Annotated in this window: 100 protein-coding genes and 11 tRNA genes (1 of these 111 running past the window's edge); 19 read left to right on the plus strand and 92 right to left on the minus strand. The window is 41.0% G+C overall.

What is annotated here, in order from left to right; translation table 11 throughout:
- Nucleotides 1-282 precede the first annotated feature (282 nt).
- The 60 genes from VK159_RS04365 to VK159_RS04660 form a co-directional block, all read right to left on the minus strand.
- A complete protein-coding gene (locus VK159_RS04365; protein ID WP_324228926.1) occupies nucleotides 283-996 on the minus strand; it encodes a lycopene cyclase domain-containing protein in 714 nt (237 codons plus the stop codon).
- 74 nt (nucleotides 997-1070) lie between these two features.
- Complete coding sequence (locus VK159_RS04370; protein WP_324228927.1) at nucleotides 1071-1553, minus strand: beta-carotene hydroxylase; 483 nt, start codon at nucleotides 1551-1553, stop codon at nucleotides 1071-1073.
- Nucleotides 1550-2239 (minus strand): carotenoid biosynthesis protein, encoded by a 690-nt coding sequence (locus VK159_RS04375; RefSeq protein WP_324228928.1) that lies wholly within the window; start codon nucleotides 2237-2239, stop codon nucleotides 1550-1552. Before VK159_RS04375 ends, VK159_RS04370 begins: the two co-directional genes overlap by 4 nt.
- Nucleotides 2239-3732 carry a 1-hydroxycarotenoid 3,4-desaturase CrtD gene (gene crtD / locus VK159_RS04380; RefSeq protein WP_324228929.1) on the minus strand — a complete coding sequence of 498 codons (1494 nt, stop codon included), beginning with the start codon at nucleotides 3730-3732 and terminating at the stop codon, nucleotides 2239-2241. The genes VK159_RS04375 and crtD overlap by 1 nt, the downstream gene beginning before the upstream one ends.
- Nucleotides 3719-4255, minus strand: coding sequence for an isopentenyl-diphosphate Delta-isomerase (gene idi, locus VK159_RS04385; protein WP_324228930.1), 537 nt, complete (start codon nucleotides 4253-4255; stop codon nucleotides 3719-3721). The genes crtD and idi overlap by 14 nt, the downstream gene beginning before the upstream one ends.
- Before the next feature lie 24 nt (nucleotides 4256-4279).
- The gene (locus VK159_RS04390) at nucleotides 4280-5116 is read right to left on the minus strand and encodes a phytoene/squalene synthase family protein (RefSeq protein WP_324228931.1); all 837 of its coding nucleotides are present in this window, start codon (nucleotides 5114-5116) and stop codon (nucleotides 4280-4282) included.
- Nucleotides 5117-5120: 4 nt separating this feature from the next.
- Nucleotides 5121-6611 carry a phytoene desaturase family protein gene (locus tag VK159_RS04395; protein ID WP_324228932.1) on the minus strand — a complete coding sequence of 497 codons (1491 nt, stop codon included), beginning with the start codon at nucleotides 6609-6611 and terminating at the stop codon, nucleotides 5121-5123.
- An 11-nt stretch (nucleotides 6612-6622) separates the two neighbouring features.
- A complete protein-coding gene (locus tag VK159_RS04400; RefSeq protein WP_324228933.1) occupies nucleotides 6623-7123 on the minus strand; it encodes an RNA polymerase sigma factor in 501 nt (166 codons plus the stop codon).
- A gap of 166 nt (nucleotides 7124-7289) precedes the next feature.
- Nucleotides 7290-8174 (minus strand): MerR family transcriptional regulator, encoded by an 885-nt coding sequence (locus tag VK159_RS04405; RefSeq protein WP_324228934.1) that lies wholly within the window; start codon nucleotides 8172-8174, stop codon nucleotides 7290-7292.
- An 82-nt stretch (nucleotides 8175-8256) separates the two neighbouring features.
- Nucleotides 8257-9456, minus strand: coding sequence for a glycosyltransferase (locus VK159_RS04410; protein WP_324228935.1), 1200 nt, complete (start codon nucleotides 9454-9456; stop codon nucleotides 8257-8259).
- A 5-nt stretch (nucleotides 9457-9461) separates the two neighbouring features.
- A complete protein-coding gene (locus VK159_RS04415) occupies nucleotides 9462-10214 on the minus strand; it encodes a tyrosine-protein phosphatase (RefSeq protein WP_324228936.1) in 753 nt (250 codons plus the stop codon).
- Between the two features lie 125 nt (nucleotides 10215-10339).
- Entirely contained in the window at nucleotides 10340-11269 is a 930-nt protein-coding gene (locus tag VK159_RS04420) for a GDP-L-fucose synthase (RefSeq protein WP_324228937.1), read from the minus strand.
- Nucleotides 11269-12381 carry a GDP-mannose 4,6-dehydratase gene (gene gmd / locus VK159_RS04425; RefSeq protein WP_324228938.1) on the minus strand — a complete coding sequence of 371 codons (1113 nt, stop codon included), beginning with the start codon at nucleotides 12379-12381 and terminating at the stop codon, nucleotides 11269-11271. Before gmd ends, VK159_RS04420 begins: the two co-directional genes overlap by 1 nt.
- An 86-nt stretch (nucleotides 12382-12467) precedes the next feature.
- A complete protein-coding gene (locus tag VK159_RS04430; RefSeq protein WP_324228939.1) occupies nucleotides 12468-13250 on the minus strand; it encodes a glycosyltransferase family 2 protein in 783 nt (260 codons plus the stop codon).
- On the minus strand, nucleotides 13240-14967 hold the full coding sequence (locus VK159_RS04435) for a carbamoyltransferase family protein (RefSeq protein ID WP_324228940.1): 1728 nt from the start codon (nucleotides 14965-14967) through the stop codon (nucleotides 13240-13242). The genes VK159_RS04430 and VK159_RS04435 overlap by 11 nt, the downstream gene beginning before the upstream one ends.
- A gap of 237 nt (nucleotides 14968-15204) precedes the next feature.
- Nucleotides 15205-16362, minus strand: a complete 1158-nt coding sequence (locus VK159_RS04440) for a glycosyltransferase family 4 protein (RefSeq protein WP_324228941.1) — start codon at nucleotides 16360-16362, stop codon at nucleotides 15205-15207.
- A 349-nt stretch (nucleotides 16363-16711) separates the two neighbouring features.
- Nucleotides 16712-18091 carry a hypothetical protein gene (locus VK159_RS04445; protein ID WP_324228942.1) on the minus strand — a complete coding sequence of 460 codons (1380 nt, stop codon included), beginning with the start codon at nucleotides 18089-18091 and terminating at the stop codon, nucleotides 16712-16714.
- Nucleotides 18088-19245, minus strand: coding sequence for a glycosyltransferase family 4 protein (locus VK159_RS04450; RefSeq protein WP_324228943.1), 1158 nt, complete (start codon nucleotides 19243-19245; stop codon nucleotides 18088-18090). The genes VK159_RS04445 and VK159_RS04450 overlap by 4 nt, the downstream gene beginning before the upstream one ends.
- A gap of 250 nt (nucleotides 19246-19495) precedes the next feature.
- Nucleotides 19496-20662, minus strand: a complete 1167-nt coding sequence (locus VK159_RS04455; RefSeq protein ID WP_324228944.1) for a glycosyltransferase family 4 protein — start codon at nucleotides 20660-20662, stop codon at nucleotides 19496-19498.
- Between the two features lie 2 nt (nucleotides 20663-20664).
- The gene (locus tag VK159_RS04460) at nucleotides 20665-21555 is read right to left on the minus strand and encodes an FkbM family methyltransferase (protein WP_324228945.1); all 891 of its coding nucleotides are present in this window, start codon (nucleotides 21553-21555) and stop codon (nucleotides 20665-20667) included.
- Between the two features lie 96 nt (nucleotides 21556-21651).
- Nucleotides 21652-22461, minus strand: a complete 810-nt coding sequence (locus VK159_RS04465; protein ID WP_324228946.1) for a glycosyltransferase family A protein — start codon at nucleotides 22459-22461, stop codon at nucleotides 21652-21654.
- 5 nt (nucleotides 22462-22466) lie between these two features.
- Entirely contained in the window at nucleotides 22467-23216 is a 750-nt protein-coding gene (locus VK159_RS04470) for a hypothetical protein (protein WP_324228947.1), read from the minus strand.
- Nucleotides 23217-23218: 2 nt separating this feature from the next.
- Nucleotides 23219-23938 carry an FkbM family methyltransferase gene (locus VK159_RS04475; protein ID WP_324228948.1) on the minus strand — a complete coding sequence of 240 codons (720 nt, stop codon included), beginning with the start codon at nucleotides 23936-23938 and terminating at the stop codon, nucleotides 23219-23221.
- Between the two features lie 17 nt (nucleotides 23939-23955).
- Nucleotides 23956-25227 (minus strand): hypothetical protein, encoded by a 1272-nt coding sequence (locus tag VK159_RS04480; protein ID WP_324228949.1) that lies wholly within the window; start codon nucleotides 25225-25227, stop codon nucleotides 23956-23958.
- 30 nt (nucleotides 25228-25257) lie between these two features.
- Nucleotides 25258-26079 (minus strand): hypothetical protein, encoded by an 822-nt coding sequence (locus VK159_RS04485; RefSeq protein WP_324228950.1) that lies wholly within the window; start codon nucleotides 26077-26079, stop codon nucleotides 25258-25260.
- Nucleotides 26080-26179: 100 nt separating this feature from the next.
- On the minus strand, nucleotides 26180-27625 hold the full coding sequence (locus VK159_RS04490) for an MBOAT family O-acyltransferase (protein ID WP_324228951.1): 1446 nt from the start codon (nucleotides 27623-27625) through the stop codon (nucleotides 26180-26182).
- Nucleotides 27626-27820: 195 nt separating this feature from the next.
- On the minus strand, nucleotides 27821-29029 hold the full coding sequence (locus VK159_RS04495; RefSeq protein ID WP_324228952.1) for a hypothetical protein: 1209 nt from the start codon (nucleotides 29027-29029) through the stop codon (nucleotides 27821-27823).
- Nucleotides 29026-29994 carry a glycosyltransferase family 2 protein gene (locus tag VK159_RS04500; protein WP_324228953.1) on the minus strand — a complete coding sequence of 323 codons (969 nt, stop codon included), beginning with the start codon at nucleotides 29992-29994 and terminating at the stop codon, nucleotides 29026-29028. The genes VK159_RS04495 and VK159_RS04500 overlap by 4 nt, the downstream gene beginning before the upstream one ends.
- Nucleotides 29995-29998: 4 nt before the next feature.
- The gene (locus tag VK159_RS04505) at nucleotides 29999-30877 is read right to left on the minus strand and encodes a glycosyltransferase family 2 protein (RefSeq protein WP_324228954.1); all 879 of its coding nucleotides are present in this window, start codon (nucleotides 30875-30877) and stop codon (nucleotides 29999-30001) included.
- Nucleotides 30878-31014: 137 nt separating this feature from the next.
- Nucleotides 31015-32070 carry a glycosyltransferase family 2 protein gene (locus VK159_RS04510; protein ID WP_324228955.1) on the minus strand — a complete coding sequence of 352 codons (1056 nt, stop codon included), beginning with the start codon at nucleotides 32068-32070 and terminating at the stop codon, nucleotides 31015-31017.
- A gap of 5 nt (nucleotides 32071-32075) precedes the next feature.
- A complete protein-coding gene (locus VK159_RS04515; protein WP_324228956.1) occupies nucleotides 32076-33674 on the minus strand; it encodes a hypothetical protein in 1599 nt (532 codons plus the stop codon).
- 122 nt (nucleotides 33675-33796) lie between these two features.
- Complete coding sequence (locus VK159_RS04520) at nucleotides 33797-34738, minus strand: class I SAM-dependent methyltransferase (RefSeq protein WP_324228957.1); 942 nt, start codon at nucleotides 34736-34738, stop codon at nucleotides 33797-33799.
- Nucleotides 34739-34761: 23 nt separating this feature from the next.
- Complete coding sequence (locus tag VK159_RS04525; protein ID WP_324228958.1) at nucleotides 34762-35610, minus strand: glycosyltransferase family 2 protein; 849 nt, start codon at nucleotides 35608-35610, stop codon at nucleotides 34762-34764.
- Between the two features lie 11 nt (nucleotides 35611-35621).
- Nucleotides 35622-36833, minus strand: a complete 1212-nt coding sequence (locus VK159_RS04530; RefSeq protein WP_324228959.1) for a glycosyltransferase family 4 protein — start codon at nucleotides 36831-36833, stop codon at nucleotides 35622-35624.
- Nucleotides 36820-37614, minus strand: coding sequence for an FkbM family methyltransferase (locus VK159_RS04535; RefSeq protein WP_324228960.1), 795 nt, complete (start codon nucleotides 37612-37614; stop codon nucleotides 36820-36822). The genes VK159_RS04530 and VK159_RS04535 overlap by 14 nt, the downstream gene beginning before the upstream one ends.
- A 74-nt stretch (nucleotides 37615-37688) precedes the next feature.
- On the minus strand, nucleotides 37689-38591 hold the full coding sequence (locus tag VK159_RS04540; RefSeq protein ID WP_324228961.1) for a glycosyltransferase family 2 protein: 903 nt from the start codon (nucleotides 38589-38591) through the stop codon (nucleotides 37689-37691).
- The gene (locus VK159_RS04545; RefSeq protein WP_324228962.1) at nucleotides 38588-39820 is read right to left on the minus strand and encodes a glycosyltransferase; all 1233 of its coding nucleotides are present in this window, start codon (nucleotides 39818-39820) and stop codon (nucleotides 38588-38590) included. Before VK159_RS04545 ends, VK159_RS04540 begins: the two co-directional genes overlap by 4 nt.
- Nucleotides 39821-39825: 5 nt before the next feature.
- On the minus strand, nucleotides 39826-40749 hold the full coding sequence (locus VK159_RS04550; RefSeq protein WP_324228963.1) for a glycosyltransferase: 924 nt from the start codon (nucleotides 40747-40749) through the stop codon (nucleotides 39826-39828).
- A complete protein-coding gene (gene wecB, locus VK159_RS04555) occupies nucleotides 40742-41869 on the minus strand; it encodes a non-hydrolyzing UDP-N-acetylglucosamine 2-epimerase (RefSeq protein WP_324228964.1) in 1128 nt (375 codons plus the stop codon). The genes VK159_RS04550 and wecB overlap by 8 nt, the downstream gene beginning before the upstream one ends.
- A complete protein-coding gene (locus VK159_RS04560; protein ID WP_324228965.1) occupies nucleotides 41866-42747 on the minus strand; it encodes an SDR family oxidoreductase in 882 nt (293 codons plus the stop codon). The genes wecB and VK159_RS04560 overlap by 4 nt, the downstream gene beginning before the upstream one ends.
- 25 nt (nucleotides 42748-42772) lie before the next feature.
- Nucleotides 42773-43198, minus strand: a complete 426-nt coding sequence (locus VK159_RS04565) for a hypothetical protein (RefSeq protein ID WP_324228966.1) — start codon at nucleotides 43196-43198, stop codon at nucleotides 42773-42775.
- An 8-nt stretch (nucleotides 43199-43206) separates the two neighbouring features.
- Complete coding sequence (locus VK159_RS04570) at nucleotides 43207-44229, minus strand: polysaccharide biosynthesis protein (RefSeq protein WP_324228967.1); 1023 nt, start codon at nucleotides 44227-44229, stop codon at nucleotides 43207-43209.
- A gap of 32 nt (nucleotides 44230-44261) precedes the next feature.
- Nucleotides 44262-44951 carry a class I SAM-dependent methyltransferase gene (locus VK159_RS04575; RefSeq protein WP_324228968.1) on the minus strand — a complete coding sequence of 230 codons (690 nt, stop codon included), beginning with the start codon at nucleotides 44949-44951 and terminating at the stop codon, nucleotides 44262-44264.
- A gap of 4 nt (nucleotides 44952-44955) precedes the next feature.
- Nucleotides 44956-46254 carry an ABC transporter ATP-binding protein gene (locus VK159_RS04580; RefSeq protein WP_324228969.1) on the minus strand — a complete coding sequence of 433 codons (1299 nt, stop codon included), beginning with the start codon at nucleotides 46252-46254 and terminating at the stop codon, nucleotides 44956-44958.
- A gap of 20 nt (nucleotides 46255-46274) precedes the next feature.
- A complete protein-coding gene (locus VK159_RS04585) occupies nucleotides 46275-46883 on the minus strand; it encodes an acetyltransferase (protein WP_324228970.1) in 609 nt (202 codons plus the stop codon).
- Nucleotides 46880-47965 carry a DegT/DnrJ/EryC1/StrS family aminotransferase gene (locus VK159_RS04590; RefSeq protein ID WP_324228971.1) on the minus strand — a complete coding sequence of 362 codons (1086 nt, stop codon included), beginning with the start codon at nucleotides 47963-47965 and terminating at the stop codon, nucleotides 46880-46882. The genes VK159_RS04585 and VK159_RS04590 overlap by 4 nt, the downstream gene beginning before the upstream one ends.
- 4 nt (nucleotides 47966-47969) lie before the next feature.
- Nucleotides 47970-49106, minus strand: a complete 1137-nt coding sequence (locus VK159_RS04595; RefSeq protein WP_324228972.1) for a glycosyltransferase — start codon at nucleotides 49104-49106, stop codon at nucleotides 47970-47972.
- Between the two features lie 13 nt (nucleotides 49107-49119).
- Complete coding sequence (locus tag VK159_RS04600) at nucleotides 49120-50388, minus strand: glycosyltransferase (protein WP_324228973.1); 1269 nt, start codon at nucleotides 50386-50388, stop codon at nucleotides 49120-49122.
- A 10-nt stretch (nucleotides 50389-50398) separates the two neighbouring features.
- Nucleotides 50399-51514 (minus strand): DegT/DnrJ/EryC1/StrS family aminotransferase, encoded by a 1116-nt coding sequence (locus VK159_RS04605; protein ID WP_324228974.1) that lies wholly within the window; start codon nucleotides 51512-51514, stop codon nucleotides 50399-50401.
- Nucleotide 51515: 1 nt separating this feature from the next.
- Nucleotides 51516-51986: an acyltransferase gene (locus VK159_RS04610; RefSeq protein ID WP_324228975.1), complete on the minus strand. Its 471-nt coding sequence runs from the start codon at nucleotides 51984-51986 to the stop codon at nucleotides 51516-51518.
- A complete protein-coding gene (locus tag VK159_RS04615; RefSeq protein ID WP_324228976.1) occupies nucleotides 51976-52992 on the minus strand; it encodes a Gfo/Idh/MocA family oxidoreductase in 1017 nt (338 codons plus the stop codon). The genes VK159_RS04610 and VK159_RS04615 overlap by 11 nt, the downstream gene beginning before the upstream one ends.
- 10 nt (nucleotides 52993-53002) lie before the next feature.
- Complete coding sequence (gene asnB / locus VK159_RS04620; protein WP_324228977.1) at nucleotides 53003-54919, minus strand: asparagine synthase (glutamine-hydrolyzing); 1917 nt, start codon at nucleotides 54917-54919, stop codon at nucleotides 53003-53005.
- Nucleotides 54920-55004: 85 nt separating this feature from the next.
- Nucleotides 55005-55871: an ABC transporter permease gene (locus VK159_RS04625; RefSeq protein WP_324228978.1), complete on the minus strand. Its 867-nt coding sequence runs from the start codon at nucleotides 55869-55871 to the stop codon at nucleotides 55005-55007.
- Nucleotides 55872-55956: 85 nt separating this feature from the next.
- Nucleotides 55957-56172 carry a Gfo/Idh/MocA family oxidoreductase gene (locus VK159_RS04630; protein ID WP_324228979.1) on the minus strand — a complete coding sequence of 72 codons (216 nt, stop codon included), beginning with the start codon at nucleotides 56170-56172 and terminating at the stop codon, nucleotides 55957-55959.
- Nucleotides 56173-56435: 263 nt separating this feature from the next.
- The gene (locus VK159_RS04635) at nucleotides 56436-57545 is read right to left on the minus strand and encodes a glycosyltransferase family 4 protein (protein ID WP_324228980.1); all 1110 of its coding nucleotides are present in this window, start codon (nucleotides 57543-57545) and stop codon (nucleotides 56436-56438) included.
- Between the two features lie 321 nt (nucleotides 57546-57866).
- Entirely contained in the window at nucleotides 57867-59642 is a 1776-nt protein-coding gene (gene asnB, locus VK159_RS04640) for an asparagine synthase (glutamine-hydrolyzing) (protein ID WP_324228981.1), read from the minus strand.
- Nucleotides 59643-60096: 454 nt separating this feature from the next.
- On the minus strand, nucleotides 60097-62487 hold the full coding sequence (locus tag VK159_RS04645) for a GumC family protein (RefSeq protein ID WP_324228982.1): 2391 nt from the start codon (nucleotides 62485-62487) through the stop codon (nucleotides 60097-60099).
- A gap of 10 nt (nucleotides 62488-62497) precedes the next feature.
- On the minus strand, nucleotides 62498-63322 hold the full coding sequence (locus tag VK159_RS04650) for a polysaccharide biosynthesis/export family protein (protein WP_324228983.1): 825 nt from the start codon (nucleotides 63320-63322) through the stop codon (nucleotides 62498-62500).
- 125 nt (nucleotides 63323-63447) lie between these two features.
- The gene (nusG, locus tag VK159_RS04655) at nucleotides 63448-63954 is read right to left on the minus strand and encodes a UpxY family transcription antiterminator (protein WP_324228984.1); all 507 of its coding nucleotides are present in this window, start codon (nucleotides 63952-63954) and stop codon (nucleotides 63448-63450) included.
- Nucleotides 63955-64826: 872 nt separating this feature from the next.
- Nucleotides 64827-65222 carry a helix-turn-helix transcriptional regulator gene (locus tag VK159_RS04660; RefSeq protein WP_324228985.1) on the minus strand — a complete coding sequence of 132 codons (396 nt, stop codon included), beginning with the start codon at nucleotides 65220-65222 and terminating at the stop codon, nucleotides 64827-64829.
- A gap of 347 nt (nucleotides 65223-65569) precedes the next feature.
- Between VK159_RS04660 and VK159_RS04665 the strand changes: the two genes are divergently transcribed.
- The 3 genes from VK159_RS04665 to VK159_RS04675 all read left to right on the plus strand — a co-directional run bounded on the left by VK159_RS04665 (nucleotide 65570) and on the right by VK159_RS04675 (nucleotide 68754).
- Complete coding sequence (locus tag VK159_RS04665) at nucleotides 65570-66019, plus strand: hypothetical protein (RefSeq protein WP_324228986.1); 450 nt, start codon at nucleotides 65570-65572, stop codon at nucleotides 66017-66019.
- 594 nt (nucleotides 66020-66613) lie between these two features.
- Nucleotides 66614-67036, plus strand: coding sequence for a hypothetical protein (locus VK159_RS04670; protein ID WP_324228987.1), 423 nt, complete (start codon nucleotides 66614-66616; stop codon nucleotides 67034-67036).
- Between the two features lie 515 nt (nucleotides 67037-67551).
- Entirely contained in the window at nucleotides 67552-68754 is a 1203-nt protein-coding gene (locus VK159_RS04675) for an acyltransferase family protein (protein ID WP_324228988.1), read from the plus strand.
- Between the two features lie 351 nt (nucleotides 68755-69105).
- Here the strand turns inward: VK159_RS04675 and VK159_RS04680 are convergent, their stop codons facing one another.
- On the minus strand, nucleotides 69106-69840 hold the full coding sequence (locus VK159_RS04680; RefSeq protein WP_324228989.1) for a nucleotidyltransferase family protein: 735 nt from the start codon (nucleotides 69838-69840) through the stop codon (nucleotides 69106-69108).
- Between the two features lie 270 nt (nucleotides 69841-70110).
- Nucleotides 70111-71565: a RapZ C-terminal domain-containing protein gene (locus VK159_RS04685; protein ID WP_324228990.1), complete on the minus strand. Its 1455-nt coding sequence runs from the start codon at nucleotides 71563-71565 to the stop codon at nucleotides 70111-70113.
- 161 nt (nucleotides 71566-71726) lie between these two features.
- Here VK159_RS04685 and VK159_RS04690 point away from each other — a divergent pair, with 161 nt between their 5' ends.
- From VK159_RS04690 to VK159_RS04700, 3 genes are all read left to right on the plus strand, one after another.
- Entirely contained in the window at nucleotides 71727-74507 is a 2781-nt protein-coding gene (locus VK159_RS04690; RefSeq protein WP_324228991.1) for a TonB-dependent receptor, read from the plus strand.
- A gap of 82 nt (nucleotides 74508-74589) precedes the next feature.
- On the plus strand, nucleotides 74590-75678 hold the full coding sequence (locus VK159_RS04695; protein WP_324228992.1) for a metallophosphoesterase: 1089 nt from the start codon (nucleotides 74590-74592) through the stop codon (nucleotides 75676-75678).
- A gap of 25 nt (nucleotides 75679-75703) precedes the next feature.
- Nucleotides 75704-76474 (plus strand): DUF2490 domain-containing protein, encoded by a 771-nt coding sequence (locus tag VK159_RS04700; RefSeq protein WP_324228993.1) that lies wholly within the window; start codon nucleotides 75704-75706, stop codon nucleotides 76472-76474.
- A gap of 59 nt (nucleotides 76475-76533) precedes the next feature.
- Here the strand turns inward: VK159_RS04700 and VK159_RS04705 are convergent, their stop codons facing one another.
- On the minus strand, nucleotides 76534-78474 hold the full coding sequence (locus tag VK159_RS04705; RefSeq protein WP_324228994.1) for a M1 family metallopeptidase: 1941 nt from the start codon (nucleotides 78472-78474) through the stop codon (nucleotides 76534-76536).
- 226 nt (nucleotides 78475-78700) lie between these two features.
- Here VK159_RS04705 and VK159_RS04710 point away from each other — a divergent pair, with 226 nt between their 5' ends.
- From VK159_RS04710 to VK159_RS04720, 3 genes are read left to right on the plus strand one after another with little or no spacing between them, the layout of a single operon-like run.
- Nucleotides 78701-79546 (plus strand): alpha/beta hydrolase, encoded by an 846-nt coding sequence (locus VK159_RS04710; protein ID WP_324228995.1) that lies wholly within the window; start codon nucleotides 78701-78703, stop codon nucleotides 79544-79546.
- 39 nt (nucleotides 79547-79585) lie between these two features.
- Complete coding sequence (locus VK159_RS04715; protein WP_324228996.1) at nucleotides 79586-80077, plus strand: sigma-70 family RNA polymerase sigma factor; 492 nt, start codon at nucleotides 79586-79588, stop codon at nucleotides 80075-80077.
- Nucleotides 80064-80672 (plus strand): hypothetical protein, encoded by a 609-nt coding sequence (locus VK159_RS04720; protein ID WP_324228997.1) that lies wholly within the window; start codon nucleotides 80064-80066, stop codon nucleotides 80670-80672. The genes VK159_RS04715 and VK159_RS04720 overlap by 14 nt, the downstream gene beginning before the upstream one ends.
- On the opposite strand, the gene VK159_RS04725 is transcribed toward VK159_RS04720, so the two are convergent.
- The 22 genes from VK159_RS04725 to VK159_RS04830 form a co-directional block, all read right to left on the minus strand.
- Nucleotides 80673-81281: a hypothetical protein gene (locus VK159_RS04725; RefSeq protein ID WP_324228998.1), complete on the minus strand. Its 609-nt coding sequence runs from the start codon at nucleotides 81279-81281 to the stop codon at nucleotides 80673-80675.
- 210 nt (nucleotides 81282-81491) lie between these two features.
- Complete coding sequence (locus tag VK159_RS04730; protein ID WP_324228999.1) at nucleotides 81492-82937, minus strand: RtcB family protein; 1446 nt, start codon at nucleotides 82935-82937, stop codon at nucleotides 81492-81494.
- A 5-nt stretch (nucleotides 82938-82942) separates the two neighbouring features.
- Complete coding sequence (locus VK159_RS04735) at nucleotides 82943-83500, minus strand: DinB family protein (RefSeq protein WP_324229000.1); 558 nt, start codon at nucleotides 83498-83500, stop codon at nucleotides 82943-82945.
- A gap of 126 nt (nucleotides 83501-83626) precedes the next feature.
- Entirely contained in the window at nucleotides 83627-84724 is a 1098-nt protein-coding gene (locus tag VK159_RS04740) for a slipin family protein (RefSeq protein ID WP_324229001.1), read from the minus strand.
- A gap of 700 nt (nucleotides 84725-85424) precedes the next feature.
- On the minus strand, nucleotides 85425-86501 hold the full coding sequence (locus VK159_RS04745) for an AAA family ATPase (protein ID WP_324229002.1): 1077 nt from the start codon (nucleotides 86499-86501) through the stop codon (nucleotides 85425-85427).
- A gap of 109 nt (nucleotides 86502-86610) precedes the next feature.
- Complete coding sequence (locus VK159_RS04750) at nucleotides 86611-87093, minus strand: ribonuclease H-like YkuK family protein (protein WP_324229003.1); 483 nt, start codon at nucleotides 87091-87093, stop codon at nucleotides 86611-86613.
- Between the two features lie 187 nt (nucleotides 87094-87280).
- Nucleotides 87281-87367: transfer RNA gene (locus VK159_RS04755), tRNA-Ser, on the minus strand.
- Nucleotides 87368-87374: 7 nt separating this feature from the next.
- Nucleotides 87375-87446, minus strand: a tRNA-Asn gene (locus tag VK159_RS04760).
- Nucleotides 87447-87450: 4 nt separating this feature from the next.
- Nucleotides 87451-87524: transfer RNA gene (locus VK159_RS04765), tRNA-Lys, on the minus strand.
- 5 nt (nucleotides 87525-87529) lie between these two features.
- Nucleotides 87530-87601: transfer RNA gene (locus VK159_RS04770), tRNA-Val, on the minus strand.
- Nucleotides 87602-87607: 6 nt separating this feature from the next.
- Nucleotides 87608-87682, minus strand: a tRNA-Ile gene (locus tag VK159_RS04775).
- A gap of 8 nt (nucleotides 87683-87690) precedes the next feature.
- Nucleotides 87691-87763 (minus strand) — tRNA-Ile (locus tag VK159_RS04780).
- Nucleotides 87764-87770: 7 nt separating this feature from the next.
- A tRNA-Met gene (locus VK159_RS04785) sits at nucleotides 87771-87842 on the minus strand.
- A gap of 8 nt (nucleotides 87843-87850) precedes the next feature.
- A tRNA-Arg gene (locus tag VK159_RS04790) sits at nucleotides 87851-87923 on the minus strand.
- A 101-nt stretch (nucleotides 87924-88024) separates the two neighbouring features.
- Nucleotides 88025-88097: transfer RNA gene (locus VK159_RS04795), tRNA-His, on the minus strand.
- Between the two features lie 5 nt (nucleotides 88098-88102).
- Nucleotides 88103-88175, minus strand: a tRNA-Gln gene (locus VK159_RS04800).
- Between the two features lie 215 nt (nucleotides 88176-88390).
- Nucleotides 88391-88474, minus strand: a tRNA-Pro gene (locus tag VK159_RS04805).
- A gap of 82 nt (nucleotides 88475-88556) precedes the next feature.
- On the minus strand, nucleotides 88557-88694 hold the full coding sequence (locus VK159_RS04810; RefSeq protein ID WP_324229004.1) for a hypothetical protein: 138 nt from the start codon (nucleotides 88692-88694) through the stop codon (nucleotides 88557-88559).
- 78 nt (nucleotides 88695-88772) lie between these two features.
- Entirely contained in the window at nucleotides 88773-88928 is a 156-nt protein-coding gene (locus tag VK159_RS04815) for a hypothetical protein (RefSeq protein ID WP_324229005.1), read from the minus strand.
- Nucleotides 88929-89245: 317 nt separating this feature from the next.
- Entirely contained in the window at nucleotides 89246-89656 is a 411-nt protein-coding gene (locus VK159_RS04820) for a Dabb family protein (protein WP_324229006.1), read from the minus strand.
- Nucleotides 89657-89691: 35 nt separating this feature from the next.
- On the minus strand, nucleotides 89692-90801 hold the full coding sequence (locus VK159_RS04825; RefSeq protein ID WP_324229007.1) for a PA0069 family radical SAM protein: 1110 nt from the start codon (nucleotides 90799-90801) through the stop codon (nucleotides 89692-89694).
- 183 nt (nucleotides 90802-90984) lie between these two features.
- Nucleotides 90985-91608: a 2'-5' RNA ligase family protein gene (locus tag VK159_RS04830; RefSeq protein WP_324229008.1), complete on the minus strand. Its 624-nt coding sequence runs from the start codon at nucleotides 91606-91608 to the stop codon at nucleotides 90985-90987.
- 290 nt (nucleotides 91609-91898) lie between these two features.
- Between VK159_RS04830 and VK159_RS04835 the strand changes: the two genes are divergently transcribed.
- Nucleotides 91899-92348, plus strand: coding sequence for a translesion error-prone DNA polymerase V autoproteolytic subunit (locus VK159_RS04835; protein WP_324229009.1), 450 nt, complete (start codon nucleotides 91899-91901; stop codon nucleotides 92346-92348).
- A 33-nt stretch (nucleotides 92349-92381) separates the two neighbouring features.
- Nucleotides 92382-93737, plus strand: coding sequence for a Y-family DNA polymerase (locus VK159_RS04840; protein WP_324229010.1), 1356 nt, complete (start codon nucleotides 92382-92384; stop codon nucleotides 93735-93737).
- Here the strand turns inward: VK159_RS04840 and VK159_RS04845 are convergent.
- The 3 genes from VK159_RS04845 to VK159_RS04855 all read right to left on the minus strand — a co-directional run bounded on the left by VK159_RS04845 (nucleotide 93734) and on the right by VK159_RS04855 (nucleotide 98379).
- A complete protein-coding gene (locus VK159_RS04845; RefSeq protein ID WP_324229011.1) occupies nucleotides 93734-94672 on the minus strand; it encodes a DUF72 domain-containing protein in 939 nt (312 codons plus the stop codon). The genes VK159_RS04840 and VK159_RS04845 overlap by 4 nt on opposite strands.
- 111 nt (nucleotides 94673-94783) lie before the next feature.
- The gene (locus VK159_RS04850; protein ID WP_324229012.1) at nucleotides 94784-97393 is read right to left on the minus strand and encodes an MGH1-like glycoside hydrolase domain-containing protein; all 2610 of its coding nucleotides are present in this window, start codon (nucleotides 97391-97393) and stop codon (nucleotides 94784-94786) included.
- 179 nt (nucleotides 97394-97572) lie between these two features.
- On the minus strand, nucleotides 97573-98379 hold the full coding sequence (locus VK159_RS04855) for an N-acetylmuramoyl-L-alanine amidase (protein WP_324229013.1): 807 nt from the start codon (nucleotides 98377-98379) through the stop codon (nucleotides 97573-97575).
- Nucleotides 98380-98515: 136 nt separating this feature from the next.
- Here VK159_RS04855 and VK159_RS04860 point away from each other — a divergent pair, with 136 nt between their 5' ends.
- Nucleotides 98516-99103 carry a WG repeat-containing protein gene (locus VK159_RS04860; protein WP_324229014.1) on the plus strand — a complete coding sequence of 196 codons (588 nt, stop codon included), beginning with the start codon at nucleotides 98516-98518 and terminating at the stop codon, nucleotides 99101-99103.
- A 49-nt stretch (nucleotides 99104-99152) separates the two neighbouring features.
- On the opposite strand, the gene VK159_RS04865 is transcribed toward VK159_RS04860, so the two are convergent.
- From VK159_RS04865 to VK159_RS04880, 4 genes are all read right to left on the minus strand, one after another.
- Complete coding sequence (locus tag VK159_RS04865) at nucleotides 99153-102512, minus strand: methylmalonyl-CoA mutase family protein (protein WP_324229015.1); 3360 nt, start codon at nucleotides 102510-102512, stop codon at nucleotides 99153-99155.
- A 115-nt stretch (nucleotides 102513-102627) separates the two neighbouring features.
- Nucleotides 102628-103989 (minus strand): RagB/SusD family nutrient uptake outer membrane protein, encoded by a 1362-nt coding sequence (locus tag VK159_RS04870; RefSeq protein ID WP_324229016.1) that lies wholly within the window; start codon nucleotides 103987-103989, stop codon nucleotides 102628-102630.
- A 24-nt stretch (nucleotides 103990-104013) separates the two neighbouring features.
- Nucleotides 104014-107085, minus strand: coding sequence for a TonB-dependent receptor (locus VK159_RS04875; RefSeq protein ID WP_324229017.1), 3072 nt, complete (start codon nucleotides 107083-107085; stop codon nucleotides 104014-104016).
- Nucleotides 107086-107242: 157 nt separating this feature from the next.
- On the minus strand, nucleotides 107243-107935 hold the full coding sequence (locus VK159_RS04880) for a zinc metallopeptidase (RefSeq protein WP_324229018.1): 693 nt from the start codon (nucleotides 107933-107935) through the stop codon (nucleotides 107243-107245).
- Between the two features lie 510 nt (nucleotides 107936-108445).
- Between VK159_RS04880 and radA the strand changes: the two genes are divergently transcribed.
- From radA to VK159_RS04915, 7 genes are all read left to right on the plus strand, one after another.
- On the plus strand, nucleotides 108446-109840 hold the full coding sequence (radA, locus tag VK159_RS04885) for a DNA repair protein RadA (protein ID WP_324229019.1): 1395 nt from the start codon (nucleotides 108446-108448) through the stop codon (nucleotides 109838-109840).
- A 79-nt stretch (nucleotides 109841-109919) separates the two neighbouring features.
- Nucleotides 109920-110621, plus strand: a complete 702-nt coding sequence (locus VK159_RS04890; RefSeq protein ID WP_324229020.1) for a ComF family protein — start codon at nucleotides 109920-109922, stop codon at nucleotides 110619-110621.
- 65 nt (nucleotides 110622-110686) lie between these two features.
- Nucleotides 110687-112078, plus strand: coding sequence for a choice-of-anchor Q domain-containing protein (locus tag VK159_RS04895; RefSeq protein ID WP_324229021.1), 1392 nt, complete (start codon nucleotides 110687-110689; stop codon nucleotides 112076-112078).
- Nucleotides 112079-112181: 103 nt separating this feature from the next.
- A complete protein-coding gene (locus VK159_RS04900) occupies nucleotides 112182-112730 on the plus strand; it encodes a glutathione peroxidase (RefSeq protein ID WP_324229022.1) in 549 nt (182 codons plus the stop codon).
- Nucleotides 112731-112808: 78 nt separating this feature from the next.
- A complete protein-coding gene (locus VK159_RS04905) occupies nucleotides 112809-113984 on the plus strand; it encodes a hypothetical protein (RefSeq protein ID WP_324229023.1) in 1176 nt (391 codons plus the stop codon).
- Between the two features lie 32 nt (nucleotides 113985-114016).
- The gene (locus VK159_RS04910; RefSeq protein ID WP_324229024.1) at nucleotides 114017-114274 is read left to right on the plus strand and encodes a hypothetical protein; all 258 of its coding nucleotides are present in this window, start codon (nucleotides 114017-114019) and stop codon (nucleotides 114272-114274) included.
- A gap of 70 nt (nucleotides 114275-114344) precedes the next feature.
- Nucleotides 114345-115343 carry the 5' portion of a carboxypeptidase-like regulatory domain-containing protein gene (locus VK159_RS04915; protein ID WP_324229025.1) on the plus strand. Its footprint extends 90 nt past the window's final position, so 999 of the gene's 1089 nt are visible here — the first part of the coding sequence; the start codon lies at nucleotides 114345-114347; its stop codon lies beyond the right edge, outside the window.

A 115343-nucleotide genomic window follows, 5' to 3' on the forward strand; every position in this document is an offset into this window, starting at 1 on the left:
GGTAGAGTGAAACCATGTGCGCAATCAGAAACACAAGCATTGCCATGCAAAGTGCAATGAACAGGAAAAACCTGATCCAGCCTCCCGACAGATCAAAGTCGAGCACATAAAACAAAATGAAGAGAGAAGCTAAGATGTGTAAGAGTAAAGCTAAAACCCGAAATGAGGCGTTGTTCATGTTGACTGTGTAGAACAGTATTTTTATAGAGCAAAATTACAATGTTCTGCGAAATGCAAAAGAGTTGAAGGAGGAAATATTTTAGCAACAATACTGCAAATCAGTTATACAGCTTTATTACGCAGCCGTTCAAACAACGACACGTTCATTAAGATCAGCAGCATCCCGTAAAAGATATCTTCAAACGGAATATTGTTCATTGGCCAGGGAAGAAACGAAAAAATGCGGAAGCCAAAGTTCTCTGCATCGTTATATAACACCACCGGAATACCGGTGAGCAAACCATTCACAATCAGAAACGGTATCACTACTACTAAATATGAAATAAGAAATGCAGAAGCGTTGAATCCTCTGAACCATTTCTGGAAAAGAAACAGCATTGCAATAAACAATGCATTAAACAGAGAAGTATAAAACGTGTATGCTTTACCGTAACTGAATACTGCGGTAACAAGAAACAATACAGCCATGATGATCAATACCGATCTGCCCCATACTTTTTGCTTTACTGTTGGGAAATAACACACAATGCATTCATAAATAAAAACACAGCAATAAGGAACAACAAAAAAGAATAATACTTCTTCTATTGGCAGTGATAGTAATTTAGTGCCAGTGATATGCTCATCGCTGAAACTCCATACGCCTGATCTTGTTTTCAATTCATCCCACACTAAAAAAAACAAAGCCGGCAACAGCATTGCCGGAAAAACATATTTCCATTTTTTATAGTAAGCTACTTTCTTATCGAAGCTTAGTGCCAATGGACCTGCCAATGAAGCTGCAAGAATGAGGAAGTAAGTGTAGTGAGGATTCAAATGATTTGTTTATGATGACGTTGTCTGTTCACCTGAAATTTAGGTATGCCTGAGATATGGCATACCTACCCATCTTACTTGATATTTGGATTCAGCTGCTTTTCCTTCCTCACCTTCTCCCAGTATTTCTTATGAACGAACAGCATACCGAAACTTTCACCATCTTCTTTATCCATATGCTTATGGTGCATTTTATGCGCCCAGCGAATGGCACGCACATACGTGCTGTTCCACCTGCTGAAAATTTTAAAGCGTTGGTGAATGATGATATCGTGTACAATAAAATAAGCTGCTCCATACATGGCAATACCGGCACCAATACTCACCACCCAATACACCTGGTTCATTAAACCAAGCATAATGCATAACCAACTCGGTATTGCAAAAATGAGAAAGAAGGCATCGTTTTTTTCAAAAAAACGGCCACGTGGCTGGTGATGATCTTCGTGCAGATACCATAAAAATCCATGCATCACGAAACGGTGCGTGAGCCAGGTAATACCTTCCATGGTAAAAAACACGGCAAATGCCAGCAATATGTATAAAAACAAACTCATAATACGGTGCGTAAGATTAAAAAGAACATGAACTGGATTAATAACAAATTTACGGCGAATTGGTTTTGTTTCGGGAAAGATAAAAGCCTGAACAGGAGCATTAGTAAAGCACTGATACCGAACCAGCAAGCGTAGTTAAATACAGGAATGGAGCCATCGCCCAACCATTGCCAGTAACCCAGCTTCACAGCTATCGGCTCCATGATCCAATCGAAGAACGTAGCGAGTAAAGCACCATCAATGATGATTGCAAAGAAGCCAACATTAGTGCGGCGTGGCTCATCTTCATCTTTCAGTTTATTCCACATAAAGTTGAGGAAGTGCTGAATGGTTACTCCACAACAGTACATCATGATAAACCAGTTAACACCAATCACCAGTGGAATATTTTTCCATTGCCACCCCATGGCAGGCAGGTAACGGTATTCTCCAAACAGCAATTGATGATTTACACCGAGATATTCAACCACATAACCCACCACATAACAAACTGCAACGAATAAAAAGAAGTGAGTATTTTTTTCTTTTTGTGTGTAGATGAGTAAGCCGGCAGATAACAACAAATTCATGGGAGTGAGTGACGCAAACAATGCTGCATCATAAAACAAAATACCAGCCAACCCGATGCAGTGAAATAACACGGCAACTGCGGTAGCGATCTGTTGTTTACTGAATTGCTGCAGCATTAATGATGAACATGTTTTGTTTGATCCTGATGAATAAGCTCTGTCGCAATTTTTGCACTCTTGAAACAAAGCGGAATACCTCCACCGGGATGCACACTGCCACCGCAGAAATACAACCCCTCGATCTTTCTTGTAAAATTTGGATGACGCAAAAACGCAGCCATCTTGCTGTTACTGCTGGTGCCATACAGCGAACCCATATAAGAACCTGTGCGTTCTTCAATACGGATGGGATCAAGATATTCTTCCACTTCAATAGCAGAAGCAATATCAGTTTGCAACAAACGGCTGAGCTTATCAATCACCTGTTGGCGCAATTGCACACGCATCTGCTCCCAGTTCTGTCCAATATTCGACGGTGCATTGATGAGCAGGAACCAATTCTCTTTTCCTTTCGGTGCTAGTCCTTCTTCCATTTTAGAAGTGATATTCACATACACCGTTGGATCGTTGTACAATTGTTTCTGCTGAAACAGTGTTTGAAATTCAGCTGCATAATTTTTACTGAAGAAGATGTTGTGCAAATGAAGTTCAGGAAACTCCCTGTTCATGCCCCAGTAAAAGATCATACCACTGCAGCTGCGTTCCTGCTTTAATACCTGTTTGGTTTGCACAGGATCACCGAGCAATTGGTGATAGGTAAAATAAATATCTGCATTACTCAAGACCACATCGGCAAATATATTTTCATCATTCACCACCACACCTTTTGCTTCCCCCTCAACCTGAATAATACGTTGCACAGGCGAATTGAAATGAAAACGAACGCCTTTCTTCTCTGCAAGCTTCACCAAAGCGTTGCTGATATTGATCATTCCTCCCTCGGGATAAAATGTTCCTTCATTCAACTCAAGGTGGGGAATTAAACTCATCATGCCCGGCGTTTGATACGGATTACTACCGTTATAAGTAGCAAAGCGATCAAACAGCTGAATGGTTTCCGGTTTTGTAAAAGCTGATTGATTGAAGCCATGCAACGTACCCATTAAATGAGGCGGGCGCACGGTTTGCAAAGCTTTCAATATTGATTTTTGAAACCAGGTGCTTCGTTTATGCAGTGAATGATTTAAAAAAATACTGCCGATATTATTGTACAGCGTTTCGCTTTTGTGGAGATAGTTCAACACAGCAGTTTTGTCTTCGCCCAGCTGTGTATGCAATTCATCAGCTAAACGTTCGCTATCCGTCCATGCTTTTACTTTCTTTCCATTTTCAAAAAAATAATTACAGGAAAGATCAACTTTACGATACTGAAAATAATCTTCGATTGGCTCTCCGGCAAAAGCAAAAAGCTCTTCTATATTCTGTGGCTGGGTAAATAACGATGGTCCTGCATCAAACAAAAAACCATCTTTTTCAAAAAACGAAAGTTTACCCCCTGCATAAGCATTGCGTTCAAACACATCTACTTCATAACCCATCACTGCAAGACGAATGGCTCCGGACAAACCGGCAACACCGCTACCAATTACAACTGCTTTACGCCGCTGCATAGGTTGATCTGTTTTGTTGTAACCATTCTTCCAGTAAAGGAAAAGCGATCTTGAACCATTCGGTATAACTACCTGCGTTATGTTCAATTTCAGCTTTTATATCTGCCATGGTTTTATAACACACTTCACTTACTTCTTCAGTATTCAATTGCATTGCACCTTCATACTCGCCCACAAAAACATGATCAAATTCATGTTCAGTTAAGCCGTTATCAAACACAGCTTTATAAGTAAAGTGAAAGGCTTTGTTAATGGAAGTGGTAAATCCTAATTCTTCTTCCAGCCGGCGAAGTGCAGCCTGCTCGGTTTCTTCTCCCGGCATGGGATGACTGCAGCAGGCATTTGTCCACAACGAAGGACTATGGTATTTGCTTGCTGCTCTTTTCTGCAGCAGCATCTCTCCTCTTTTATTAAAAAGGAATACACTGAATGCACGGTGAAGCAACGCTTTTTCATGCGCTTCCATTTTTTCCATGGAGCCAATAGATTCATCAACCTCGTTCACGAGAATTACTTCCTGCATCCTTCAAAAATAAGTGATTAGAAATTACATAATGTTAAGCTGGTTGCGAACACCGGCTCTTAACAGGATCATCACCTTATGATAATCGGGGATACGCACCCGCTCATGCATGATAGTGGCGGGTTGCAGGCGTTTGATCTTGCGGAAAAGTGAGAGATAATATTTATACGCCACATACACGCCAAACCGGGCCTTGGCAGGCAATTGCATGATTCCTTCGTAAGCATCGTCAAAATCTTTCTGAATATCTTCTTCAATTTCACGCTTTTGACGTTCTGTGAAATTAGAAAAATCAAGACCTGGAAAATAAGTGCGGTCGAGTTGGCTATAATCAGCTTTTACGTCACGCAGGAAGTTCACTTTCTGAAAAGCCGCACCTAAAGAACGTGCAGATGGTTTCAGCTTTTCATAAGCTGCTTTATCGCCTTCAAGAAAAACATACAGGCACATCAGTCCTACTACTTCGGCACTGCCGTAGATATAATCATTGTAGGTTTTGTGATTGTATTGAGTTTGCTCAAGATCCATTTCCATGCTGTTAAAAAATGCATGGATCAGTTCATGATCAATATTGAATTGATTAACGGTTAACTGGAAACTGTGTAAAATTGGATTAAGGCTGATGCCACGTTCAATAGCCTCAAATGTTTGTTTACGAAAATCCTTGATGAGCGTAGCTTTATCGTGCTCATGAAATGTATCAACGATTTCATCAGCAAAACGCACCAGCCCGTAAATATTATAGATCGGCTGTCGCAGATCCTGGTGCAACAAACGGATGGCTGATGAAAACGAAGTACTGTATCGCTCCGTAGTATTGCGACTGCATAACTGAGATACTTCGTGAAAAACATGCATCATAAGCTCAACTGTGTTGCTTTTTTTTAGCGAATTGTTTATTTACCAGTTTGGCCACAACCTCTCCACTGATCAAACTTGGTGGCACTCCAGGACCCGGCACTGTCAACTGACCTGTGTAGTACAAGTTAGTTACTTTCTTACTGCGGCAGGATGGTTTTAAAATAGCCGTCTGCATCAGCGTATTTGCCAGTCCGTAAGCATTTCCTCTGAAAGCGTTGTAATCCGATACAAAATCACTCACAGAATACGATTTCTTATAAACAATTGAATCAAGAATTGGTTCACCGATTCGTTCCTCAAAACGCTGAATTATTTGCTGGAAGTACTTCTCTCTGGTTTCATCAGTATCATCAGCTAAACCTGCAGCAATTGGAATAAGAAAGAACAGGTTTTCACAACCTTCAGGAGCACCTGACGGATCGGTAACGGTTGTTGCACTCACATAGAACAAAGGATCCGTTGGCCATTTTGGATCTTCATAAATCTCTTTCCCGTGCTCTTCAAAACTGGTATCAAAAAATAAACTGTGATGCGGCACATTGGTCAGCCGTTTATTGATACCCACATAATACAGCAAACAGGAAGGTGCCATTACCCTGTTGTTCCAATATGCTTCTGAATAACCCTGGTAATGATGATTCAACAATTGCGTATCGGTGAAATGATAATCTGCTCCGCTGATCACTACATCGGCTGCAAAATAAGTTTCATTTGCTACAACTCCTGTAGCTGTTTCATCTGCGGTTTGAATAGATTCAACATTATGGTTGAATAAAAATTTTACCCCTTTCTCTTCGGCCAGCCGGTGCATAGCCTTTACGATCTCGTGCATGCCGCCCACGGGATACCATGTTCCCAGCTTTACATCAGCATAATTCATTAAACTGTAAAGAGCAGGAATTTTTTCAGGTAGTGCCCCTAAGAAAAGAACGGGAAACTCCATCAACTCACGCAGACGTGGATCAGAAAAATATTTGCGGACATGCGTTTTCATGGATGCAAAAACATCTAACTTAAAAATGCCTTTCACAAGATCCATGTCAGCAAACTCAGTGAGGGATAAGCCGGGTTTGTAAACAAGTTTATTGATGCCTACTTGATATTTGTAAGCGGCTTCTTCCATAAACTCATCGAGACGCTTACCGGCGCCCGGTTCAATTTTTTCAAAGAGATCTTTCATTGCCTCAAAATCGGCCGGAATATCAATTATCTCATTGGGGTAATAAATGCGGTAAGAAGGGTCGAGACGTTTCAACTCATAATAGTCACTGACTTTCTTACCAAACTGGTTGAAATAATGTTCAAACACATCAGGCATCCAGTACCAGCTGGGGCCCATATCAAATGTGAACCCATCAACTTTCAGCTGACGTGCTCTTCCACCGGGTTGATCATGTTTTTCTAACACAGTAACATCCCATCCTGCATGTGCAAGAAAAGTAGCCACCGACATGCCGGCAAAGCCGCTGCCAATTACGATTGCTTGTTGAGCCAAGTTGTGAAGATTTAATTTCTGCTGATCTGTTCCTTCAACAATTTACGAGCAAAATGGATACGGCTCTTAATTGTTCCTAATGGCTCATTCAGTACATGTGCTATTTCGTGGTATTTGAACCCTTCGAAATAAAGCATAAAGGGGTTCTTGAAAATATCAGGCAATTGATGAATAGCCGACTGTATCTCTTTCATCTTTAAAGATGTTTCGGCATCATTGGCAACTGTTGCCTGCTGATAATCGATAAAAAAGTCATTTGGTGTAGAGTCAAAAATGGTGTTTTGCTTCACCTTACGACGATAGTTATTGATGAAGATATTACGCATAATGGTGTACAACCATGCCTTGATGTTTGTACCAACATTATATTTTTCCCGGTTCGATAAAGCCCGGTACATGGTTTCCTGCAACAAATCCTTGGCTGTTTCATTATCCCTTGTAAGCGTAAAAGCAAAGGGTTTCAGAAAATCAGTATTGTTAAGAAGCATTTGATTGAATTCTACCGTTGACATAATCTTCTGTTTAATTATTTATACCGTAAAGTTAAACAAACAATCATGAGTTTAGCAAGTTTTTGTTTAATATTTTTTAAAAAATATTAAACAGTTTGGGCTCAGGCAGTTATAAAAAATCCCCCCGCTGGGCGGAGGGATATACGTATAAATTATGCGGAATAGATTAAGGTAAACCGGCGAGAAACTCATTTACTTCTGAAAATGTCTTCAGAAAGCGGAAATTGGAAGGCACTGATTTTTTCTCATACGTTTGGGCCATTAAGCCTGAAATGATGATCTGTTGTTGAGGCAAACGGAGTTTCAGGTTGTTGATAAACTTATCAAAATTAAACTCCTTGATCACTGTTGTAAGATGGGTATATACATAGTCCGGCTTCTTGAGTTCAACCACATATTCCAGGTCCTTCAGCGGAACATTGGCGCCAAGATAAATCACTTTCACACCACGGCTCTTCAGCATGTATTGCAGAAACAGCAATCCCAATTCATGATGCTCGTTCTCCGGAAGGAAAAGAAGCATTTTGGTTTTGAGTGAAAACGGCGTAACAGTGTTGTCAATACCAACAATAAGCTTTTGCCTGATGATATTGGTAATGAGATGCTCCTGCGCCGGGTTAATATGATCTGTTAACCATAATATACCAATTCGTTCCAGGAAAGGAAAGATGATATAAGTGATGGTTTTTTCAACGCCCCTCAACTGGATATACTGGTCGAGCACTTTTTCAAATCCATCCAGCTCCACATCAATCATGTGTTGAATGAGCTCGTTTACAATTCGCTCCTGCTGCGCCTGGGCATTGGTTAATGTAAGTGTTTTTTCACGCAACTCATCGTTGCTCATACGGTTGATGTGTGAGATCTTAAACCCGTATTTGTTGAGCAATGAAATATTGAGCAACATTTTCAGTTCATGGTTGCTGTAGTAACGGATATTCGTGGCAGTACGCTGCGGCTTCAGGAACGAATAGCGTTGTTCCCAAATACGAATTGTGTGGGCTTTAATGCCACTCAGATTTTCAAGGTCTTTAATTGTAAACTTGTTCATGTTATCTGTCTCCCTGCAAACTACAAATCCAAATCAAAAAAGTTCAGGATACACCAATTTTGTTAGGCGAAATACCCAAAAATCAGGCAGAACCGAGCAGGGAATGATAGAGAGAAGAAAGTGCTTCCAACTCAGCCGACTTGGAAAAACGGGCAGCATCTGTCGCCGCCGCTGCTGAAAACTGTTCACGAAGCCGGGCGTTCTCAATAAGGGAAGATAAGCCGGCAACTAACTCAGTTTGGCCGGAAGCCAGTAAACCGGTTTCACCATTTGTGATCAGTTCAGCAATGCCGCCCACCTTTGTTGACAGCACGGGCCTGCCTGCCGCCATTGCTTCCATGATCGATACAGGTGTTCCTTCATTTAAAGAAGTAAGCATGATGATATCTAAACCGGCAAACACCGCATCCATATCCTTTCGCCATGATGTGAAGATGAAGTTTGCGCTGCTGTCATCACCTGAACCGGCATTTACAAAGTTCAATTGTTTTGAACGGATAAGTTGCTGTAATGATGTGCGGCCTGTTCCATCACCCACTATAAAAAACCGGAGTTTATGATTGCTTCCTTTCGTCTTTAATACCTCTGCTGCAGTTTCAATAAACAGGCGATGATTCTTTACGGGAACTAAACGGCCCACTATGCCGATAGCAATAGTATCGTTCGATAAATTGAATTCCTTTCGGAATTGACTTCGCTTACGTCCACCCTCATCCTGGAAATGGGTTGTATCAATCCCCAGCCTGATGAGTTTTATTTTATTGGCTGATGCAATGTGATAGCTGTTCGTCAATTCATTCTTCAGTGTTTCACTGATAGCAACAATGGCTGAAGAAAATCCTGCAAGCCATCGTTCAATACGAACAATACTGTTAGATATAAAGCCTGAAAAATAAGAATGAAACACATGCCCGTGAAACGTATGAACGATAACGGGCACGCTTGAACGATGCGCAGCCAGTCTGCCCAGTACACCGGGCTTTGCACCATGTGTATGCACGATCTGTGGCTGAAATTGTTTGATCACCTGTTTTATTTCTTTGTAAGCACGCAAATCTGTACCGGGCAGTACAGAACGTTTTAATGAGTTGATCTTCTGAAACTGAAACCCCTTGTATTGATCAAGTAAATAATCAGCCGGTTGTTCATCAGCATCAGGTGCGCCTGCAAGCAGCAGGATTTCAAACGCATTACTTAGTGCAGCTGCTCCGCTGATTACATTAAATGCCGGACCACCAACAGCTAAACGGTTAAGGATAATTAATAAGCGTGGCTTGTTCAAACAGGTTAAAGGGTAGCGTTGAGAAGATGATTTGTGTTTAAAGCTCTTTGCACATCAGCCATTAATTGGGGATGCTGCAACGCTTCAAGATGACGTTCGTGATGAAGATCGGTGCCGATAAGATCAACCAGTTTCTGATCAACCAGGTAATGTGCTGCTTCCTGCACACTCTTACCATAATAGCCACTTAACGAAAGAAGATTTACCTGCAACAGGCAACCTTGATCTTTAAACCGGTGATACACCTCTTTTCTTGAATGATAATAATTATAACGTTCAGGATGTGCCAGCACAGGTTGATAACCTTTTACAATTAAGTCGAACAACACATTCTTCAGATCAGAAGGCGCCTGCATGAACGATATCTCCACCAACACAAAATTCTTGTGGATGGTCAATAATTGTTCATCATTATTCAACCGGTCAGCAAACTGGTCATCAATGAAATATTCTGCGGCTGCATGTATCTCCACATCAACCCGTTCTTCTTCCAGTTTTGTTTTTAATACCTGCAGCGCTGCTGTAATTGTTTCCCTGTTGTTTGGATACAGGTCGGGATAAATATGTGGTGTTGTGATGAACTTACGATACCCCAGCTCCATCATTTTTTTAATATAGCCCACAGAAGTTGCAGCATCAGGAGAACCATCATCAATACCCGGCAAGAGATGCGAATGCATATCAATACCTAACCCGCTGTAATCGATCACCAGGTTAGAAGGCTGTTCTTCTTTCTTCTTTTTAAATAATCCAAACATTGTTTTATACTTACTTCTTGCACCTTGTTCCTTGCACCTTGTTCCTTGTGCCTTCTTCCCTGTTCCTTGCACCTTGTGCCTTGTGCCTTGTGCCTTATGCCTTGTGCCTTGCACCTTTTCCTTCCCTAAAACGGCAACGACTTCACCTCTTCATAGACATTCTGAATGCCTTCCCGCAAACCGATCTTTGCTTTCCAGCCACGGTTCTGCAGTTTGGAAACATCCAGTAGCTTGCGTGGTGTACCATCCGGCTTCGACATATTGAACTGCAATTCACCTTCGTAACCAACTATATCTTTAATCAGTTCCGCCAGTTCTTTAATCGACACATCTTCACCCACCCCAATATTCAACCACTCTGTTCCATCATATTCCTGCATTAAAAAGAAACAGGCATCAGCAAGATCATCTACATGCAGAAACTCACGGCGTGGCGTACCCGAACCCCATATTTCAACAGCAGGCTGCTGTGTACGTTTCGCTACAATCATTTTGCGGAGTAAGGCAGGCAACACATGCGAATTCTGCAGATCATAATTATCATTCGGACCATATAGATTCGTAGGCATGGCCGAAATAAAATTACTTCCAAACTGGCTGCGGTATGCCTCACACAATTTCAATCCGGCAATTTTTGCAATGGCATAAGGCTCGTTCGTTTGCTCTAATGTGCCGGTGAGCAGGTATTCTTCTTTAATAGGTTGCTCCGCAAATTTTGGATAAATACAGGATGAACCAAGGAACAACAATTTTGATACGCTGTGTTTGTAAGATGAATGGATCACATTATTCTGGATCATCAGGTTGTCATACAAAAACTCAGCACGGTAAGTATTGTTGGCAACAATACCGCCAACTTTTGCGGCTGCAAGAAATACATAGTCGGGTTTGTATTCTTTAAAGAACACATCAACCGACTCCTGGTTACGCAGATCAAGTTCAGCAGAAGTGCGTACTACTAAATTATCAAAACCTTCCTGTTGCAATTTTCGCACAATAGCCGAACCAACCATGCCACGATGACCGGCTACATATATTTTATCTTTCTTCTCCATTATTCAAATTGATTTTTGATCTTATAACCACTTTCGTGCAATAATTTTTCACGCTTGAAAATGTCAAGATCGGCCGCTATCATTTCCTGAACCAAACTGTTAAGATCGTATTTAGGTTTCCATCCCAATTTTGTATTTGCTTTTGTTGGATCACCGATCAACAACTCCACTTCTGTTGGACGGAAATAACGTGGATCAACAGCTACTACTTCTGTACCAACGCTCAACTGATAGTCAGCATTCGAACAACTTTTCACAGTTCCTTTTTCATCAACACCATCACCGTTGAATTCAATTTCAATACCTACTTCAGCAAATGCCAGACGCACAAACTCACGAACAGGAGTGGTAACACCGGTTGCAATAACAAAATCTTCAGGAGCATCCTGCTGCAGCATCAGCCACATAGCTTCCACATAATCTTTTGCATGTCCCCAGTCACGCTGCGCATTCAGATTACCCAACCACAACTTATCCTGCATCCCCAAAGCAATTTTTGCAACTGCACGGGTGATTTTTCTTGTCACAAATGTTTCACCACGCAATGGTGATTCATGATTGAACAAAATACCATTACAGGCATACATGTTATACGCTTCACGATAGTTCACCGTGATCCAGAAGCCATACATTTTTGCGACAGCATAAGGAGAACGTGGATAAAAAGGAGTACGTTCACTTTGAGGAACTTCCTGCACCAATCCATATAATTCAGAAGTAGATGCCTGGTAAATTCTTGTCTTCTCCGTTAAACCAAGTAAACGAACTGCTTCTAAAATACGAAGTGTACCAACTGCATCGGTATTCGCTGTGTATTCAGGAATATCAAAACTCACTTTTACATGACTCATGGCACCGAGGTTGTAAATCTCATCCGGTTGCACTTCCTGTATAATACGGATGAGATTAGTGCTGTCGGTAAGATCACCGTAATGCAACACAAAATGGCGGTTATCGATATGCGGATCTTCATACAGGTGATCGATACGATCAGTATTGAACAAAGATGTTCTGCGTTTGATACCATGCACCTCATATCCCTTCTTCAGTAAAAGATCAGAAAGGTATGCACCATCCTGACCTGTAACACCTGTAATTAATGCTTTTTTCATGATTGCTTTTCGTAATTTATGTTAGTCGTAATCTTTTACTTATTTCAATTTTGCTAATTGCCGATTGCATATTGCCAATTCTTCTTTCACCTCTTAGCCTTCCCCTTCCTCAAAAACTCACTCACCTTGATAAAATACCTTGAGTACAATCGTATATAACTCGATGGTAATTTATGTTCCGAAAGTATCTGCTTCAATTCTTTGTTGATCTTGATGGTACTGCTGATACCGTTTGTACTCTTACCTCCCATATTCATCCGCACCAGCATTTCAGGAATATAAACTGTAAACAACTGGTGCTTTCTTAAGAAACGTAAGAGCAGATCAAAATCGGCTGCAATTTCCAAATCAGTACGGTAGTAACCAAATTGTTCAAAGAAACGGCGGTAGCAGAAGAACGTTGGATGCGCCGGCATAAAACCGAATTTGAACAAATTGGTTTTGAAAATAGCCGAAGAATAATAACGGACGATCTTATGTTCCTGTCCCGGTTGCACAAATCCTACATCACCATAGATCGCATCGATCACAGAGTTACTCTGAAATTTTTCAACGATCTGCTGAATAATCGTTTCATTGGTAAACTCATCATCGGCGTGAAGGATACCAACAATATCGCCGGTTGCAGCTTTGATCCCTTTATTCAGCGCATCATACATGCCTTGATCCTTCTCACAAATAACGGTCGCAATCCGGCCTCTGTATTGATCAACCACAGCCATTGTTCCGTCATTCGAATTTCCATCCACAATCACATACTCAATATGATTGTATGATTGATTCAGCACCGAACGGATGGCCCGTTCAATTGTGGAAGCCCGGTTATAAACAACAGTAATGATGGAGACTTTCATTTGCTTATCGCTCAACAATAATATTTTCCATGACCAGCATATCCATTTGGGTGCGGAGAAAACAATCCAGTGCTTCAGCAGGTGAATTAACGATCGGTTCGTTTTCATTAAAGGATGTGTTCAATAAAATCGGCACGCCGGTTTTTGAACGGAACGCATCGATCAAGGCATAATATCTTGGTGATACCGTTTGATCAACCGATTGTAAACGTCCTGTACCATCCACATGTGTTACTGCAGGAATCGTTGATTTCTTTTCTTCCTTTATCGGAAACACTTTTTCCATAAAAGGCACCACATCTGTTACCGTGAAATATTCTTCTACGTATTCTTTTAAGATTGAAGGTGCGAATGGTCTGAAACTTTCTCTTCGTTTGATCTTTGCATTCAACAGATCCTTTGCATCATTTCTGCGTGGATCAGCAAGAATAGAACGACCGCCCAAAGCTCTCGGACCAAATTCACTTCTTCCGCTAAACCATCCAACCACGCCTGCATTGACCAAACGATCAGCTACATAATTATACAATTCTGCATCTGGCAATTTCTTGTAAGCAATATTGCGTGATTGCAGGTAAGCTTCAATTTCGTCATTATTAAAATGACTGCCTGTATAAGCACTCCAGATAGCCGGTTGACGTGGCTGTTGTAATGTTTGGTTATAAACAAACAAAGCGGCTCCCATTGAAATACCTGCATCATGCCCGGCACTCGGGATATAGACATTGCTGAATGGAGTGTTGCGTGTGATCTTTCCATTGGCAACAGAATTCTGTGCAACACCTCCCGCAATACAAACATTCTTTAACCCTGTTCTTTTTTGTAAAGCAGTAAGAACATGAAAGATCAGTTCCTCTGTAAAACGTTGAACCGATGCAGCCATATCTTTATGAAACTGTGTTAACTCCTCACCTTTCTGTCTGGCTTTACCAAGTTTTGTTTCAAAATGATCGGTAAACAAAGTGGCCACTACCGGTATATGATCTTCACCATAAGTGATAATTCCTTTTGTTGGATTACGGAAGTACGGAAGATTCAGTTTAAATAATCCGTCGGGAGTAAATTGGATAAGATCTCTCAGTTGATCTACATATTTTGCTTCACCGTATGGCGCAAGACCCATCACTTTATACTCATCACCATAATGAGGAAAACCCAGCCACTGAGTCATAGCTGTATAAAAAATACCAACCGAATGAGGAAAATCAACCGAATCCAGTACCTCAATTTTATTACCACGACCAATACCGATCATGGTGGTGGTAAAATCGCCTGAACCATCAATAGATAACAACGCAGCTTCTTCAAACGGAGATGCAAAAAAAGCAGAAGCTAAATGACTGCGGTGATGTTCAACGTTATGAATTTTCTTCTTCAACTCCTCCTTATCAATCGCTTCGATCTTCACAAACTCATCTTCAAGTGTAGATACTTTTTTCGCATTGCTCAAACGGTTACGCACTGCGGCCACACTGCTGCCCGGGTTTTGTAACAGGAACAATAATTTTTTGCCGAGCTTCGCCCATGGATCACGACCGATAGCAATATGATCCACATCTTTTAAACGTACACCCGCTTCCTTTAAACAAAATTCAATTGACATGGATGGAAAACCGGCCCAGTGTTTTACACGACGGAAACGCTCTTCTTCAATTGCTGCGATCATCTTACCATCAACAAAAATCGCCGCACTGCTGTCTGCATGATAGGCGTTAATTCCCAGGATAATCATTCTTAATAGAGATAAATTAATGGCCGCAAAGATAACCGTTCAGGTTATCCTGTGGCTAAGTAAATAATGTTTGATATTGTTGCTGCCTCATAGAAAAAGTCAATCTTCCTCGCCGAACAAAAAGCTTCTTAGGATGCATCCCCTCCCGGGAGGGGTAGGGGTGGGTTCTCTTAGGAGGTAACCGATCGAAACGAAGGTTAGGAACTTAGTTCGAGGGGTGGGTTCTTCTTGAAAGAGTTAAGGTTGGTCTGCAAACAAAACCCTGTATTGTTTTTTGATCACTTCCACATCAACAAAATTTCGTGCAAACGAAGCCGCCCCATCAGCATAAAAGGCAAACGTTTCGTTGTTCATCGCTGCAAATTGTTCAATGGCAACAAGCAACTGTTCTTCGAGCTTGCTCACCGCAACAGTAGTTCCTGCTTTCACAGCCTGCAGATCTTTAAAAGGAGTTGTATTGGTAGTGATCACCGGTTTACCAGCACTCAACGCCTCCAGCAAAGCATGACCGAAATTTTCACTCTTGCTGGGCATAATAAACAGTTGAAACTGCTCCATCGCTTTTGTAAGATCAGCAGGCGATAACTCGCCATGATAAACAACCTTGATATTGTTTGGCAGTTGATGAATCAGCTGCTCACACGCTTTCCAGTAAGCTGCATCTTTCACCGGTCCGTAAATATGCCATTGAACAGAAGCGCTGCTGTTTTGCAGAGCCTGCAAAACAGCCAAATGATTTTTCATGGCACTGATAAGTGCTATTGTTCCCATGATGAGTTCCTGCTCTTTCTTTTCAGGCATGGAAACAACCGGCAACAGGTTGGGGAAATTACCTGCAACAAGCACATTCATTCCCGAACCAAATTGCTGTTTGATATACTGCAATTCCTGTTCATCTGTTGCATGCCAATGAACAGCTTTGTGCCAGCCCGCCAGTTTAAAGAAGGTCAAAAAGATTTTCTTCTTAAATGATTTCTGTGACAACGCTCCGGGATGAAGCATTCCTCTTGCTGAAAGGATCAACTTGCAATTTGTATGATGCTTGCAATAAGCAACAGCATATTGCAAAGGACGAATAGTAAAGTGTAGAGAAAACAATCCATTGATAAAGATCGCATCAGGTTCTACCGAAGCGATCAGATCTTTTAATTGATAATGATGCCCGCTTGCATAGTCACGGTAATAAACCTTTGCCTTTCCTTCCCAATCGTTCCATTTATTTATAGAAATCCCGGGCAATGTTAACTGCTCATTCATTTCATGAGGCTTACAGACAACATACAGATCATAGTCATTATACAATTGCCGCACAAGGTTCACCAACGACTGCACCGGCCCACCTGCTTTCCATGCCGGGTAAAAATGATCGTAAAAAATAAGGATACGTTTCTTCAAAAACAACTGGAGTTAATCGTTCAATCTTGATCTCTTCTACTTGTATCTTGGCTTTTGGTTCTTGGCATTTGGATTTTGGCTTTTGGCTATCCTCCTTGTCCCTTGCACCTTGTCCCTTGTGCCTTGTCCCTTACACCTTGTCTCTTGTGCCTTGTCTCTTGTGCCTTACTTTTCCCCTTGTCCCTTGCTTTTAACTTTTGGATTTTGGTTCTCGGCTTTTGGCTTTCCTCCTTGTGCCTTGTCCCTTGTGCCTTGTGCCTTGCTCCTTGTGCCTTGCTCCTTGTGCCTTGTGTTTTGGTCTTTGGATTTTGGATTTTGAGTTCTCCTTTTCCATCATCTTCATCTGCGGTTAGAGTTTCAACCGCAAAAACCGGTCTGCCGCCCAAAAAACAGCAGCCACAAAAATCATATTCTTAATTAAGGAATTCAGGCACATCAATATATCAGTTTCCATTTGTATGGAGTTCAGAAATAATATCGGGAACCACAAAATAATCGTGGGCCGCTTCCGCACATAACTCATCAGCAAAACGATCAGGAGTGAGAAAAATAATCCATAGAACAGCATAAAAAAGATGCCCCCCTCCACACCATAATTCCCATAGGCTTCGCCCATAGGACTGATATTCATACTATACCCTTCGATCAGAAAACCGGTGAACCGCAGCATATTTTCTTGCCCGCCACTCATCGGTTTATCCGGCCACAGCAACCTCGGTACAAACGTAGCAGCAAGTGATTTAAAGATCGTTTCACCTTCAGCATAAGGGGCACGGCTGGGTACATGATCCAGCACTTTTGCCACGATCATCCCTTGATTAAAACGGTTAACGGTTGGGAACATCAGGTCAAGATCAAAAAAACGACCCGGCTCAGCGATCCTGTCGGCAATCAATGATACAAAAGCCCCCGCGTTACTCTGCTCCTGGTTTCCTTGCCCACGCCAGGCTATGGCCCGGTAATCAGCTTTTACACTTTGAAGGATTAACACAGCAAAGAAGGCAAGAAAGGCAAGCCCGTATTTCTGAAGATTGCTGATTTTTTTACCCAGCAGCATCAACAGCCCTGCCAGTAACAACACATACACAAGTTCGCCAAACATCCCCTTACGGAGGGATTGTACAGAAATAACCACGGCACCAGCTACCAGGTACCAGAACCGTTGCTTGTGATCAGAAAAGTAGGTGTACAAAACTCCCACGTATAACAGCATACTGATAAGGTAAGCAATGTATTGCATGGAGCCACCTATAAAATCCCGCATCACATTGGCCACAACGCCAATAACAATGAGTAGTACACCCATATTCCCTTTACCTACGAGATATGCCTTTACAGAATGAACTGCCTGAAGAAATTTTTGCTGGTAAGAAACCTGCAACAGCGGGGGCAATTTCATACCAATGATCATCATCACAATGGCAGGGAACATAAACCCATAGTAACGTTCGGGTGTTACCCCCATATCATATTTCAACGCTATCACCAGCGAGTCATCATTATAAACATGATAAACAACAATGGGCATCAGCAAACATTGAAACAGCGCAAGCAGGATAGGTATATCAAGGATATTATAATTCTTACCGATGGAATCAATAAAATCGAGAAGAAAATAAACAAAAAGACCAATCGCCAGGATCTCATCCGTACGCATCTTATCAACCGTAGTAAAGAAAGCGGCTGTGATAAAAGCGATTAAAGCAAAAATGGCTTTGTTATAATTCATAGTATCTGTTCAATAGCCGCAGCTACCTGTTCGTGTGAAAATTGCCGGATCAGCTGAAAACCTTTGTTTCCCATCTGAGAGGCCTCCATTCTGTTAGTTGCAAAATAAAGCAACGCTTTTTGCAAATCCGCTCTGTTCTCCGCTTCAAAAATAAGTCCGTTACCATTCACAAGATCCTTGGCGCACCCGCATTTGTTACTTACGATCACAGCTCGCTCACAGGCCATGGCCTCATTTACACTCAGCCCCCATGTTTCACCCGGTCCTTTCGAAGGAAGCACAAACACAGTTCCCAAACGGTAAACAACCGGCATTTGTTGCTGATTCTGAAAATCAAGAAAAAGGATGCGTTCATCTGCAGCTGCCTTTTGTTTCAGCTCCTGTTCCAGCACACCGTTACCAACAATGATCAGGCGGATACCGGGTGATGAAAGAGAAGTAAAGGCTTCGGTCAATAACCCCGGATCTTTCTTTGGCTCTAATTTACCAGCAAACAGGAACACCAACTCATCTGCTGAAATGCCAAGCTCTTTCCGCCACGCTGTTGCCTTTCTTTCATAAGTTTCATCAACATCAGTAAAACGGGTATTATCTACTGCATGTGGCGCATAAACAAGCTGGGCTTCGGTAAGTCCATGTGCTTTATAATAATCTTTGTTGGCAGCACCTGCATACAACGCAACATCAACATGACGGTAAACCCATTTCAAAAAAAGCCTTCGTAAAATTTTTCGCACAGAAATTCCTTTTTGTTCATCTAACAAGGTTGAATCTCCACGAAACAGTATTTTTTTTTGACCACTGTAATGTTTCAGCACTTGTAAATGACTCTGAAAACTCCACCCGAATACAAGTAAAGCATCGGGAGCATACGCATCAATACGTTGAATAAGATCGCTGTTTTTGATCCCTTTATAATGACCTGCGCCGGGTTCTTTCGAAATATTTTCAACAAACTCTTTTTTATAGCCGTCCAGCAAAGGAATATCCCATTTGAATTCTTTTTTAAAATCCGGATCATACACAAAACCCTGTTCTGTTTGTCCCCACGTATAAAATACCTTCAGATCAATCCTTCCCCGCTCCGTTAACAACCGGAACAAAGGCGCATTATACTGAATCGGATGAGACGTAACAATCGCTAATTTCTTCATACTACTTACCGCTAACTTCTTACTTACTTCCTTCCTCTTGGATTTTGTTTTTTGGATTTTGTCTTTTCTTCCTTGTGCCTTGCCCCTTGTGCCTTGTGCCTTATCTTTTGGATTTTGGATCTTGTCTTTTGGCTTTTGTCTTTTGCCTTTTCTTCCTTGTGCCTTGTTCCTTGTGCCTTGTTCCTTGTGCCTTGTGCCTTGTGCCTTGTTCCTTGTCCCTTGTGCCTTCTTCCTTCCTACCTCCTATCTTCTATCTCCTATCTTCTACCTCCCCCACCGCCTCCTCAATCACCTCCGCCACTCTTTCCAAACTAAATTGTTGAATATGTTCAAAAGCCTTTTCTCCCATCTTTTTTGAAACAGTTTTATCCGTAAACTGCTGCATCTGTGTCAAAAGATCAGCTTCATCGCCACTTCGAAAAACAAATCCCGTTTCTCTTTCCACAATCAATTCAGGTGCACACCCACACGCATCACTCACAATGGCCGGCCGGCTGCAGGCCATCGCTTCATTTACTCCAAGCCCCCATGTTTCACGTTTGCTCGGCAATACAAACACATCACCCAAACGATACACCAAGGGCATTTCACTTTGGTTGCGGAATGGCTGAAAAAGAATACGGTCATCAGTCGCTGCTGATGCACGTAACTGTTCTTCCTGTTCACCATTACCCACCAGGAGTAAACGGTACTGATCACCTTTCAACTGTTGAAACACTTCGATCAACAGTTCCAGTTGTTTTACTTCATAAAATTTACCGGCATAAAGAAAAACAAGACAGTGCTGTGGAATAGTGAGTAATAAACGTTCAGCGCTTGCTTTCGCTTCCCATCCCTCAGCATCAGCTGAAAACCTTTCGTTATCGATGGCATGAGGGGCATATAGTAATTGATCCTGCGTCAAACCCGAGTGCCGGTAATAGGTTTTATTATATGCACCAACATAAAAAGCTTTATCTACTCTCTGATAAACAAATCGCAACAACTGTTTTTTCAATACTGCTTTTAATCCACGCTCTCGTTTCAACAAATGCGAATCACCACGAAAAAATAATCTCGGTTTTCCACCGAATGAACGCAGTATACGCAAGTGACTGAACAGGCTCCAGCGGTAAACCAGGATCGCATCAAATTGCTCTTGCTCCAATTGTTTGATCAATCCCGGATTGATCACTCCCCAAAAACGGTTCGAGTCAGGTCTTTTGGACACATTATGTACAAATTCATATTCATACCCGTCTAACAAAGGAATATCCCAACTGCGTTGCAATCCGAATCTTGCATCAAATACTGCTTCCTGTGATTGGCCCCAGGTATAAAATATTTTTACGGCGATCCGCTTCCGCTCACTTAATACACGAAACAATGGCGCATTATACTGAATGGGGTGTGTGGTAATGATGGCAAGACGCTTCATGATTAAAATACCTGGCCGAAAATTTTTAGCTTGCCAGCATCACGCAGTCGCATCCTGATAAAATCAAGATCCCGCATGTAAATAGTGTTATTGGAGCCAAACGTTGAAAGCTGTTGCATCTGTCTTGAAAAAGGGTCATAACTGTAAGGTTGAAATCCTGCATCTAATAAATCCTGGTGAATTTGTTTCTCATCAAATCCATATCGGTAACCGGATCCGTTCAACTCAATAATAATCGCCTTCAACCGGGTATCGGCAAGCGTTTTTCCCATTCCTTTCAATACTTCAGTCTCGAACCCCTCTACATCAATCTTCATGAGCGCAGGAACTGTATCCGGATAAAACAAAGAATCAAAGGATTCAACTTTTACTTCGAGATAGTGATCTTTCTCTTCAAATTTTGAAACTACTCTGTTTTCCGCATCAAAATCCGATGTAAAACGAATAACATCCTGCTTACTTCCTAACCCAATTGGAAACACCTGTACAAGATGACCCATCTTATTGACCTCAATATTTTTTCTTAGCCAATCTGCCGTTGACGGAATCGGTTCAAACGACAAAGATCTTGCTTTGATTTCGCCGGAAGCCAGTACAGTATAGGTACCTACATTCGCACCGATATCTGCAAATAAATCATTCGGTCGCAAAAAATGCAACAGGAATCCCATCTCTGAAAAATCGTGTAACCCAACATAAAGATTACCCGTTGCACCAATCAGCTTACGTTTCAATGCCAGTTTTGAATGAGGCGTAAATTGATAAACTGCTGTATGGGGCGATAGTCGCTGAGAAAACTGCCAGCTGAAAAAACGCCAATAAGCTTTAAGTAAGTTTCTGCCGGCAAGCGGATGCTCCCGGATAAATCGAAGAATTTGTAAAAAACGTTTCATGAATGTGGTTTGGGTGTTACTAAATCAGAATACGGAGTATATAAATACTGCTTTGTTTTGCATTAAAAGGACGACAGCAATAAAACAAGAAACTGCTTAGATGATATTAAACTCTTCACGCAACGAAGTGGTAAGTAATTTGCCTCGAAGGATCCGTTTGACAATACTTTTTAAATTAAATCCGAATTCCTTTTTGCCAACTTGTGAAATATTTGATCGATGTACTACATAAACCAAAGCAGGAAAAGGAATCGGGTATAGCAAAGCCCCATAATATTCTTCCAAGCGGTGTTTGATCCAGCCGTGATCAGTAAAGAGATTATAATCCAGCCAATCAAGCGAAGCGAAATCAGGAATTTTTACAAGGTCCGAATGGAGAATATGTGTAGAGCCATTAAGGAAACGCATATTTTTTGGAACTTTCACAAGATAGTTGCTATTCTCCCGGTACAGGTATCCCTTTTCAACAAACCAACCTTTCCTTTTATCTTTTTGTGCGTCTTTTGCCATGTACGCAAGAAACCGGTTGCTCAAAAGATCATCTGCATCAAGTGCCATGATATAATCGCAACCTGCATCCTTCGCCAGTTTAGAGCCGTAACAAAGTTTCCGTGCCTTATCCCAACGGCGGGTAACCATTTTCTCCGACTTAAATTTTGATAACAAGTCCTCTCTGTTTTCCAATTCAAGATAACTCTTGTATCCATAGGGAAATTCATGATACTCCACTTTTGCATCATCAATAACTACGCTTGGCGCATCTGTATACACAACGAAAACTTTAAATGATGTAAAAGTTTGTCGAAGCACCGATTGAATGGTTTGTTGCAGCAAAGCACTCTCTTTGTTCCAGTTTACAGATTCTGCATTAGGTCGAAAAGGAATAATGATGGCAAATCGGATCATAGCTGTTAATACCCTTTTTTAGTAAATAGAATAGTTGTTCCCAAAATAGAAGCGGGACAGTAAGGGAAATGCCCGATAAATGCTTTCTCATCCCAGTTGTCTTCATCACGTAATTCCGGGAAATGCGAGAGATAATATGCTCTGTCAGCATTATCAACTAACAAAACACCTCCGGTCTTTACTTTTGGCATCGCATGCTGAATGCAGGAAGGCCTGGCTCTGCCATCCACAATAATCAAATCAAAATAATTATCGGGAAATGCGGCTATGGACTTTACATATGTTTCAAAGTTTAAATCTTTGAACTCACCCATACAGGAAATATAGTTTTTAGGATCACTGCAATCAACTTTCGGGTCATTGATCTTCACGACAGGTCGGTACAACCGCAAGTCAATGTTTTGAATACCTTCTGTTTTTATCGCATCACTTACATTACCAAACCATTGTTCATTATGCTCTACCGAATAAAGTTTGTTTACTCTATCCGATATAAATAAAGAAGAACCGCCCGATCCATATTCAAAAACAACCATGTCTTTTCGCAACCAGTTGCTCAAAAAATCAATAGCATCAAATACTAACCAGGGTGTACGAAAATCAAGCGTGCTCTTTGATGAAACCCGGAATTTCCACCAGCGCCCAAACACCCTAATATCCTTTAAGAAAAGACTTATCATTCCCTTCAGTAATAATTTTTGTACCGATGTGATGGTGTAAACCAGTAAATCCCTTACCCGGTTATGTTTACGCATAATTATTGTTGTGTTCCTGTAAATAAATAATCATGATGACTCAGCTTTTCTAAAAAACGATACCCTGCTGCGGAGAGATAGCCATTCAACTTTTCAAAATCCCTGCATTCAATTAACAGATATTTAAACCGGTAGTTTGTATGATCAACTCCTTTCAAAACTTCAATTTCAGCTCCCTCCACATCCAGCGATAAAAAATCAATTTCTTTAGGCGCTGCCGCCTGACTTAGTAACGAATTCAACGGAACAGCTTTGGCCCCAAATTCAAACACCTGTTCATGTTCCGGTAAATATTTTTCTCCAGCCTTTGCATGCGCTAAGGGATCGGCAATATCAGATTCAAGATTCAATGGTGCCGACATATAATCAGAGTAAGCAATCTTTACAAACTCTTCTTGAAAGCCAAATGAAACACAGGCTGCACAGAAAAAGGCATTACGTTTCGCTCTGTTGGCCTTACATGCTAAAAACTTGTTAGGCGACGGTTCAATCAATATCCCTTTCCAGCTTTTTTGCTGTTCATAATAATACGTATTCGATTGCACCAATCCGTCATTGGCTCCCAGCTCAACAAAAAATCCATGATCATAATCCAAATATTTCTTCATCTTCTTATCAAGGCTATCCTTCGCTAAATACTTGCCCCGATAAATACGCTTGGCAACCCGCAAAAGATAAGGAGGTAAAAAATCATTTGCGATATCTTTTAACCGATTGTTCATAATTTACAGGTATACATTTATTTAAAGAGTTGATTCAATAATATTGCCAGTTGATTTGTAACTGCTTTTGCAGAATATTGTTCAAACGCTTCCTTCTTTACGGATGAGGAATTAAATTGATTTGCATACTTGCTGAACCTGTTGAACACATCCATCCAGTTCTTATAAATTTTTTGCAGTTCTGCCTCGCCTGCAAAACTTAAAACAATACCTGTGTTCGATTCTTCCAATACTTTAACGGCAGTGCTTTCTTCATGCAATACGGCAAGGATTGGCTTTCCACTTAATACCGCCTGGTATGATTTACTGGGAGTATAATGCGGTTCGGTACTTCCCAGAATAAATACCGCATCAGCTGCGGCAAGATGTACAAGTACATCCAAATAGGGAATGCGTTTGGGATATTCGAACACAACGGATTCCCACAAATTATATTTTTCAGCCAGTTGTTTAATGTTATATCCTGTTTCATCGTTTGGCGTTTTGCCTGTACCGATAAAATGAAATTCAACCTGTTCAAAACTTGTTTTATTTGAAGCAATTGCTTTGAAAATTTCTTCTAAAGGTGCATACGCCTTTGGCAACATTGCTCCTGCATAAACGAACTGAAGTTTGTTGTTGGCCTGAAAAAGATAAGGGTGCAAGTTCAGTTTTTGCAGGCCATTATGATCATTTGCCTCTCCACCATAAGGCATAGCACCAAATAAACAGGTAGTTTTTAAAGCAGGATTACGTTCAATCACCGCCTTGTAATAACCTTCAGCTACACCTGTAATAAGCGATGCCTGCTTCACTGCTTTGGGTTCTAACCATTTTGCAAGTCTTGTACTGAACCAATGCCTTGAAAATAGTTTATCCGACCCCGGGAAGACATGCACCCACGGATCAATATAATCAATACCATACTTTACTCCTGTTCGATTGTGCAAATACGTGCCAATCAATGAAACATAAAACGACGGAATAGGAATATATACAAAATCGATTCCTTCCTGCTTCACCAGTTCCAATGCCCGCTTACGCAATTGATAAAAAGCACGTAACCCGATATCGCCGATCAACCTGGGTTGTGTAACCTTAAGGGCTTTTACTTTTTCAATACGTTGTTCAGTTGGTAAAAGTTGATGCAGGTTCCAGTCTAATTCTTCCTCATAGTAATCTTCATGCACGGTTAAGATAATAGGCTCCCAACCAAATGCAGGCAAATGCTGTGCAAACAAACGGCTGCGGTGAACTGCTGCAAGATTTGATGGCGGATAGTGAGGCGCAATGATGAGAATTTTTTTCAAAATAAAAAGGAATGCTGTAAAGTGAAAAGACTAATTTGGTAAAGCTAAAATACTATCAATTTTAGAAGTAAGCTTTGTAGCGCCCATGGCATTTAAATGATCACCATCAAAAAAATCAACGGCAGAAAATGACGAATCATTCAAAAAATTTACATAGGTAACATTGCTGAAATTATTCTCAAAATCCCTGGCTTGACTAATTGATCGATTCATTTGATTCTGATCTAGGCTTTGTGAGTAAGCTTTATAACAAGGTGAAGTATATAAAAGAATCTTTATTTTTCTCTTTTTTGCAAACTCAATAATTGAATACATAACATTCAAATTCTTTTTTAGATATTGAATGTCACTTAAACTGGTGTGATATTGAGCTCTGCTGACTCCTGATGATGTTAACTCTGTTAGAGTTGCAGACGTTGTATAATTTTTTGCCCAACCTTGTAAGGAACAAAAGCTATTTGATTCCTTTCCAAGATAGTATTTTTGCAGACGTTTAAGATTAACACTTAAGTTATTGCTCAACATTTCTGTGTGACTTGCAATATCATTTCCCACATTTAAATCATAATATATTTCATAATTTTTGAGCCGCCATCTTTCATCACTAGACTCGAGACTCATAAAAAAAGAGAAATAATCGACGGGAAGAATAATATGCTTTAACTGGCCCCAGCTACTTTTATATTTCATCAATAGTTCATAATCCAGATTATAAGATTGTGATACATTCGCTGCATTAAAGCCTTTCAAGGTCAGTACATCCGGATTAATTCCATATAAAACATGCGAATTGCCTAAAGCTATTACCTCTATACTGTCGGAATATCGATCAAGATAACTTCGCTTCACCATAAAATCGTTTGGGATCTGCCGAAGTAAAAATTCACAAGAAATACAAAACAAAATGATTGGTACTAAAAACAACAGCAATGACTGAAGGAAGTTTCGCATACTAAAATTGAAAATAAATAAACGCCTGATCTTCTCCGCTATAAATAAAAACCAGTAAAACAAGCAAATAGAAAAAACTCCAACGTAAAAATTTCGGCCAACGAATACCAATTTGCTCCAGGCCGTAATGATGCTCTCGTCCCACCCATTCAATCATCATAAAAAACGATATTAATAGAAGAGGTTGTTTTGGAAGCATTTGAAGTGGCTGAAAAAAGGATGGAGAAAAAATTGTTGTTACAATCTCCCAAGCCTGTGATAAATTGGTCGATCTGAAAAATATCCATGCAATAACTGTAAGAATAAAAGTAACCAGTATTTTTCCAACATCGGTTATTGTAGGAAACGCTTTTCCTTGAGCAACAATATCCAAATGATTACGGTTTTTGCTGGAAATCAAAAGTGGTATAAAATAAAGTGCATTCAACAAGCCCCAAACAATAAACGTCCAGTTAGCTCCATGCCAGAAACCGCTCACCAGAAAAATAATAAATGTATTTCGGACTTTCATCCACGTACCGCCTTTACTCCCCCCTAGTGGTATATACAAGTAGTCCCTGAACCAGGTTGAAAGTGAAATATGCCATCGACGCCAAAATTCTGCAATGTCTCTCGAAAAATAGGGGAAGGAAAAGTTGCGCAGCAATTCCATTCCGAATAGTTTGGAAACACCTAAAGCAATATCAGAATAACCGGAAAAATCACCATAAATCTGGAATGCAAAAAAAACGGCACCTAAAAAAAGGGTGCTGCCATTATAATCAACACTGTTATTAAAAATGAGGTTTGCATAGGTAGCGCAGGTATCGGCGATCACAACTTTTTTAAATAACCCCCATAAGATTTGTCGTAGACCATTAACAGCTTGTTGTTTATTAAATACTCTGGGTCTTTGTATTTGGGGAAGAAGATGTGTTGCCCTCTCAATTGGGCCCGCAACAAGCAAAGGGAAGTAGCTTACAAATAAAGCGTATTCGGGGAAATTATAGACGGCAGGTATTCTCCTTTTGTAAATATCAATGATATAAGATAGCCCATGAAACGTATAAAAAGAAATCCCGACAGGTAATATGATTTGAATGATCTTAAATGAGCCCTCATTAACGCTAAATCCGATTTGTCTTAATAGCGTTGCAAATTCGACAGCAAAGAAATTATAGTATTTAAAAAAGCCTAAAAATCCCAAATTGATAACAACACTTAAGATCAACCAAAATTTACGGCTCGACTGTTTTTCTGCTTCATGAATTTTTATTCCTGAGAAATAATCCAACAAGGTTGAAAAAAGCAACAAAAATAAAAACCTCCAATCCCACCATCCGTAGAAGATGTAACTTGAACATAACAACATTAAATTCTGTAACCACAACTTGTTACCCGTCACAAACCAATAGAGTACAAATACTATCGGCAGAAATATTGCAAAAATGGTTGAATTAAAAAGCATATAACTACGTGTTCAATTTCGAGTCAATTTGAACCCGCTACCTGATTATGTTTATATAAAGTTGTCATAAACTTCAGTTAGACGCAGACAAATGCCGTTCCCTGGACCATTTCATTGAACTGTACATGAACTGGATGATTGATAACTCTGGTCCCTGATGATGAGATTTTTTTTTTTTGCTTTCTTAGTTGATGATCAATTTAGCCGCTTCTTTTCCCATTCATGCACAAGGGGTAATGATATTTTCTCCCAGTTGTACAACTTCCCTTTTGCAAATCGTTGGTGACGGTTCATTCTGATTTGTTCTTTTTGCTGAATCAACTGTAGAAGCACTTCTTTTAGATGGGCGGGCGATAAATCTGTCTGCTTACTTTCCCATTTGCTTTCAGCAAGAAACTGATCTTGGGCAGGTGTATTTGTTGCCAGAATAAATAAACCTGCCTGTGCAAAAGCCATCATTTTATTTGACAGGGCCAACTGATTATTAACGTCACGTCCCGGTTCCAATGCAAGCCCCACATCAAACTTTTCCAGAAACCGGTGGAGATCTTTTTGTTTCATACTGTCATGTACAACAATCCCTTGCTGCGATTGAATAAATTGATCCCGGAACGCCTCCTTCAAATTCCCCACAAGGTGCAGTTCCACATCCGGATGCAGTGAACTGATCACGGGTAAAACAGGTTCAAGCCCCCGGCCTTTGTCGATAAACTGCGAAAACCAAACACATTTCAAAGGCTGTTGCTGCAGATCGGCCGGCATCAAAAAATCGGATTGTTCAAATCCATTCAAAATCACAAGTTGTGAAACGGGCAGATCAGTCAACTCCTTTGAGAACTTTTCCTTGATAAGCGGAGCGGCAAAAGAACAATAATCTGCAGCAGGCAATACCCGCTGCATCAACTCCTTCATTCGCATACTTGCTCGTTTATCGGTTGTTTCTCCCGGGTGATAATCTTCCACATCAATCCCCAAAAAAGCACCGGTTTGTTTGGCAGCAACCTGTGCCGGATAAAATGCACCCGGGTTATGTGCGACTACCCACCTGAAAGATGACTTCATTTTTTTAACTTCCTTCAACAACAGATAAGTACGCTTACTTACGGCCACTGAAAGCCATAGCGTAGGCATTGTGCCATAAGGCAACATACGAAAGAACCATTCCAGTATTGAACTGATCAACCATGGAAGAAAAGGCTTGCGTAAAGCTGAAAGACGGATAAAATTCACATCTGTAAATTCTTTCTCCAACGCTTCCGTTTTTTCATCACTCCAGTTCCCTAATGTAAACTGGAGTACCGTAGCATCAAAGCCATTTGCCGTTGCCAACCATAATTCCTTTGTAAGCCTTGGATTGGCTGCCAGATTCGTTGTTGTAAGAAAAAGGATTTTTTTTTCTTTCATCGTTCTCTTAAATAATAGCGGATGAGCCTTGCAGTACGCCAGCCAAAAACCTGTTTGATAAATTCAAACAAGCTCCCACCCAATACAGGCAACGGGGCAGGCTCGTTCAATGCCCGGTACCGTTTATAGGCTATTGCTGATAATAGATTTTGTGCCGGATACATATCCACAGCAAATTGAAGATACTGTGCCGCCATGGCTTTGGCCAGCAACGGATGCGGCCCTTTTTGTAAAAGGTATTGATGCTTGAGATCGATCGTGAGCAAGGTATTCTGCAAATATTTTTTGTTTCTGTTCCTGCTTAGCTGGTTTCCCCCTTCCGGCTCAATATGATAATAATTATAAACACCCGGCACATATACTACACCTTCACTTGCGAGCAACACACGGGCAAAAAACTCACCATCATCATCCGGGCAACGGTAGGCCCGCCAACCTCCTGCTTTTTCAATAACCGATTTGGGAACCAGCCAGCAATTGGTTTGTATAAAATGCAGATTGCCTTTCCCTCCCCAGAGATCAATTAAGAAATCCTGCGGATCATTACTGGAATAAATAAAGGATGACTGATCGGGGTAAATTCCATTCACCAGTTCTTCATCGTTTGTAAACTGTTTGTAATTACACACTGCTACTTTCTTCGGTTGAGCTGCTAATGCCTCCACTTGTTCTTCGATCTTTGTTGTACTCAACACATCTCCTGCGTCCAGAAATTGAATATACACACCACTTGCATTTGCAACACCTGTATTGCGGGCAACGGCGGCTCCTGCATTTTTTTGCTGCAGCACTTGCACATGGCTACCCTCATATTCTTTCGCAAGCACATAACTGTTATCGGTCGACCCGTCATCAACAAGAATCACTTCCAGTGGTTGATAGGTTTGTGCCAACACCGATTGCATCGTTCGATGTAACGACTTGCCGCAATTGTAAACAGGGATAATAACAGATACCAGACTCATACCTTTACATGTAACCCCTCAACCCGGCAAGCCAGTCATTTAATTCTAATCCACTTTTCTTCAAATAAAATTGCAAGGATTTTAAATCACCTTTTTTAATAGTCTGTGATAGTATGCTTCTTGCAAAGTGTTGCTTCTTTCGTTTCAATGCAAATTGATACTCTTCTGCTGTAAAAACTGATCGATTCCTTTCCAGGTGTCTAAGAGAAAGATTCAAACGTTTGATTGCAATTTCACGATTTTTCTTTTCCTGTTTCATCTGTTGTTCCGGATGTTGACGCCACCAATTAAACGATGGGTTCATCAGCACCATAGGATAGTTTTCAGCTAATCTCAACCACAATTCTGTATCGCCAATAAATTGAACACCGCTGAACCCTCCAACAGCCTCAAAAGCATCCTTTCGTATAATTGAAGCAGATGGTCCAACAGTAAGATAGCTTTTACTTAAAAATTCACTTCTGATAATATCTTCTGGCAGCAGCAACATAGGGTAAGGCTCATCATCATCAAACCCGGTAACCGACAACCCAAAGCCTGCATTTGGAAAACGTTCCATATACTCAACCATTACTTCAATTCCATGCCGATAAATAAGATCATCGGCATCTAGGTACTTTAAAAATTCCCCTTTCGCATAAGAAGCTGCTTTATTCCTATTTGGATAATCACCGATATTTTGTTCGTTTATATAAACATGTACACGGGAATCATTAACTGCGTAAGACTGTGCAATTGCTACGGTATCGTCCGTTGATCTGTCATCAACAATAATTAACTCAAAATGCATGTAGGAAGATGCTAGAACACTTTCAATCGCTTGTCCAATATATTTCTCCCGGTTAAAAGAAGTCATTAAAACACTTACAAGTGGGCTATTCATACAACTAACTAATTGTTTAGCAAAAAATATTGCTTGTCGGGAAACCTTTTATAAACACAAAAAAAACATAATGATTCCAATTCACCTTAACGAACAGGAAGAATAGATATCAAACTCATAATTGTTGTGGTTTCAGCTTAAATCCTGCTTTTGAAAATTAACCGCACCCGCTTTGCAACAGGTTTGAGATATTGTTTTAGCGCAATCAGAATAGAGAACAAATTAAACTGCCTGTTTGCAAGTAACCGCTTTTTAATTCCTTGAAATGCGGAAACAGTTTCATCCGGATAATAAAACAGGCCAGGCTCAACCTGCTTTAACTCGTTACGGTAATTTCTCACTGTACGCAAAAAACTGTGACGCTCTGTTTTTACACGCATTTCAATTTCCCACAACAACTGGTTGTAGGCTATTCTGCCCATCTCTTCCCGGAATGCCTCCCATTGTTCTTCATTTTTTTGCAGATCGTAAAACTTCGCATAGTTTTTAAACAGTAAATTAAAATGAGGTATCCGGTTTTCACTGTTGCTATTGTACAATGAATTCCCAACGATTCGGTAATTATACAATAATTGATCAGCAATAACAGCCTTGTTTACAAAACACAGGTATTGCAGATTAAACAGGAGATCTTCCCCAATACTCATCTCTTCCGAAAAACGCAGTTGCTGTTCTTTGATAATAGAAGCCTTGAATAATTTGTTCCAGTTCGCATAGTCGTAATTGAAACGCATCACGGCATGAACAAAAGCGGCTCTGTTGCTATTTACATCCACCACTTGATTAGCTATATTCAATCGCCTGATGGGTAATGCTCCTTCCTTGATCATGTTTGCATTACAAATCGCCCAATCGCACCCATCATTCACTATGCCCTCATAAAGGGTTTCCAGCATTTCGGGCTCCATCCAGTCGTCAGCATCACAAAAGGCGATATAACTTCCCTTTGCATGTTGCAATCCGAAATTTCGGGTAGCACTTACTCCCTGATTCCTGTTGTGAAACACACGCAGGCGGCTGTCATCTGCCGCCAGTTGATCAAGAAGTACGGCACTGTTATCTGTCGATCCATCGTTAATGGCTATTATCTCCAGTTCAGAAAACCCTTGTTGTAAAATAGAAAGGATACAGGCCTCGAGGTAAGGCCCCGCATTATAAACAGGAACGATGACGGATATGATCGGTTCAGCCATTTAATTTAATAGTACACAACCCGAACGAGCTCCCAGCCATTCAATTGTTTAACCTCGGTATCCGGCTTTCGAAGAGAGTTACTGGCTATAAAATTTGCCAGAACCGCATCCCGTTTTCCATTTACTGCAAACCGCTCAGGAAAAAGAAAGAGAATCGTCTTATCAGTAACGTAGGTCTTGTTGCGGGATCGAATCATATCCAAAGAAGCAAAGTCGTCCTGGTAGTAGATCGCCTTGCATTGATCAAGATCATAAATTAACGATGAGTGAATGACATAAACCAGATCGCTTTTTTTTGCCTCCGTTTGAAAAACAGCATAGTCGGCCTGCGATTTTGGTGAACTCAAGGCCACCCCATATTTTTCAGAAACTACTTTTGGACTTTTTACTTTTTGAAAATACGATACACCCGCATATACAAACATCAATGCAGGAATCATTAAAAAATATCTGCCTGCTTTTTGTTCAGCGTAGTGGATCACAAAAGGCAGCAGCAGCAAACCTGCTAACCGGAAGTGCCTTGATTCTTCGTACCCGTTTATTTGTTTACCACTGAGAAAACTATATAGAAAAAAAGCAAGAAACACCCCTGTAACAGCAACCAGTAAATCACGGTATCTGTCAGGTAAAAGTTGAGCCTTTTTTACAAAGCGCCGGATCAACAAACCAAAAAAAGCAATAAGAACAACATAGATCCCAACCATAACCGGGTGTCCATCCTTGAACAGCACATGTCCCGGTTTTTGCAAAAAATAATTGATATAATCATCAACTCCTATAACTGCCGTTAAAGGAGCAGCTAATAAAAAAAGGAGGCGTTGGAGTAGCAGCAGCAAATCACCTTCCCGCCAATTGATCCAGTTTCCGGCATAACTGAATGGAGTAGCCCCACCACCGGTAAATAATAAGTCACAAAAATATTTACCAGCAACAAAAACAAGACCCAGTGCCATCAAGCGCAGCCAGGGTATCTTCCTTAAACTGAATAGCGAAAGATTACTGCCAATAACCCCCAGCCAAAAGATGAGCATACTGCTCTTAATAAAATAAGATATGATGAGTAAGGGTAATAAACAGATTGCCTGCAGCCAGATGCTTTCCCGTTCAAGTTTCAGCCATAAAAGAAGTAGCCAGGGTGCCGCTGCAAACTCAAGAATACTGCCACCGGGATAAAGTTGAAAGGCAGAAAACAGGTAGCGTGAAAAAAGAATCAGTAATCCTGCATAAAAAACAACCCGCTTGTTGAACTGAAAGTAGCGGTAGAGTTTCATCCACCCAATTAAACCGATCCAGCTTGCAACCAATACCGTTATACTGATGGCAGTACTCAACGACAACCCTGTTAACGTAAACACATATACAAAAAACCATTGGCCCGGCGACCACCAGGTGGTACGCATCTCCACACATGTATTCAAATCCTCAATGGAGGGGGTACGGTGGTATTGAAAACGTCCTCCTTCAGCAAAATTGATCATATCCAGAAATCCGATTCCCGGATCCGAAATCAATGTAGGAGGACTATAAAGCGAACCGGCAAATAACAGCAGCAGCCAGCCTACAGCAAACCAATAAAAACGGTTTGAATAAGAAGTTTCTAACATAGGGGAGTTCGATCCATACGGGTAAGCACTTTAGAGAAACAGTCTTTCACTTCATATTGCTGTTTGCAGTCGGTCATAACACAACTCTGCAAAAGGGATAATTGGTGAATCACGCTCAACAATTAAACATATGGGTTTTTATGAATAACCGGCAGTTCAAAACCTGCCTGCTGTAATTGGGCAACAAGCGCAGCGTCTGGTTTTTCCTTAAATAATATCACACTCACCATATTTGGCTGCTGATACTGCGGATTGTTCTTACACTGTTCATCAAGCGCAGCAATGGCTGTACCGATACTTTCATATAACGGGTTACCGGGTTTGGCCTCTTCAAATTCACAGCCCTTGCCATATACATCGTTAAATCCTTTCCATGCAAACCCGCCAAGATCCATACCATGTACCAGCTTTTCAAGCTCTCTTACTGATACGGCATATAAATAGTTTCCTGCCTCCTCAAACGCATGCGTGAGTCCGAGAACAGGTGGCAAATACGGCCGGTAAGTTCTTCCTGTAAGTTTGGAAAACAGAAGTTGAATGGCCGATAAAAGATACGGTTTGCTTTTCGCACCATTTAAGATCAATCGTTCTGCCGGTTCGATCATCACTACAGCTTTCTTAGATACCCGAAGCATTTCATATAAAGCAAGATAAGGTCGTGGAAAATGATGAAACGCCTCTTTACAAAAAACCACATCATAAGAACTGTCTGCAAATGAAAGATGCTCCGCATTTTCTACACCAAATGTTTCAATGAGGCCTCTTTCTTTACTGATCTTCAGCATATTTTCTCCAATATCAGTTGGGAACACCGATTGCAGTTGAAACAATTTTTTCATCCGGATTGCATCCAACCCGTAACGGCCATCACCAACTGTAAGCCATTCTGATGAACGGAAATACTCCGCCAACGGCCTGATGGTTTCGTACATACGCTTATGTCGCCAGAAATCAGTTGTAGTTTCTTGAAACCAGGTTTCATGAATCACTTCACGCTCCTTTGCAAACGCATCCTTGTCCATGTAAATTTTCTGAAGACTGGCTAATTGTTCCGGTTTATTCATATAAAACGATTAAGATAACAACACTAGTTTGATCGGGTGTACAGCGATTGCAGAAAATGCTTGAAGCTGAGCTGTACAAAACCCAGGCTCTTCGTATGCAGCAACACATCCCAAAATAAAGGAAAGGCACTACTATACCGGCGCCGGTCGAGCTGATAACGGCAGTACCATCCAAGTTTATCATACATCACACGTTTCGGAAGATATTGTGCAAAATTTTCTTTAAAAATGATCTTCCAGTTGTTCCAGAAAACTTCATCCTGCTTATTAGCACTGAAACCTCCGGCATGATAACGGGCAACCGTGATCGATACATATTTTTTGTTGATGGTTTCATTACAGAAGAAACGAATATTTAATTCGTGATCAGCGGCAATGCTGTATTGCAACTGATATCCGCCATACTTTGAAAACAATGCTTTCCTGTAAAAAATCCGTTGATGATTGATATTGCGATGCACCAGATCAGCAGGCACACAGCCTCCACTTTCCCGGTCGCCCTGTGGCATCCAAACAACATCCCCATACACAAGGTCAGCATTTGGCAATAGCTCTTTACTGATCTGTTCGAGTGTAAACGCATCATAAAACCCATCATCACAACCCATAAAATAAACCCACTCTCCTTTCGCAACAGCAACCCCTTTATTCATCGCATCATAAATCCCCCGGTCCTTTTCACGAATCACCTGCAGTTGCGGCAACCGGCTTCTCCACTCTTCAACAATAGAAAGGGTATTGTCAACAGAACAGGAATCCAGAATCACCAATTCAAACCCACGAAAATTTTGTGTTGCCAGGCTTTGCAATGCAGCAGCAATATATCGTTCGCCATTATAAACCGGCATAACGATAGAAATCAAGGGCTGCATGTAAGAATCATTCACTTTATCGTTGTGGTTTGAGCAGATGATAACACACGGTGATATACAGCATTATACTGTTCTTTTATTTTCTCTTTGGCAAACTGCTCTTTCGCTGCAGCAGCAATCGCTGCCCGATCAAAGTATGCAAGCCGGTCGGGCATTTGCAACAAGCCCTCTAGTAAAGTTTCCTTTCTTCGATCGTTGCTGATCAATAGTCCATTTTTTTCAGTAATAAAATCAAGCACCCCGCCACAATCGGTACTCAAAACCGGCAGTCCGGTAAACAACGCTTCTAACATGGTTAAGCCGAACGACTCCCATACACTGGCACATACATAAAAATCACATTGCTGGTATAACCGACACAATTCCCCGGGAGTTAATTTGCCATGAAAGATGACCTGATTTTGTAATCCGGCTTCTTCAATCTGCCTTTCAAGTTCTGTCATACGTTCAGTCGTTGCCTCTCCTGCAAAATGCAGCCTGGCACCTGGATATTGTTGTATAAAATCGCTGAAAACACTGATCACATAATCAGCACCTTTCCTGCTGTCATAGATGCCCACCAAAACAATTTCCAGACCGCTTACTTGCTTTTCGAAAGGAGTATAAAAAAACTCAGCCGCTTCTACTACGTTCGGAATTATTGCAGGATGAATGCCGGTGTACTCCCTGATTTGTTCCGCTTGTGCTTTGCTCACGGCAATTACAGCTGATGCCGACCGCATTGGCCTTACAACCTGCATCTCTTTATCCCATAACCAATCGAATGGAAATGGAGCCATATGTTCGGATACGATAAAGGGTAAATGATACTGGTCATTTAGAAACATCGCTTCTTCAGCAAAACCGTAAACTACGTGTAAGTGCAGCAGTGATGGATTTAATTTGTAGCACAAACTGCGTAACATCTGCGCTTTGAATACATGGCTGAAGCGCCAGAAAAAACGACGGAATAAAATGCTCTTTACAGGAAATACTACAATGCGGCGGTTTTTATAAACTTCTGTTGGAAAAAAACCAAGCAGGCATTTTAAATAGGTATAAACAGAAACTTCCTGTTCCGTTTTCCTTACAACAATATGTGTAAAAGAATCGTTCTCTGCAAATGCATCGATATGTCGGCGGGTAAAAATACCTTCCACTTCATTGGCCTTGCTTGGGTACCAGGTAACAAAATGCAGGATAACAGGTAAAGCATCCTTTCTATTCTGTTTAGGCAGAAACATAAATACTGTTATAGTCTTCCAGCGTAATTAATTTTTTGTACCCATAACCTGTCATGAGAGAATCAATCTGTTGTCGACTGTTTTCAAACACTTCAATCATAAGTACAGGCTTACAGCGCAAGATGGTTGCAGAAGCACCCTGCAAAACATCTGCCTCAAACCCTTCCACATCAATTTTTATAAAATCAATTTGCTGAAGGTTAAACGAATCAAGGCTTCGTATTTCAATGATATCACTCGTGCCAATTGGTTCAGTATTCAGTTTATCCACTCTGTTCATGCCGGTATTACCCAGTGAAAATTCACTTTGTACACCTTTTCCGTTTTCTGCACCCACAGCAAATGGATATACTGTCACGATTTTCTCAAGATAATTCAATGAAACATTTTTAGTGAGTGTGTTCCGGTTAAATGTATTCGGCTCAAAGCAGATCACCGTTTTAGCAGATAAATGGCTACAATAGTAAAGCATGTGATTGCCGATGTTCGAACCGATGTCAACCACATGGTGAAACTGTTTGAAATGTAACTGCAGAAACGCAAGTGTTTTTATTTCATAAAATTCCCGGCTTTGAAAAATGATCTTTTGAATGTGATCCACATAAAAAAGCGGCAAAAACATCTTCACCTGCCGAACCACCAGTACAGGATTCTCCAGAAACAACTGCTCGTAAAGATGATGAATCACCGTACGGGTCACTTTCTGTTCGTATAACAATTGATCACGGTAATTTTTAACCGTGAGCTTATTAAACACTTTCTTTAAAAACTTGCGGATCATTAGAAAAATTTAGGAATGTGTATGATTGAATAACAGATTTTTCGAGGAAAAATGAAAATGACGCTACTGAACAATCAGGTTATCAGGTGTTTTAACAACCGGGAGAAAAAATGACGGAAATCGGTGTCTGGTCCCTTCACTTTTATAAACTGAACAAGGTATCTCAGTATTTCCTTTCTCGAAATTTCCTTCTTATAAGTGTCGAACTTATAAAGCACGTGTTGCATGTAGTTGCGGGCTATTTGATTACGTACAGCAATACTGAATGCGTTGTTTTGCAACTCGAACTCTAACTCATTTAATCGCTTGTTTACGTAGAATAGAGAACTGTGATTATACGAAACCCCACCCGGATGAACCCTGTACACCGACATTACCTCCGGAATAAAAACAGCATTGCCCACACTCATTAATGTGCACAGTAACTGAAAATCAGGATGTGAATGATCCCGCATAAATTTCAATGAAATATTTTTACGGAATACCACACTTGCCATCGGGATGGTGATCATCCTGAAAAAAGAAACGGGATCAAAAGAAGTAAGATCAGTTAACGGATACACATCATACTTCGACTCCACTTCATTTAACCGGATGCCCTGGTGAAAACAAAAACTGTATGCAGCATGTTGCTCCAATGCCTTCACTTGCTTTTGCAGCTTCAACGGATCGATCCAGTAATCATCCCCCTCACAAACAGCCGTGTACTTGCCACTGCATGTATCAAGAGCCCAGATAAAATTATCCATCATGCCTTTGTTTTCTGCATGACGGCTGTATTTGATCCAATGGCCATTGGGATGATTTGCAATAATCTCTTTCACCACTTCTTCGGTAGCATCAGGCGATCGGTCGTCGGCAATAATCAACTCAATCTCAAAATCGGCCCGTTGATTCAACACCCCAAGAATCGATTCTTTAATGTATTTCTCCTGGTTGTAGGTGATCATGGCAACAGAAACCATCGGCACACTCATAACTCGTAAAATGCTTTCATCTTTGCTGCAAAAATTTCTGTGCCGCATTGTTTCCGGATGAAATTCCGGATCACTTCGGCATTGTATTTTGCCGGATTGTTCTTAATTGAAAGAACAGCATCAGCAATCGCCTGATGATCACGAACAGGCACTGTAATACCTGTATGTTCTGTAATACTGTCTTCCACACCGCCACAGGCTGTTGTTACTACCGGCAATCCGCAAAGCATAGCTTCTCTTGCAGCAACACCAAATGTTTCAGCAATACTGCTGCATACAAACACATCGCAATGGCTCAGCGTTGCGGCAATAGCATCCCGTTTTACATACGGAATGAACGTTCCCAGTTTTTCGATTCCTAATTCTTTGCTCTCTTTTATAAACTCATCGCTGTTACCGGCCGAAAGATCATGAAACGAATCGTTCCCGATTATGACAAAACGAACATCAACTGCCGATGCCGCTAATACCTGCATGGCCTTGAGAAACGTAGAATGATCTTTGATCGGGTTAGGATAGGTAACCGTAACAACCGTAAAAGGATGTTCCGCTTTGGAATGCTGCGCAGGGAATTTTAAATCGTTGATCAAATTCCAGATAACAACCGGGTTGCAATCGGGCTGATGCATAAGGATACATTTTTTCTGATGTTCACTTACAGCCGCCACTTTTTTTGCATGTTTCAGTGCATCCAGTATCAACTGTTGCCGGAACGAACTGAGTGTATGCAATAAAAACAACTGGTGCTCTGTAATAACAAACGGCAGATGATATTTTCCGGAAAGCCAATGAGCAAATATGCCTGCTGCATTGCAACACTGTGCATGAATAATGTCGGGCACCCAACCGGTCGATACAAGTTGATCGTATGCGTCGGCATACAAACCTGTTGATACCCGGTACCACTCCTCATCATCAGCTCCCTCCCGCAACGGAACAGGAAATGAATACGCAACCGGCTCCTGTAACAATACCGAAGTACTGAGTACAGCCTTAGTTGTGCCGACAACAGTTTCATCGGCAAAAAGAATCGACAAAAATGGAACCCGCTTTTTAATACTGGGAACCAGTCCAGTTTTCGGACGCACAACTTCCTGTACACCCAGCAACATTCTTACTTCAAAACCCTGTTGCTCCATTAACTGCGCCTGCTCTCTGAAAAATGAACCCGTAAGTTCATTTTGTGGAGTAGGATACCAGGAGGGAATAACAAGAATTTTTTTAGGCATAATTTTCACCTTTCTTTTGAGAGGAACAGAACATGAAAGACGGCATATGACTTTCTTAAAAACTCTTTTATATATTTCGGACGTAGATAAAAAAAGGAAAGCAGTGCCTGGTAAAAAGATTTTCTTGATGCCTTTACATACACTGCATTCTTGCTGCAAAAATCGAGGTAAAATAAGGGAACCGGTTTTTCATAACAGCTGTGAATTTCTGACCATTTCAGCGATTGAATAAACCGGCTAAAGAGATTGTTCCCCTCTTTCATCACAGCATCATTCATTTTTCTGGTACCTTGTTCGTCGTGTAATCTTGATTGCACAAGAATATCATGGATATGAACGAACCTGTATTTGGCAGCAAACCGAAACCACAAATCATAATCCTGCGTAGTTCGAAGGCTGCTGTTAAAAACACCTGATTCCGTAAAGCATGTTTTTGGAATTAAGAGTGTACAACCATGTACAAGATCGCCCATTACAAAATAGGTTCTGAAACAATCAGGCTCTACATGTTTAATTTCAAAATCCCGCAGATAATTTCCATTTTCATCAATGAAATTGAAATTTGAATAAACGATGGTTCTATCCCGTTCATTGCAGGTTTCTAAAAAACGAACCTGTTGTTCCACCTTTGCAGGATAATACAAATCATCATGACTGAGCCAGGAGAAATAGTCTCCCTTCATTTGCTCAATTCCATAATTTAATGCAGTAGCAACGCCGCCGTTTTCCTTTTCAAAATAACGGATCTTGTCAGCATAGCTTAACGCAACCTCTCTTGTTTTACCGTCGTCAGTTGATCCGTCATTAACAACTACTATTTCAATATTGGAATAGGTTTGGCTAAGAGCAGAATCAATTGCTTCAGCCAAATAATTCACACCATTGTATACAGGAATAACGATTGAAACCAGTGGCGAAAACCTATTCATATATTTTCCAGACTTTTCGCTTAACAAAACCAGTATAGCTCATGATGATCTTTAATACTTTATCTGAAACATTAGGTGCATAATAATCTTCCACTAATTTAATGGATCGCTCAGCCTCCCCACGTTTTATATTTGCAGCCACCGGTATAGCATCTATTACAGTATCAACATCCAATCCTGTCATAATAACTACTGCCTCTTCCATTCCCTCCGGCCGCTCATGTGATTCTCTCAAATTAATTGCCGGGAAATTAACGATCGATGCTTCTTCCGTGATTGTACCGCTGTCGGATATAACACAAAAAGCATTTTGCTGAAGCTTTATATAATCCAAAAAACCCAATGGCTTTAAAATCTGCACCAATGGATGAAGTTGAATATTATACATCTCAAGTCGCTTTTGCGTGCGGGGATGCGTGGAGAATATGACCGGGAAATTATATGCCTCGCAAATTTTTTCCAGGATGTTTGCGATCTTTCGTAAGGTTTTTTCCTGATCAACATTTTCTTCCCGGTGTGAACTGATCACAAAATATTTTTCCTTTTCTAAGTCTAATCTGGATACCACTTCTGAAGCATCGATTTTTGTTTTATAATAGTCCAATACTTCATACATCGGGCTTCCGGTTTTAATGATCTGATCTCCCGGAAAACCTTCTTTCAAAAGGTACTCCCTTGCAATTGAACTATACGGCATATTGATGTCGGATGTATGATCAACAATTTTACGATTGATCTCTTCAGGCACTCTTTCATCATAGCAACGATTTCCCGCCTCCATGTGAAAGATGGGAATTTTTCTGCGCTTGGCCGGTATCACACATAAGCTGCTGTTGGTATCCCCTAATACTAAAAGCGCATCGGGTTTTTCCTGTTCCAACAATTCATCAAACTTAATAATTACATTGCCAATGGTTGCTGCAGCCGTTCCCGAAGCAGCATTTAAAAAGAAATCCGGCTTTCGTATTTCTAATTCATCAAAGAATATCTGGTTTAGCTCATAATCATAATTCTGACCCGTATGCACCAATACATGGTTTGTAGATCGATCTAACTTATCGATTACCCGGGAAAGCCTGATTATTTCAGGCCTCGTACCTACTACTGTTATAACTTTCATTTTTTTCTGTTAGAGCTTGCTGAATAATCTGAATACATTTCGCTGATCATAGCCGGCCATGATGGAACGCTATAACCGGTTACACTTTTAAACTTACTTCCGTTTAATGACCGGTCAATGACCAACGCTTCCGACGGAACAATTTCGATATCTTTCTTGTAAACAACAGCCATTATTTTCAGCAGATCGTATTTCGAAATCGGCGCCGCTGCCACATTATAAACACTACCGGTAAGTTTCTGCGGAATAACAACATCTAAAATAATTTTACTCAGCTCATTTGTAGTAAAGCCGGAAAAGATTGCCTTGCTATATCCATTGGTTTTATGTTGCTGACTTAAAAACCACTCCAATAAACCAAATGTAGTTGCCGTAAGTTCATGCCCGATAATAGACGTACGAAGCGTTACAGCATGGTCCGTGTATACTTCACCCAAATACTTCGATTTGCCATAAAGGTCTGTTGCATTTGAATTGTCTGTTTCTGAATAATTTCCTTTTGCGCCATCAAAAACACAGTCGGTGCTGATATGAATTAATTGAAATTGATACTTGCCTGCATATTGCGATAACAGATGCGGCAGATAGGTATTGATAGAGATCGATTCAAACGCATTATTCGCAAGCTGCGATTGCTTAACGATACCAATACAGTTTACAACAACCTGCGGCCCAATAGCTGCGATTTGCTTTTCCAGCTTTTCGAAATCTTTGATATCGTCCAGCAAGTAAATTGACTCTTCCTTTAATTCAGGAAAGTTTTCATGAAGTAGCTTTTTATTTCGCACAAGCACACTTACATCAATTCCTCTGTTTAAACAGCTTCGCAATAATTGCGACCCCAACATTCCAGTTGCACCGAGTATCAGTAGTTTCATATTTCCTTTTTTAGTAACTGAAGTATCATTGCCATTTATACCACAATGAACTGTCGAACCGAAAATCATCCTGCTTCGAATCTTCTAATCCGAAATCAGAAAAAACCATTAATTCAGAATCAGGTTCATTTGCTTTAAACCCATTGACATAACCGGCAGGCACTTGCAAAACGGCATTGTCATTTGCATGGATCGTAAAGTGTTCGAGGTTCTGCTGAGGGGATGGATTTACCCAATTATCCGGTTGTAATAACACAAACTGAAAACATCCTTTTGTAACCAGGAACCATTTGGTTTCTTTCTGATGCCCCTGCCATGCTCTTACGATTGTTTCATCCGGATGAGTAATAATATAAACCCGTTTAACAGGCTGCATATCGAACGCATTAAAATACCGTAGTCCGCCTCTTTCGTCGCTGTAAGCGCCTCCTTTTATTAATTGTGCAGGCATGTTCTCCATTATCCGTTCAGGCTGTTACGAACTTCCGGCAATGTAAGCAACAACGCTTTTGTTTGCTCAACATTTAACCGTTCAGTATTGTGCGAATTATATTCTGTAACTGCGTTTAAGTTTTCAATTCCTTCGGAAAAATACTTTCCATAATTCAAATCCCTGTTATCGGCAGGTATGCGATAGTATTCGCTTAAATCCTCTGCTTTAACCATATCTTCTTTATTCACGAGTGTTTCATATAATTTTTCACCGTGGCGGGTACCAATAATTTTCACTTCATTTTTTGCATCATACAATTCAATCAACGCCTTTACTAATACATCAATTGTTGCTGCCGGCGACTTTTGAACAAACAGATCGCCTTGCTTCGCATTGTGAAATGCATATAAAACGAGGTTTACCGCATCATCCAGAGTCATCATAAAACGGGTCATTTCCGGATCTGTAATTGTAATTGGCTGCCCCGATTTGATTTGTTCTATAAACAACGGAATTACAGAGCCACGTGAAGCCATTACATTGCCATAGCGTGTACCACAAAAAATTGTTTTCTGATCGTCCAGATTTCTTGATTTAGCCACCATTACTTTTTCCATCAATGCTTTCGACATACCCATTGCATTAATTGGATACGCAGCTTTATCTGTACTGAGCACAACCACTTTTTTTACTTCATACTTTTCCGCAGCGCTCAGTACATTCTCTGCACCAAGCACGTTGGTTTTTACAGCTTCTAATGGAAAAAATTCGCATGAGGGTACTTGCTTTAATGCTGCTGCATGAAAAATATAATCAACTCCTTTTACCACATTCTCTACGCTGCCTGCATCCCGCACGTCACCAATATAAAATTTTACTTTGGCAGAGTTCAGTTTTTTACGCAAATCGTCCTGCTTCTTTTCATCTCTGCTGAAAATCCTGATCTCGGAGAATTCATCGCCATGCAGGAACTTCTTTAATACGGCGTTTCCAAACGATCCGGTTCCACCAGTAATGAGAAGAGACTTGTTTTTTATTAATGAATTCATTCGTTTCGCTTTTTATTTACTAAAAATTCCTACTATTTGATTTTTTGGGATAACAGGAAAGTATTAATCCAGAAAAGTGCTCGATCTAATAAATTCTTCTTCGCTATAGTGTCTGGTGGGTTGCCAACGGTCTTGATTGCAAAAAAAGCTCCTACTTCATTTTCATGCTTATTACCTAAATTATCTGAAGAATGAAAATTCTTGCATACTAAGAACTCCCAAGAGTTATCAAAATCATCAGGAGTCCATCCTGATTTATGCTGTTGCCACTTTCCTCCATCTAAACCCCATGCATCTTTTCCATCTGGATGTTCCTGAGGAACAAACCCCAACGGAGTAAAAATCACAATTTGATGTCGTGCGATTTCATTAAAGGCTTTCATCAATTCGAGCCCTTGGTTTTTGTCAAGATGCTCAATAACATCAAGCAAAAAAATCGTGTCAACAGATTTTCTAGGGAAGTTCGAGATTAGCTCATCTACTGTCTTATTTACAAAAATGTATTGCAATTTTCCCGTTAAAGTTTTTCTTCTTGTAAGCTTCGTTTGAAGAACATCCAAGTATTGTTGGTGAGCATCGTAACAAATATGAACAAACGGGTTAATAAAAGTCTGAGGTCGAATTCCACATCCAACATCAAGTACCATATTGACATTATTAATTTTTTTTGCTGCCTGTGCTTCTAATTGATTCGGTTCTGTGTATGTAATACGTTTACTCATATCTTTATTGCTTTGTATTTTTAATTGTTTCCCATTGCAGCATTGGCCGTGTCAATCCACCATACGTTCCGTGAAAATCGCCTCGTACTATAAACCCATCCAATATTTCAAAAGTTAAAACATTTTTTAGATGAAGCGGGTCGGTGAAATTGGGTCCAAATACGATCAAGCTGAGATTATAATTCCCATTGTTCAAAAAGTTTGAAGGTATTTTGCAGGTAGTTTTATACTCACCATTCGGCATCAATTTTGAATAATAATTTTTTTCATGATTGTTAATACTTGAAAAAACAATGACATCATTAATGTCGCTTATCATTATTGTCAATCCTACTCTCGAATCCGATTTTAGAGTTTGGTATTGAATATTTACAACAAAATTGTCATCCGTACTTATGTTCTCACTTTTCTCGTCTGCGAGATTTACTAGTTCAACAGATAAAATTTTACACCATGGATTTGCCGGCCTGTCCGCCTCGTTCCATATTTTATACTTTTCGGTTTCACCTCTGTTCGATAAATGATACTTATCAATTACGTGTTCAATAGGACCATTTACCGTTACAGTTCCGTTTTCAAGTAAAATGCCTGTTGTACACAAAGATTGTACAGCAGCCATGTTATGGCTTACAAACAAAACAGTTCTCCCCTGCGTATTGCTCACATCCTTCATTTTCCCTAATGCCTTTTTTTGAAACTCTGCATCGCCCACAGCCAATACCTCATCTACAATTAAAATTTCAGGTTCAAGATAGGCCGCCACAGCAAAGGCAAGCCGCACATACATCCCGCTGCTGTAACGTTTTACCGGTGTATCAATATAGCGTTCAACACCTGCAAAATCAACAATCTCATCAAACTTGCGTTTAATTTCATCCTTTGTCATTCCTAATATGGCACCGTTCAGGAAAATATTATCACGACCGCTAAGCTCCGGATGAAAGCCTGTGCCTACTTCCAGCAAACTGGCAACACGTCCTTTAATTTTAATGCTGCCTGTTGAAGGCGTAGTGGTGCGGCTCAATATTTTCAAAAGTGTACTCTTGCCGGCACCATTGCGCCCGATGATACCCAGCACATCGCCCTGCTTTACATCAAAACTGATATCCTTCAATGCCCAAACATATTCGCTGCTGCCCTTTTTTGTACGGTCGTTGGTGTCACCAATCATTAAATACGGATCTTCTTTGCCACGTACGGTATGCCACCAACGGTTCAGATCGTGGCTCAGCGTTCCCGTACTCACGGTACCCAAACGGTATTGCTTGGAAATATTTTCAACTTTTATAACTGTATTACTCATGTTTATTATGTCTTAAAAAATTAAACAGCAGGGTTTCCTTTTACGGTTTGCTTTGCTGCTACCGGTTTGGTAACCACGGCACCTGCTCCGATAATGGCATCATCGCCCACGTCAATACCCGGCAACAGAATTGCACCGGCACCAATAAATACACGGTGCCCGATATGAACATTTCCTAACAGCAGTGCGGCCGGACCGATCTCACAAAAATTTCCTGTTACCACATTGTGATGAAGATGCGCTCTTGTATTGATCAAACTGCCTTTGCCGATTTGAACATGGTTACTGATAAATGCATCGTGCATAATATTGGCTGCTTCATCAATAGTTGTTTGCTGCTCACTCACCAATGCTGTTGCTGCAATGAATGTGAAAGGCTGTCCGCCCCATGCAAGAAACAACTCATACATTTTTTGTCGCACGGCAGGGTTGCCGGTACCGACAATAAAGCGAGGATCGTTTTGTAACTGCGCCTTTACTTCTTCCGCAGTTCGGATCAATGCGTAGCCGTTGATCGAATCAGCTGCAGCAGCATTTACATTATCAAAGAGGAAAATTTCTTCCCCCGCTTTTTTGATAAGCAGGTCAAGAATTTCTCTGGCATGTCCTCCGGCTCCGGCAATGATCATGGCTGGTTATTTTGAACACGCAATAATAATCGGGCGATCATATCAACTTCTTCCAATGAAAGATCGAAATACAACGGCAGGCAAAGAATCCGTCCGGCAATATCTCTTGAAACAGGACACAACTGCTCATCCACATAATTCAATGTGTCCAAAGACGGATAAAAATAACGCCGTGGAAACACCTGGTATTTATTTAATTCTTCCATGCTCTTGTGTAACAGCTCTTCTGTTTCAAACACAACGGGATAATAACTGTAATTATAACCTGCTTCTTTCTGGATCTTTTGTTTTTTGATGCGCAGGTTTTTTAACACGGCATCGTAGTGCATACTCAGTTCTTTCCGCTTGCTGAGAATGGACGGCATATGCGGCAACACACTCAAGCCCATAGCCGCATGCAGCTCACTGTTTTTTCCGTTGATACCCACCATTGCAAATTCAACCGGTGTTTCATGACCGAAGTTGCGGAGGTACGCTAGTTTTTTTAACAGCTCAGGTTGCTGCGTAAACACGGCACCACCCTCGCCTGTATGAAATAATTTAGTGGCATGAAAACTGGCAGTGCTGATGTCACCAAAATTAAAAACTGATTGTCCTTTGTATGTTGTACCAAAACAATGTGCCGCATCGTAAATAACAGGCAGCTTGTGTTTTTTGGCGATGGCGCTGATGGCCGCAATATCGCAGGGATTCCCAAACACATGCGTAGCTAATATAGCCGATGTGTTGGGTGTAATAGCGGCTTCAATTTTTGAAGGGTCAAGATTAAAACTGTCGGGATCAATATCTGCAAACACCGGCTTACATCCTTCCCATACAATGGAAGAAGTGGTGGCCACGTATGAAAAAGGTGTGGTCAATACCTCGCCTTTTAATTCCAATGCTTTAATGGCAATTTGCAATGCAACAGTTCCATTGTTGAGAAACAATAAATGCGGTGCTCCCAAAAATTCTTTCAAACGCAATTCCAGTTCATTGGCCAAGGGACCATGATTGGTGATCCAGTTGCGTTGCCAGATGCCCTTGATATAATTTTCATATACCTCAATAGCCGGCAAGAAGGGTCTTGTAACAGGTATCATGAATTCAATTTTTTTTGAGTTGTTTAAACTTGGTCACTCGTGTCGTCAGATCCTCACTGATCAACTGCATCAATTTTGCATAACTGTATTTTGCCAGCACAGCCGCTTGGCCCAAAGCTGCGATCTGCTTTCGTTCATCTTCGTTACGCAGATAATAACTGATCTTTCCCTTACATTCTTCAAGGTTCTTATAGGTTACATAGGACCCGGGCGGGAAATGCTCAACCAATGAAGGAGATTCCCTGGTAAGCAATAATGAGCCTGCACCCATTACTTCAAACAATCGCTGGTTAACAGCAGTTCCGCCCGCAATGTCAATGTAATCATTCACCACAATTTTGCTATTGTAATAAATGTTGAACATAGCCAGACCGGCTGCCAGTCCTTGGTAAGCATCCGTCAATGGTTGCTCAATCGTTCCGGTTGAATAACCCCACCACTTAAACCCGAATTGATCATCTGCTGCCAGATCGGTAAAAAAACGGGTGCGTTGTTGAAACAGTTCGTTCCCCAATCCGCCGATGAACACCACATCATAAGGTTCTTTGTTCTTCGTTAATTCGTTTAGGATACGCTCATCAAACCCGTTGTAGTTATGCAATGTTTCGATCTTGTTGAATTCAAAAAATGTCCGGTAGTACGGTACGTCCGTATAAATCAGATCAAAATCGAGTGGACTCCATTCTGCAGGTAAGTGCGCCGATAGTCTGGACACAAGAAATATTTTTTTTCGGTATTGTTTCCAGAAACTACCCGGTATATTCGTATGCTCCCTACAAAAAATAACATCGGGCTTATAGGCATCAATGTAATCCTTCAACACTTTCAATCGCCATTCCGGCTCAATTAACCCTGCTCTGTTCCTGAGTTGATGAACCAGCCGCTTGAATTTGTACGTGCTGCCATATAACTCTTTTGCAAGTTTGTACACATACATCCAGTCATTAATAAAAAACTCCTCCGATTGCCATCCTAACCGGTTAAGATTGTAGGTGTAAAAATCAGAAAAATTACAACGTAAAGCGATGATGCGGTCATAGTAAGCTTTCCTCGTTAGGTCTGCTATGTCAGGTTTCCATTCCTGTTGCTTATGCAGCAGGTAATCCAGCGGATGAATCGAATCCAGTTTTAATAATCGCATTTCTTTCTTTGGCCTACTGTTTAACAGCAGAGCGGATATGGTTTGCCAGCTCTTGCATCCAGAATTTTCTAGTTAATACCTGCTTATCAAAAGCACCAGTATTTTGAAGCTTGTTTTGATGAGCCTGCAGCTGTTGCATGTTTGTTTCAAACGATGCATAATCACTGAGTATCTGAACGTGCGGAAATGTCGAAATAAATTGAGCGAAATCTTTCGGAGGCGCCGGGCTGCTCCATACATGTTTACCAAACCACAAAAACTCGAATACTTTTGCAATAAACCCGGTATAACGGTTGCTGTACCACGCCGGCAAGATGAGTACATCTGCTTCTGCCTGCATCAACAAGGCTGTGGATGTATTTACTTTTGGAAAAAGATAAACATCCTTTTGCAGCAAAGGGTTAAACACCATGCCGTCTTTATTTAGCCCCGCAAGTACAATCGCAATTTTCGATTCGTTTCCGGCATTGTACCGTTTCAAACAATCAAGAAAAAAGCCGTAATTCTGATGTTGATAGACTGTGCCCGTATGCACCAAAACAGAGGCATAATGTTTGCGTAGTTCCTGGAACTGACCCCAAACAGCCCCATCGTCAGGATGTAGTCCGGGTTGTATCAATTCATCGTATCCGTTGCGGATAATCACAATTTCTTTGTGCTGTTGTTTTTTTAGTAAAGAACGTTGCAGCTGGTCGGTAATACCCTCCGATACAACAAGGATTTTACTTGCGCCTTTCAGCGCTCTTGCCTGCACCAGCTTTTTATAGAGCAGTGTTTTATTCTTGTCGCTTTCAACAACAAACGAGTCCCTGTATTCAGCAAACCATGGAATCCCGTATTTTTTTGACAGTTCCTGTGCCACTACAAACGTCATGAGCGGATTGAACGTAGCAATAATCAAATCGTATTTCTTATGACGCAGGTGTTGATCAAAATATTCAATGGCGAATTTCTTCCAGCCGTAATAATAAGCATCAACAAGGTAGAGGTTGGTAATCACCCTCAATAAACTCCTCGTTGCTCTGTAAAAACGGGAATGGTTTACATAATTATAGAAACCGGTGTAATAAACAGGCCCCTCTGTGTTTGCGGGCAACCGTTCGGGTGCATCCGATTTCATCAGCTCAAAATCGCTTCCGATACTATCCCCGTCGCCGTAATGTCGGGTAAGTACATCTACTTCAATCCCTTCCTTTGGCAAATAGTTGAGGTAGGCTTCTGTTCGGAAACTGGCCACATTTTTAACCGGAGGTGCATTGAACGTCAGGTACAGAATACGCATAAACGGAAAATCAATCGTTGTAAAATGAGCGGATAAGGTCAGCTACATACATCACTTGTGTTTGCGCTAATTCAGGATAGATCGGCAAGCTGATAATTTCCTGCTGGCATGCGTAAGCATGTGGAAAGTCTGCAGCACTGTAGCCAAGATATGCATAGGCCGGCAACAACGGAAGGATGGTGGGGTAATGAATGGCACATTCAACGCCATGTTCTTTTAAATAACTCATCAACGCATCACGCTTTTTGGCCCGTATTACATACAAATGAAAACTATGTTTACTGTCCATACGTGTAACGGGTGTAACTACTTCCGGTATTCCGTTCAATGCTGCCTGGTACCAACCTGCAACCCGGCCACGCTTTTCGGTCCACTCGTTTAAGTGGGGCAATTTCGTTTCTAAAATGGCTGCCTGCAATCCATCAAGCCTGCTGTTAATACCTTCGATCTGGTGCTGATGTTTTACCAACGCACCATGATTCGCAAACATCCGGCATTTCTGAGCAAGTTCAGCATCGTTCGTAATCATACAACCTGCATCTCCATAGGCACCAAGATTTTTACCGGGATAGAAACTGAACGACCCGGCAATTCCTGTTAAGCCCGCCCGGATTCCTTTATATTCAGACAAATGCGACTGTGCACAATCTTCGATCAGCACAATATGGTGCTTATCACAAATAGCTTTGATTTCATCAATTGCACACATCTGTCCTTGCAGATGTACAGCAATTACTGCTTTGGTACGGGGTGTAATAGTCGCTTCCAGCAATTGCTCATCCATACTGTAATAAACAGGATCAATGTCAATAAAAACAGGCTTGGCACCTGTTTGGGTTATTGTTTCAGAACTGGAGATCCAGCTGTTAGCCACCGTAATCACTTCATCTCCGGCACCAATGCCCAGCATCTTCATGAGAATATAGAGGGAGTCTGTTCCGTTTGCACAGGAAACCACATGGCCTACACCATAGGTTTCCGCAAAAGCCTGTTCGAACGCTTTCACATATTTTCCACCAATAAACGCTGTTTCAGTAAGAACATGTTTGATCGAATCATCGATTTCTTCTTTGATCGATAGATACTGTGCTTTAAGGTCAACAAATGGGATTGTTTGTTTCATCATATTAAAGGGATCGCTTTTTTCTTGCCGGGTTACCAATATAAATACCAGGTTCAGTAATGTCTTTTGTTACAACAGCACCCGCACCAATCACAACATCATCACAGATACGGACCGGTAAGATCGTTGCATTGCTTCCGATGGAAACATGGTTGCCGATCTCGGTCGCTTTCCATTGGGAACTGTCGCCACCTGCAGGGCCACCGGTACTGAACAGGTCGTTGATAAACATCACACCATGTCCAATAAAACAATGATCGCCGATGGTCACCAGCTCACAGATAAAACTATGCGACTGCACTTTGCAGAAACTTCCAATGGTTACGTTCTTTTGTATTTCCACAAAAGGTCCGATAAAACTATTGCTCCCGATGCCGCAACCATAAAGATTAACCGGCTGAACCACCGTTACTTTTTCACCGAATACCACATCAACAATACCGGCCTGTTTAAGATTCGGTTGATTATTTTCCATGTGCAGATGCATAAATTTTCTGGATGATCTCAACTGTTTTCAATCCTTCAAACGCACTCGTTGTAATGCTGCCGCCTTTCTCCAACACATTGATCACATTGTCATACACCAGGTTGTGATTACTCATGGAACCAACATAATTGCCGTAATTATTCGGTTTATTCCCTTCAGGAAGATTGTCAATTCTGTAACCATCGATCTGTTGGTATTCAAGTTCGTTGAGATATTGCCCACCGATCTTCACAGTGCCCTTTTCACCAAAAATCGTTAGTGATCCTTCCATGTTTTTTTGAAAACTGTTAACCGTATAATTGACAGTGCCGATTGCTCCATTTACAAACCGTAAGATCACAACCCCTGTATCTTCAAATTCAATAATACCGTTGTGATGATAATTATCCATCATTGCTTTTACTTCACTGATATCTCCGATCATCCAGTACAAAAGGTCAATAAAATGACTGAACTGCGTGTACAAAGTACCTCCGTCTAATTCTTTGGTTCCCTTCCACGAATTCTTGTAGTAATCTTCATTACGGTTCCAGAAACAATTGAGCTGTATACTATAGATCTTTCCCAGTCTTCCTTCATCAATCATCTGCTTAACAGCTGCAACAGGAGGGTTATAACGGTTTTGCTTAATCGCAAATAACCGACGATTATGCTTCTCCGCCGCCTGTATCATCCGGCCGCAATCCTCTGCTGATAAGGCCATCGGCTTTTCGCACAATACGTGTTTTACTGCGTTCAATGCCTGAATACTGTGTTCCGCATGCAATCCGTTTGGGGAGCAAACAGAAACAATGTCAATGGAAGTATCAGATTGCAGCATTTCCTCAACACTATAAAAAGCCTTGGCGTGAAATTTCTGAGCCATTGCTTCAGCTTTCTCAGGCACAATATCACATACAGCGCTCAACACTGCCTTATTATGAATATGTTCAGCGTGTCGCTGGGCAATACGGCCACAGCCAATGATCGCAAAATTCAAACAGGATTCACTCATCTATCGTTGTTTATTTTTTTAATAATATATGTGCATTAAGAACAGGCCAGAAACGAAAACAATCGGAAGTTGTCCAGCTGTTATTCTTCGTTTTGTCCAGCACAAAATCAGAGATCACTTCTCCGTTCCAGTAATCACTTTGCCTGAAACGCTGAGAAGAAACCTCATCCCGGATAAGTTCTTTTAACTCTTTTTCATACCAGCTTTCAAGAGGCGCATTAAACCCGATCTTAAGTTTTCGGGTTCGCACTGATTCCGGCAGAATACCCCTCATCGAATCTCGCAGGATGCGCTTCGTAAAACCTCCGCCTAATTTGCTTTGCATAGGCAAAGAGAACACATAGCTAACCAGCCTGTAATCAAGAAAAGGCATCCTGATCTCAATACTGTTACGCATCGCACCACGGTCAAAATTGCGTAGTATGGTAGGCAATGTACTGTAATGAAATGTCCTGTAAAGGTCTGCTTCTGCTCCGCTGAAAGAGAGGGGTGCTGCGGGTTCCAGGAGGTTGATTCCGGAGAGTAACTCTTGGTTGAACCAATTCGAAGCAGACTGGCTTTGACTGGAGCCGGGCAAGATCCCATTCAGTTTGCGTTTCATAAATCCTGACAACCTGTTTGAGAATCGTAGGGCGTTTAATTGTCGTTTTCGTTCAGCCGGTTGCAACATATTCAGCCAGGTTTGGCGGATATCATTCGCATATTCCGTATATTGTTTGCTTTGTTCAATCTGCAAAGCATGTGATACATTGTGTGCGTATCCATACATCATTTCATCTACCCCATGTCCATCCATTGATACAGTGATGCCATGTTTTTTCATAGCACCATACACGCCATCAAGAATAAAAAGAGGAGTTGAATAAATGGTATCATACGATCGGATACTGCTAATGACCCTTTCCGGCAAATCATTACCGGTATTGGTATCTACAAAAACAGCCTGCCCGCCTGTATGCGCTAGCACTGCTTCTGCATACACCCGTTCATCTTGCTCCGTGCCCGGAAAAACTGCCACAAAAGCTCGCTGCCATTCTTTTGGTAAACGGTATAGATCTTTTTGACCCGTAACCAGGTGATGGATGCCGGCAAATACAGAAGAAGAATCCAGTCCGCCACTCAAGGCAGAAGCTATATTAACATCGCTACGCAACCGGAGTTTTACCGCATCCTCAAAAATCTCCCGAAATTGTTCTACCTGTTGGTCATACGAATCAGGAACAGAAACCAGATGATCCGCTGTAGCCCACCAATGCCTTACATTTATCTCACCCTTTGTAGTAATGGTAAGGTAATGTCCCGGTCGCACTTGTTCAATGCCTCGAAAAATCGTTTTGCCTAATCCTTCCAGGCCCCAGCAATTCCCTATGGTATAACTCACCAAGCCGGCATCTGCTTCACGCTGAAAGTCCCTGATATAGTTGAACTGAATGGTTTCAGAACCAAACACCAATTGTTTCCCCGGCTGCATCAGGTAGTATAATGGTTTGATGCCAAAACGATCTCTGGCCAGCCACAATTCCTGTTTCTGTTCATCCCACAGCGCAAAAGCCCAGAAACCATTGAAACGGTCTAAACAGGCTTTCCCCCACGCATGGTAAGCAGCAAGTAAAACCTCGGTATCAGAGTCAGATCGGAATTGATAGCCTTTTTGTTTTAGCTCCTCCCTTAGTTCGGCAAAATTGAAAATTTCCCCGTTGAACACAACCGTTAGCCCCCCATCCGCATAATGCATTGGCTGCGATCCGGAATCACTCAAATCAAGGATCGACAGCCTTCGGTGTCCAAGTCCAACAGTTTGACTGCTGCTGATCCAGCAACCCTCACCATCGGGTCCTCGATGTGCGATCACATCCGTTAACGAACGGATTTCTGAAGCATCAACCGGCTGATCTTTAAACCTGATAATTCCTGCAATTCCACACATAATTCAAAAAATTTCCGATATTATAGAATCAAATAGTTCAAACGAAACGTTTACAAAGCGTACTTTCTGAATACACGATTACATCTTACACTGTATCCATAAATGTGCGTTCTACTTTGCTGAAAAACACAGCACCAATAACTAAAACGACCAGCATAAACAATACACTGTAACCCAACGACAGCAATTCAAAATTCCCGGTTTGAAATAATGCAAAACGGAAACCTTCAACGATTGGGCTGAGGGGATTCCATTCGATAATGGGTGCAAACGATTTGTCTTTTAAAAAGGATAATGGATAAGCAACCGGGGTTGCATACATCAATAACTGTACGGCAAACCCAATGAGAACAGTAAAGTCACGATACTTGGTGGTAAGTGAAGAGATGATAATTCCCAGGCCTAAGCCAATGCCGGCCATAATCACTACAAGTAAGGGAATCAATAACCAGTTAACACCAAACAGAATAGGTACGTCTCTGAAAACAGCAAACCAGATCATTATCAGAAACAGGATACCGAACTGGATTCCCAGTTTCACAATATTACTCATCACAACCGACAAAGGTAATACCAGCCGGGGAAAATATACCTTCCCGAAAATATGCGCATTGGCCACAAAAGTATTCGACGTAGCGGTTAAACAGGTAGAGAAATAATTCCAGATGGTAATGCCGCTCATATAGAACAGGATGGGTTCTATTCCATCAGTTGGGATATTGGCAATCTTTCCAAACACCATCATGAACATAATAGTAGTCAGCACAGGTTGAATGACATGCCACAATGGCCCTAAAATGGTTTGCTTATACTGCGCCACAAAATCTCTGCGTACAAACAATAACATCAGATCACGGTATTTCCAAACTTCTTTTAAATTGAGATCAAACAAAGAGGCCTTGGGTTTGATTTCTAAATCCCATTGCTCAGTTGTATCGTTCAAATGATTCATAATTTCTTATTGTCTTTTTGGCTGGCAAATATCGATCATCCACTTCGGGCAATCGGCTTTCACTTTGGTCATTCGCATTGCTGGATTATCTGCATACGCTCATCAATACATCAACTCCTTTAATAATCAGCATATCATTGAGTGATGAGTAACGATAACAATCATACTTCGCTGAAAATGCCTTCGCCTTTTTTTCATCAATATCACACACCGCAACCAGCACGCCCTTTTCTGCAGCAAGCCTTGCATGCCGCTCACCAATTGTTCCGCATCCTGCTAATAAAAAACGTGTTGGTTTCATTCTATTAAATCGTATTGTAGCTCTGGATTTGTTTAGTCATTATGCTACACCTGGGATGTACATGCGCTTGCCACCGCATTTCACCACAGTAGTACAACTGCTTAATCAGGGCTGCCGCCGAAACATGGGGGTCGAAGATCCCGGCCGCAGCGTCGGGATAATATGTTTCGGCTGTCTTTTGGTTACTTTTGGGCAACCTGTCCCGATGAGCGAAGCATCTTCGGGAGCAAAAAGTGACAGAAAAAATCACTTGCGCAGCAAGCCTAAACTGCCGTGATTACGGATTGCAACCTTTCCTTAAATCGTTCAAAAGAAAAATACTTCAACATGTTTTGTTGTACTTCTCTTGAATTATGTTCTGTCGTTAAAGCTTTTACTAATGCTTCAGTTAATTCATCGGAACTATCCGGATCAACCAACGTCCCCAACTCCCCAAACTGCAACGCCTCCGTACTCCCGTCTTTATTCCCCGCAATCACAGGCAAACCGCAAGCCATTGCTTCTGTGTACACAATACCAAATCCTTCGCCTTTACTCGGCATCACAAACACATCGGCCAATAAATAATGATCAGTTATTTCTTCATCCGCAATAAAACCCGGCATCATCACCTGTTGTTCTAAGCCGAGTGATTTGATCAATGCATTCATCCGTTGCAGTTCTCCTGCATCAGCTTTCCCTGCAAGAATATAGTTGAAGGGGATGTTTTTTTTCAAGAGCTCCGGCAATATGCTTACCAATGTATCATATCCTTTGTAGCCCTCGTTGCTGTTCAAACGTGTTAACGTGAGGATCACTTTTTCATCGGCTGCAATGCCATAGCGTTCCTGTAAGTAAACCGGTTTTGTAAAGTCTGCAGGAAATGTAAAAAAGGGATCGATCGTATTAGGAAACACCGTGATCTTTTCAGCACGTAACCCTTGCTTGGTAATTAATTGCTCCTTGGTAAATCTGCTCACCGCTAAAAGCTGATCGGCTTGTTGCAACGCTTTTTTCTTTAGTCCGCCTGCCGGTTCAAACACTTCAATACCATGACAAACAATGATCAGTTTTTTTTTCGGAGCGATCAATTTCAATAAAACGGCAATGGGTGCAAGATTCAAATGCCCCAGGATGATCAGATCCTGCTGCAACGATTGCTTTACAGCCCATAACACAAACTGTAATTTCTTTCCGTTGAATGCATGATAAGCTTGTTGTTCTGTGTACTGTTTATCAAACGACTGATCGTACATTCCCCCAAGAGTTGTCTTCAGCTGAAGCTTAGTTGAAAGTTCAGCCAATGCTTTAATAAAAGCACGGTTAAACTTTTCAATACCGCCCATATGCGAGAAAGCCGTCAACACAAAAAAGGCAATTTTTTTCTTCTTCATCTTAACGATTCCCAGCTACCTTAAAATTCTTTAGTTGAATCATAAGTTGAAAGTTTCTTAGAATGCATCCCCTCCTGGGAGGGGTAGGGGTGGGTCCTCCCGGACGTCCTGTCCCGCAATAAGCGGGAGTAGGGGTGGGTCTCCTATCCATTCCGCTGAAACCTGTTCATCAACAACGCACACCAATACCTTCCCACGATAATTTCCCTGCTCAAAGTGTTTAAACAATTGATCTTCCTCGTTTTTCGAAAGCTTCTTAGAATGTATCCCCTCCTGGGGAGGGCCTGTCCCGCACTAAGCGGGAGTGTAGGGGTGGGTCTCCTATCCATTCCGCTGAAACCTGTTCATCAACAACGCACACCAATACCTTCCCCACGATAATTTCTTTTGCTGAAACTTCTTATACAATTGCTCTTCATCCGTATTCGAAGGCTTAATAAATTCATTTTCTTTTAACCATCCTTCAAAGGGAAACGTAAACCCTTGTTTCTTTCGTTTCCAGATAGCCTCCGGCAGTTCGTTTTCAAACGCTTTCACCAACACATATTTTGGTGGGGTTGTTTTAAACTTAATGGCCGCATCAATGGCACCCGCCATCAACATCACTTCCTTATCTAAAAAAGGCACCCGTATTTCAAGTCCATGCCACATACTCATAAAATCAGAATCTTTCAACAACTGATTCTGCATATAAAAATTTGTTTCAAGCCAGCTCACCCTGTTGCCATTACTCAATGTGCTCACAGGATAATATTCGCTCAGTGCAATAAGATCGTTCTCAATTTCTTTTTCAGTGGTATCAAGTAACGACGCAACAGACACAGGTGTAAAAATGCCCCTGTAACTTAAATACTCCGCAGCAGTATTTTGCATACCGGCATAGCTGAGTTTGCGGATACGGTGATCAGGGAAACGTTGCATTCCCCGTAATAAACCCGCAGGCATTTTCTGCACATACTTCATCTTTTTCTGTTGCTGAAAAGAAGGGTAGCCGCCGAATAATTCATCGGCACCAAGTCCTGAGAGCACAGCCTTCAATCCGTATGCCTTTGCATACATCGAAATAAAGTATGTATTGATACCATCTAACGTTGGTTGATCCATGGCCTCCATGGCATCTTCAAGTTGTGTATTGAAAATATCTTTCGTTACTAAAAATGATTGATGCTTTGCCCCTGTCTTATCAATAATCAGCTGTTGATATTTCTCCTCTGAAAATGCTTTTTCATTGAAAACGATCGATAGCGTATGAAGGTTATCTTTTCGTGTATGACTGGCAATTAAAGTAAGCAGGCTCGAATCAATACCGCCACTCAGGAACAATCCGATGGGTGCATCTGCAATAAGATGACGTTCTGTTGCCTGCTCCAGCGTTTCACGCATTAATTGTAATGCTTCATCCTCGTTTTTCAGTTGACCGGTAAAAGTCCATTTAAAGAAACGATGCACTTTCTTTTTCAGCGATGGCAGTTCCATAACCAATGCCGTTCCTTTTGTAAGTGGCACAACATTTTTGAGTGTGGTAATAGGTTCAGGTAAATGACCAAAGGTTAAAAACGCCGAACGCCATCTTTCGTTTTCTTCAAATACCTTCTCCGCCTTTGCAAAGGCCCTGATCTCTGAGGCAAAATAAAGACAATGCGCATCAATATAATAATACAACGGCTTGATGCCCGCATGATCTCTGGCCAATACCAGTTGCTGCTTTTTTTCATCAAGCAGTGCAAGCGCAAACATGCCATTAAAATATTCGAAAGCATCCACTCCCCATTGGCGGTAAGCTTTCAGAATAACTTCTGTATCACTTTCTGTGTTGAACTGGTGGCCGTAGTGCTGAAGTGTAGAACGCAGCTCTAAATAATTATAGATCTCACCATTGAACACAATGGTTAGCTCAGCATCGATCATCGGTTGATGACCGGCCTCACTCAAGTCAATAAGCGACAAACGCCGATGACCTAACGCCAACGGCAAAGATGGATGCACAAACAAACCCGCATCATCAGGCCCGCCACGATGCATCGCATCACGCATACTCACCACCTGCTCCTGCAGGTTCTTCAACGATGGATCAAAAATTCCGGCAATGCGGCACATAGAGTAAGGAAATCACTTTAAAAAAATCGTAAACCAAATCACTTGACCGTTTTCTATCTATTCACCTGTTAAAACCGGCAGATATAATCAATATTTTCCCAAAAAATAACATGCCAACTTGATAAAACAAGATCCCGACTATTTGTTATAGCCTTTTCGAAGCTTATTGAATAAGGACCTGATGCAATTAAACACAAAACAATTCTCAATTTATCCTACTAAGATGGCTGGTATAGTCAGCATGATCAACATAGGATGGTTGTGAAAGCACAAATGCTATTAACCACAGTAGCACTCAGCTAAATCAAGGCTGCCGCCGAAACATGGGGTCGAACGTCCCCACCGCAGCGTCAGGGCAAAACCAACAGCCCCTTTTTTACTACTTCCAAATTCCCAATCTCCAAATCCCAAATCCCAATTCCTAATTCCCAATTCCTACATCCTACATCCTTCTTTACTTAATCCCGATAAACTGCAACACCTTATTATACCACTTGTTCTTCGACGGATCATTATCATAATAGCCATAACCATAACCATAGCCGTAGCCATAGCCATAACCATAACCACCATAACCATAGTAACTGTTATAACCTTCCACTTTAATATCGTTCACCAGCATGCTTACAGTCGGGAATTTCTTTTGCTGATAGAGATCTTCCAGCATCTGCAATTGCTTTTTAAACGTGTATCGCTGACGGATCACAAATAAAGTGCAGTCTGCAAATTGCGAAAGCGTCATGGCATCACTTACCAGTCCAACCGGGGCAGTATCGATGATGACTGCATCAAAATTATCCCTGCAGAACTCAAAAAGTTCTTTCACTTTGGGTTCAAGCAACATCTCCGAGGGATTGGGCGGTGTGGGTCCGCAGGCGATTACAAACAGGTTATCAGTATCAGGAACCTTTATCGGTAATTCTTCTAAGCTGATCTTGCCAATAACATAATGCGTAATACCAAAAGCCCGTTGCAAACCAAGTCCGCTCACAACTTTTGGTTTACGTAAGTCAAACTCCAAGATCACGGTACGCTTACCCGTTAAAGCGATGGAAGCGGCCAGGTTGGTAGCCGCAAATGATTTACCCTCACCACTGAAAGAAGAAGTAACAAGGATCACAGGCGTCCGGTCTTTTTTCAACACCGGTTGCAGGTTACTGCGGATGATCCTGAATTGTTCGGCAAGAATGGTACGGCTGTTCTTGATCACGACCAGTGTCTGTCCTTTATCATTGTGGCCAAGCTCCCCAATCACTGGCATTTTGGTATATTTCACAATGTCTGCCTTCGTGGTAACCCGGTCGTTCATCAGGTCACGGATCAACACAATGATCACGGGGATCAATAATCCAAAAAACACAGCCAGCATATAGGCACTTCGCTTTTTAGGGAAGATGGGCATCCACCCACCTTCTGCTTCAGAAAATATTTTGGAATTGGAAACAGTGGATGCCAGTTGAATACCGGTTTCCTCACGCTTTTGCAAAAGAAAAGTATAGAGTTCGTTCTTGATCAGTTGCTGTCGTTTAATCTCCCGGATCTGGCTCTCCTTTTCAGGCAAGGAAAACATTTCAGTACGTACTGTTCGGGTTCTTTTTTCTAACTCGTTCCTCGACAATACATAAGACTGCCGTATATTTTTCAGGTTCTCGATCATGGAGGTTCTGGTCTTTTCAATACTTTGCTCGATCTCCTTGATCACTAAACTACTCTCTCTGCTCACTCTCAGTTCATTTTCCCTTTTCAGGATCAGTTGATTATACTCAGCTACTAAGGCAGATAAAGTAGGATCAGCAATACCCAACGTAGTCGGAGTAAGATTGTAAGCATTTTTTTTATCCTTGATATAATTGTCAAGGAGATCAAGCACCATGATCTGCATTTCCTGGGTTCGCAATTCAGATTCAGATTCATTAATATTATCAAGATACATCTGCGATTGATTCTCCAGGTCAAGAAACTGGTTACGCTTCTTAAAATCTTGCAGGTTGGTTTCAACAATACCCAAGTCATTTTCAAGCTCGCCCAATCGTTCGGAAATAAACCGGAGTGAATTTTCAGAAATACGGCTCTTGTCTTCCACATTGTAACTGCCATATTCCTTCATCACCTGGTTCAGGATATCAATCCCTTTATCTACGTTCTCGGTGGTTAAGCTCAAGTTTAACACACTCGAGTTTCGGCTTTTTTGAGCAATGCCAAGTTTTCCGGCTATTGCCCCTGCCACAGATTTTGATGGGCTCCAGTAGTACGTATACTTCCTGCCAACGGCATCCGCAATTCCGGGGTTGGGAATAATCCTGAAGGTCGAACCTCCCATTTCAATATTGCTGTAAAACGGACGTGGCTTCGTTTCCTTATTCATCACAAAACTGTTCTGGCCCGCCAGCTGAATATTAAACGAATAGCCACTATTGCTGTCAGCAATATTCACAGGTTCAACAATAAACGGTGTTTGCTTGTAGATCTCACTGCTCCGCACCTTACCATGTTCCACATAAATACTGTTCAGATGCAACGAATCCACAACCCGTTTCAGGAATTCCTTTGATCGCATCAAATCGATCTCATCCTCGGTATTGATCTTATCAGTAGGGTTAAAAATACTGCTGAACTTATCTGAGCCCTTGATATTGGTGGCATTCTCCACTTTCACGATCATACTGCTGTTAACTGTAAACAACGGCGTCGACCAGCGCAGGTACGCCCAAGCCACAATCAATGCAATGCCTAAGGAAAAGAAAAACAAAGGCAGGTTCGAAATATACTTGAACAGGATTTCCTTAAAGGTTAAAAGCTTGCTATCAGTTTCTGCCTGTGGCAGATGATCAAATTCGTTGGCCATTTATTAATTATTATCGGAAAATAGTAGTTAGAACAACAATTACGTTGATAAGACTCAACCCAAAAGAAACATATTGAAAAGTACGCTGCATAGTTTGGTCAGATGCTTTTAACATGCGGTCTGTTGGAGCTACATACACAATATCATTTTGCTTCAGGTAATAATTGGGCGATTGAAAAAAATCTCCCCTCGTCAAGTCAACAGTATGCATGGTACGCTTCCCGTTCTGCTCACGGATGATCAGGATATTTTTTAAACTACCACCTTGGGTCACACCCCCTGCTAAAGCAAGCGCATCCAGAAATGTTAATCGTTCTGAGGTTGACGTCACTTCCCCTGGCGCACCTACCTGTCCATGAAATGTCACGCGGAAATTTTGGTAACGCACATTTACGATCGGGTCTTCTTTCAGATATTCACCGGCCCGTTTCACGATCTCTTTTTCAAGTTCCAGTTTGGTCATACCATCGGCACGAATAATACCAAGCAAAGGCAGTTTAATTTCTCCGCTCACAATATCAACCAGGTAGCTATTCGATGCACCACCCGTTCCTCCATTTCCGGCTGCCGAACTTCCCCCGCTTCCGGCACCAACTGTTCCCTGAGAATAGTTTTGACTGAATAATTGATTTAAAGAAGAACTTCTCGAAGAAATATTCACCTGCAACAGGTCTCCCTTTTGTATAATAGGTTCCACCAGCTGGTAGTTGTTCAGTTTGGCCGTATCTAGCCCCTCATTAAAATAAACAACCTCCTTCCGAAGTTTGGCAGGCGATACACAGGAAGATAGAAACAACAAAAACACGGCTGTTGAAAATGAAAGTAAACGGTTCATGTAATTTATTTGGTCAGTTAATCCGGCTGCGGCACTAACGCCGCAACGATTGATTTATTGAATGATTGATAAAACTTCAAAACTCAGAACTTCAGAACTAAAAACGATCGGCTATCCACTACCGGCTAAAGACTACCGGCTCCTCCAACCGGCTCCAAATTACTCTTCTCAAACTGTGCCGTTAATTCATAACCAAGACTCTCCAACAGCACATAAGCCCTGTTATGCAAAACCTTGATCACAACTCCTTCCGTATCCATCATCAGCCCAGTTTTCACACGCACCTTTTGGCCACTTTCCAGTTGCACAGGTCTTGCCTGCACACCAGTATACTCATTCAGAAACTTTCTGATCACGTCAATCTCCTGTTCCTTGATGATGGCCGGCTTGCCGTTCCAGTAAAGAAAATTCACCACCCCATCTGTTAAACGCACCCTTGCTTTTTCTTCTTCATTCACACACACAAATACATACGATTTAAACAATGGTTCCTCGATCACTTTGTACCGGTCGCTCCATTTCTTGCGCACCTTATTCATCGGGCAATAATAAACAAGCCCCTTCCGCTCAAGTTGGGCACAGATCTTCTTCTCCCACCTGGGCTTTGTATAAACAGCATACCAGTTTTTCATGTCCGTCATAGTTTAATCCCATCTGTCTATGGAATATCGTACCAACTCTTTCACCATTCACTTCTTAACCTGGAACCTCTCTGAAATGAGCTGATTGAAGCGTGCTGTCAATCATGAACAAAGTGAATGATCCAAATCTGCGTAATCTGAGTTATCCGTGAGCCACATCGTGAACACAGTGAACGACCCTCTGCGTCTCCGCTCCTCTGTGTGATACCATTATAAGCGCAGCGCATAATCCTTCCCGTCTTCTATACTTCCCGGCTGCCACATCTCATAAATCTTTAACTCCTGACCTTTTCAACTTAGAACTTCAAAAACTATCGGCTAAAGACTACAGGCTATCGGCTATCGGCTTACAACTATAAACCATCAACCCTCAGCTTTGAGCTAATTTACTACAAAGCTTCGCCACCTCAGTCACATCATTCGAAAAAAAGACTGAGTACTACGATAAATCAAAGACGTATAACGATAAAAGGGCAAACAAGCCAAACAGGCTCATTTACCCTCCATCAATAATTTATATACACTGCTTACCAGCAGACTTTTGTTGGTTATTAGGTTTCAAAATACAGTTCACAGGTGCTCCGGCACCGTTTCCATAGTTGCAAATATATGTCCTGTAGACAGTTACGGCCTCACGCTCCATTCTGTTCTTCTGAAAACTTCCCGCCTGTTGATACGGCTGCAAGTTAACGTTTGAAGCCCAATCGTAAAAAATAATATTTTACACTTAGTGTAAAAATGAACACGCCTATTGAAAAAGCCTGCACCGCTGTAGTAGTGCCGGCCGCAGCATATACAACTCACACGAACAAAAAAAAGCCACTGCCCGCAGGCAATGGCTTTTTCAGGATCTCCCCTGACACTTATTTCTTCTCTAATAATTTTTCAAGTAATGCATTTTTTTCTCTTTCAACTGTGAGAAGACGTTCATATAATTCAACCATTTTTTCAAACGGATTGAATGTAGGATAATAATTAAAAACAGATGCGTTGTCATGATTAGTGACTGTATTTCCAATAATGTTTATAGCAGCTTCTTCATCAAAATTCTTAATTGCATCAACCGGTACTTTCAAAGCTTTTGCAACATCATCCAGGATGGCTGCTTCAATGCTCTCCTTTGCTTCCAGCAACGAAATCTTTTTCTGGTTCCAGTCTTCACCCATTGCATCAGCAAGCGCTTCCTGTTTCATCCCAAGCATTTCCCTGAAACGTTTTACGTTGCGTCCTTCATGAATGTTCTTTGTAGCAGTACTCATATAACACAAATATAAGCTTTCATAAAAATAGAAAACACCGTCAATAAACCCAATAACTCACCGCATAAAATATCCTTTTTAAAGTATAAGATATCCCTTCACAGAATGGTATATCCACCAGCCGCATCACAACTTTGTACAGTCAATACACATCCATCAGCTCGGCCTTATCCTCCGAATTTATCCAACGTAGTCATGACGTAGTTGGAGCTTTGAGCGTAGGAGGAACTCACGTCTCACCACTATCGGCTTTCGACTATCGGCTTCCAACTATCGGCTATCAACTATCGGCTTACCATGAACCATGAACTATTAACCATGAACCATTAACCATCAACTATCAACCAATGCGCATAACCAACGACACCAAACCCCTTCCCAAAAAACTCCCTAAACCTATCCTCAAATGGCAAACAGAAGACCATGCCTCAACACAGGAGTTTCGTTTTCACATCCCGCAAGGCATCCTCATGCTCTGCAAATGTTGGGATTGCACACCCAATCAGCTCTTGTCCGATTTTATCGATAACCTCAATGCCGGTTCATGGAAACGTGAAGGAAGAGAAGAAGCAAAACAACACCTGCAGAATTACATCATTGCAATGCACTACGGTCAGGGGTTCTACCGCCAGGACGAAATCCGTACCCAACTTTCCGAACTCGATGCACTCGGCGCACAATGGCCCGGCTACGGACACGATAGTAAGAAAATGATAAAACGCTATTGCCGCTGGCGTGATCACTACACACACTACTTATTCAAAAAATGGTTCCGCAAAAACAACCGCAAACTCTAACCATCAAATCATCGATATGCAACTCACCAATCAAAAAATAAACTACGATAGCCTTTAATAATAATAGTCTGCAAAAAATCAACATGCCGCACAGAAGGTGATCGGAAATGCACAAATGCAATTAACTACAGTACTGCAAAAGCCAAATCAAGGCGTAATCCGAAAACCAGGCTGTCGAAGATCCCGGCCGCAGCGTCGGGATACATTGGTTTTCGGGGTCCTTTTTGCCTGTCCCGTAACAGCGGGAGTTACTTTTTGGACAACCTGTCCCGATGAGCGAAGCATCTTCGGGAGCAAAAAGTGACAGAAAAATGTTGCAAGCGCAGCGCCGCAAACAAGATAACTATGCAACTTCAAATTCAATTCATCACATCCTTCCCGCCATAGCGGAACACAAAAGAAAGAATAGTTGTGCGTGCACAACATTTAAACATGTAAAAAACAATCAAACTGCTGCAGGCAATATGATTGTGCAAATTCAAATGCCATTCACCACACCTTTCCCGCCTTAGCGACAGCAAAAAGAAAAGAAAAAAAGTGGGCGTCCAAAACTCTTGAGGTAACACTTAAAGTAAACTTCTTAAAACCTTCAATATGAATTACCTTAACGAACACGAATTCATCAAACTCCTCTTCCTCCTCTCCGATACCCAACAATGGCTCACCCAAATGAGTCATGATCTGCTCGCACAGTTACCCAACAGCAGCCGGCTAAAACAGAAAACCTATTATCTCAGTATCACTGCATTCGCCCACATCATCGAGCGTCATTACTATCGTATCGAACGCCACCCCGGCACCGGGAAATTCTGTATCCCCATTCACGACATTTTGCAGCACATCAAAGAAGCAAAAGACGAAGCACCACAGCCCGTCCATGGCACCTTAAACCTTGCCCGCACCAAAAACACAGGCACCATCATCGGCCACGAGCGCACCGGCACCCCCACCACCCACATCACCGTCATCACCTGCCCCGCCGGCAACATCATCACCGCCTTCCCCGGTTTGCCATAACCAGGGTTGCCAACCTTTGAAAGGTTGGCAACCCTATGTTCATCAGTGCCTATCTGTACAATCTGTAAGCAACCCGCCCACCCCTCTTGTCATTTCGACGATAGGAGAAATCTGTTCAATCCTGTTTTCATTAGTGCCCATCAGTGCAATCTGCCAGCAACACTCTCCCCGTCTTCCCGCCTTCCCAACCCCTAATTCCCAATTCCATTGCCCATTGCCCATTGCCTATTGCCCATTGCCCCTTGCCTATTGCCATCATCCTTCGCTCATCCTTCGCTTCAAAAGGCAGGATACTCCCACTCAACTCCCATGATAAAGCCTATTTAAAGCGTTCAAGTCGTATAAATCCGACACTCCCCCCGCTCCACCGCTTCCATCACAAATCATACATCAGACATCATCCATCAGACATCATACATCAGACATCATACATCAGACATCATCCATCAGACATCATAAATCCTACATCTAACTCCCAAATCCTTCCTATTTTCATCATCACAAAACCATCTGCTTTGAACCAGCGCTACTACTCCCTCGATGTATTCCGTGGTGCCACCGTGGCCCTCATGATCCTGGTAAACAACCCCGGCTCGTGGTCTCACATTTATGGCCCCTTAAAACATGCGCCCTGGCATGGCGTTACACCCACTGATCTGGTGTTCCCGTTTTTCCTTTTTGCCGTGGGCAATGCCATGGCTTTTGTAATGCCCAAACTGCAACAGGCAGGCGACGGCACCTTCTGGAAAAAAGTGATCAAACGAACGCTGCTCATTTTCCTGATCGGTTTGTTATTGAACTGGAGCCCGTTTGTAAAATGGAATGGAGATCTCTTACAAGTAAAGCCGCTCGATAATCTCCGCATCATGGGTGTATTGCAGCGAATCGCACTCTGTTACTTTTTTGCATCAGTCATCGTTTATTATTTCAAACAACGTGGGGCATTTGTAACAGCTGCTGTTTTATTATTACTGTATTGGATGCTTTGTTTAGTACTGGGTACACCCGGTGATTTGTTTAGTCTTAATGGATGGTTTGGCAACAGCATTGATAAAAGTATATTGGGCGAAGCTCATTTGTATACAGGTGAAGGAGTGCCCTTTGATCCCGAAGGATTGATGAGTACGTTCGCTGCTATTGTACAGGTGATCTTTGGCTACCTGGTTGGTGACTACATGCAAAAGATGACCCGCCTGAATAACGAAGTCGGGCAGGGTAATGTAAATGAAAACAAGACAAATGGATCTTACCAAATGATTGCTTCGCTGTTTGTTACAGCAACCATTCTTACTGTTACAGGGCTTGCCTGGGGTATGGTCTTCCCTATCAACAAAAAAATATGGACCAGCTCTTATACCATTTACACAACAGGTCTTGCCATCTACACAATTGCAACCATGATCTGGTTCATTGAAATCAAACAGGCTAAAAACTGGCTCACCAGATTTTTTGATGTGTTTGGCAAAAATCCGTTGTTCATTTTTGTATTGAGTGGCTTCTTACCCAGAGCACTGGGATTGATCCGTATTCCCAATGGCATCAACGATGAAGGCTTACCCAAATACCTTTCTCCATTCGGATGGTTCTATGAAAAGATCTGCAAACAAGTTCCCGGCATTCCCGAAAACGGCTCACTCGTTTATGCCATCTCCATGATCATCATGTACTGGGCAATTTGCTATTGGTTAGATAAGAAGAAGATTTATATTAAAGTATAGTTTAAACAAAAAACATAAAAAGACAAACTGATAAACATAGAATTACTTTGCGTATATAATAGTCTTTTATCCCAGTTAGACTATTAATATTCAATCAAACCGCTTCACATGGGGTGATCGTGCAACCTCAACTGCTTTTCACCACAGTAGTACAACAGTTCAATCAGGGCTGTTGCCGAAACATGGGGGTAATATGTTTCGGCTGTCTTTTGGTTACTTTTGGACAAGCAAAAGTGACAAATAAACCAGCTTGCGAAGCAAGCCCAACTAATATACTTGACAAAAGTAATAAAAGAGTTCGCAAGCAAACTTTCGTTATATCAATATAAAAAAGTTTACAGAAAAGAAAATCTATTGAAACGCAGCCTCCGCCACAGCCACACTCTCCGGCTTCCCCACATCAACCAGCTTATCACCACTATGATCATAACCAAGAATCGTATGCTCAGCAGCAAGATCAAGATAAGGCTCAGTTAAAGAGAACTTACCTTTTTGTTTCACCAATGAAAAAAAGCGTTGTTCAAACACAACCACACAACTGTATGCTTTCTCAATCAGTCTCTTTTTTTCTTCTTCACTATAACTAAGTACCGGCCCCTTCTCTTCACCCGTTGTTACATTACGCCAACCGCATAATTTATCTGCATCATCAAACAAAAAATTACGGGCTGTCTTCCGGTTGGTAACAGCAAACGAAATAAGTGGTTTGTGTTGTTGATGATACGCCAGCAGCGCATGTAGATTTAAATTGGTAAGAATATCTACATTGATTGTAACAAATGGTTCATCACCTTCCAGAAAAGGTCTGGCTTTCAATAAACCACCACCGGTTTCCAATACTTCATCCCGTTCATCACTGATGACAACATTGCTACCCCAGCCATTATTTTTTTCAACAGCTTCAATGATCTGATCAGCGAAGTGATGCACATTCACCACTACATCCGTAATACCAAATTGCTGCAGGTATTCAATAGTACGTTGCAATAAACTCTTGCCGTTTACCATAGCCAATGCTTTAGGATGATGATCCGTCCATGGTTTAAAACGTGAACCCAAACCTGCTGCAAAAATCATTGCTTTCATATCGATCTAAAATTACTTTGTGTTTTGTATCTCTTCTTTAACGTCACTGCGAGGAACGAAGCAGTCTCCTTGTAAACAGAACAAACTTCTGTATAGATTGCTTCGCCAAAAAACAAGGCTCGCAATGACGCCTCGTAGAAATACTTCCTCTCTGCGTTAAACTCTTGTTCTCCCTTCTCTGCGCCCAAGGAAGAAACACCTCACAACCTGCAAACCGTAACCTGTAACTTGCAACCTTCCACTCACCATTCACCACTTACCACTCACCTTTTAATACGTTTTATTAATCCAATTCTTCGCATCCTGCACCACATGTTTCAATTCAATCTTCACCCCGTACTTGTTTTTTAAATGACGGGCCAACGCATCAGCAGCATACACACTGCGGTGTTGCCCTCCTGTGCATCCAAAACTGATTTGCAGGTTGGCAAAGTTGCGTTGCATATAATCTTCCACAGCAATATCAATGATATTATAAACACTGTTTAAAAACTGCGGCATCTTTGTTTGTTGCTCCAGGAAATCTTTCACGCCTTTATCCCTTCCTGTTTGTGTTTTAAATTCTTCGATTCGGCCAGGGTTTAAAATACCTCTGCAATCAAACACAAATCCACCGCCATTATCTGTTTCATCCACAGGAATACCGGTTGATTTATAAGAGAAGCTGTTGATTCGCACAACAAGCGGCGTTTCTTCCGTTGCTTTCGGAGGTTCAAACCGGTGGATAATTTCATCCTCCACCATCAACCCAAGTATACGTTCAAATTCAGGTAACTTAATACCAACATTCCGGTTACTTAAAAACCATTTGAGATTTCGTAAGGCCAATGGTATGCTTGTTAAGAAATGTGCCTTGCGTTCAAACAATCCACGGAAACCATATGCACCCAACACCTGCAACAAACGGATCAGCACATAACCATTGTACTGACTTACAAACCTTGTGCGGTCTATTTCTTTCTGCAACACATTCTCCAGGCAATCCATATAATACTCCAGCAGATTATTCTTCCATTCATCAGGCAACTCTGCTTTTGCCTGCCAAAGCAAGGAAGCCACATCGTACTGCACAGCTCCTTTCATACCACCCTGGTAATCGATGAAATGAACCTTCCCTTCTTTTACCATTACATTTCTGCTTTGAAAATCACGGAACATAAAATATTTATGATCCACACGTGTGAGATAAATACTCAGGTCTTCAAAATCTTCAATAAGCTTTTCTTTATCATAAGGAATTTTCAACGTATCAAAAAAGTAATAGCGGAAATAAAGCAAATCAGAAACAATGGCCTGCCGTCCAAACTCTCTTGAGGTGATACACCAATCGTAATTAAAATCTTTATGCCCTTTGATCTGCAGGTGTGCCAGTTGCTGCAGACTTTGTTTAAATAAACTATACACATGCTCATTATAACCATGTTGCTCCAGTTCATTCAGCAATGAAATATCACCAAAATCTTCCTGCAGGTAAATGGTCTCTTCTTCATTCACCGCATAAATAGCAGGCACCGGGCAACCCCGCTGCTGAAAATGTTTACTGAACTGAAGAAAAGTTTGATTTTCCTTGATGTTTTTGCTGGTTGTTGCAATACATACAACAGTTCCTTTAACACGATAATAAACACGGTCACTTCCGCTCTGCGGCACTTTGTCGATGCTTTCAGGCGGAGCCCCGAACGTGGCAGTATATAAAGCAGCAACCTGTTCCATTGTTTCTTGCATATAAATTGATTGCGGTAAAAGTAAATGAAAATGAAAAGACAGCAAACGTCTCAATTGAAATACACTATAGTTTAATTGAGCTTTTCTACATTTAGAAGAATAAGTTTTCGGCCTTGCTATATATTTTTTAATTTCAGTTTACACAATCAAACTAACTACTAATGATCAAGCTGAAACATTTTTTAACAGCAGCCCTCCTGTTGCTGTTCATCCCGGTATTTGCACAAAAACAAACAGTTCGTGGTAAAATAACCGATAAAAGCGGCAACCCGCTTGAAGATGTATCGGTACTCATCAAATCAACAAGAACAGGAACCGCCACCGATAAAGATGGCAATTTCAGTATTGAAGCAGCATCAACCGATGTGCTCGTGTTCAGTATTGTAGGATACAAAACAGTTGAGGAACTTGTTGGAACAAACACATCTATGAACATCATTCTTGAATCAGGCTCAACTGATCTGGGCGAAGTGGTGTTGGTAGGTACACGTCGCTTAGGAAGAGTAAAAACAGAAACGCCTGTACCTGTTGATGTGGTGAACATCGGGCAGGCTGCATTACCAACTGCAAGAATGGATGTAACATCTATACTGAATTATGCAGCTCCTTCTTTCAACTATAATAAACAAAGCGGCAGTGATGGTGCCGATCATATTGATCTGGCAACATTGCGTGGACTTGGTCCCGATCAAACATTGGTACTCATCAATGGCAAGCGTCGTCATCAAACAGCATTCATTGCCGTGTTTGGTACAAGAGGTCGTGGTAATTCAGGAACTGATCTCAGTGCAATTCCTGTGGGCGCCATTGATCGTGTGGAAGTGTTGCGTGATGGTGCTTCTGCACAATACGGTTCTGATGCCATTGCAGGTGTCATCAATATTGTATTGAAAGAAACAGTCAACAAATTCAATGCAAACATTGGCTACAGTGGTTACTACGATAAAAAATACAACCCGCATTTCAAGAAAGAACAAAACCTCTATGTACATGATGGTGCTGTTGACGGAAATACGTTTTCAGTGAATGCCAACTATGGATTTAAAGTTGGTGAAAAAGGTTTCATCAATCTTACCGGTAATTTCTTAAGCCAGGGAAAAACATATCGTCAGGCATTGGAGACAAATGAAAATAGTGCCGACTTTATGTACACCAACATTTATCGTCGTGGACATGGTGACGGATCGCTCACGGCAGGTGGTGCATTTCTGAATGCAGAAATTCCGATCAAAGGCAAAACAAGTTTCTATGCATTTGGTGGATATAACGGAAAGAAATCAGATGCATATGCGTTTACCCGTAACTGGAGTGCAAGGCCGGAACGTTTCCCCACAGACAATAACTGGAACCTGATCTTTGTTCCATCAGTAATGAAAGTAACAGCCGATGACACAACTTTCAGTCCACACATTCAAACCAATGTAAGTGATTTCTCAATGGCAACAGGTGTGAGAGGAATTTCAACCGGTGGATTGAACTGGGATATCAGTAACACCATTGGCCGAAACAATTTTCATTTCTTTGGCGATAAAACATTCAATGCTTCTTTAGGGCCCAATCAAACGCATTTTGATGATGGTGGTTTCAACTTCTTACAAAACACGGTGAATGCTAATTTCAGTAAAGAGTTAAATACAAAGATCAATCTTGCCTTTGGTGCTGAGTATCGTTATGAGCGTTACAGTTTATATGCAGGCGAAGAAGCATCTTACAAAAATTTCAATCCTAACAAATATGATGCAGGTTATGATGTGTATGTTGCCGGTGGCGCACAAGGTTTCCCCGGCTACCAACCTGCGGATGAAGTAACAGCCAACCGTTCTGTGATTGGTGCTTATGGTGATATGGAATTTGACATAACAAATAATTTCTTAGTAACTGTTGCAGCACGTTTCGAAAACTACAGCGACTTTGGATTTACCCATAACTACAAAGTAGCAACACGTTTAAAGCTGGCTCCAACATTTAATTTGCGTGGATCATTCAGTACAGGTTTCCGTGCTCCTTCTTTGCAACAGATCAATTTCAGTTCAACATTCACAACAGTACAGGGTGGTAATATTGCAGAAGTAAAAATTGCACCGAACTACAGTGAGCTGGCAAAGCTGGCTGGTATTCCTGATCTTACACAGGAAAAGAGCACCAATGTAAGTTTAGGTTTTACCTGGAAACCGGTGAGTGACTTCAGTATTACCATTGATGGTTACATGGTAAAAGTAAAAGACCGTGTGGTATTAAGCGGACAGTTTGATGCATTTGATTCGAATCTTGATCCAACATTAGCATCACGCCTGCAGGCTTTGAATGTTAGCTATGCACAATTCTTTGCCAATGCAGTAAATACAACCAATAAAGGAATTGATGTAGTAATGGATTATAACAAACGCTGGGGCTCACAAAGCTTTCGTGCATTGTTCACAGGTAACTTCCAGGAAATGAACATTGACAAGATCAATGTTCCTGCTAAACTGAGTGGCTCTGATTTTCTGAAATCAACATTCTTAAATGACCGTGAACAAAAATTCATTCTTGCATCGGCACCAAAAACAAAATTTGGTTTCAACTTTGAATATGGTTGCAAAAGTTTAACTGTTGGAACAAGATTGACTTACTTCGGCAAAGTTGAATTGCTTGGATATGGTGAAGATGGCTTAGGCATTAATCCGCAGGTACCACTTGATGCTGATCCCAGCAAATACGTAGATGACCTTTATATCTACAATGGCAAACTGGTAACCGATCTTTATCTCGGTTATAAGATCAACAGCAAGATTTCTTTGTTTGGTGGAATTGATAATTTATTGAATGTACATCCTGATCTTGGTGTTGCACCCGGTGCAAAAGGCTGGGCGTTCAATAATGAAACCGGTGGACCTTGGGATGCTGTACAAATGGGTGGTAACGGTATGCGATTCTTCTTACGTCTCGGTTTACAACTCTGATTAAATTCATGAACACGTAAAGGCTGATGCATATTGCATCAGCCTTTTTTTATTTGTACATGTTGAATCGCTAATTTTAATCATGCGTCGTTTCATACAATCTGTTTTCACCAAACCCGTTGCCCGGCTTGCTGACCGCTTTTCAAGTAAGCCCAATCTTCAACGGGTGCACGAAGCGTTAACAAAATTGTATGCACACACGCTTGAGCATCCGGGAAAGAAAGGATTGTTATTGCCGGTGAATGCAGATACAGACAAGTTCATCATTTTTAGTGACCAGCACAAAGGCGCAAAGAATGGCAGCGATGATTTTATGATGGCCGAGCCAAACTACCTTGCAGCATTAGATCATTATTACCTGGCTGGTTTTCATTTTATTTCATTGGGTGATAGTGAAGAGCTTTGGGAAAATACCGTATGGCCAGTGAAATCAAAGAACAAACTCACAACGGCTGCAGAAAAAAAATTTCTTACTGAAAAACGTTTTATTAAAGTATACGGTAACCATGATGTATTCTGGAACAATGATCCGTTTGCGCCGCTGCACCTGTTGAGTATGTATAAAGAACCCGTTAAGATCTATGAAGGAGTTGTGTTGCAAACAACCATCAGCAATACAAAACTTGATTTCCTTCTCACACACGGTCACCAGGGCGATGGGCAAAGTGATGGCAATGCATTCAGTGCATGGTTTGTTTCAAGAATATGGGGGCCTTTGCAAAGCTATCTCAACTTAAACCCTAATACACCTGCCACTAACAACGCATTAAAAAGTGTACACAACCGTTTTATGTATGATTGGAGCAAACAGGAAAAAAATCCCGTTCTTATAACAGGGCACACACATCAACCGGTATTTGCATCACTCACACATCTTGAGCGTTTGTACAAACAACTCATTCATGCAAGAGAAAAAGCTGATGAAGCTACAACGGAGAAACTCAATAAAGAGATCCGCTTCCGCCAGGAAGAATACGATTATGTAAACAAGAATTACATTAAAATGAAACCGTTTTATTTTAATACAGGATGTTGTTGTTACAGTGATGGCGATATTACCGGTATTGAAATAGCTGATGGTATGATCCGCCTTATCAAATGGAAAAAGAAAGAGAACAACTCCATTCGTGAAGTGTTGGAAGAAATGAAACTGAGCGATCTGCTCATTTGATCATTTGCCTTTACCTTTGCGGGCCATGAAACAATTCATCAATCTTCTTGCAGCAGTATTCCTTTTATTTACAGCAATAACAGGCTCAGCACAAAACACAAGACTAAGAGACAACAACAGCATCGGCTGGTACTCCGGCACCGGTACATTTTCTTTTAATAAAAAGTGGAGTGGCCATTTAGAATACCAATGGCGAAGAGAAAATTATATTACAACCTGGCAACAAAGTTTGCTACGTACAGGTATTAACTACCACGCAAACAGTAACACTACGTTGCGGATGGGTTATGCATGGGCCGAAACCTATGCTTATGGTGATTATCCTCTCAATGCATTTGGAAAAACATTTACTGAACATCGTATTTATGAAGTAGCCACACTTACGCAACGAACAGGTTCTCTCGACCTAAGCCACAGAATCATGCTGGAGCAACGTTGGCTGCCACGCTACAACTCTGCTGCATCGGCAAAACCTGATGACTGGTTGTTTATGAACCGGGCCCGTTACATGTTGCGTTTACAACAATCTTTAAAAGGAAAAACGCTGGAAGATAAAGAACCATATGTTGCTGCGTATGATGAAATACTTGTTGGCTTTGGTAAAAATGTAAATGAAAATATTTTCGATCAGAATCGTTTCGGTTTGTTGCTTGGTTACCGTTTCTCACCAAAGTTCAGACTGGAAGCAGGATACATCAGTCAGATTGTACAACTAGCAAGAGAGATCAGCGGAAGAAATGTATTTCAACACAACAATGGTTTTATCCTCAACAGCTTTTTCAATATCAATTTTTAATGAGTGTTGTTTATAAAAAGAATCCCCGATCAATGATCGGGGATTCTTTTTATCATATTTTATTTCTCCCATTTATTATTAGCCGGGTTCATATCAGGCAACCGCATTTCAGGATCAACAATTACTTCTTTCACTGCAGCTTTTGTTGCAACAGGGAAAGTCCACGTATCGCCACGTTGCCAAACTTCAACGGGCAGTTTAATGAGTTGCTCAACTCCATTTACATCAACCACTTTTACAGTTACAGGCATGGGCATTTTTTCAAGCAGCTGCAATTTAATGGTAACACCGCTGATGCCGCCTTCATTCAATGGTTTTACTTCATTCACTGCCACATCAAACTTCCATGTGTTCAATACCCAGCTGCGCCAGAACCAATTGAGATCTTCACCGGCAACATTTTCAATGGTGTGAAAGAAATCCCAGGGAGTTGGATGTTTAAATGCCCAACGATGAACATACTCTTTCAATGCACGGTCAAAACGTTCTGCACCCAATACTTCATTCCGTAATACATACAACATCATTCCCGGTTTAAAATAAGCAGCTACTCCAAGGTTTTGTTGCTGCAAAACATCAGCACCATTCAGCATACCATCCATTTTATCGCCAAACATATAATTGGCCATACCGCTTGCACTTGGCACTTCTTTATACTCCCCATTATTAAAAGCTTCACCTGAAAGTATGTTGATGAATGTATTGAACCCTTCATCCATCCATGCAAATTTGCGTTCGTTGCTTCCAACGATCATGGGAAACCAGGTGTGTCCAAATTCATGATCTGTTACACCAAACAACCCTGCTTCTGTTGCGGCTGCACTGCAAAACACAATACCGGGATATTCCATTCCACCTACAATACCAGCCACATTTGTTGCAACAGGATAAGGAAACTCATATAAGTACTTGCTGTAAAACTCAATACTTGCTTTTGTATATTCAGTTGAACGACGCCAATCGTTTCCATCTTTTTTCGATGCACTTTCTTTTGGATACACACTTACTGCCATTGCCGTTTTTCCACTCGGCAAATTCATACGTGCTGCATCCATGATGAAGGCAGTACTGGCGGCCCATGCCACATCTCTTGTATTTTCACATTTGAATTTCCAGGTAGTGAATGGATTACCGGGGCGAGAGGAAGCTTTATTCACTTCATCAGCCGAACGGATCACTACTGTTTTATCACTCTTCATTGCATCGCCCCAACGTTTGATCTGCTCTGCAGTAAAACATTCTTCCGCATTCATTAAACCCCCACTTCCTACAACGATCATATTCGATGGTGCGGTAATGCTGTATTCAATTGTCCCATATTCCAGGTAAAACTCACCTGCACCCAGATAAGGATTTACGTTCCATCCATTAATATCATCATACACACATGCACGTGGAAACCATTGTGCCACTTCGTACACCCAGCCATCTTTTTGTTTCAAACGACCCATACGATCGGTTCCATATTCAGGAACCGTAAACTTGTATTCAATCACAATTTTTGCAGATGCACCTGCATTCTTTAATACTTCGGGTAACCATACCTGCATGCGTGTATCTGTTACCTGGTATTTTGTATCAACCAGTTTTCCGTTCTGTTCAATTTTTACTGATTGGATCATATGACCATCAGTGAACTCACCGTTGGCCCAACGTCCGCCCAGCGTTGTGGTAGTAGCCGAGCCACGTGAATCTTTACGATAAATATTCTGATCGAGCTGTAACCATAGAAAACTTAACGCATCAGGACTGTTGTTGACATACTGTAACGCAACGGTGCCGCCTACTGTATGTTTATCCGGATCGATGGTTGCCTGTATAGTATAATTGGCCTGGTTCTGCCAATACTTTGGCCCGGGCTGACCGCTGGCACTCCTGTATTCATTACCAAAGTTTGGATAGAAGAACGGATGAAACGCTTCACGATGATCGTACTTACTCTGTGCAAGCAATACAGTGGCAACACACACACTCACTGCCAGGAAAAATAATCTCTTCATAGTTGTGATTAATAGTAGCGCTAAAGAAACGAAGCTTTGCCTATATGGGAAAGAATATTTTGTTAAAAGGTAAGCCCAGTATGACTTTGTACATTTCAAACGCCCGGGTTGGCAAGTCGATTACCCTTCCCAAAAAAAATATTTTTCTTTTTCTGTAATAATCGTTCAGGCCCTGCATCAAATAGCTGTAAACGAAAAAAAACAAGTAATTATAAAATACATCATCATGAAGAAAATCATCGCCCTCTTAACCATCAGCCTTATCATCGTTCAGGCAAATGCTCAAACCAATGCGTTTAAAGTAGAAGTAACTGGCAAAGGTCAGCCCATTATCCTTATTCCCGGCTATAGTTGCAGCGGTGAGGTTTGGAACGAAACGGTTGCTCATCTGAAAGACCGCTACGAATGTCATGTGATCACCATTGCAGGTTATGCAGGTGTGCCTAAACTGGACACACCTATTCTTAAAACCGTGCGTAACGAACTCATCAACTATGTAAAAACAAAAAAGCTGAACAAGCCAATGTTGATCGGTCATAGTTTGGGTGCCTTTATGAGTTTGTGGGTGAGCAGTGTGGAGCCAGATCTGTTTGGAAAGATCATTTGCGTAGATGGGTTACCTTTTGTATCGGCCGTTTCAGATACCACTGCCAATGCAGAAGTGTTGAAAAAGAATCCACAGTTCAACCCGGAAGCTGTAGCAAAGAATTTTGAAATGATCCCCAACGAAAATTATGTAAAGAATATGACGGGTGCGATGTTGTACCAGGTGAAGGATACAGCACGTGCAGTTCAAATTGCTACCTGGAGTTCGCAGTGTGATCGCCGCACATTGGGTTATACCATTGTTGAAATATCAACTACCGATCTGCGTGAAGACATTGCAAAGATCAAACAACCGGTATTAGTACTCGGGAGTATTTATGGTACAGAAGCAAACAGCCATGTAATGTTGAATCACCAGTTCAGAAACGTACCCAACAAAACCATTGAAGTAGCCAACAGCAAACATTTTATTATGTATGATGTGCCTGAGTGGTTCTATGCAAAAGTGGATGCATTCTTACAATAAATTTTGCAAAACCAAATTCAACATTATCTTACCGCTGCAATGAGACAGGAAGAACAGTTTACAGCATTATACAAGCAATACGCTCCAGGTATTCGCAAGCTCTGTTTGGGTTATACCGGCGATGCAATGCTGGCCGAAGATCTGTTGCAGGAGAGCTTTGTGAAAGTGTGGAAGAATATGGAAAAGTTCAGAGGTGATGCCGCTTGGAGTACATGGATCTATCGGATTGCCGCCAACACCTGTTTAACACACCTGCGAAAAAAGAACGAACAGTTTGTAGATGCTGATGAAGAACGATTGGCGATGATACCGGATGATGAGCGCAACAAGGAACAGGAAGTACAGTTGCTGTACAAATGCATCAGCAAACTGGCAGAAACAGACAGACTGATCATTACACTGGTACTCGAAGACAAACCTTATGAAGAAATTGCCGAGATCACCGGCATTACTGAAAATAACCTGCGTGTAAAAATTCACCGTATTAAAAAACAGCTCAGCGAAATTTACAACAGTTATGAAAGACTTTGATGCAATAAAAGATTTGTGGCAACAGTCGAAACCGGCTGAACAAAAAACAGTGGACCTGCAGGCCATCACCCGTCAATCGAAAGATACGAGGACGAAGCTATTCCGGCAGTTGCTGTTTGGTGGTATCACCTTATTCTTTACCGTTGTGTTCATCACCTGGATGATGTATTTCAGTACGATGAAACTCACTTGGTTCGTTACACATATTGCCGTATGGATCATTAACACAACCGTTCTGTTACAATCTGCCCTTACACTTTTCACCGCTTACAAAGTAAGCTTAGTAGATGATACATTGCCGCCTGCACAACACCTGCAGCAATGGGAAGATTATTATGCATTCCGTAAAAAACAAATTCAATGGAATAAACCCCTCTACTTTTTGTTTCTGAATTTAGGTATGGGTTTGTATTTTTTAGAAGTGGTGCATGGCCGCCCAATCGGTTATATTATCCTGCTGATTGCGGTGTACTGCGGCTGGATGCTGTATGCGTATTTCATTCTCGGTAAACGCATTTTAGAAAAAGAAGAAAAGCGCTTAAAAGGAATTATGGATGAGTTGAAGTTGATTGAAGAGCAGTTGAAGGCGGAATGATTAAGCCTTGGGAGTTCGATACCCCGTTTTGATCTTCCAGTATTCAATGTAGTAAGCAATTTTAGGGATAGATAGATCTAAGAGTCTTGGAAATTTATACTCTGCTTTAATGAAATTATGTTCAGCCGGCTCATAGTAATAGATCACCAGGCTTCTAATAGTATCTTCCCCTCTATCCTCATCCTTAATATAAGTGGCACCTATAATATGCCATTCATAATAACAATCCGTCTCTTTAAGCCAGATGCCTTTCTTATTAATAATAATTTTAGGCTTTCTATCATAGGAGAGAACAAATGTATATATGAATAAGCAGGCAAAAGGAATAATCACTAGCATAAAAAAAATACTTGGTGAATTAAAATACTCGTAGAGAAGGGTAAGAATAAATACTAACAAAGCAGTTGAAATTATGATATAAGCTTTCTTACTTCTCCGCACAATTATTTCTTCCTTTTCCGGTGGAATATCATCTACTTCATTACCAACGTCCCACGTGCTTATGTAAACATCTCCCTTTTCTTTGAACCAGCCAGCTGGCTTTTCTTTGTACAACTCATTTATCAAGCGTACTAATTCAATCTTTCTTTTTTCAAAGGCATCATCCATATTCATAAAGATAATCCCTGCTGTCAATTTCAGAAAAAATCATGTTTTTAATAGCCCGCTCCTATGGAGCGGAAAACAAATCAACATTTTTCTACCAACAGATTGTCCCTAGGGGACATAAAACAAAAAACTCCTGCTACATTTCTGCAGCAGGAGTTTAATTTGAATGCTAGCTTTTGCCTATTGACAATTGCCTATTGCTGATTGCCCTTACTCTCCTTCCACTTCTCTCGTCTTCTGCCAAGGCTTGATACTCGGCCCATCCATCTTCACGATCTTGGGTGTAAACTTTCCAACAACATCAACCAACGATTGCTGGCTCTGCATCACCAATTCAATATCCTTGTAAGCAAATGGAGCTTCATCTAATCCGCCTCCCATTAATTTCACGCCATGCTTTTTCAATTCATCTTTCAATGCATTGTGCGTAATACTTTGCATAGCTTTTGAACGACTCATTAAACGTCCTGCTCCATGTGAAGCAGAATTCACCGATGCCATTTCACCTTTACCTTTTACAATAAAGCCTGCGGCTGTCATGCTTCCCGGAATAATACCCAGTACATCTTTACCTGCTGGTGTTGCACCCTTACGATGAACGATCACATCTCTTCCTTCCCACTTTTCTTTCCACGCAAAATTGTGATGATTCTCCACCATCTTCATGGGTCTTCGTCCAAGTTGTTTGGCGATCTTTTGATGAATCACATGATGACAGGCACTTGCATAATCACCGGCTAAATTCATCGCTAACCAATATTCCATTCCTGCTTCTTCATCAAGATTTAACCAGGCAAGATTTTTTGCATCTTGCGGTAAACGTCGTTTGCTGATAGCGATCTTGGTATAATGGTTGGCAATATTTGCACCTAACGCTCTTGAACCGGAGTGACTTAACAGCCCGACATACTTACCAGCTTCCACACCCAGCTTTTCATCTTTCTCTGCAATTTCAACGATACCAAATTCAACAAAGTGATTACCGCTTCCGCTGCTACCTAATTGTTTCCATGCACGACCATGCAGATTTTTCAGCAACGGTAATTCAAAGAACAATTCGTTATCCATCACTTCATGATCTTCGCTTTGCTTGAACTGTGCACCGCTACCGAATAAAGTAGCTTCGCCAATTTCTCTTGCAAAAAAAGCTTCACGTTGTACCAACTCTTTCGGATCGATATCAAAAATGCTCAAACACATTCTGCAACCAATATCTACACCAACACCATAAGGTATCACTGCATTCTCTGTAGCTAACACGCCACCGATCGGTAAACCATATCCGTGATGTGCATCGGGCATTAAGGCACCGGCAACTGCCACAGGTAATTTTGCTGCGGTGTACATCTGGTGCATGGCACTTTGTTCAATATGCTCACTTCCGAAAACACTAAATTGAATTCCGTTTTGATTCAACGACAACTCTCCTTCACTTTCTTTTTCGTCCGGCATCAATTGTTTTGCGATCAATGCCAGCACGGCATCATCTAAATAATTTGCAGGTGATGCCAACACTGCTTTCAACAGTTCCATAACTTCCTCCTTTGTGTGATGCTTGTAATTTTTCTGCATCACATTCATAGCGACGCTGATCACCGGTCCTTCCGGGTAGCCAATCGCTCTTAATTCTTTTCCTGATATTTTTAACTTGCTCATTGTTCTTACTTTTTAAATTCTTCACGCACTTTTTCCATTTGGGTTAAGTGCCTGTTTACGTGCTGCACCAAAAAATGGATATAGTGATACACATCAATCTTTCCGAGATCATTAACACTCATCATTGTTTTGTAAAGCACTCCTTCTCCCTTAGGCATTTGATCAAGAAATGACAGACATTCCAGCATTTGTTCTTTCAAAGTTGACTTGATTTCGTTTAATGACAATGTCCCTTTTGGTTCCATATGCTCAGGCCTGTTCCATTTAAAAGAATTGTGTTCGCCAATCATTTTCAATTTATCCCAATCCAAATCATAGTTAAGAAGCAAATCATCATAGTTTTTATCTTTTGCTATTTCAACAGCTTTTGCTGTTCCTTTTCTGATAAGAATTAGTAAGAAATGATTGGTGATAGAAACATGTTCCAATACTTCTCTGATTGTCCATCCACCTTTAGCAGGTCGATAATCTAATAGTTCATCATTCGCTTCAAAACACAAAAACAAATCAGCAAATGCTTTTGATAGATCTTCCCTAATCCTAGTAATTACATTTTGTATCATAATTTGATTAAAGCTAAATAGGTTTATTCAATAGAATTCCCAACCGCACAATTGTGCGACGCAACAAAAACTCAATAGTAGCAGTGGCGGCAACAAAATAATCATCACTCACCACTACTTACCATTTTATTTCTGCGGTACGAAAATCTGCTTCAATTGCTCGATCAACACACCGTTACCACTTACACTGATGTTGCTGATCTTGTCGGCGATCTTTTCTACATATTCCATTTCCTTCAGTTTCCACAACATCGCATTTTCTTCCATCAGCTTGGCAGTGTTGAGCAAGCTACGGGTGCTGGCAGTTTCTTCACGACGCATGATGCTGTTGGTCTGTGCTTTCTTTTCGGCAATCAACACCTGGTTCATGATCTCTTTTACATCGCCTGGCAAAACAATATCACGGATGCCGAAGCCCATCACTTCAATACCCAACGCTTCCGCTTTCTCTTTTACCTGTGCCAGCACAAAAGGAGCTACCGCTTCTTTTTTCTCCAGCAATTCATCGAAACCATAACCGGCAATGTACTCACGCAAGGCCAGTTGAAAAGCCACATACAATTGTTGATCGTAGGCTTTGTTTTGCAACAACGCTTTTTCAATATCGGCCACCTGGTATTGTGCCCATGCATTCAAACGCAAAGCCGCTTTGTCTTTGGTTAGAATTTCCTGGCCGTTGATCTCCAGTTGCTGCTTACGCATATCTACTTTACCTACATGCACTGCAATGTTATTCTTCCACCAATAGTACACACCGCTGTTCAGAGTTTCTACATATTTACCATCTACAAACAGTACCGCTTTTTCATAGCTCTCAACAGAGTAGCTACGCACATAGCTTGCCAGCAAACGATTTTGCAATACCACACGATCAATTTCTTTTTCAATTTCGATGCTGCCGATATCGGCACGAACAAAAGTATAATCGATCACTCCTTTCCAGTAAGTATAACGACCTGCAGTCAATACCTGTTTCAGCAAACCGTTCTCGTATTGCAATACGATCTCATTGTCTTTTACCTCAACCACCTGCAATGCTTCGGCCAGTTCAGCATCTTTCAAAAGAATGTTCAATTCAATTGGTGCCACAAATGGTTTGGTAAGATCGTACACATACGCTTCCTTGTTCCACAACCAATACTTACCTTCTTTCAGCATGTATTTATACACGCCATCTTTAAATACCAATGCCACCTGGTAGGCATTTACTTTTACACGTTTCATTGTTTATTGCTTTGTTAGCGGGTTATTACACCCACTGCTTTTTAAAAAATAATAAAGCCGGCTGTATGATCATCCTGTTATTACGGAAGCGGAATTTCTGTACTGCTGTTGCAACCGGTTCATCAAACACCTGTTGATGATGTTTGTATCATCAATTCTGAATGATGAAGCAACTGCTGTTACAATACTTCTATGTTCGCTTTCGGGTAATTACCTGATTGCAGTTTGTATGGATTTATCGATAACGATTTATTCATTCGCACTGCCGGTCAATCACCCGGCTTTATTTGTTGGTCAGCATTTGAGAAGCGCTGTACTTCGTCTGCTACATTATCAGTGTAGTGTTCTACCATTGAACTATTCACCCTTGAGATGAAACAGGATTCGAACCTGTACTTGGGAGCTGACACTCTAGCCACTTGAGTTACCCCGTTTTTACGGGAGAAGGATTCGAACCTTCGTCCTTCAGCGTATTGGCAGGCATAGCACAACTGCAACAACAGCATACAACAGGTTACTACCGTTGCACTATCGTGCTTCTTTGAAACACAGATCCGGTTTGCTGTCAATCTGCATATACCTGTCTTGCCGTGAAGCAAGCTCTTTATTGTCTGAACCATGATTTGGGGAGATGAAACAGATTCATAAGATTATTCTCTTCATAATCCATTAAATCCACCCAAATCCCGGTTCAGACATTTTAATTCATTAATTCCACCTGTCTGCGAAAACCAATCACTTCAACTTTTTCAACCTGTTGTGTTTTTTCATGCGGGTTGGCAATCTCTGCAATGGTCATCGGTTGATCAATCAGCTTATCGAAACCAAAATGATTTGATAAACGATTGGCTTTCTCCACACCCAATTTTCCAAACTCATACTTTGCGATCAGTCTTCCTTTGCGCATCAACGCACTATCAACCATGGTTAGCGAACTGTTGAAGGTGCAGATCAATTGCACATTCAGAAAATCAGCCAGTAACCCATCCGAAATATTCAACAGGTTCGATACAGATGAGCTGCTGCTGTACTTTCTGTCCATGATAATATTCTCTGCATCCTCAATGATCAATACCGTGTTGGGGTTATCAATGAGCAGTTCAATAAAATCAGGGTTCATCAAATTACCGGCAACCGAAGGCGACAGGAACAACACACGTTTCTTGATTTTTCCAACCAGGTAACGCAGGTAGGTTGTTTTGCCCGTGCCGGGTAACCCATGCAGCAATACAATTCCTTTGTCGTTCTTTTGACTCAATCTTTTTCTGATCACTTCATCTACTTCCTTAAAATCATCTTCATAAAAAAGATTCAAATCAAGCTTGGTACGTTTGATCTCCATTGCTTTTAAACCGAGATGACTCCTGTTCTGCACGATCAGGTTGATCTCCAAAGGTTGCCGACGTTGTCGTTCCTTAAACTGATTCACCATTATGGTGAGTTCCTGCACAAACGATTCATTTGTTCCGTCGTGTAATACTTCGCAATAGTCATCATCAAATTCAAGTATGCAATTATTGGTTAAGATCACCACTGTCTTATCGAACTGGAATTTCTTTTTCTTTTGCTTGTACCAGCGTGTCTGATGAATATCCTTTATCATTTCAGCATAACGCTCCTTAAATACTCCAAATGCTTTTTCACCATCGATATAATTCATGAAATGAATACTCGGCAAGCTGTTGAAACAATACAGGTATAAAATTTTCGTATCCAAAAAATTATCAGAAAACACATTGTTCGCACTGATCACTTTTTGATTAAATAAACTGTCCATTGTTTTAAATTTTTAATTGTCTGAACCTTGATTTTTAGGATGATTGGGATTTACAGGATTACATATATTTCCTAATTGTCCCAATCATCTCATATATCCCGGTTCTGATTTATTGTACCACTTTATTTGCGCAACTGGAACTGGCGAAGGCTTCCGGTTTTGCTTTGAACGCAAAGCCCATCCCCATGATATAACCCATTGCTTCTTTCAACGCATCATTACTTTTAAAAGAAGGGTTGGTGTTAATATCAGCATGCACTTCCATATCCACATCATACAAGGTGAACAACATGCACAATCCATAAGCCACATCAATGCTCATGGCAACTTCTGTTAACATCCGTTGCTTGATGCTCATTTTTTGTTTTGTTGTTTCATTGTGGATGTACATGAAACCACCTTTTCCTTTCCGGATGAAAACGATCACGGTTGCAAATTCAGTTTCCCTGCTTTTCACCTGGCTATCGGTACCAATGCACACTTTCAGTTCGTGTCCCATTTCTTTTTCACGTACCAATACAGCTCTTACTTCGTCCTCAATAGGCCGCCGAATTTTTTCTCCGTTCAATTTTCTCCATTGCCGCTGTACCATTGTTTTACATTTTTAATTTTTCATTCTTCATTTCTCATTTAAAGTGGTGCCCCGTGGAATTGAACCACGATGTCCGGGATTTCACTCCGGTGCATATATCCATTCTGCCAAAGCACCATTTGTTTGTTACAGTTACTGACTGATATCTTATTTCCTCATCATCGAACTAAACTGTTCCAAACAATTGCGGAGAGTAAAGGAATCGAACCTTTGTATCGAATAAACGACAGCCCAAGCTTAGCAGGCTGGCACATTACCACTCTGTCAACTCTCCAATTATGAGGATGAAGAAAGATTCGAACTTTCAACCAACGGTCTAACAAACCGCCGCTCTGCCGTTGAGCTATTCATCCATTGTAGTCCCGCTGGGACTCGAACCCAGAACCCTCCGGTTAAAAGCCGGATACATCTACCAATTGAGCTACGAGACTATTTGTTGCGACTGTTGGAATCGAACCAACTACCACTATCTTGTAACGATAGTTTTCTACCATTGAATTAAGTCGCACTGTTGTGATGACTGAAAGACTCGAACTTTCAACCTTTACCGTATCAGGGTAATGCTCTCAACCAATTGAGCTAAGTCATCTTTTTTTGTTGACCCAATCAGATTTGAACTGATAACCTTGAACGTATAAGGTTCCTGCTCTCACCATTGAGCTATGGGTCAATGATTGTTGCGGCTACAGGATTCGAACCTGCAACTAAGGCTTATGAGACCTTCGAGTTAACCGTTACTCTAAACCACAATCTGTTGTTGACTTAACAAGAGTCGAACTTGTATCTCTGCGTTCGTAGCGCAGTATTCTCATCCATTGAACTATAAGTCAAATTTGTACGGCTTTCAGATTCGAACCGAATACAATCATCTGCTACTTACCTCTCAGAAAGCGAGGGAGATGATCATGTTACCATTACACCAAACCGTATTGGTTGACTCCGGGACTCGAACCCTGTTCTTCACATTCACAGTGTGATGCTTTACCAGATAAACGAAAGCCAACAATTGCTATTGAGGATAGATTCGAACTATCATCATCAGTGTCAAAGACTGATATGCTAAACCATTGCACCACTCAATAATTTGTAACCCAGGCCGGATTCGAACCGACATTTTCTTTTGCAAGAACAGTATGGCTGTAAATGCGCTTCCCTACTTTGTATCTACATTTCGGTGCAACTGCAAATTCTATTCATCAAAACGATTAGTAATGACGACATCTTCCATACACTACACGGCTTAGTCAATACTTTTTCCGCAGCTTTTCCTTTTAAGCTACAGGGTCATTCATTTCTGTATAGCAGACAGGACTCGAACCTGTAGCCTCTCCGTTCCAGGGGGAGTATCCAATCCCGAAAGCTTTCGGGAGAATGCTGCTATTTGTTTTATGCAAAACAGTTTTGGAAAAGCGCCCCGTTGCATCTCACGGGGTACGCTTATTTCCCTCCTCTGCACTATAATATCACCGCAACTGATGTGCTGCAGGGTGTAATACATTCTCCTGCACATTCACATCATTGTTGTTATCCTCTTCATCATTTTTGTTGCTGATCATTTGTAAAACCAAACGAACGATCAACACAATTACAATCAGTTGCATTTCATCCTCCTTTTTTTCATCGAACAAAAAAGCCCGGTCAATTTACGACCGGGCTTTGCTCTTCCGCTACATAAGTATTTATGTATGGATACAATCCGGTCGCTTATGAATAAAATCAAGTACATAACTATTGGGCATACCATTCCTGTTTGATTGCAGTAACCAACTATGCATTGATGATTTCATTGCATGTGTTAAACTCAATCGTATGTCTTCTCGTTTTGTTCTGATCATTTATTCATTTTTTTAAATAGTGTTTTTCATTTCATAGCAACGGCCTTTGTTACGTTAAACCTTTAAAACAAAAAACCCCGCAATCTCTTGCGGGGTTTGTGTTATAGCGAATTCGTTTCTTCAACTTTATTCAACAGCAGCACGTGCCCCGCAAACAGTATAGTCTCCCTTGGGACTAAAACAATTCACTTGTTCGATATGTAACTGTATGCGTAGCATTTTTTGTTGTTTATAATTTTTGTGAGTGCAAAGATGAATTTATTTTTTTGATGTTGCCAACTTTTTCAAAAGAAATTTTAAAAATATTTTTTTGAACGTCAAACATCAACAGAATCATACACGATCACTTTGCTCCAAACATGCGAACACTCTTCAATAAATTTTAAGTGGATTGGATCGGTTTGATAGCTGGCCTGATCGGCACCGTTAGCAAACTGAACAAACCATGAAACGGCATAGCCCGTTTCAATTACTTCACGGTTGGTATCGGCCGGTTTGCCGATGTGAAAGTTTTGAATAGTTTTTACTTTCGACAGTTTGGTTAGACCTTCCACGAGCTTATCCCTGTCGGCTTTACTGTCTGCATTCTTCAGCCAGAAATACACATGGTGAATGAAGATGTTCTTTAATTCTTTGTCCATTGGTTTTTGTTTGAACGAAGATAAGCCGGCAATAGCAGCCGTGGCTGCAGAAAGTTTTGCGATGAATGATTTGCGGGTTTGTTGCATAACGATTGTTTGATGCGTTAAGTTACATTACAATTCTAAAACAAACTCGTCTGCATCCCCGGCCTCCGAAACTTTGTTCTGTCCAAACTCCATTCCTCTGCATTCATACCATACAACTTACCGTACTTTTTGTATTGCTGTGCTACCAGTTGAGCAATAGCTCCTTCGCCACGCATGCGCACACCAAAACGGGTGTCGTTCACTTTTCCATCATGACTGTGTTCAATGTAGTGCCATACTTTATCGGCACGATCAGGAAAGTTTTTATACAACCAGTCGTGAAATAAAAATTTGATGGCGCCATTCAATCGAATAAATGTATAAGCAGTAAACGTTGCACCGTTATCTCGTGCAGCTTTCATAATGCGTTGCATTTCGTGTTCGTTCAGCCCGGGTATCATCGGCCCCATCATAATACCCATACGCACACCCGCACTGCTGAGTTCGTTAATCACTTTCAGTTTTGCTTTGGCTGTTACGGTACGTGGCTCCATCACTCTTCTTAAATCTTCATTGAACGATGTGATAGATACCATGGCCGATACAATATTCTTCTTGCCCATTTCCTGCAACACATCTTTGTCTTTGAGTATCCATGCATTTTTGGTGAGTATGCCTACAGGTTGATTAAACTCATTACATACTTCCAGCAATCCTCTTGTCAACCGATAGGTTTGTTCGGCGGGTTGATAACAATCGGTATTACCGCTGAGCATGATGGGTGTAGCATCCCACTTGGGGTGCATTAAAAATTTACGCAGCAACTCCGGTGCATTTTTTTTAATGAGGATCTTTTGTTCAAAATCCATTCCTGCACTGTAACCCCAGTACTCATGCACATTGCGTGCATAACAGTAAATACATCCGTGCTCACAACCTGCGTATGGATTCATACTATAACTCATCCCTACATCAGGACTTTCCACTTTGTTCACGATTGTTTTAGGATGCACTTCGATGTATTGTGTTTTCAGGTTGGTTTCTTCCCACTCATCAATGCCTTCGATATGTTCTTTGGTGACTTCGTTTTTTAAAAAGCGGTTCTTAGTGTTGAACTGTGCGCCACGGCCGGCATGATAAGGCTGTGTTTCGTCGGCATCTTTCGGTTTCACTTTATAATGATCCTGTTGTAGTTTCTCTGACATGATATTTTGTTTTGAACCACGGAGACACAAAGACACAGAGTTGCTCTAATTAAAATACACTCTCTGTGTACCCTGTGTCTCTGTGGTTAATAAAAGATGAATAGAATTGTAGCAGCACAATAGTGTCCTTCGACAAGCTCAGGATAAACTGCAACGAAAGTTTAATAGATGTACAATTGATGACTATCCAAATAATTCCCCCTGCTTTGTAGTAATGGCGAGGTTTTGAAACTCGAACCGTTTTACGATCTGGTAACTCAACTCACCTACCGGACGTTTCAATAACAACATACCATCGGCAATGAAGCGACCGGTGAAATGTTTATGACTGTACTCAAGCCAGCCTTTCTCGTATTGCCAGGGTTGCAGTTTGCGTGCAATGGTGAGATGTGGTTCGAGAATGAAATGCGGTTTATTATCGTCATTGAGTTTCATGAGTCGTTGCGCTTCTGTACGAATTGTTTTTACTAATGATTGTATCGGCAACTTGCTCACTACGTTGATGTAAATAGTATGACTTGGAAAACCTCCATAATCACGCAGCTCTACTTTAACAGGATGAAAGCCCATTGCAATCATATTGAGCCGATTCACCAATCGTTCTTCCATTAATCCGTATTGCAGAAAATTGGCGAGTGTAATGTGTGGCTTACCTCCAATGGCCGATGATGCTTTGTACACATCATAAAACTCCTGTTTCACTTTCTTGATCCTGTTCCTTAATTCTTCATGCGGGTTTAATACAAGCAGGTACTCGTAAATACGATAGCCGGGAATGGTTGTTGTTGTGATTGATTGTAATTGCATGACCCATCGTTTAAGCCTCACCCTCGTTCCCTCTCCAATAGAGAGGGAGGCCAGGCAAGTAGTTATTAATTGAAATACTGTTGTACACTTCTGCTGATTGCACAATCATCTTTTTGCTGAGAGATAATTGACAGCAGGATGGGGTTTGCTGAAGTAGCAATTTCAAAAAAATATTTCCTGAAACCGCACTACTAAATTACTAAAAGTTTTAGCTTTACCAAACTTTCTTACGAACCCAGACATATTTTTTTATCACCACTCTTTGCACTGCGGGAGTTAAATTATTTTTTATGGATGGGGAAGATTTTTTTGGCGCCGCTTATAAAGGCAGCAAACAGTTTACACAACAGCAGGTGAAAACAGCCAACGCCACCGGCTTTGGTGCTGCCGCTGATGATTATGCTGAACGTGGTATTGATTTAAATGAACAGCTCATTAAAAACAAACCTGCTACATTCTTTTTTAAAATGAAAGGTGATGCCATGCAGCAGGCAGGGATTTTTGATGACGATATCTTAATTGTTGATCGCTCGTTGAAATTAGTAAATGGAAAAATTATTGTTGCGGTGCTGAATGGTGAATTACTGGTGCGGCGGTTTCATAAAAATTTTTCATCGGCGTTTTTAATACCGGAGAATACAAGATACAAACCTGTGAACCTCGCAGAGTTTAGTGATTTTAAGATATGGGGAGTGGTAATTCATAGTATTCATTCGTTTGAAAAATCAGTGAAACCCTGACGGCGGTTCGATGAACAATGAACTGAAAAAATTATGGCAACAACAATACAATCCATACAAACCGACCTGTTCGCACAACACACTGTGAATGGAAACTACCGTAGTATGTATGCCATTGTTGATTGTAATAATTTCTATTGCTCCTGCGAGCGTTTATTCAAACCGCACCTGGATAACAAACCTGTTGTTGTACTCAGCAATAACGATGGCTGTATTATCAGCCGCAGCGATGAAGCAAAGTTGTTGGGTGTAGATATGGCCGGACCTTATTTCATGGCGAAGCCATTGATTAAAAAACATGATGTAGCTGTGTTCAGTAGCAACTACAACTTGTATGGCGATTTGAGTATGCGGGTGATGGATACACTGCGGGCCATCATGGGTGATCAAAATGTTGAAGTCTACTCTGTAGATGAAGCATTTGTAAATCTGAGTCTGTTCCCCACAGAAGAACTCGATCGTATTGCACGTGATATGAAAGCAACGGTAGAACAATGGACGGGCATTAAAGTATCCATCGGCGTTGCACCAACCAAAGTATTATCCAAGCTGGCGAATCGCTTATCGAAAAAGAATAAAGAAAAATCAGGTGGTGTGATTGTACTGGATACAATCGAAAAAATAAAAAAGGCATTAGCCATCACTCCGGTGGGTGATATCTGGGGAGTAGGTGGACAATATGCTAAGAAATTAAAAGAACAATGGTTTATTGATGATGCATTGCAGCTGAGTAAAATGAGTGAAGAGTTTGGCAGGCTACATTTAGGTGGCGTGGTGGGTGTGCGTTTGATCCGTGAACTTAATGGCATTGCATCAAAAGATATGCAGGACGAACTGCTGAATAAAAAAATGATCGCTACCACACGCATGTTCGGCAGCCCGGTTGGCGATATCAATGATATTAAAGAGGCCGTTGCTACCTATACATCAAGGGCTGCCGAAAAATTAAGAAGGCAACACAGTGCTGCCAATATCATCAGCATATTTGTGGTGTCGAAAGAAGAAAATCACAACGCAACATTTAACCGGGGCATTACACATAGCAGATACACCACTTTGCCCACTGCTACTTCGTTTACCAATGAATTAATTAAGCCTGCTGTTGCAATGGTTGATCGTTTATTCAAAGAAGGAACGTTGTACAAAAAAGCAGGTGTGATGTTAAGTGGACTTGTACCCGATGCATCAATCCAGGGAAATTTATTTTTGCCCGAAACAAAAAATAATGGTCGGTTGCTGATGGACATGATCGACAATATCAATTTCAGTCAACGGGATGATGTGTTGAAGTTTGCAGCCAGCGGCACTACCAGAGACTGGAAGATGCGGCAGGAGTTACGCAGTCCACGGTATACAACACGATGGGAAGAATTGTATGAAGTGCATTAATCAAACAATCCTCGTTGCTTTGGCTTTGGTTTTTCACTCACACCGCCTTCAATAAACTTTGGCTTGATCAAATTCAATCCCATCTCCTTATTCATCTTGTCAACCAAATAAACAGTCAGCTCCGGTGATGTTGCTTCATCATGCATATGCATAAAAAAATAAGTTTCTTCCATGCCTTGTTGCATCCAATGCTTCATACGATCCACCCATACATCGCAACGGGTGTAATCAGATTTGTGTAAACTGTTGCCTACATAACGGATGAATACTTTTGGAACAGTTAGATGCATGTGTGCACAATCTCTACGGCCTGCAGTATCGGTGATGACTGCACCAATGTTCAGTTGTTTTAAAGTAGTAAAGAATTCGTTTCGTATTTCTTCTTTCCCAAACCAATCAGGATGACGAACTTCTAAAAAGAACTGCAGGTCTTTTGGCAGCGATGCCATGTAATCAAACAATTCCTGCTTACGTTTTGGAGAAAAAGTATCGCTCACCTGCACGAAGATGGGACCGAGATGTTCTTCAAACCCTACAATACCACGGAAGAATTCATTGGTAATAAAATCTTTCCCTTTCAAACTTCCACGATGCGTTACGCCTTGATACATCTTGGGACAAAACTTAAAGTCTTTTCCTTTTGCCGCCTCTGCCCATTTACGTGTACCCGCTTCACCATATACTTTATAATGCGTGGCGTTGAGTTCAATACTATTGTAATGTTCAACATAGTGTTTCAAAAAATCTTTCTCTTTTGTTTTGGGCGGATAGATCTTGCCCACCCATTCTGTTCGTCCCCATTTGGCACAGCCCAAATAAACCTTTGCATCTTTTACAGCTTTTCCGCTGAGCACTGTTTTATTAAACAGAGGTTCAGCAGGCAATGAAAAATCAATGCTGTCTAATAGCTGTTCATCAACTCTTCCAAATTCCATATATGCAATTTATGCCGCCATACAGATTATAAGGCTAATTTTTTACTGCGGTATAATACTATCAAAGATTTCCATGTTGCTCTTTGAGCTACTTCGTAAATCAAGATGGTATTACTGGAACTCGTGCAGTAATTCAGCAACAAGAGCCGTCCATCCTGTTTGATGGTTTGCGCCTAATCCTTTGCCGCTATCACCATTGAAATATTCGTAAAAGAGTATCAAATGTTCATTGCCCGGTTGTTTGTAAAACCAATTGTAATCTTCGTAACAACGGCGTTCCCCTTTTTCGTTTATGCTGAACATGTTTATAATACGATTTGATAATTCTTTTGCCACATCTCTCAGGTTCAGGTAGTTTCCTGAATCGGTTGGATATTCCACTTTCACGCTATCACCATAAAAATCACCAAAACTTTTGATTGCCTGAATGGTAAGAAAATTCAATGGTAACCACACAGGTCCACGCCAGTTACTGTTACCACCAAACATATCACTGGTGCTGTCACCCGGATCGTATTTGATAGAATATATCTGTCCATCGATTTCCACTGAATAAGGGTTTGCTTCATGATCTTTTGACAAAGCCCTGATGCCTCCTACTGATAAAAATTCTGACTCATCTAACAAACGTGTAAGTATTGCCAGTAACCGTTCTCTAGGCACAAGAGAAATAAGGATCTCTTCGCTATCACTCTTTTCTTCGTTCGGCCAAAAACGTCCTTTTGATTTTCGGTAATTCTCAAACCATGAAATACGTTTTCTGAAATCACGCAGCCTTGCCAAACTTCCTCTGTGTATAGTTGATACTGCAAACAGACTTGTTAACCCTACCGCAGATTTTATACGTAACGGTAAATGACTTCCATCGTGCAGCACCAATACATCGTAATAGAATTTATCTTCTTCGTTCCAGGTATGTTGTTCATTCAATGCTTCAGCGATCAATACAAAATGTTCGAAGAAACGTGTAGCTGTATCTTCAAACGCATCATCATACATGGCGATCTCCAATGCAATGTCCATCATGTTCAATGCATACATCCCCATCCATGCAGTACCATCGGCCTGCTCCAGTTGATGATTGCCGGGAATATGATGAGAGCGATTGAATACTCCAATATTATCAAGACCCAAGAAGCCGCCTTGAAATAAATTATTTCCGTTTTCATCTTTCCGGTTGATCCACCAGGTAAAATTGATAATGAGTTTTTGAAAGATGCGTTTCAAAAATTGAACATCACCTTTTCCTGTGCGTCGCTTTTCAATATTGTAAACATACCAGGCCGCTGTTGCATGCACCGGTGGGTTTACATCACCAAAATTCCATTCGTATGCAGGTAACTGTCCATCCGGCTTCATATACCACTCACGCATGATGAGCAGCAGTTGATGTTTTGCAAACACCGGATCAACTGCCGCCATTGCAATACATTGAAAAGCCAGATCCCATGCTGCATACCAGGGATATTCCCATTTATCGGGCATGGAAATAACATCTGCGTTTTTCAGATGCGTCCAGTCACTATTTCGTCCAAACTTCTTTCCGTTATTCGGAGAGGTAATACCATCACCCTCATTGATCCATTGCTCAACATCAAACGAATAAAATTGCTTGCTCCACAACAAACCTGCATAAGCCTGACGTGAAATACGTTTCTGATCTTCAGTTAAAGCAGGGGAAATAACCGATGCATAAAAATCATCAGCCTCCTGTTTTCGTTGCTGAAACAAATGTTCAAAGCCATCATAGAAAGGTTGATCCATATAACCATCTACGAGCCTGCAGTAAAGTGTTTTTGTTTCATGTGCTTTTAAGTGGAGGTTATAAACGGGCGCACATTTCGTTCCTTCCCTTTTCTCACGCAGCTTCTTTTTATTCTTGTTACTGATCACTGCATCATGAAACGCATCCTTTACAAAAATGGATTTGTTTGATGTGCCATTGAATTTCTCTTTATTGGTTTCGTTTTCTGTAAACCAAAGATCATCCGCATCTGAAAAATAAAAATAATAATCACCAAGACGGTTATGCCATGCATGCACACTGTTCTTGTTTACATATTCCAGCAATGGCTTCATCTGCTTCTCATCATTACTCCACTTGTTCGAAAACCAGAGTGTAGGTAATACCGTAAGATCGGCTGAACGATGATACAGATTGGTAATATCAATCTTAATGAATACATCGTTACTGCTTTGTTTCGCATAGGTCACCTTTACATCAAAGTAATGATTGTTACGAAAAGCAGGTGTATCTAAAATTTCATACTCAGGCTCAAGCCTATTACGTTTTTTATTTTCTTCGTAGAGTTTTTTATAAGGAAATGCACTTTGCGGATACTTGTATAAATATTCCATGTAATAGTGCGACGGAACATTATCAAGGTAGTAGTACAATTCTTTTACATCTTCACCATGGTTGCCACTATAGTTGCCAACGCCGAATAAGCGTTCTTTTAAGATCGGATCCTTTCCGTTCCATAACGCCACACAAAAACAAAGATTCTGGAAATAATCGGAGATGCCGGCCAATCCATCTTCGCCCCATAAATAGGAACGAAAGTGAGAATGTTCAAAAGGAAAATAACCCCACGCATCTCCATGTTCACCATAATCTTCACGTACCGTTCCCCATTGCCGTTCACTGAGGTAAGGTCCCCAACGTTCGAGCGGAACAGTTTTATTTGCATTTTCTGATAATCGTTGTTGCTCTGCTGTCATACTTTTTTATTTAACCGATTCTTCAAAAGGTAGCGGATTCATGAACAGGCAATATATCGTTTTTTAGACACGTTCACCCTTACGATACAATATCGCAATCGTTTCCTGTTGCAATCTTTTTAATATGGAGCAATCACAGAACAGATGATTCTGTTAAGAACAATCGAAGTTGATTAAAGTTACAGGTATTTTTTATGTAGCTGAAACAGCACTTTTTTGGCCTCGGGAGTCATTCCTTTTGTTGTATCCATCAGGAAATGCCGTTTAAATCCAACAATTGCTGCCGATGTGTCTTTTACATCGTAACCAACAATACGGATAGCTGTAAGGTAATCAAAATTTTCAGGCACCTGCACATTGCTGGTATCGCTCCACCATAAACCAAATCCTTTTTCACTCAAGGTTTGCCATGGGAAACGCCAGTTAGGATCATTTTTACGGGTAGGTGCAATATCACCATGACCGATAAAATTAGCTGCAGGTATATTGAAAGATCTTTTTAATCGCTCCAGTAATAAATTCAAACTGTTCAATTGTCGTTCATCAAATGATTCAAAGCCATTATTGTCTAACTCGATGCCAATGCTGTTTGAATTAATATCGGTTGAGTTACCCCATCTGCTCACACCTGCATGATGGGCACGCAAATAATCGTTGAGCATATGATGCACGGTTCCATCTTTACAGATCACATAATGTGCACTCACCTGTGTGCGTGGCAGCGTAAACGTTTTTAATGTTTGTTCGCAACTGTTTTGTGCAGTATGATGAATGATGACAAAATTCGGTCGGCGCATCGACAGATTAGTCGTGCCAACAAAATAAGGCGCATTATTTACAGAGTCTTTTAATGGATACTGACTCAATAATTTCGCAAACGCCTTCGTTTGTTTTTTGTACGATTTGTTGGTAACCCTGTATGGATTGGTTGAACAACTGCTGATCAACAACGCCAAAAGGGGTAGTAGTAAGCACAGTTTCCTCATGGCAGCAAGTTACGTATTTAGAAGAAAAGCCCGTTTTCTGCTCATCGTCATTCCTTCTTATGCCTGTCATCATTGAATCAGATGAGATCAGTTTCTAACTTAACATATGATTTTTAACACACTAAAAATATGAACAATGAAAAAGTATCTCATTCTGATCATGCTGTTCATTGCTTTAGATTCAACTGCACAAAGCTGGGTGAAACTATACGACTATGTAGATGAGTTTGCGTTTGGTCTTGCAAAAGTTTCAAAAGAAAACAAGTATGGATATGTTAACACGAAAGGAGAATTGGTGGTGCCATTGATCTATGATGAAGCAATGACGCTTCGTGAAGGCAAAGCAACTGTACGTAAGGATAACAAATGGGGCTATATTGATTCAACCGGTAAGGAGGTTGAAGAATTCAAGTATGAAGATGCCGGCTGTTTCCGTGAAGGATTGGCTGTGGTGCGCATGCATGGCAAGTATGGTTTTGTTGACCATAATTTCGCCGTGGTAATTCCTTATCAGTTTGAAAACGCAAGAGGTTTTGCAGAAAGCTTAGCTCCTGTTTCAAACAGTAAGGGCTTATGGGGCTATATCAATAAGAAAGGAAACCTGGTGTTTGAATATCAATACAACTTTGCTGATTTCTTTGTTGATGGACAGGCTCGTGTAATGAAAAACGGGAACCTCATCATGATCGATAAGAAAGGAAAAGAAGTAAAAGAGAACGAATGATGAAGGTTTGTATTCGGAAAAATGCCGCTCAAATGAGCGGCATTTTTTATTACATATTTCTGCGGTACTGTCCGCCTACTTCGTAGAGTGCATGGGTGATTTGTCCTAATGAACAATACTTCGCTGTTTCCATGAGCTGGGCGAAAATATTACCGTTACTTACTGCCACTTCTTTCAACTTTTTTAACTCTGATGCACTTCGTTGCTCATTTCGTTTCCAGAAAGCATGCAGGTTGTTGATCTGTTGTTCTTTTTCTTCTGTTGTACTGCGGATCACTTCACCGGGAACAATTGTTGGGCTCCCTTTTTTATTAAGGAATGTATTTACGCCAACAATCGGCAATTCACCTGTGTGTTTCTGATGTTCGTAAAACAAACTTTCTTCCTGTATTTTATTACGTTGGTACATCCGCTCCATTGAACCCAACACGCCGCCACGTTCAGTTATACGGTTGAATTCGGTCATTACTGCGTCTTCAACTAAATCAGTCAACTCTTCAATTAAAAATGCACCCTGATTCGGGTTTTCGTTCTTCGCCGTACCGAGTTCTCTGTTAATGATCAACTGAATAGCCATTGCCCTGCGTACACTTTCTTCCGTTGGTGTGGTAATGGCTTCGTCGTATGCATTTGTGTGCAATGAATTACAGTTATCATAAATAGCATACAAAGCCTGTAACGTTGTGCGTATGTCGTTGAAATCAATTTCCTGCGCATGCAAACTGCGGCCACTTGTTTGAATATGATACTTCAACATCTGGCTGCGTTTATTGGCTTTGTATTTATACTTCATGGCCTTTGCCCATATCTTTCGTGCTACTCTGCCAATCACGCTATACTCAGGATCCATTCCATTGCTGAAGAAAAAGGAAAGGTTGGGTGCGAAATCATCGATGCTCATTCCCCGACTCAAATAGTATTCAACATACGTGAATCCATTTGCCAACGTGAATGCTAATTGTGTGATGGGATTTGCACCTGCTTCTGCAATATGATAACCGCTGATGCTGACACTATAAAAATTGCGAACATTCTGCAGAATAAAATATTCCTGCACATCACCCATCAGCTTCAATGCAAACTCTGTTGAGAAGATGCAGGTGTTTTGTGCCTGGTCTTCTTTCAAAATATCAGCTTGCACTGTTCCTCTCACCTGTTGCAATGCAGTTTGCCTGCATTGTTCATAGGCATCGGTAGGTAATACTTCATCGCCACTTAAGCCGAGTAATCGTAAACCAAGTCCGTTATTGCCTGATGGCAGTTCATTTGGTGAAGATGTATTGTTGTAAACAGGTTTTAATCCTTTGCCAAATTTCTTTTCAAATGCTGCATCAACTAAGTGCTGCTGCCCATTCGTCTCGATCCATTTCTCACATTGTTGATCAATAGCGGTGTTCATAAAAAACGCCAGCAACATCGGAGCCGGACCGTTGATGGTCATACTTACCGATGTCTTTGGATCACAGAGATCGAAACCGCTGTAGAGTTTTTTTGCATCATCCACCGTTGCAATACTTACACCGCTGTTTCCTACTTTACCATAAATGTCGGGACGATGAGCAGGATCTTCACCATATAATGTTACACTGTCGAATGCAGTTGATAAACGTTTGGCTGGTTGATCAAGTGAAACGTAGTGAAAACGTTTATTGGTACGTTCGGGACCACCTTCGCCAGCAAACATTCTCGTTGGATCTTCGCCTTCACGCTTTAATGGAAACACACCTGATGTAAATGGAAAACTGCCGGGCACATTTTCCTGTGCCTGCCATTTTAATAAATCGCCCCAGTCTTTGTACTTCGGCAACACCACTTTCGGAATACGTGTACCACTTAAGCTTGTGCTGAATAAAGGTTGTTTGATAATTTTATCACGCACCTTGTATTCATAGTGATCTTTCTGATATGCTTGTACTTTCTCCGGCCAATGTGCAATCAGTTTTTTTGCAACCGGTGTTTGCAGTTCGGTGAGTTGATGAATTTGCTTTTCAATTTCATCAATAACAGTTGCCGGTGCATTTGCGGACGTCAATGTTTGCTTAGCTCCCTGCAACTGGTAAATTTTTGAAGCAATTGCTGCCTGCTCTTCCACCAGTTGATTATAATCTTTAATGGCGTCAGCAATTTCACTGAGATAACGCACACGTGCCGGCGGAATGATCAATGATTTGCTTACCGTGTCTCTGTGTGTTACATGTTCAACGCCGCTAAACTTTGTATTGGTTTTTGCTTCTACAGCATGAATGATTTTTTCAAACAATTCATTTACACCTGCATCATTGAATTGTGAGGCAATCGTACCAACAATCGGCAACGTTTCATCCTTTGCCATAAACAGTTGATGGTTGCGTTTGTATTGTTTGCGTACATCGGCCAATGCATCCAATGCGCCTGCTTTATCAAATTTATTGATGGCAATTACATCGGCATAATCGAGCATGTTGATCTTTTCTAATTGTGATGCTGCACCATATTCCGGAGTCATCACATACAAACTCACATTACAATAGTCAAGAATTGATGCATCACTTTGTCCAACACCTGCACTTTCCAAAATAATAAAATCAAAGCCTGCTTCTTTACAAATGTCGATTGCTTCCTGCACATGTGCACTCAAGGCTTTATCGCTTTCTCTTGTGGCAAGGCTGCGCATGTAAGCACGTGGACTGGAGATAGAGTTCATACGAATACGATCGCCCAGCAATGCACCGCCTGTTTTTTTCTTCGACGGATCAACCGATATTACAGCAATGGTTTTATCAGTAAATGCATTCAAATAACGACGAACAATTTCATCTGTTACAGATGATTTACCTGCACCACCCGTACCCGTAATTCCAAGCACCGGGATATTGGATACTGGAATTTGGAATTTGGAATTCCCGTTACCATTTTCCGCATTGGTGATCTTTCTGGCAACCGTTCTTACATCTTTCAATTCGCCAAGCGTCATCGGGTTTTTATAATCACCACTTCCGTTCAATGAAACATCACATTGCTTGATGACATCTTCAATCATCCCTTCAAGACCCATATGTCTTCCATCGTCGGGCGAATAAATTCTGGTAATGCCGTATTGGTGCAGCTCTTCAATTTCTGTTGGAAGAATTGTTCCGCCACCACCTCCGAAAATTTTAATATGGCCGCAACCGTTTTCTTCCAGCAGATCTTTCATGTATTTGAAAAACTCCACATGACCGCCTTGATAAGATGTAATGGCAATACCCTGAGCATCTTCTTCAATCGCTGCTTCTACAATTTCATGCACACTCCGGTTATGACCGAGATGAATAATTTCAGCGCCTTTGCTTTGCATGATGCGGCGCATGATGTTGATGGCTGCATCATGCCCATCGAATAAACTGGCTGCTGTAACGATGCGGACTTTATTGGAGGGGGAATAATTCATATGTCGTTCATTCGTGGAGGGCAAAGTTAATACATTCAGATTTACACTAACTGCTGTTAGGATGCATAAAAAACCCGGCAGTTATAGCCGGGTTAATATTCAAGATAGATTTTATTTAGTATCCGTCGTTCTGAGTAAGATTTGGATTTACCCGACGCTCTCTTTCAGGAATAGGCAAAACTAATTTTGTTGAAGTCGCAGCTAATCCGCCGCCACCTGTGAAATAACCTGTAACTATTCCTAATCGCTTAATATCTGACAGATTAAATCCTTCAAATGCCAATTCAAGTTTACGTTCTAAAAGAATTTCATCTAATGTGAGGGTTAATTTGCTCCCTAAGCCTGCCCTATTACGTATTCTATTGATGTCGCTAAGAGGTGTTGCTCCTACAACTGTAACTAATCGAAAATTAGCTTCAGCACGTATTAGATACATTTCAGCAAGACGAATTGTATGAACATTACCGTAAACATTATCATTCTTACCATTGTACACCGAACCGCCACTCACATAAAACATGTCCAAACGTTCATCATTTGCTTCATACAAACTAAGGTGCTCGTTTGCAATAGTAATATCTCCACGTCCATCAGCTGAGAAAAAAGTCTGAAAATCATTGACACCAGAATTGGTTGTTACCTGCATAGCAAAAATATCCTCACTAGTATTGCCAAAAGGATTTCCTCCATTATAAGGAAAGGCTTCGGCATATGTGCCGGCAAGTGTATAGCGATTAGATGTAATTACTCTATTGGCAGCATCACGTGCATTGGCGTAATCCCGCTTTTGAAGATATACACGGGCCAAAAGAGCAGCTGCTGCATTTTTTGTTGCAAAAAAGCCATTGGCGCTCGGTAATTTTGCCTCGGCATCCACTAAATCTGCAATTATTTGAGTATAAACAGCAGAAACTTTTGCACGTGGAACCTTATCAGCTTCGGTGATCTCCCTTGTAGGAGTTAATACCAAAGGGACACCATCATTATTGGCGGGGTTACCATTACTCCAGTCCTTAGCATATAACTTCACCAATTCAAAATAAGCAGCCGCTCGTAAGAATTTTGCTTCACCTTCATATTTGTTTTTGTTAGCTGCGTCAACAACTCCTATTGCACTTAAAACATTGTTAGCTGTATTAATTGCCGTGTACCCAGCAAGCCATGTATTTGAAACAAACGTGCTATTAACAGGAACAGCCTTATTATACATCTGAGTTAACTGCTGAAAAGTACCAGACCAAATCAATTCATTATGATCGGCTAAAAGTTCAGACATAACAAACATACGACCACCATAAAAGTTAAGCGCTCCTAATTGGGTGTAGGATCCAACTAACGCCACCTGGACGTCCGCACTTGTTTTCAGAGCATCGGCCTGGTCAATGCTTTGAGCAGGAGTTACATCCAATCTTTTATTACAACCGACTGTTGAAACAACCAGTGTAAAAAATAATAATTTATATATACTCTTCTTCATAATTTAAAATTGTAAGATTAATAATTACAAACCAATGTTTATTCCAAACACAATAGCCTTTATCTGCGGAGCTGAATAGAAATCGACGCCTTGGTTAATATTGCTAACTTGATAATCGGCGTTAACCTCGGGATCCCAACCGCCATACTTGGTAAATGTAAACAGGTTCTGAGCTCTGAAATAAACTCTTGCTCTTTCAATTTTAATCTTACTCGTAATTGATTGTGGCAAATTATAACCTAACGTTACAGACTTTACACGTAAAAAAGAACCATCTGCTATGTATCTGCTCGATGGATCAACTCCATTTGCAAGGAACAATCTTGCTTCAGGAACATTTGTAATATCACCAGCTTTTTTCCATGAATTTAATTGATCCCGTGTTTGATTATCGTAACCATTACTTCCACTAGCTGACATATATTGTCCACCGCCGTAATATAAATTATTACCATAAACGCCTTGAAGCAAAACTTCTAAATCAAGCCCTTTGTAGGATAAAGTGTTTCGCATACCATAAATAAACTTAGGATTAGGGTTGCCAATTACTACTTCCTCTGCTGCATTATAATCGTTAGTAGTGGTACGATCTCTTGTACCGTCAGCCTTTAAAGTGTTCACGTAATAAATCGCATCACCAGTAGCGGGGTCAGCACCAGCAAATTCTCTCGCAACAAACACGCCTAAGGGCTGCCCTTCTCTTGCTCTGTTTTGCCCAGTGCCTAATTCCTGCCCTGCCAAATCCGTAATTTTGTTTCTGTTAAGTCCAAAATTTACGCTTGTGCTCCATTTGAAGTTTTTCGTTACAAAGTTCTCCGAAGTAATAGTAAACTCAATTCCTTTATTCTCCAGTTTACCTTTATTTTGGATTTGTGAAGCAAATCCTGATGTACCCGGAACCTCAACACTTAACAACAAATCTTTTGTGTTACGTAGATAAACATCAGCCTCAATGACTAACCTGTTATTAAATAATCCTGTTTCAATACCTATATCAGTACTTGCTGTTGTTTCCCATTTAAGATTTGGATTTGCAAGTTGTGTCGGTCTTGTTCCTGGAATTGCTCCATATCCGGCATCTCCTGAAAACAAGCCTCTTGAGGCAAAGTTCCCAATTTCAGCATTTCCTGTTAAACCATAGCTTGCTTTCAATTTTAAAAAACTTACCCATTTAATACTTTGCATGAAGTTTTCTTCAGAAAGTATCCAGCCCACTGATGCTGCAGGGAAAAATCCATATCTGTTATTTGCACCAAATCTTGAAGAACCGTCGTAACGGCCACTCAATGCAAGCAAATATCTATCATTAAACTTGTAGTTTGCCCTTGCAAAATATGACAGGAAGGCAAATTGAGTTTCTGAAGATTGGGCATCAGTTTTTGACGCAGCACTTGCAATTTTCTTGAAGGCATCACTCGGGAATTGTTCGCCACTTGCACTATTGCTGGTTAATTTATACTCCTGAAAACTCATACCGGCAACTACATCAACATCATGTTTTTCATTGAATGTGTTGAAATATCTTAAAAAGTTATTGGTGTTATAGTTCAGAATTTGGTCTGTTGAGTTAAATCCTGCACCACTTGGAACACCAAGATTACGTGCAGTTAATTTACCATTATAACTTTCTTCATTCTGATTTAACTGATCTATACCGAATTCGCTTCTGAACACTAATCCTTTAGCTATTGTTACATTACCATAAAAATTACCCAAAGTTCTGTTTGTAAGTGTCGTATATTTTGCATTTTCAACACTTAAGATCGGGTTATAATAAACAGGAAAATTTGTATTTGGACGACCAGTTGCAAGATCAAGTGCGCCGCTGGTTAAACCTGTTCTCGGATCAATCAAAGGAGTAATTGGAGAAAGCGCTACAATCTGTAGTGGAGTAGAAAATGCATTATCGTTTGATACACGATTGTTTTGTGAACGTGCAAAACTCATATTCATACCAACATTAAGCCAGCTATTAAGTTTTTGATCAACATTAATCCTGCCATTGTATCGTTTGAATGAGTTTCTCACTATTATCCCTGTCTGATCTAAAAATTGACCACCCATATAAAAAGTAGTTCTATCATTCCCGCCGGAGAAATTTAAATCGTATTGTGAAATTGGGGCGCGCTGAAATGCTTCCTCCTGCCAATCGGTATTTACTTTATAGGTTTGATAATCTGTATTGCCAGCTGAATAGCGTTGCAATCTCCCCTCATTGAATGCCACATAATCGAAACTAGGATCGATTCTTTTAGCCGCAGCAGCAGCTAATCTTGTATATTCTACATATTCCTGCGCATTCATAAACTCCATTTTATTAGTTGGAGTTTGTAACCCGGTCATATACCCAAATTCGATTTTAGATTTTCCTGCCTTCCCTCTTTTGGTAGTAATCAGTACAACCCCATTTGAAGCTCTTGAACCATAAATTGCTGCTGCAGATGCATCTTTCAGAATTTCAATAGACTCGATATCATTAGTATTTATATCGGTTAAAGGGTTTGTCTGTGCGCCATTACTTGACAAATTCGTTGTAATTAATGGAATCCCATCAACTACATATAATGGTTCATTCCCTGCAGATACTGAAGCGGAACCACGAATGCGAATGTTAATCCCCTGACCGAGTTTGCCATTTTGTTGCGTGATTTGTACACCTGCTGCACGACCTTGTAAGGCGCTTTCAAAGCTTGTTACCGGTGTGTTATTCAATTCTTTGGCTCCAACTTTAGTAACAGACCCCGTAATGTCTCGTTTAATTTTTGTACCATACCCCACGACGAAAACCTCGTTTAGGCTGGTTGTGCTAACTTCCAAACTCACAGAAATTTCACCACCTGTTACTGCAATTTCCTTTTGCTCGAATCCGACAGAAGACACTTGTAGAATTGCGCTATTGCCTGTAAATGAAATTTTAAAACTACCATCTGTAGCAGTAGTAGTTGCACGGGAAGATCCTTTTACCTTAATGGTCGCACCAACTAATGGCGAACCATCTTTTGCATCTGTCACTTTCCCTGATACTTCTTTTGTCTGCGCCCACATCTGGCTCACCAACAACAAGAAGCTAAGTGTTAGTCCTAACAATTTTCTCATGTGATAGTTATTTTGGTTTCGAAAATATGGAAAAAACTTTTAACAGAATTTTCTCGTTTAACAGACAGTGCAAAAACACCAACTGCTGCATTCAAGTTAATAATAGTATTAAAATGAATGTATTAAGAAAAAAGCGACACCTGAGTTGTCGCTTTTTTTAATCTCTTCTGCTCATGTAAATCAAGATGTACTGCACCAATGTTACAATGGATGCTATGGCGGCAACAACATATGTAGTAGCCGCCCATTTCAGTGCATCTTTAGCACCCGGGTGTTCCTGGGGTGTAGTGGCATTGGTTCGCTCCAACCAGGCAAGTGCCCTGTTACTGGCATCAAATTCTACCGGAAGAGTAATTAATGAGAAGACGGTGGTAGCAGCAAATAAAAGAATACCAACCAATAATATGGTAGGGTTACCGCCCCCAAAACCCAGAATACCCACACCAATCGCTAAGATCCATTGGGAAAGCGTGGTGCTTACCTGCACTACCGGCACCAGCCTTGAACGCAACATAAGCCATTGATAGGCAGTGGCATGTTGCACTGCATGGCCTACTTCATGGGCTGAAACGGCTGCTGAGGCAATCGACCGTCCATTGTATACGTCCGGGCTCAGGTTTACTGTTTTATTCATGGGGTTATAGTGGTCGCTCAGGAAGCCATCGACAGAAACCACCTGCACATCATAAATGCCATTTTCCTTCAACATTTTTTCGGCCACTTCTTTCCCACTTAAACCGCTCATGAGGGGTTGTTGGCTGTAGTGCTTAAACTTGGATTTTAACCTCATTTGCACTAAAAAACCTATCCCCATAAAAAGAAGAGAGATCAATAAAATTCCTGGTGTCATAGTCTGTTTAAAATTTAATAACAAGCATGCATCAAATTAGTTTCCAAAATATTTTTTTGCCAAATTTTTACATTGAAAAGTTCGGGCTAAGTCGTTTTGACAGAGGGAGTTACGTTTACATGTTGCCGTAAGCAAAAGAGAAGTACGTTATTTCAAAATAGATTAATATAAAAAATTGATTATTAATACGTTAAGTAGCGTTTATGCATATTGTCAGTCGTGCTATTTTGGTAACACAGTTGCTTAGAATTTATGCACATCGGCCAAAAATAATTTTGTAATGTGGCGGCAATTTGTAATTTAGCAACAGAATTTAATGGGTTAGTAAGTACAAAGGGTTGGAAGAAATTCCAGCCCTTTTACTTTGTAGCAACTTCTCACTTTTCTACATTTTATTTCCGCTGAATTTTTCTTTTTTCATCATTCTTTTTTGCTCACGCATTTTCAAAAAAATAATTTCTTACTGATCATTTTTTTTAATGCACTTTTATACGATCGATATTTGAACACATGAGTAAAATCAAAACATCTTTTTTCTGTCAGAATTGTGGATATGAATCAGCAAAGTGGATCGGGAAATGCCCATCATGTAATGAATGGAACACATTTGTCGAAGAATTAATTACAAAAGATAAAAACAACCCGCAAAAACAAAGTTGGAAAGAAAGCACCGGTAACGGAGAAATGAAAACTATTTCCTTGAGCGAAGTAAAAAGCAGTGAAGAAAAAAGAATTGTAACAGACGATGCAGAATTAAACCGTGTACTTGGTGGTGGTATTGTACCGGGAAGTATTGTTTTAATTGCTGGTGAACCGGGTATTGGAAAATCAACATTGTTCTTACAAATAGGTTTGCATTTAAAAAATACTGTAACCTTATATGTGAGTGGTGAAGAGAGCGAACAGCAAATTAAAATGCGTGCTGATCGTTTGCAAATGAGCAACGAAGATTTTTATTTGCTTACCGAAACATCAACTAATACCATCTTCCAGGAAATAAAAAAACTGAAACCGCAGGTAGTTATTATTGACTCCATTCAAACATTACAAACACCTTATATTGAAAGTGGACCCGGCAGTATTTCGCAGATCCGTGAAACGGCTGCGGAGTTGCAACGCTTTGCAAAAGAAACCAACACTCCAGTATTTCTCATTGGGCATATTACCAAAGATGGCAACATTGCCGGACCAAAAATATTGGAACATATGGTTGATACGGTATTGCAGTTTGAAGGTGATCGTCATTATGCATATCGTATTCTGCGTACAATGAAAAACCGCTTCGGTTCTACATCGGAACTTGGTATCTATGAAATGACTGAAACAGGTATGCGGCCCGTTATTAACCCCAGTGAAATTCTCATCACACAAAAAGAAGATCAGTTAAGCGGTATTGCTATTGCTGCAACAATGGAAGGTATGCGACCATTGTTAATAGAAGTGCAGGCATTGGTAACACAAAGTGTATATGGTACTCCGCAACGAACAGTAAGTGGTTTTGATTTAAGGCGTTTGCAATTACTATTGGCTGTTCTTGAAAAGCGTGGTGGATTTCATTTCGGTATGAAGGATGTGTTTTTAAATATTGCCGGAGGGTTGAAAGTAGAAGATCCTTCGATCGATCTTGCAGTTTTATGTTCGCTACTGTCGAGCTATGAAGATGTGCCGCTGAACCCACATATTTGTTTTGCAGGTGAAGTAGGTTTAAGTGGAGAGATCAGGGCCGTTAACAGAATCGACCAACGCATTGCTGAAGCTGAGAAACTTGGCTTCGAAAAAATCATCATCAGCAAATACAATCTTGGTCAACGGAAGGAGAATGAAAAAAAGTTGTTGCAGAAATACAATATTGAAGTGATCACTATGAGCAAGGTGGAAGAACTATACCAGTATCTGTTTCAGTAAAATGCTTGTAGCTGATAGCCATTAGCTACAAGCAAATCACACACTTGCAAATTTTCCGGCTGTTGTTTATCTTTCTGTCATGATCAACACCCACAAATTATTCAACGATTTTATTCATCTGCTCTATCCACATAACTGCGCCGGTTGTGGAAGTGATCTGCTGGAAAACGATCAATCAATCTGCATTCGTTGTTATACCAATTTACCTGAAACAAATTATGCAGCACTACCCGGCAATCCGATCGAAAAGATATTTTATGGCCGACTCGATGTTGAGCAGGCAACTGCCGGTTATTACTTCAGCAAAAGCTCCGTATTGCAGCGATTGATCCATCAACTCAAATACAATGGCAATATAGAAGTGGGGCGTCAGCTCGGCCAATGGCTGGGGTTGCAAATTCAGAAAAGCAACCGTTTTACTGTAGATGGATTGATCCCTCTGCCACTTTATCCATTAAAAGAAAAGAAACGTGGTTACAACCAGGCAACTGTTTTATGCGAAGGGATTGCTGAAGTAATGAACATTCCCATTCTGAACAATATTGTATTACGTAAACGCTACACCGACACTCAAACTAAAAAAGGACGTACTGAACGATTGCTAAATGTTGATGGCAGCTTTGAAGTAGCCGATGCCGCTGCGCTGCAACAAAAACATGTGCTGTTGGTTGACGATGTTATTACCACCGGCGCAACGCTTGAAGCCTGCGGCCTTGCAATAAAAGAAACAGATAATGTAAAACTCAGCATTGCAACTCTTGCCTGGTCTAGTGACGATTAAACAAAAAACAAGTTTAACAACCACACAATACCATCTTTCCAATACGGATGCTTATTTTTACAACTGTGAGAAACTACTTACCCATACTACTTATCCTTTCCCTTGCAATGGCTATTGGCTGTAAAAAGGAATCATTTACCAACAGCTCCGAGGCAAAACTCATCATTGGTAATGACAGTTTGCATTTCGATACCGTATTTACAACCGCAGGATCTGTTACTCAATATTTCCTCATCAAAAATGAAAACAAGCAAAAAATCAACATCAGTAATGTGCAGTTAATGGGCGGCACTGCCTCTGCTTTTAAAATGAATGTTGATGGAAGTCAGGGAACACAGTTTACCAATATTGAAATTGCCGGCAACGATAGCATGTATGTGTTTGTGCGGGTGAACGTGAACCCCAATGCCGATAATCAACCTTTTATTATCCGTGACAGTATTAAGCTGCAATGGAATGGCAACACAACTTTTAAACAGTTAGAAGCGTGGGGGCAAAATGCCAACTACATCCGTAGTACCATTTTGCAAGGGAACATCAACTGGACAAAAGATAAGCCCTATGTGATCCTCGGCGGAATGATCGTTGATACAAATGCTGTCCTCACTATTCAACAAGGGACAAGAATTCATTTAAATGCAGATGCACCTTTTATTGTAGATGGTACGCTCATCATCAACGGTACAAAAAGCGACAGTGTTGTTTTTCGCAGCAACCGTTTAGATGACCCTTACCGTGATTATCCAGGAGCATGGCCCGGTATATATTTCCGTGGAAGCAGTATCAATAATCAATTAACCTATACTTATATTAAAAACGCATACCAGGGAATTGTGGTAGAGCAACCTTCTTCAAATGCAAATCCTAAACTTACCCTGAACAATTGTGTGCTTGATAATATTTATGACATCGGACTTTTTGCTGTTAACAGCAGTGTCGTTGCCAACAACTGTCTCATCAGCAATTGCGGAGCCAACGTTGCATTGATCTATGGCGGCAATTACCAGTTTAATCATTGCACGGTTGTATCTGCTTCCAATTCATTTGTGCAACACAAAAATCCGGCACTCACAGCCACAAATTTTGTTAAACAAAACAATACTATTTACACATCACCATTAACGGCTGTATTTACAAATAGTATTGTTTGGGGCGATGAAGGTTTTGTTGATAATGAAATTGTGGTGCAGAAAGAAGGCTCAGCTGCAGCGAATGTTACGTTGAATAATGTTTTGTTCAGAGCAAAAACAGATCCATCAAATACAGCTTTCAATAATGTGTTGCGGAATATGAACCCGCAGTTCGACAGTGTGGATGTGGTTCGCCGTATATACGATTTCAGGCTGAAAGACGGCTCTCCCGCTATTAATAAAGGAATGATTACCCCACTTGCTACTGACTTTAACGGGTTGGCAAGAGTTGGTTTGCCCGACATTGGTTGTTACGAAAAACAATAACCTTTCACAAATTTGATGAGAGGAAGATCAAAATCCCCTAATTCGCATGATCTTTGAACAGAATTACCGGTTTCTTGTTATTCATTAAAACAATTGAATTTTTATGATACGTTTACTTCTTGCCCTTGTGGTATTTGTTTCGTTTGCTTTTACGATTAGTGAGAAAAAAACAGTTAGCGCCCCTCCAACCGTTTACAATTTTAAAGTGGAAGGTCTGGAAGGCGGTACGATCGATTTTTCAAAATATAAAGGAAAAAAGATCCTGATCGTTAACACCGCTTCAAAATGCGGTTATACAAAACAATACACCGAGTTAGAGCAATTGTATAAAAAGTACCAGGATAAATTAGTGGTAATTGGTTTCCCTGCAAACAACTTTGGCGGACAGGAACCAGGTACTAATGCAGAGATCAAGGAATTCTGTACCGGCACTTACAATGTTACTTTCCCAATGGCAGCAAAGATCAGTGTAAAGGGTGATGACATACATCCGCTTTACCAATGGCTCACCAGTAAAGAAAAAAATGGCGTGCTGGATGCTGAGGTGAAATGGAACTTCAATAAATTTTTACTGAACGAAAAAGGAGAACTCATTGCCTATTTTCCAAGTAAGGTTACACCATTGAGCGAAGAGATCACAAGTAAGTTATAAATAGTTTTTAGCATCACTTAGAAAGCAGAAGTAAATTACTTCTGCTTTTTTATTTTCTGCAAATCCTATCTTCGCTCCATGCAATTCTCCCACATTATTGGACAGCAGCACGTGATTCAGCAACTACAGGAAATGGTGGATCATAACCGCCTCAGTCATGCATTGCTGTTCATTGGTAAAGAAGGAAGTGGCGCTTTACCACTGGCACTTGCCTTCAGTTCGTATGTGGTTACGCAGAGCGAAAAGAACAAACCCGTTGCAACAACTGCCGGTTTGTTTGGTGATGAACCTGTAGCTTCAAGTTCATCGCATGGTGCTGAACTGGCAGAACAATATATTCATCCTGATATACATTACAGCTACCCAGTTATTCCAAGAAAGAGTGGCGATAAACCTGTGAGTACCGATTACATTACCGAATGGCGTGAGTTCATCAAACTATACCCTTACGGTAATGTGTATGATTGGCTGCAGTTCATCGGAGCAGAAAACAAACAGGGAAATATCACTGCGGCTGAATGTGCCGATATCATCCGCAAACTCAACCTTAAAAGTTTTGAAAGCGAATACAAAATACTCTTGCTCTGGATGCCTGAATACCTCGGCAACGAAGGAAATAAATTATTGAAGCTGATCGAAGAGCCGCCTGCTAATACCTTATTTATATTAGTTGCAGAAAATGAAAGCTTGGTATTACCTACGATCATCAGTCGTTGCCAAACGGTTCGCATTCCACCAATTGATTTAAGAGATACGGCAACAGCATTGGTTCAACGCAGCAAACTCAGCGAAGAACAAGCCATGCAAATTGCCGGCGTAAGCGAAGGCAATTATCGTGAAGCACTACAACTTATTCAACATGCAGAAGAAGACTGGCAATCTTTGTTAAGAGAATGGCTGAATGCTGTGTTAAAGAGTGGCCCTATTGCACAGGTAAAATGGGTTGATGTGATCAGCGGAGTTGGTCGTGAAAAACAAAAACAATTTCTGCGTTACTTCACGCATTTACTTGAGCAAAGCATCCGTCTCCGTACTATGGGCGAAGAGCATTTACCGCTTACAGGTGCTGAAAAAGATTTTGCGATCCGTTTAAACAAACTTTGCGATATCAGTCAGCAACAGGCCATCACCCAACAACTTGATGAAGCAGCTTATCATATTGAACGCAATGCCAATGCTAAAATGCTGTTCATGGCCCTCACCATTAAGCTTTACCATATCATCGCCAATAAAACAGTGATTGAAGTAGGTTGATTTTTTCAAGGATGATACATTAATAAGATCAAATGAAATTTTACTTTTCACCTTTATTCATTGTTTCCTCTCTTTTGCTTTTGTTTGGTCTTTACCTGTTCATTGAAAGTAAGTTCGTAAATCCCCGTTATTGGGATGAGTTATTTGCCATGCCGTTATTATTCATCGGAGCAACCGGCATCATAGTTCACTTTTTATTCAAAAAGATCATTGGTAATAAGATACGTGTACAGCTACTGGTTGAACTGGCACTAATCTTATCTGCCATACTTCTCCTCGCAATCAGCTAGTGATTTTCGGTGTTCTTTCTTTACGGCCTGAAAATTGTTTATTTTTATCCATCTCAATGAAAAATCACATATGAAAACAATCCTTTCGTTTCTCCTTGTCATACTCACAAGTACCGTTTCAGCACAATCTTATTTCTACATTAAAGGAAAAGTAGTGGATGACAGCACCCGGCTTCCGCTTGAAGGCGCATCGGTGCTTTGTCAAAACACCACCAAAGGAACGATCACCAATAAAGAAGGCGAATTCAGAATGGAGTTACCTGCAGGTGGACATAACCTAGTTATTACTTACACCGGTTATGAAAGTGAGAGTGTCCGTATCAGTTCGTCGCAGGATAACAGCAACGAACTGAATATCATCTTAAAGAAAAAAGAAAAGAAACTGGAAGAAGTGGTGATACAGGCCAGCACTGAAGTAAAAGATGGCTGGACGAAATATGGAAAACAACTCTCTGATTATTTTATTGGCAGCACACCCTTTGCCAAGCAATGCAGCATTGAAAATCCGGATGTACTCAAATTCTATTTTTCCCGCAAACGGAATGTATTAAAAGTAAAAGCGGAGGAACCGGTTGTTGTAATGAATTATGCTTTGGGTTACCGCATCAGTTACCAGCTCGATTCATTTATTTATGATTACAATACAAAATTCAGTGCTTATGCAGGGGTTGCGTTTTATGCTGAGCTCGATTCAACAGCTGAACAAAAAACTGTTTGGCTAAAGAACAGGGAGAAAGCATACTTAGGTTCACGCTTACATTTTATGCGTTGCTATTTCGACAGCACCTTAGCCGAAAATGGTTTTGTGATCGAACATATTTATAATGACACCATAAACGCAAAACCAAAGATCCGTTCAGTAGAAAATCCATACGACTCTGCGGTGTATGTTTTGGTTGATAGTGTAGATAAAGAGATCAACTTGTTTGGTAAATACCGGATCGTGTACACTTTGCAACCGATGGAAAAAGAATACCTGGTTGCCAACAAATATCCGCTTAGTGCAAAAGAGCAACTCTCAACCCTGGAACTGCTCAATGGATTTGTAATTACTGAAAATGGTTTCTTT

Origin of the sequence: Lacibacter sp. (assembly GCF_035299325.1) — a bacterium.
Lineage (GTDB): Bacteria > Bacteroidota > Bacteroidia > Chitinophagales > Chitinophagaceae > Lacibacter.

Coding starts and splice junctions, on each gene's coding strand:
- VK159_RS04550 (WP_324228963.1), bottom strand. CDS start 40,749: ATGAATAGGTTTTCGCCACTGGTTTCAATCGTTATTCCTGTATACAAT.
- VK159_RS04660 (WP_324228985.1), bottom strand. CDS start 65,222: ATGAGTACTGCTACAAAGAACATTCATGAAGGACGCAACGTAAAACGT.
- VK159_RS04375 (WP_324228928.1), bottom strand. CDS start 2,239: ATGCTGCAGCAATTCAGTAAACAACAGATCGCTACCGCAGTTGCCGTG.
- VK159_RS04665 (WP_324228986.1), top strand. CDS start 65,570: ATGCGCATAACCAACGACACCAAACCCCTTCCCAAAAAACTCCCTAAA.
- VK159_RS04420 (WP_324228937.1), bottom strand. CDS start 11,269: ATGGAGAAGAAAGATAAAATATATGTAGCCGGTCATCGTGGCATGGTT.
- VK159_RS04670 (WP_324228987.1), top strand. CDS start 66,614: ATGAATTACCTTAACGAACACGAATTCATCAAACTCCTCTTCCTCCTC.
- VK159_RS04535 (WP_324228960.1), bottom strand. CDS start 37,614: ATGATCCGCAAGTTTTTAAAGAAAGTGTTTAATAAGCTCACGGTTAAA.
- VK159_RS04700 (WP_324228993.1), top strand. CDS start 75,704: ATGAAACAATTCATCAATCTTCTTGCAGCAGTATTCCTTTTATTTACA.
- VK159_RS04600 (WP_324228973.1), bottom strand. CDS start 50,388: ATGCGTATTCTGTACCTGACGTTCAATGCACCTCCGGTTAAAAATGTG.
- VK159_RS04490 (WP_324228951.1), bottom strand. CDS start 27,625: ATGCTTTTTAATTCAACCATTTTTGCAATATTTCTGCCGATAGTATTT.
- VK159_RS04635 (WP_324228980.1), bottom strand. CDS start 57,545: ATGAAGAAGAAAAAAATTGCCTTTTTTGTGTTGACGGCTTTCTCGCAT.
- VK159_RS04625 (WP_324228978.1), bottom strand. CDS start 55,871: ATGAATCATTTGAACGATACAACTGAGCAATGGGATTTAGAAATCAAA.
- VK159_RS04540 (WP_324228961.1), bottom strand. CDS start 38,591: ATGAGTGTGCCGATGGTTTCTGTTGCCATGATCACCTACAACCAGGAG.
- VK159_RS04645 (WP_324228982.1), bottom strand. CDS start 62,487: ATGGCCAACGAATTTGATCATCTGCCACAGGCAGAAACTGATAGCAAG.
- nusG (WP_324228984.1), bottom strand. CDS start 63,954: ATGAAAAACTGGTATGCTGTTTATACAAAGCCCAGGTGGGAGAAGAAG.
- asnB (WP_324228977.1), bottom strand. CDS start 54,919: ATGTGTGGAATTGCAGGAATTATCAGGTTTAAAGATCAGCCGGTTGAT.
- VK159_RS04705 (WP_324228994.1), bottom strand. CDS start 78,474: ATGAAGAGATTATTTTTCCTGGCAGTGAGTGTGTGTGTTGCCACTGTA.
- VK159_RS04455 (WP_324228944.1), bottom strand. CDS start 20,662: ATGAAGCGTCTTGCCATCATTACCACACACCCCATTCAGTATAATGCG.
- VK159_RS04905 (WP_324229023.1), top strand. CDS start 112,809: ATGCAATTCTCCCACATTATTGGACAGCAGCACGTGATTCAGCAACTA.
- VK159_RS04575 (WP_324228968.1), bottom strand. CDS start 44,951: ATGAGTAAACGTATTACATACACAGAACCGAATCAATTAGAAGCACAG.
- VK159_RS04545 (WP_324228962.1), bottom strand. CDS start 39,820: ATGCCTAAAAAAATTCTTGTTATTCCCTCCTGGTATCCTACTCCACAA.
- VK159_RS04435 (WP_324228940.1), bottom strand. CDS start 14,967: ATGATTATCCTGGGAATTAACGCCTATCATGCAGACAGCAGTGCGGCG.
- VK159_RS04810 (WP_324229004.1), bottom strand. CDS start 88,694: ATGCAACTGATTGTAATTGTGTTGATCGTTCGTTTGGTTTTACAAATG.
- VK159_RS04650 (WP_324228983.1), bottom strand. CDS start 63,322: ATGAACCGTTTACTTTCATTTTCAACAGCCGTGTTTTTGTTGTTTCTA.
- VK159_RS04475 (WP_324228948.1), bottom strand. CDS start 23,938: ATGAACAATCGGTTAAAAGATATCGCAAATGATTTTTTACCTCCTTAT.
- VK159_RS04470 (WP_324228947.1), bottom strand. CDS start 23,216: ATGCGTAAACATAACCGGGTAAGGGATTTACTGGTTTACACCATCACA.
- VK159_RS04875 (WP_324229017.1), bottom strand. CDS start 107,085: ATGAGAAAATTGTTAGGACTAACACTTAGCTTCTTGTTGTTGGTGAGC.
- VK159_RS04520 (WP_324228957.1), bottom strand. CDS start 34,738: ATGAATAAACCGGAACAATTAGCCAGTCTTCAGAAAATTTACATGGAC.
- VK159_RS04505 (WP_324228954.1), bottom strand. CDS start 30,877: ATGAATAGCCCACTTGTAAGTGTTTTAATGACTTCTTTTAACCGGGAG.
- VK159_RS04445 (WP_324228942.1), bottom strand. CDS start 18,091: ATGAATTATAACAAAGCCATTTTTGCTTTAATCGCTTTTATCACAGCC.
- VK159_RS04745 (WP_324229002.1), bottom strand. CDS start 86,501: ATGGACAGTTTATTTAATCAAAAAGTGATCAGTGCGAACAATGTGTTT.
- VK159_RS04525 (WP_324228958.1), bottom strand. CDS start 35,610: ATGCAGCCCTTGATTTCTATCGTTATGCCGGTTTATAATGGCGAACGA.
- VK159_RS04565 (WP_324228966.1), bottom strand. CDS start 43,198: ATGCCTGCACAATTAATAAAAGGAGGCGCTTACAGCGACGAAAGAGGC.
- VK159_RS04850 (WP_324229012.1), bottom strand. CDS start 97,393: ATGACAGCAGAGCAACAACGATTATCAGAAAATGCAAATAAAACTGTT.
- VK159_RS04530 (WP_324228959.1), bottom strand. CDS start 36,833: ATGTTTCTGCCTAAACAGAATAGAAAGGATGCTTTACCTGTTATCCTG.
- VK159_RS04560 (WP_324228965.1), bottom strand. CDS start 42,747: ATGAAACTACTGATACTCGGTGCAACTGGAATGTTGGGGTCGCAATTA.
- VK159_RS04740 (WP_324229001.1), bottom strand. CDS start 84,724: ATGAAACGTGTAAAAGTAAATGCCTACCAGGTGGCATTGGTATTTAAA.
- VK159_RS04720 (WP_324228997.1), top strand. CDS start 80,064: ATGAAAGACTTTGATGCAATAAAAGATTTGTGGCAACAGTCGAAACCG.
- gmd (WP_324228938.1), bottom strand. CDS start 12,381: ATGAAAAAAGCATTAATTACAGGTGTTACAGGTCAGGATGGTGCATAC.
- VK159_RS04735 (WP_324229000.1), bottom strand. CDS start 83,500: ATGATACAAAATGTAATTACTAGGATTAGGGAAGATCTATCAAAAGCA.
- VK159_RS04465 (WP_324228946.1), bottom strand. CDS start 22,461: ATGATCCGATTTGCCATCATTATTCCTTTTCGACCTAATGCAGAATCT.
- VK159_RS04500 (WP_324228953.1), bottom strand. CDS start 29,994: ATGAGTCTGGTATCTGTTATTATCCCTGTTTACAATTGCGGCAAGTCG.
- VK159_RS04585 (WP_324228970.1), bottom strand. CDS start 46,883: ATGATCATTGCCGGAGCCGGAGGACATGCCAGAGAAATTCTTGACCTG.
- VK159_RS04610 (WP_324228975.1), bottom strand. CDS start 51,986: ATGGAAAATAATCAACCGAATCTTAAACAGGCCGGTATTGTTGATGTG.
- wecB (WP_324228964.1), bottom strand. CDS start 41,869: ATGAAAGTTATAACAGTAGTAGGTACGAGGCCTGAAATAATCAGGCTT.
- VK159_RS04685 (WP_324228990.1), bottom strand. CDS start 71,565: ATGCAAGAAACAATGGAACAGGTTGCTGCTTTATATACTGCCACGTTC.
- VK159_RS04615 (WP_324228976.1), bottom strand. CDS start 52,992: ATGAGTGAATCCTGTTTGAATTTTGCGATCATTGGCTGTGGCCGTATT.
- VK159_RS04715 (WP_324228996.1), top strand. CDS start 79,586: ATGAGACAGGAAGAACAGTTTACAGCATTATACAAGCAATACGCTCCA.
- VK159_RS04485 (WP_324228950.1), bottom strand. CDS start 26,079: ATGGTGAAGCGAAGTTATCTTGATCGATATTCCGACAGTATAGAGGTA.
- VK159_RS04845 (WP_324229011.1), bottom strand. CDS start 94,672: ATGGAATTTGGAAGAGTTGATGAACAGCTATTAGACAGCATTGATTTT.
- radA (WP_324229019.1), top strand. CDS start 108,446: ATGAGTAAAATCAAAACATCTTTTTTCTGTCAGAATTGTGGATATGAA.
- asnB (WP_324228981.1), bottom strand. CDS start 59,642: ATGTGCCGCATTGCCGGAATTTTTGATCCATCGTTGAAGAACCTGCAG.
- VK159_RS04495 (WP_324228952.1), bottom strand. CDS start 29,029: ATGAAAGAAAAAAAAATCCTTTTTCTTACAACAACGAATCTGGCAGCC.
- VK159_RS04595 (WP_324228972.1), bottom strand. CDS start 49,106: ATGCGATTATTAAAACTGGATTCGATTCATCCGCTGGATTACCTGCTG.
- VK159_RS04390 (WP_324228931.1), bottom strand. CDS start 5,116: ATGATGCATGTTTTTCACGAAGTATCTCAGTTATGCAGTCGCAATACT.
- VK159_RS04890 (WP_324229020.1), top strand. CDS start 109,920: ATGATCAACACCCACAAATTATTCAACGATTTTATTCATCTGCTCTAT.
- VK159_RS04900 (WP_324229022.1), top strand. CDS start 112,182: ATGATACGTTTACTTCTTGCCCTTGTGGTATTTGTTTCGTTTGCTTTT.
- VK159_RS04825 (WP_324229007.1), bottom strand. CDS start 90,801: ATGTCAGAGAAACTACAACAGGATCATTATAAAGTGAAACCGAAAGAT.
- VK159_RS04695 (WP_324228992.1), top strand. CDS start 74,590: ATGCGTCGTTTCATACAATCTGTTTTCACCAAACCCGTTGCCCGGCTT.
- VK159_RS04840 (WP_324229010.1), top strand. CDS start 92,382: ATGGCAACAACAATACAATCCATACAAACCGACCTGTTCGCACAACAC.
- VK159_RS04750 (WP_324229003.1), bottom strand. CDS start 87,093: ATGGTACAGCGGCAATGGAGAAAATTGAACGGAGAAAAAATTCGGCGG.
- VK159_RS04460 (WP_324228945.1), bottom strand. CDS start 21,555: ATGAAACGTTTTTTACAAATTCTTCGATTTATCCGGGAGCATCCGCTT.
- VK159_RS04590 (WP_324228971.1), bottom strand. CDS start 47,965: ATGATACCTGTTACAAGACCCTTCTTGCCGGCTATTGAGGTATATGAA.
- VK159_RS04515 (WP_324228956.1), bottom strand. CDS start 33,674: ATGTTAGAAACTTCTTATTCAAACCGTTTTTATTGGTTTGCTGTAGGC.
- VK159_RS04690 (WP_324228991.1), top strand. CDS start 71,727: ATGATCAAGCTGAAACATTTTTTAACAGCAGCCCTCCTGTTGCTGTTC.
- VK159_RS04830 (WP_324229008.1), bottom strand. CDS start 91,608: ATGCAATTACAATCAATCACAACAACAACCATTCCCGGCTATCGTATT.
- VK159_RS04710 (WP_324228995.1), top strand. CDS start 78,701: ATGAAGAAAATCATCGCCCTCTTAACCATCAGCCTTATCATCGTTCAG.
- idi (WP_324228930.1), bottom strand. CDS start 4,255: ATGCAGGAAGTAATTCTCGTGAACGAGGTTGATGAATCTATTGGCTCC.
- VK159_RS04570 (WP_324228967.1), bottom strand. CDS start 44,229: ATGAATTCATTAATAAAAAACAAGTCTCTTCTCATTACTGGTGGAACC.
- crtD (WP_324228929.1), bottom strand. CDS start 3,732: ATGCAGCGGCGTAAAGCAGTTGTAATTGGTAGCGGTGTTGCCGGTTTG.
- VK159_RS04835 (WP_324229009.1), top strand. CDS start 91,899: ATGGATGGGGAAGATTTTTTTGGCGCCGCTTATAAAGGCAGCAAACAG.
- VK159_RS04680 (WP_324228989.1), bottom strand. CDS start 69,840: ATGAAAGCAATGATTTTTGCAGCAGGTTTGGGTTCACGTTTTAAACCA.
- VK159_RS04815 (WP_324229005.1), bottom strand. CDS start 88,928: ATGATCAGAACAAAACGAGAAGACATACGATTGAGTTTAACACATGCA.
- VK159_RS04855 (WP_324229013.1), bottom strand. CDS start 98,379: ATGAGGAAACTGTGCTTACTACTACCCCTTTTGGCGTTGTTGATCAGC.
- VK159_RS04605 (WP_324228974.1), bottom strand. CDS start 51,514: ATGATGAAACAAACAATCCCATTTGTTGACCTTAAAGCACAGTATCTA.
- VK159_RS04860 (WP_324229014.1), top strand. CDS start 98,516: ATGAAAAAGTATCTCATTCTGATCATGCTGTTCATTGCTTTAGATTCA.
- VK159_RS04400 (WP_324228933.1), bottom strand. CDS start 7,123: ATGTCAACGGTAGAATTCAATCAAATGCTTCTTAACAATACTGATTTT.
- VK159_RS04725 (WP_324228998.1), bottom strand. CDS start 81,281: ATGGATGATGCCTTTGAAAAAAGAAAGATTGAATTAGTACGCTTGATA.
- VK159_RS04405 (WP_324228934.1), bottom strand. CDS start 8,174: ATGAACAAGTTTACAATTAAAGACCTTGAAAATCTGAGTGGCATTAAA.
- VK159_RS04865 (WP_324229015.1), bottom strand. CDS start 102,512: ATGAATTATTCCCCCTCCAATAAAGTCCGCATCGTTACAGCAGCCAGT.
- VK159_RS04910 (WP_324229024.1), top strand. CDS start 114,017: ATGAAATTTTACTTTTCACCTTTATTCATTGTTTCCTCTCTTTTGCTT.
- VK159_RS04450 (WP_324228943.1), bottom strand. CDS start 19,245: ATGAAGAAATTAGCGATTGTTACGTCTCATCCGATTCAGTATAATGCG.
- VK159_RS04870 (WP_324229016.1), bottom strand. CDS start 103,989: ATGAAGAAGAGTATATATAAATTATTATTTTTTACACTGGTTGTTTCA.
- VK159_RS04580 (WP_324228969.1), bottom strand. CDS start 46,254: ATGAGTAATACAGTTATAAAAGTTGAAAATATTTCCAAGCAATACCGT.
- VK159_RS04370 (WP_324228927.1), bottom strand. CDS start 1,553: ATGAGTTTGTTTTTATACATATTGCTGGCATTTGCCGTGTTTTTTACC.
- VK159_RS04415 (WP_324228936.1), bottom strand. CDS start 10,214: ATGTTTGGATTATTTAAAAAGAAGAAAGAAGAACAGCCTTCTAACCTG.
- VK159_RS04510 (WP_324228955.1), bottom strand. CDS start 32,070: ATGGCTGAACCGATCATATCCGTCATCGTTCCTGTTTATAATGCGGGG.
- VK159_RS04880 (WP_324229018.1), bottom strand. CDS start 107,935: ATGACACCAGGAATTTTATTGATCTCTCTTCTTTTTATGGGGATAGGT.
- VK159_RS04730 (WP_324228999.1), bottom strand. CDS start 82,937: ATGAGCAAGTTAAAAATATCAGGAAAAGAATTAAGAGCGATTGGCTAC.
- VK159_RS04820 (WP_324229006.1), bottom strand. CDS start 89,656: ATGCAACAAACCCGCAAATCATTCATCGCAAAACTTTCTGCAGCCACG.
- VK159_RS04630 (WP_324228979.1), bottom strand. CDS start 56,172: ATGAAACCAACACGTTTTTTATTAGCAGGATGCGGAACAATTGGTGAG.